At 63.8% G+C, this 108510-nt stretch carries 97 protein-coding genes, 3 tRNA genes, 9 pseudogenes and 2 riboswitches; of the genes and pseudogenes, 66 read left to right on the forward strand and 43 right to left on the reverse strand.

Annotation, left to right across the window (positions count from 1 at the left end; all coding sequences use genetic code 11):
• From BF95_RS05865 to gltB, 13 genes and pseudogenes are all read left to right on the forward strand, one after another.
• Positions 1–645, forward strand: a 645-nt coding sequence (locus BF95_RS05865) for a murein hydrolase activator EnvC family protein (RefSeq protein ID WP_043150024.1), incomplete at its 5' end; no start/stop codon positions are given.
• Positions 646–699: 54 nt separating this feature from the next.
• Positions 700–897, forward strand: a complete 198-nt coding sequence (locus BF95_RS05870) for a type II toxin-antitoxin system VapB family antitoxin (RefSeq protein ID WP_043150025.1) — start codon at positions 700–702, stop codon at positions 895–897.
• The gene (locus BF95_RS05875) at positions 894–1271 is read left to right on the forward strand and encodes a type II toxin-antitoxin system VapC family toxin (protein WP_043150026.1); all 378 of its coding nucleotides are present in this window, start codon (positions 894–896) and stop codon (positions 1269–1271) included. Before BF95_RS05870 ends, BF95_RS05875 begins: the two co-directional genes overlap by 4 nt.
• Positions 1272–1374: 103 nt before the next feature.
• Complete coding sequence (locus BF95_RS05880; RefSeq protein ID WP_043150027.1) at positions 1375–2727, forward strand: S41 family peptidase; 1353 nt, start codon at positions 1375–1377, stop codon at positions 2725–2727.
• Positions 2728–2780: 53 nt separating this feature from the next.
• Positions 2781–3266 (forward strand): disulfide bond formation protein B, encoded by a 486-nt coding sequence (locus BF95_RS05885; RefSeq protein WP_043150028.1) that lies wholly within the window; start codon positions 2781–2783, stop codon positions 3264–3266.
• Complete coding sequence (locus tag BF95_RS05890) at positions 3263–3817, forward strand: demethoxyubiquinone hydroxylase family protein (protein ID WP_043150029.1); 555 nt, start codon at positions 3263–3265, stop codon at positions 3815–3817. Before BF95_RS05885 ends, BF95_RS05890 begins: the two co-directional genes overlap by 4 nt.
• A 13-nt stretch (positions 3818–3830) precedes the next feature.
• Positions 3831–4369: pseudogene (locus BF95_RS05895) on the forward strand (hypothetical protein).
• A gap of 90 nt (positions 4370–4459) precedes the next feature.
• Positions 4460–4861, forward strand: a complete 402-nt coding sequence (locus tag BF95_RS05900; protein ID WP_043150030.1) for a hypothetical protein — start codon at positions 4460–4462, stop codon at positions 4859–4861.
• A 42-nt stretch (positions 4862–4903) separates the two neighbouring features.
• Positions 4904–5092, forward strand: a riboswitch (yybP-ykoY riboswitch).
• An 18-nt stretch (positions 5093–5110) separates the two neighbouring features.
• The gene (locus tag BF95_RS05905; RefSeq protein ID WP_043150165.1) at positions 5111–5689 is read left to right on the forward strand and encodes a TMEM165/GDT1 family protein; all 579 of its coding nucleotides are present in this window, start codon (positions 5111–5113) and stop codon (positions 5687–5689) included.
• A 76-nt stretch (positions 5690–5765) separates the two neighbouring features.
• Complete coding sequence (locus tag BF95_RS05910; protein WP_043150031.1) at positions 5766–6692, forward strand: complex I NDUFA9 subunit family protein; 927 nt, start codon at positions 5766–5768, stop codon at positions 6690–6692.
• A gap of 145 nt (positions 6693–6837) precedes the next feature.
• Entirely contained in the window at positions 6838–7647 is an 810-nt protein-coding gene (locus tag BF95_RS05915; RefSeq protein WP_043150034.1) for an undecaprenyl-diphosphate phosphatase, read from the forward strand.
• A 166-nt stretch (positions 7648–7813) separates the two neighbouring features.
• On the forward strand, positions 7814–9259 hold the full coding sequence (locus BF95_RS05920) for an NAD(P)-dependent oxidoreductase (protein ID WP_043150036.1): 1446 nt from the start codon (positions 7814–7816) through the stop codon (positions 9257–9259).
• Positions 9260–9360: 101 nt separating this feature from the next.
• Positions 9361–13899 carry a glutamate synthase large subunit gene (gene gltB, locus BF95_RS05925; protein WP_043150167.1) on the forward strand — a complete coding sequence of 1513 codons (4539 nt, stop codon included), beginning with the start codon at positions 9361–9363 and terminating at the stop codon, positions 13897–13899.
• 4 nt (positions 13900–13903) lie between these two features.
• On the opposite strand, the gene BF95_RS05930 is transcribed toward gltB, so the two are convergent.
• Positions 13904–14260 carry a hypothetical protein gene (locus tag BF95_RS05930; RefSeq protein WP_152542587.1) on the reverse strand — a complete coding sequence of 119 codons (357 nt, stop codon included), beginning with the start codon at positions 14258–14260 and terminating at the stop codon, positions 13904–13906.
• A gap of 290 nt (positions 14261–14550) precedes the next feature.
• Here BF95_RS05930 and BF95_RS05935 point away from each other — a divergent pair.
• The 8 genes from BF95_RS05935 to BF95_RS05965 all read left to right on the forward strand — a co-directional run bounded on the left by BF95_RS05935 (position 14551) and on the right by BF95_RS05965 (position 19698).
• Positions 14551–14637: transfer RNA gene (locus BF95_RS05935), tRNA-Leu, on the forward strand.
• Between the two features lie 193 nt (positions 14638–14830).
• Complete coding sequence (locus BF95_RS05940) at positions 14831–15334, forward strand: YciE/YciF ferroxidase family protein (protein WP_043150041.1); 504 nt, start codon at positions 14831–14833, stop codon at positions 15332–15334.
• A gap of 71 nt (positions 15335–15405) precedes the next feature.
• Positions 15406–15981: an SRPBCC family protein gene (locus BF95_RS05945; protein ID WP_043150043.1), complete on the forward strand. Its 576-nt coding sequence runs from the start codon at positions 15406–15408 to the stop codon at positions 15979–15981.
• Positions 15981–17183 (forward strand): zinc-dependent alcohol dehydrogenase, encoded by a 1203-nt coding sequence (locus BF95_RS05950; RefSeq protein WP_043150045.1) that lies wholly within the window; start codon positions 15981–15983, stop codon positions 17181–17183. Before BF95_RS05945 ends, BF95_RS05950 begins: the two co-directional genes overlap by 1 nt.
• Positions 17184–17207: 24 nt before the next feature.
• A complete protein-coding gene (locus tag BF95_RS28060) occupies positions 17208–17426 on the forward strand; it encodes a hypothetical protein (protein WP_081764054.1) in 219 nt (72 codons plus the stop codon).
• Positions 17427–17600: 174 nt separating this feature from the next.
• Positions 17601–18710 carry a Gfo/Idh/MocA family protein gene (locus BF95_RS05960; RefSeq protein WP_235209588.1) on the forward strand — a complete coding sequence of 370 codons (1110 nt, stop codon included), beginning with the start codon at positions 17601–17603 and terminating at the stop codon, positions 18708–18710.
• Between the two features lie 8 nt (positions 18711–18718).
• On the forward strand, positions 18719–19039 hold the full coding sequence (locus BF95_RS30605; RefSeq protein ID WP_327195415.1) for a hypothetical protein: 321 nt from the start codon (positions 18719–18721) through the stop codon (positions 19037–19039).
• The gene (locus BF95_RS05965; protein WP_327195416.1) at positions 19030–19698 is read left to right on the forward strand and encodes an SMP-30/gluconolactonase/LRE family protein; all 669 of its coding nucleotides are present in this window, start codon (positions 19030–19032) and stop codon (positions 19696–19698) included. The genes BF95_RS30605 and BF95_RS05965 overlap by 10 nt, the downstream gene beginning before the upstream one ends.
• Here BF95_RS05965 and BF95_RS05970 read toward each other — a convergent pair.
• Positions 19695–20183, reverse strand: coding sequence for a MarR family winged helix-turn-helix transcriptional regulator (locus tag BF95_RS05970; protein WP_043150048.1), 489 nt, complete (start codon positions 20181–20183; stop codon positions 19695–19697). The genes BF95_RS05965 and BF95_RS05970 overlap by 4 nt on opposite strands.
• Before the next feature lie 281 nt (positions 20184–20464).
• On the opposite strand from BF95_RS05970, the gene ectA reads away from it, so the two are divergent.
• The 7 genes and pseudogenes from ectA (at position 20465) to BF95_RS06005 (ending at position 27723) form a co-directional block, all read left to right on the forward strand.
• A complete protein-coding gene (gene ectA / locus BF95_RS05975; protein ID WP_051519871.1) occupies positions 20465–20962 on the forward strand; it encodes a diaminobutyrate acetyltransferase in 498 nt (165 codons plus the stop codon).
• Positions 20963–20981: 19 nt separating this feature from the next.
• Positions 20982–22285, forward strand: a pseudogene (ectB, locus tag BF95_RS05980) (diaminobutyrate--2-oxoglutarate transaminase).
• Positions 22286–22296: 11 nt separating this feature from the next.
• Entirely contained in the window at positions 22297–22710 is a 414-nt protein-coding gene (locus tag BF95_RS05985; RefSeq protein WP_043150050.1) for an ectoine synthase, read from the forward strand.
• 24 nt (positions 22711–22734) lie between these two features.
• On the forward strand, positions 22735–23649 hold the full coding sequence (gene thpD / locus BF95_RS05990; RefSeq protein WP_043150053.1) for an ectoine hydroxylase: 915 nt from the start codon (positions 22735–22737) through the stop codon (positions 23647–23649).
• Complete coding sequence (locus tag BF95_RS05995) at positions 23646–25088, forward strand: aspartate kinase (protein WP_043150054.1); 1443 nt, start codon at positions 23646–23648, stop codon at positions 25086–25088. The genes thpD and BF95_RS05995 overlap by 4 nt, the downstream gene beginning before the upstream one ends.
• A 15-nt stretch (positions 25089–25103) precedes the next feature.
• Positions 25104–26381, forward strand: a complete 1278-nt coding sequence (locus BF95_RS06000) for an MFS transporter (protein WP_043150055.1) — start codon at positions 25104–25106, stop codon at positions 26379–26381.
• Between the two features lie 4 nt (positions 26382–26385).
• Positions 26386–27723: an MFS transporter gene (locus tag BF95_RS06005; protein ID WP_043150058.1), complete on the forward strand. Its 1338-nt coding sequence runs from the start codon at positions 26386–26388 to the stop codon at positions 27721–27723.
• Between the two features lie 73 nt (positions 27724–27796).
• Here BF95_RS06005 and fabI read toward each other — a convergent pair whose 3' ends face one another.
• Genes fabI through BF95_RS06025 form a run of 4 tightly spaced genes read right to left on the reverse strand, consistent with a single transcriptional unit; the run spans position 27797 to position 32936 of the window.
• Positions 27797–28570, reverse strand: a complete 774-nt coding sequence (gene fabI, locus BF95_RS06010; protein ID WP_043150060.1) for an enoyl-ACP reductase FabI — start codon at positions 28568–28570, stop codon at positions 27797–27799.
• Positions 28567–29757 carry an acetate/propionate family kinase gene (locus tag BF95_RS06015; protein WP_043150062.1) on the reverse strand — a complete coding sequence of 397 codons (1191 nt, stop codon included), beginning with the start codon at positions 29755–29757 and terminating at the stop codon, positions 28567–28569. The genes fabI and BF95_RS06015 overlap by 4 nt, the downstream gene beginning before the upstream one ends.
• Positions 29754–31175 (reverse strand): bifunctional enoyl-CoA hydratase/phosphate acetyltransferase, encoded by a 1422-nt coding sequence (locus tag BF95_RS06020; RefSeq protein WP_043150063.1) that lies wholly within the window; start codon positions 31173–31175, stop codon positions 29754–29756. The genes BF95_RS06015 and BF95_RS06020 overlap by 4 nt, the downstream gene beginning before the upstream one ends.
• A 3-nt stretch (positions 31176–31178) precedes the next feature.
• The gene (locus BF95_RS06025; protein WP_043150174.1) at positions 31179–32936 is read right to left on the reverse strand and encodes a PHA/PHB synthase family protein; all 1758 of its coding nucleotides are present in this window, start codon (positions 32934–32936) and stop codon (positions 31179–31181) included.
• 387 nt (positions 32937–33323) lie between these two features.
• Between BF95_RS06025 and BF95_RS25505 the strand changes: the two genes are divergently transcribed.
• The 9 genes from BF95_RS25505 (at position 33324) to BF95_RS06065 (ending at position 41898) form a co-directional block, all read left to right on the forward strand.
• The gene (locus BF95_RS25505) at positions 33324–33623 is read left to right on the forward strand and encodes a hypothetical protein (RefSeq protein ID WP_152542589.1); all 300 of its coding nucleotides are present in this window, start codon (positions 33324–33326) and stop codon (positions 33621–33623) included.
• Positions 33614–34489: a glycosyltransferase gene (locus BF95_RS06030; protein WP_051519873.1), complete on the forward strand. Its 876-nt coding sequence runs from the start codon at positions 33614–33616 to the stop codon at positions 34487–34489. Before BF95_RS25505 ends, BF95_RS06030 begins: the two co-directional genes overlap by 10 nt.
• Positions 34486–35436, forward strand: coding sequence for a hypothetical protein (locus BF95_RS06035; protein ID WP_043150067.1), 951 nt, complete (start codon positions 34486–34488; stop codon positions 35434–35436). Before BF95_RS06030 ends, BF95_RS06035 begins: the two co-directional genes overlap by 4 nt.
• Positions 35433–35960 carry a DUF2141 domain-containing protein gene (locus tag BF95_RS06040; RefSeq protein WP_200866886.1) on the forward strand — a complete coding sequence of 176 codons (528 nt, stop codon included), beginning with the start codon at positions 35433–35435 and terminating at the stop codon, positions 35958–35960. Before BF95_RS06035 ends, BF95_RS06040 begins: the two co-directional genes overlap by 4 nt.
• A 4-nt stretch (positions 35961–35964) precedes the next feature.
• Positions 35965–37134, forward strand: coding sequence for a glycosyltransferase (locus tag BF95_RS06045; RefSeq protein ID WP_043150069.1), 1170 nt, complete (start codon positions 35965–35967; stop codon positions 37132–37134).
• 122 nt (positions 37135–37256) lie between these two features.
• A complete protein-coding gene (locus tag BF95_RS06050) occupies positions 37257–38345 on the forward strand; it encodes an endonuclease/exonuclease/phosphatase family protein (protein ID WP_043150072.1) in 1089 nt (362 codons plus the stop codon).
• Complete coding sequence (locus BF95_RS06055; RefSeq protein ID WP_051519874.1) at positions 38342–39496, forward strand: TonB-dependent receptor domain-containing protein; 1155 nt, start codon at positions 38342–38344, stop codon at positions 39494–39496. Before BF95_RS06050 ends, BF95_RS06055 begins: the two co-directional genes overlap by 4 nt.
• Positions 39486–41006: a glycosyltransferase family 39 protein gene (locus BF95_RS06060; protein ID WP_235209589.1), complete on the forward strand. Its 1521-nt coding sequence runs from the start codon at positions 39486–39488 to the stop codon at positions 41004–41006. The genes BF95_RS06055 and BF95_RS06060 overlap by 11 nt, the downstream gene beginning before the upstream one ends.
• 67 nt (positions 41007–41073) lie before the next feature.
• Entirely contained in the window at positions 41074–41898 is an 825-nt protein-coding gene (locus BF95_RS06065) for a YncE family protein (RefSeq protein WP_043150075.1), read from the forward strand.
• Between the two features lie 82 nt (positions 41899–41980).
• Here BF95_RS06065 and BF95_RS06070 read toward each other — a convergent pair.
• A tRNA-Glu gene (locus BF95_RS06070) sits at positions 41981–42055 on the reverse strand.
• A 101-nt stretch (positions 42056–42156) separates the two neighbouring features.
• A complete protein-coding gene (recJ, locus tag BF95_RS06075) occupies positions 42157–43923 on the reverse strand; it encodes a single-stranded-DNA-specific exonuclease RecJ (protein ID WP_043150077.1) in 1767 nt (588 codons plus the stop codon).
• Positions 43924–44070: 147 nt separating this feature from the next.
• Here recJ and BF95_RS06080 point away from each other — a divergent pair, with 147 nt between their 5' ends.
• Together BF95_RS06080 and BF95_RS06085 are read left to right on the forward strand one after the other, a co-directional pair.
• Positions 44071–46203 carry an autotransporter assembly complex protein TamA gene (locus BF95_RS06080; protein WP_043150183.1) on the forward strand — a complete coding sequence of 711 codons (2133 nt, stop codon included), beginning with the start codon at positions 44071–44073 and terminating at the stop codon, positions 46201–46203.
• Positions 46203–50409, forward strand: a pseudogene (locus BF95_RS06085) (translocation/assembly module TamB domain-containing protein). Before BF95_RS06080 ends, BF95_RS06085 begins: the two are co-directional and overlap by 1 nt.
• A gap of 7 nt (positions 50410–50416) precedes the next feature.
• Here the strand turns inward: BF95_RS06085 and BF95_RS06090 are convergent.
• The 7 genes and pseudogenes from BF95_RS06090 to ygfZ all read right to left on the reverse strand — a co-directional run bounded on the left by BF95_RS06090 (position 50417) and on the right by ygfZ (position 57035).
• On the reverse strand, positions 50417–52585 hold the full coding sequence (locus BF95_RS06090; RefSeq protein ID WP_043150079.1) for a prolyl oligopeptidase family serine peptidase: 2169 nt from the start codon (positions 52583–52585) through the stop codon (positions 50417–50419).
• Between the two features lie 122 nt (positions 52586–52707).
• The gene (gene rplQ, locus BF95_RS06095; protein WP_037477453.1) at positions 52708–53133 is read right to left on the reverse strand and encodes a 50S ribosomal protein L17; all 426 of its coding nucleotides are present in this window, start codon (positions 53131–53133) and stop codon (positions 52708–52710) included.
• Between the two features lie 174 nt (positions 53134–53307).
• Positions 53308–54372 carry a DNA-directed RNA polymerase subunit alpha gene (locus tag BF95_RS06100; protein WP_037477455.1) on the reverse strand — a complete coding sequence of 355 codons (1065 nt, stop codon included), beginning with the start codon at positions 54370–54372 and terminating at the stop codon, positions 53308–53310.
• 119 nt (positions 54373–54491) lie between these two features.
• A pseudogene (gene rpsK, locus BF95_RS06105) lies at positions 54492–54880 on the reverse strand (30S ribosomal protein S11).
• Between the two features lie 78 nt (positions 54881–54958).
• Complete coding sequence (gene rpsM / locus BF95_RS06110) at positions 54959–55327, reverse strand: 30S ribosomal protein S13 (protein WP_037477457.1); 369 nt, start codon at positions 55325–55327, stop codon at positions 54959–54961.
• A gap of 206 nt (positions 55328–55533) precedes the next feature.
• Positions 55534–56301, reverse strand: a complete 768-nt coding sequence (locus BF95_RS06115; protein WP_443018337.1) for a glutaminyl-peptide cyclotransferase — start codon at positions 56299–56301, stop codon at positions 55534–55536.
• Positions 56298–57035, reverse strand: coding sequence for a CAF17-like 4Fe-4S cluster assembly/insertion protein YgfZ (gene ygfZ / locus BF95_RS06120; protein WP_043150085.1), 738 nt, complete (start codon positions 57033–57035; stop codon positions 56298–56300). Before ygfZ ends, BF95_RS06115 begins: the two co-directional genes overlap by 4 nt.
• Before the next feature lie 76 nt (positions 57036–57111).
• On the opposite strand from ygfZ, the pseudogene BF95_RS06125 reads away from it, so the two are divergent.
• Positions 57112–58442: pseudogene (locus BF95_RS06125) on the forward strand (dihydroorotase).
• Here the strand turns inward: BF95_RS06125 and rarD are convergent.
• Both rarD and BF95_RS06135 read right to left on the reverse strand, forming a co-directional pair.
• Positions 58439–59308, reverse strand: coding sequence for an EamA family transporter RarD (rarD, locus tag BF95_RS06130; RefSeq protein WP_268747148.1), 870 nt, complete (start codon positions 59306–59308; stop codon positions 58439–58441). The pseudogene BF95_RS06125 and the gene rarD overlap by 4 nt on opposite strands.
• Positions 59309–59337: 29 nt before the next feature.
• Positions 59338–59559: a hypothetical protein gene (locus BF95_RS06135; protein WP_043150086.1), complete on the reverse strand. Its 222-nt coding sequence runs from the start codon at positions 59557–59559 to the stop codon at positions 59338–59340.
• Between the two features lie 159 nt (positions 59560–59718).
• On the opposite strand from BF95_RS06135, the gene BF95_RS06140 reads away from it, so the two are divergent.
• The 8 genes and pseudogenes from BF95_RS06140 to BF95_RS06175 all read left to right on the forward strand — a co-directional run bounded on the left by BF95_RS06140 (position 59719) and on the right by BF95_RS06175 (position 65481).
• Positions 59719–60462 (forward strand): hypothetical protein, encoded by a 744-nt coding sequence (locus BF95_RS06140; protein WP_043150087.1) that lies wholly within the window; start codon positions 59719–59721, stop codon positions 60460–60462.
• Positions 60463–60551: 89 nt separating this feature from the next.
• The gene (gene crcB, locus BF95_RS06145) at positions 60552–60938 is read left to right on the forward strand and encodes a fluoride efflux transporter CrcB (protein ID WP_043150089.1); all 387 of its coding nucleotides are present in this window, start codon (positions 60552–60554) and stop codon (positions 60936–60938) included.
• Positions 60935–62400 (forward strand): annotated as a pseudogene (locus BF95_RS06150) (RluA family pseudouridine synthase). The gene crcB and the pseudogene BF95_RS06150 overlap by 4 nt, the downstream one beginning before the upstream one ends.
• A complete protein-coding gene (locus BF95_RS06155; RefSeq protein WP_043150090.1) occupies positions 62397–62999 on the forward strand; it encodes an FMN-binding negative transcriptional regulator in 603 nt (200 codons plus the stop codon). Before BF95_RS06150 ends, BF95_RS06155 begins: the two are co-directional and overlap by 4 nt.
• Positions 62996–63655, forward strand: a complete 660-nt coding sequence (locus tag BF95_RS06160) for an HAD-IA family hydrolase (protein WP_043150091.1) — start codon at positions 62996–62998, stop codon at positions 63653–63655. The genes BF95_RS06155 and BF95_RS06160 overlap by 4 nt, the downstream gene beginning before the upstream one ends.
• Positions 63652–63906, forward strand: a complete 255-nt coding sequence (locus BF95_RS06165; RefSeq protein ID WP_043150094.1) for a hypothetical protein — start codon at positions 63652–63654, stop codon at positions 63904–63906. The genes BF95_RS06160 and BF95_RS06165 overlap by 4 nt, the downstream gene beginning before the upstream one ends.
• Positions 63903–64591, forward strand: a pseudogene (locus BF95_RS06170) (ATP12 family chaperone protein). Before BF95_RS06165 ends, BF95_RS06170 begins: the two are co-directional and overlap by 4 nt.
• A 152-nt stretch (positions 64592–64743) precedes the next feature.
• On the forward strand, positions 64744–65481 hold the full coding sequence (locus BF95_RS06175) for a hypothetical protein (RefSeq protein ID WP_443018340.1): 738 nt from the start codon (positions 64744–64746) through the stop codon (positions 65479–65481).
• A 34-nt stretch (positions 65482–65515) separates the two neighbouring features.
• On the opposite strand, the gene BF95_RS06180 is transcribed toward BF95_RS06175, so the two are convergent.
• From BF95_RS06180 to BF95_RS06190, 3 genes are read right to left on the reverse strand one after another with little or no spacing between them, the layout of a single operon-like run.
• Positions 65516–66172 (reverse strand): murein L,D-transpeptidase catalytic domain family protein, encoded by a 657-nt coding sequence (locus BF95_RS06180; protein ID WP_043150103.1) that lies wholly within the window; start codon positions 66170–66172, stop codon positions 65516–65518.
• A gap of 52 nt (positions 66173–66224) precedes the next feature.
• Positions 66225–66536, reverse strand: a complete 312-nt coding sequence (locus tag BF95_RS06185; protein WP_043150109.1) for a hypothetical protein — start codon at positions 66534–66536, stop codon at positions 66225–66227.
• A gap of 6 nt (positions 66537–66542) precedes the next feature.
• Entirely contained in the window at positions 66543–68030 is a 1488-nt protein-coding gene (locus BF95_RS06190; RefSeq protein ID WP_043150111.1) for a L,D-transpeptidase family protein, read from the reverse strand.
• Positions 68031–68086: 56 nt separating this feature from the next.
• On the opposite strand from BF95_RS06190, the gene BF95_RS06195 reads away from it, so the two are divergent.
• A complete protein-coding gene (locus tag BF95_RS06195) occupies positions 68087–68983 on the forward strand; it encodes a histone deacetylase family protein (RefSeq protein WP_043150113.1) in 897 nt (298 codons plus the stop codon).
• On the opposite strand, the gene BF95_RS06200 is transcribed toward BF95_RS06195, so the two are convergent.
• The 7 genes from BF95_RS06200 to hisB form a co-directional block, all read right to left on the reverse strand.
• Entirely contained in the window at positions 68980–69549 is a 570-nt protein-coding gene (locus BF95_RS06200; RefSeq protein WP_200866887.1) for a hypothetical protein, read from the reverse strand. The two genes, BF95_RS06195 and BF95_RS06200, sit on opposite strands and share 4 nt — an antisense overlap.
• Before the next feature lie 74 nt (positions 69550–69623).
• On the reverse strand, positions 69624–69944 hold the full coding sequence (locus BF95_RS06205) for a phosphoribosyl-ATP diphosphatase (RefSeq protein WP_043150190.1): 321 nt from the start codon (positions 69942–69944) through the stop codon (positions 69624–69626).
• Positions 69945–69986: 42 nt separating this feature from the next.
• Positions 69987–70259 carry a PEP-CTERM sorting domain-containing protein gene (locus BF95_RS06210; RefSeq protein WP_043150116.1) on the reverse strand — a complete coding sequence of 91 codons (273 nt, stop codon included), beginning with the start codon at positions 70257–70259 and terminating at the stop codon, positions 69987–69989.
• A gap of 168 nt (positions 70260–70427) precedes the next feature.
• Complete coding sequence (hisF, locus tag BF95_RS06215) at positions 70428–71189, reverse strand: imidazole glycerol phosphate synthase subunit HisF (protein ID WP_043150118.1); 762 nt, start codon at positions 71187–71189, stop codon at positions 70428–70430.
• Positions 71186–71923: a 1-(5-phosphoribosyl)-5-[(5-phosphoribosylamino)methylideneamino]imidazole-4-carboxamide isomerase gene (gene hisA, locus BF95_RS06220; protein ID WP_043150192.1), complete on the reverse strand. Its 738-nt coding sequence runs from the start codon at positions 71921–71923 to the stop codon at positions 71186–71188. Before hisA ends, hisF begins: the two co-directional genes overlap by 4 nt.
• On the reverse strand, positions 71920–72534 hold the full coding sequence (gene hisH, locus BF95_RS06225; protein ID WP_043150120.1) for an imidazole glycerol phosphate synthase subunit HisH: 615 nt from the start codon (positions 72532–72534) through the stop codon (positions 71920–71922). Before hisH ends, hisA begins: the two co-directional genes overlap by 4 nt.
• A 3-nt stretch (positions 72535–72537) precedes the next feature.
• Positions 72538–73125, reverse strand: a complete 588-nt coding sequence (gene hisB / locus BF95_RS06230) for an imidazoleglycerol-phosphate dehydratase HisB (RefSeq protein ID WP_043150195.1) — start codon at positions 73123–73125, stop codon at positions 72538–72540.
• Between the two features lie 86 nt (positions 73126–73211).
• On the opposite strand from hisB, the gene BF95_RS06235 reads away from it, so the two are divergent.
• Positions 73212–73688: an SspB family protein gene (locus BF95_RS06235; protein ID WP_043150122.1), complete on the forward strand. Its 477-nt coding sequence runs from the start codon at positions 73212–73214 to the stop codon at positions 73686–73688.
• 129 nt (positions 73689–73817) lie between these two features.
• On the opposite strand, the gene BF95_RS06240 is transcribed toward BF95_RS06235, so the two are convergent.
• The 3 genes from BF95_RS06240 to BF95_RS06250 all read right to left on the reverse strand — a co-directional run bounded on the left by BF95_RS06240 (position 73818) and on the right by BF95_RS06250 (position 76119).
• Positions 73818–74726 carry a beta-carotene 15,15'-dioxygenase, Brp/Blh family gene (locus BF95_RS06240; RefSeq protein ID WP_043150125.1) on the reverse strand — a complete coding sequence of 303 codons (909 nt, stop codon included), beginning with the start codon at positions 74724–74726 and terminating at the stop codon, positions 73818–73820.
• 58 nt (positions 74727–74784) lie between these two features.
• Positions 74785–75567, reverse strand: coding sequence for a bacteriorhodopsin-like (locus BF95_RS06245; RefSeq protein WP_043150126.1), 783 nt, complete (start codon positions 75565–75567; stop codon positions 74785–74787).
• A 477-nt stretch (positions 75568–76044) separates the two neighbouring features.
• A tRNA-Thr gene (locus BF95_RS06250) sits at positions 76045–76119 on the reverse strand.
• 115 nt (positions 76120–76234) lie between these two features.
• Between BF95_RS06250 and BF95_RS30295 the strand changes: the two genes are divergently transcribed.
• On the forward strand, positions 76235–76360 hold the full coding sequence (locus BF95_RS30295; RefSeq protein WP_257785054.1) for a hypothetical protein: 126 nt from the start codon (positions 76235–76237) through the stop codon (positions 76358–76360).
• 5 nt (positions 76361–76365) lie between these two features.
• Here the strand turns inward: BF95_RS30295 and BF95_RS06255 are convergent, their stop codons facing one another.
• A complete protein-coding gene (locus BF95_RS06255) occupies positions 76366–78147 on the reverse strand; it encodes an aminopeptidase P family protein (RefSeq protein WP_043150128.1) in 1782 nt (593 codons plus the stop codon).
• 121 nt (positions 78148–78268) lie between these two features.
• Between BF95_RS06255 and BF95_RS06260 the strand changes: the two genes are divergently transcribed.
• A complete protein-coding gene (locus BF95_RS06260) occupies positions 78269–80332 on the forward strand; it encodes a S9 family peptidase (protein ID WP_043150131.1) in 2064 nt (687 codons plus the stop codon).
• 102 nt (positions 80333–80434) lie between these two features.
• Positions 80435–80830 carry an acyl-CoA thioesterase gene (locus tag BF95_RS06265; RefSeq protein WP_043150134.1) on the forward strand — a complete coding sequence of 132 codons (396 nt, stop codon included), beginning with the start codon at positions 80435–80437 and terminating at the stop codon, positions 80828–80830.
• A gap of 108 nt (positions 80831–80938) precedes the next feature.
• Here the strand turns inward: BF95_RS06265 and BF95_RS06270 are convergent, their stop codons facing one another.
• The gene (locus tag BF95_RS06270; protein WP_043150136.1) at positions 80939–82789 is read right to left on the reverse strand and encodes an ABCB family ABC transporter ATP-binding protein/permease; all 1851 of its coding nucleotides are present in this window, start codon (positions 82787–82789) and stop codon (positions 80939–80941) included.
• Positions 82790–83053: 264 nt separating this feature from the next.
• Here BF95_RS06270 and BF95_RS06275 point away from each other — a divergent pair, with 264 nt between their 5' ends.
• Positions 83054–83371: a hypothetical protein gene (locus tag BF95_RS06275; protein ID WP_043150137.1), complete on the forward strand. Its 318-nt coding sequence runs from the start codon at positions 83054–83056 to the stop codon at positions 83369–83371.
• Positions 83372–83383: 12 nt separating this feature from the next.
• Here BF95_RS06275 and BF95_RS06280 read toward each other — a convergent pair whose 3' ends face one another.
• Complete coding sequence (locus BF95_RS06280) at positions 83384–83779, reverse strand: type II toxin-antitoxin system death-on-curing family toxin (RefSeq protein ID WP_043150138.1); 396 nt, start codon at positions 83777–83779, stop codon at positions 83384–83386.
• Positions 83779–84006, reverse strand: a complete 228-nt coding sequence (locus BF95_RS06285; protein WP_043150140.1) for an AbrB/MazE/SpoVT family DNA-binding domain-containing protein — start codon at positions 84004–84006, stop codon at positions 83779–83781. Before BF95_RS06285 ends, BF95_RS06280 begins: the two co-directional genes overlap by 1 nt.
• 18 nt (positions 84007–84024) lie before the next feature.
• Here BF95_RS06285 and BF95_RS30945 point away from each other — a divergent pair, with 18 nt between their 5' ends.
• The 3 genes from BF95_RS30945 to BF95_RS06295 all read left to right on the forward strand — a co-directional run bounded on the left by BF95_RS30945 (position 84025) and on the right by BF95_RS06295 (position 85143).
• The gene (locus BF95_RS30945; RefSeq protein ID WP_443018338.1) at positions 84025–84345 is read left to right on the forward strand and encodes a ribbon-helix-helix domain-containing protein; all 321 of its coding nucleotides are present in this window, start codon (positions 84025–84027) and stop codon (positions 84343–84345) included.
• Positions 84346–84484: 139 nt separating this feature from the next.
• Positions 84485–84733 (forward strand): DUF4160 domain-containing protein, encoded by a 249-nt coding sequence (locus tag BF95_RS06290; RefSeq protein WP_043150141.1) that lies wholly within the window; start codon positions 84485–84487, stop codon positions 84731–84733.
• Positions 84730–85143, forward strand: a complete 414-nt coding sequence (locus BF95_RS06295) for a DUF2442 domain-containing protein (protein ID WP_043150142.1) — start codon at positions 84730–84732, stop codon at positions 85141–85143. Before BF95_RS06290 ends, BF95_RS06295 begins: the two co-directional genes overlap by 4 nt.
• Positions 85144–85238: 95 nt before the next feature.
• Here the strand turns inward: BF95_RS06295 and thiC are convergent, their stop codons facing one another.
• The gene (thiC, locus tag BF95_RS06300; RefSeq protein WP_043150143.1) at positions 85239–87233 is read right to left on the reverse strand and encodes a phosphomethylpyrimidine synthase ThiC; all 1995 of its coding nucleotides are present in this window, start codon (positions 87231–87233) and stop codon (positions 85239–85241) included.
• A 44-nt stretch (positions 87234–87277) separates the two neighbouring features.
• A riboswitch (TPP riboswitch) is annotated at positions 87278–87387 on the reverse strand.
• A 36-nt stretch (positions 87388–87423) separates the two neighbouring features.
• Here thiC and BF95_RS06305 point away from each other — a divergent pair.
• The 4 genes from BF95_RS06305 to BF95_RS06320 all read left to right on the forward strand — a co-directional run bounded on the left by BF95_RS06305 (position 87424) and on the right by BF95_RS06320 (position 94486).
• Positions 87424–87705, forward strand: a complete 282-nt coding sequence (locus BF95_RS06305; protein WP_043150144.1) for a hypothetical protein — start codon at positions 87424–87426, stop codon at positions 87703–87705.
• 63 nt (positions 87706–87768) lie between these two features.
• Positions 87769–91128 (forward strand): transglutaminase family protein, encoded by a 3360-nt coding sequence (locus BF95_RS06310; protein ID WP_043150197.1) that lies wholly within the window; start codon positions 87769–87771, stop codon positions 91126–91128.
• Complete coding sequence (locus BF95_RS06315; RefSeq protein ID WP_043150145.1) at positions 91128–93602, forward strand: circularly permuted type 2 ATP-grasp protein; 2475 nt, start codon at positions 91128–91130, stop codon at positions 93600–93602. The genes BF95_RS06310 and BF95_RS06315 overlap by 1 nt, the downstream gene beginning before the upstream one ends.
• Complete coding sequence (locus BF95_RS06320; RefSeq protein ID WP_043150148.1) at positions 93599–94486, forward strand: transglutaminase family protein; 888 nt, start codon at positions 93599–93601, stop codon at positions 94484–94486. The genes BF95_RS06315 and BF95_RS06320 overlap by 4 nt, the downstream gene beginning before the upstream one ends.
• 22 nt (positions 94487–94508) lie before the next feature.
• Here the strand turns inward: BF95_RS06320 and BF95_RS06325 are convergent, their stop codons facing one another.
• Positions 94509–95882, reverse strand: a complete 1374-nt coding sequence (locus BF95_RS06325) for a cytochrome P450 (protein ID WP_043150149.1) — start codon at positions 95880–95882, stop codon at positions 94509–94511.
• Positions 95879–97012, reverse strand: a complete 1134-nt coding sequence (locus BF95_RS06330) for a hypothetical protein (RefSeq protein WP_043150151.1) — start codon at positions 97010–97012, stop codon at positions 95879–95881. Before BF95_RS06330 ends, BF95_RS06325 begins: the two co-directional genes overlap by 4 nt.
• A gap of 20 nt (positions 97013–97032) precedes the next feature.
• On the opposite strand from BF95_RS06330, the gene BF95_RS06335 reads away from it, so the two are divergent.
• Both BF95_RS06335 and kdsA read left to right on the forward strand, forming a co-directional pair.
• A complete protein-coding gene (locus BF95_RS06335) occupies positions 97033–97326 on the forward strand; it encodes a hypothetical protein (protein ID WP_043150152.1) in 294 nt (97 codons plus the stop codon).
• A complete protein-coding gene (kdsA, locus tag BF95_RS06340; RefSeq protein WP_443018339.1) occupies positions 97323–98159 on the forward strand; it encodes a 3-deoxy-8-phosphooctulonate synthase in 837 nt (278 codons plus the stop codon). The genes BF95_RS06335 and kdsA overlap by 4 nt, the downstream gene beginning before the upstream one ends.
• 193 nt (positions 98160–98352) lie before the next feature.
• On the opposite strand, the gene BF95_RS06345 is transcribed toward kdsA, so the two are convergent.
• The 3 genes from BF95_RS06345 to BF95_RS06355 all read right to left on the reverse strand — a co-directional run bounded on the left by BF95_RS06345 (position 98353) and on the right by BF95_RS06355 (position 102763).
• The gene (locus tag BF95_RS06345; protein WP_043150202.1) at positions 98353–99618 is read right to left on the reverse strand and encodes a glutamate-5-semialdehyde dehydrogenase; all 1266 of its coding nucleotides are present in this window, start codon (positions 99616–99618) and stop codon (positions 98353–98355) included.
• 73 nt (positions 99619–99691) lie between these two features.
• Positions 99692–100327, reverse strand: a complete 636-nt coding sequence (locus tag BF95_RS06350) for a class I SAM-dependent methyltransferase (RefSeq protein WP_043150154.1) — start codon at positions 100325–100327, stop codon at positions 99692–99694.
• A 144-nt stretch (positions 100328–100471) separates the two neighbouring features.
• Complete coding sequence (locus BF95_RS06355) at positions 100472–102763, reverse strand: CDC48 family AAA ATPase (protein WP_043150156.1); 2292 nt, start codon at positions 102761–102763, stop codon at positions 100472–100474.
• Positions 102764–103098: 335 nt separating this feature from the next.
• On the opposite strand from BF95_RS06355, the pseudogene BF95_RS06360 reads away from it, so the two are divergent.
• Both BF95_RS06360 and BF95_RS06365 read left to right on the forward strand, forming a co-directional pair.
• A pseudogene (locus BF95_RS06360) lies at positions 103099–103982 on the forward strand (LysR substrate-binding domain-containing protein).
• 87 nt (positions 103983–104069) lie between these two features.
• Positions 104070–105227: a GGDEF domain-containing protein gene (locus BF95_RS06365; RefSeq protein WP_043150158.1), complete on the forward strand. Its 1158-nt coding sequence runs from the start codon at positions 104070–104072 to the stop codon at positions 105225–105227.
• 16 nt (positions 105228–105243) lie between these two features.
• Here BF95_RS06365 and metW read toward each other — a convergent pair whose 3' ends face one another.
• Positions 105244–105837 carry a methionine biosynthesis protein MetW gene (gene metW, locus BF95_RS06370; protein WP_043150159.1) on the reverse strand — a complete coding sequence of 198 codons (594 nt, stop codon included), beginning with the start codon at positions 105835–105837 and terminating at the stop codon, positions 105244–105246.
• A complete protein-coding gene (metX, locus tag BF95_RS06375; RefSeq protein WP_043150162.1) occupies positions 105834–106970 on the reverse strand; it encodes a homoserine O-acetyltransferase MetX in 1137 nt (378 codons plus the stop codon). Before metX ends, metW begins: the two co-directional genes overlap by 4 nt.
• 88 nt (positions 106971–107058) lie before the next feature.
• Between metX and BF95_RS06380 the strand changes: the two genes are divergently transcribed.
• A complete protein-coding gene (locus BF95_RS06380) occupies positions 107059–108009 on the forward strand; it encodes a 2-hydroxyacid dehydrogenase (RefSeq protein WP_043150164.1) in 951 nt (316 codons plus the stop codon).
• A gap of 193 nt (positions 108010–108202) precedes the next feature.
• Here the strand turns inward: BF95_RS06380 and BF95_RS28805 are convergent.
• Positions 108203–108510 (reverse strand): annotated as a pseudogene (locus tag BF95_RS28805) (hypothetical protein); the annotation flags it as partial.

The following is a 108510-nucleotide window of genomic DNA, read 5'->3' on the forward strand; positions in this document are numbered from 1 at the left end:
CAGGCCGACCGCCGCGAACGGCAGGCCGCGCTCGCGACACTGGAAGCGCAAAAGCGCGTCGCCGCGCGCGACTATCGCGCCAATGCAGGGCTTGAAAGCGAACGCGCCCTAGCGCTGGGGGAACGCGCCCGCGACATTGTCGACCTGATGGACCGGCTGGAAGATGCCGGCAACCTGCGCGAACGACTCGCCGCCCTGCCCGGCCCCTTGCTCCGGCCCGCCCGCCCCGATCAGACGGGCGAACCCGCGCCTGAAGCCGTCCGCTCTTCAAGCGGTCCGCCGCCCTATCGCCTACCGGTCATCGGCCAACTCGTTACCGGCATGGGGGAAGTCAATGAGGGAGGCGTGCGATCGCGCGGCCTCAGCCTTGTGACGCAGCCGGGTGCGCAAACCGTCGCGCCGACCGCAGGACGCATCGCCTTTTCCGGCCCCTATCGCGGCTATGGCCAGATCCTCATCATTGACCATGGCCAGGGCTGGACCACGCTGATCACCGGCCTCCACCGCGTCACGGCACAAGTCGGCGACACGGTGCGGCAGGGCGACCCCGTGGGCATCACTGGCCAGGGCCGCCCCACCGTAACGATCGAACTGCGCCGCAACGGCCGACCGGTGGACATCGTGCCGCTGGTGGGGTTGGGGTGAGGCATTGATATGCGCATTGATTGATGACATATGTCATGCTTGAGGAGTAAAATCATGCGCACGACATTGGCTCTTGATGACGATCTGGTTGCTGAAGCACAGGAACTGACCGGCTTGAAGGAAAAATCTGCCCTCGTTCGCGAAGCGCTCAAAGCCCTTGTGCAGCGGGAAGCCGCACGTCGCCTGGCCTTACTCGGCGGCTCGGAACCCGATTTCGAGTTGCCGCCGCGAAGGCGATCTGTTCCGGTATGATATTGGTCGATAGTTCAGTCTGGATGGATCATCTACGCATATCAAACCCATGGCTGGCAGCTGGTTTGAACGCTGGAAGAATATTGGGTCATCCGTTTGTCATCGGCGAGATCGCCCTGGGCAGTCTGACAAACAGGCAGGGCGTGTTGCGTATGTTGCACAAATTGCCCGAAGCCGAGCTGGCACAAAATCGCGAAGTCGATGCCTTGATCGAACAAGTGCCGTTGTTCAATCGGGGTATAGGGTATGTCGATACGCACATTCTGGCGTCTGTGCGGCTTACTGCTGGATCGTCCCTATGGACACGCGACCGACGACTGCACAATATCGCTTCGCAAATGGGCTTGGCCTGGACGCCACCTCATCCCCATTAACCCGACGCTCATCGACGCTGCGCGACATTGGTCGAAGCGCGCTTTTGCGTCGGGACGCGAATCGGCTTATGGTGGATCAATTATGCCGGAATCAAGGACAACCATGAAATCGACCTTCTTCCAGGGCGCAGTTGCGCTTGGGGCGCTTGCGCTCATTCCTGCCGCCACCGCGACTTTCGCGGCGGGGGAGGCATCGAGCTACAAGGCGCTCGACGAATTCATGGACGTGTTCCAGAAGGTTCGCAGCGACTATGTCGAGAAGGTCGATGATGAAAAGCTGATCAAGGGCGCGATCGACGGGATGCTGGCCAGCCTTGATCCGCACAGCAGCTTCCTCGACGCGCGCGATTTCCAGAATCTGCGCACCCAGACCGAGGGCAGCTATGGCGGCCTGGGCCTGTCGGTCACGCAGGAGGATGGCGCCGTCAAGGTCATCGCGCCGACGCAGGATACCCCAGCCTGGCGCGCAGGGATTAAAGCGGGCGACTATATCACCCATATCGACGGGCAGCTCATCTATGGCGGCACGCTCGATGAGGCCGTCGACAAGATGCGCGGCGCGCCGGGTACGGCGCTCAAGCTCACCATCGTGCGCGCAGGCCGCGACAAGCCGATCGACCTGACGCTGACACGCGAGATCATTCAGTTGAAGCCCGTCAAATGGGAAGTGAAGAATAATATCGGCGTCATCAACATCGTCAGCTTCTCGGCCAATACCGGGGCGGATGTGCGTCAGGCGATCCGCAGCATCGACAAAAGCCTGGGTCACAAGCCCACCGGCTATGTGCTCGACATGCGCTCCAATCCCGGCGGCCTGCTGGATGAAGCGGTGACCGTCAGCGACATCTTCCTCGAACGCGGCGAAATCGTGTCGCAACGTGGCCGGGCTAAGGGCGATGTCGAACGCTATTATGCCAAGCCTGGCGACGACGCCAAGGGCTTGCCGGTGATCGTGCTGGTGGATGCAGGCTCTGCCTCGGCTTCCGAAATCGTCGCAGGCGCCTTGCAGGACCAGCATCGCGGGCTGGTGATGGGGGAACGCAGCTTCGGCAAGGGCAGCGTGCAGACGATGCTGCCGCTGAGCAACACCAGCGCGCTCAAGTTGACCACGGCGCGCTATTATACGCCATCGGGCCGTAGCGTGCAGGAAGGCGGCATTCAGCCCGACATCCGCGTGCCCCAATTGTCCGACCCTGATTATAAGAACCGACCCAAATATCGCGAAAGCGACCTGCGCCGTCACTTGATCAATGAGATCAAGACCGACGACAAGGCGCTGGAAGAAGATGCGAAGGACGATCCGCGCTTCACCATGTCGGCCGAGGAGCTGAAAAAGCAGGGCATCGAGGATTTCCAGCTCGACTATGCGCTCAAGACGATCGCCCGCCTCGCCAGCACGCCGGGCGCGACCATCGCGCAGGCGCAGGTGGCGGCGCGCAAGCCGGGGGCGAAGTAACGCCCCCACAAGTTCAGCATGACGAAAGGTGCGGGTGTGTCTAAGTGGGGGTGATGAGCAGACTCCCCCTTGCCCGCGCCCTCGCGCTGTTGCTGCCCGTCGCCTTGTTGGGCGGTGCCTATGCCTCCCAATATATTGGCGGTCTGCACCCCTGCGAAATGTGCTGGTGGCAGCGTTATCCCCATATGGCGGCGATCCCACTCGCCCTGTTGGCCTTCGCAACGAAGGCGACGCCCCGGACCAGCACTACGTTCACCGCACTTGCCGCCGTGGCCATCGCGATCAGCGGCGGCATCGGCCTGTTTCATGCCGGGGTCGAATATGGCTGGTGGGAGGGTCTGACCGCCTGCTCCACCACCCCGACCGGCGGCAGCGCGTCGGACATATTGACCCAGATCATGGCGACGCCGATCACCCGCTGCGACGTTGCGCCATGGAGCCTCCGGGGCATCTCGCTCGCAGGCTATAATGGCCTCTTGTCGCTGGTTGGCGCGGTCGCCATCTTGGCACTGCTAAGCAAGAAGGGACGTCACGCATGAGCGGATCGAACGACTTTCCCCGTCCCGGCCAGCGCTTGCCCGATGGCGCGCGCGACTCCATGCTGCGTGTCGATCAGGCAGGCGAATATGGCGCGACCCGCATCTATGCCGGGCAGTTGGCGGTGATGGGCGACCGCCACCCCTATGCCCGCATCATCGCGGGCATGGCCGCGCAGGAGGAACGGCATCGCGCGACGTTCGACGCCATGATCGCCCGGCGCGGCGTGCGCCCCACGGCCTTGTCGCCGATCTGGAATGTCGCTGGCTTCGCGCTGGGCGCGGTCACCGCCGCGATCGGTCCAAAGGCCGCCATGGCCTGCACTGCCGCCATCGAAACCGAGATCGACCGCCATTATGCCGAGCAGTTGGAGCAGATCGGCACCGATGATGCGGAACTCTCCGAGGCCATCGCGGATTTCCAGGCAGAGGAAGTCGAGCATCGTGACGCCGCGCTGGCGCATGGCGCGGAACAGGCACCGGCCTACCCCCTGTTATCTGACGCGATCCGTCTGGGATGCCGGGCCGCCATCGCGTTATCAAAGCGCATCTGAAAAGGACGGACGAATGACCAAGACCTCAATGATCGCAGCCCTGGCGCTGCTGGCCGCCGCCGTCCCCGCCATGGCGCAACAGCCGACCGCGCCAACCGCCGTAACCGACCCGAATAACGAGAAGGTCAATATCGTCATCGTTTATGGTGAGGACGCCTGCCCCCCAAGCCAGGGCGACGAAATCGTGGTGTGCGCACGCAAGGGCGAGGCCGAACGCTATCGCATCCCCGAACCGCTGCGCGGCGACCCCAACAAGCCGAGCAACCAGCCTGGGGCGAACGGGTGCGGTCGATGGAATATGTCGGCCGGTCCGGCACGGAAAGCTGTTCGCCCTCGGGCGCTGGCGGGACGACGGGTTGCTTCGCGCAGTTGGCGCGGCTCGCCAAAGCCGAGCGGCAGGCGCTGGACAATGCCAGCTGGAAGGATCTGGTCGAGGCCGAACGCGCCAAGCGCCTGTCGACGATCGATGCGGACAGCGAAGAAATCGAAGCGCGCGTGAAAGCCGAGGAGAAGGCAGCGCAGCAACAGGGCAACGGCCCGGCGCAACCCTGACGGTTTCGGATACCGGTCGGCGTCTTGAAACCGACCAGCCGGGGATTTGGGCACCCCCGGTTCATGCAGGGGAATGAAGGAATTGACCCTATGCGACCTTTTGTCGTGCTTCCCCTCGTTGGCCTGCTGCTGACCCCGCTGCTCTCATCGCCCGCCCTCGCGCAGGCAGAACCGCCGCCTGAACGCACCATCAACCTGCTCGTCTATGGTGACGATCCCTGCCCGCAAGGCGAAGGCGACGAAATCGTCGTATGCGCGCGCCGACCAGAGGCAGAGCGTTATCGCATCCCCAAGAAACTGCGCGAAAAGCCGGCCGTGTCCGGCGGTCCCGGCTGGGGCAGTCAGGTTGCCACGATGGAAGGCGTACAGCGGCAGAACCTGCCTAACAGCTGTTCGGTCAACGGTGCCAATGGCGCAACCGGTTGCACCGCAAAGATGCTGGAACAATGGTTCGCCGAGCGGCGGATGCAGGAAAGCCGTGGCGAACCCTGACATCGCCCGCGCCTTGCATAGATCCAAATTTTGACTTAAATGCATCCCGTCATCTGGGGAGTAGCCAGCCGTTCCGCGTTACGGGACGGGCCGTATGTCAACATATTTGGCCGAGAGGCCGTGGCATAGGGGACGCGGACATGCCCGCGTAAGGCGAGACCAATGGCATCGGCGGTTCCATGTCCGGCCGGGCGGGGAGCGACGGTGGCATTGCGTCGTTCACTTCCGCCCGGCCCCGGATAGATGCTGATGGAAGCCCTTCTCACCTCTTCTGCGCTCGTGGCGCTCGCCGAAATGGGCGATAAGACACAATTGTTGGCGATGTTGCTCGCCACTCGTTTTCGCAAGCCCGTGCCGATCATCCTGGGCATCCTGATCGCGACGCTCGCCAACCATTTCCTCGCCGCGCTGCTGGGCCACTCGATCGCGGGCATATTGACGCAAGGCTGGTTCCGCTATGCGGTAGCGATCAGCTTCATCGCTATGGCCGCCTGGACCCTGGTGCCCGACACGATCGACGAGGATGAACCGCTCAAGGCTCCGTCCGGGGCAGGCGTGTTCATGACCACCCTGATCGCCTTCTTCCTGGTCGAAATGGGCGACAAGACACAGGTGGCGACAATCGCGCTCGGCGCGCGGTTCGACAATCTGCTTGCCGTAACGATGGGCACGACGCTGGGCATGATGGTCGCCAATGTCCCGGCCGTGCTGTTCGGTGAAGCGCTGGCGAAGAAAGTCCCGATGCGCACGTTGCAGGTCGGCGCGGCGCTGCTGTTCCTGATCCTTGGCCTATGGATGATCGCGGATCTTCAGGGCTGGCTTAGGTAAAGCGGTTGTCAGCGCCGTGCGGCTGGGGCAAGGGAAACACCTGTATATTCTCTTTCAAGCGGACATGGGACGGGTGATGAAAGACAGTCTGGTAACGGTGTTCGGTGGCGGCGGCTTTGTCGGTCGTCAAGTGGCGCAGACGCTGCTTGCACGCGGCGCACGGGTTCGGATCGCGCAGCGCGACCCATCCACGGCACTGCGGGTCAAGCCGCTGGGGGGCTTGGGCCAAGTACAATTCATCGCCGCCGACATTCGCAATCCTGCCGGCGTGGCGCGCGCCGTCGCGGGCAGCGATGTCGTGATCAATCTGGTCGGCATATTGAAGGGCGATTTCGACGCTTTCCACCATCGCGGCGCGGCCAATGTCGCCCAGGCTGCGGCTGAGGCCGGGGTCACTGCGCTCGTGCATATGTCGGCCATCGGCGCGGATGCGGAAAGCCCATCGGCCTATGGACGGTCCAAGGCGGCAGGCGAAACGGCGGTCAAGACGGCCTTTCCGACGGCGACAATCATCCGCCCCTCCATCATCTTCGGGCCGGAAGATCAGTTCCTCAACCGCTTTGCCGGCATCATCGGTATGATGCCGGTCGTTCCCGTCATCGGTGCTGCAACGAGGTTTCAGCCCGTCTATGTCGCTGATGTCGCGCAGGCTATCGTCAACGCAGCCGAACAGCCGGGCGTCCATGGTGGCGAAACCTATGAACTGGGCGGGCCGCAAGTCAAAAGCATGCGCGCCATCAACCAGTGGATCGCTAAGGCGATCGGTCCTGAGAAGACGCTGGTCGAAGTACCGCATGGCGTCGCCAAGATGTTGGCGATGCTGCCGGGCGGGCCGATCACGGGCGATCAGTTGGCGATGCTGGGCCGCGACAATGTTGTGGCACCGGATGCCAAGGGGCTTGACGCATTGGGCGTCGTCGCCACGCCCATGGACGGTGTTGCAGACAAGTGGATGGTGCGCTTCCGGCGCCACGGTCGCTTTACCGGTACGGCGAACGCCTGAACTTAAATATCCGCCCCTGTGATGGGGAGCCAGCGGCAAGACGATCTAACAAAGGGTGTCACCGTATTGGAACACCCGTCCATCATCGCGACGCGATGGCCCCAATCCCCCGTTGGGGGAGGATTATCGAAGGACGATCCCACCCATGGACCTGCATTATCTGACCGTCATCCTGCTGGGCATAGTCGAGGGACTGACCGAATTTCTGCCGGTATCCTCGACCGGGCACCTCATCCTCGCCAGCGAATTGCTCGGCTATGATTCCGCAACCTGGGCGATGTTCAATGTCGTGATCCAGTTGGGTGCGATCCTGGCGGTGGTGGTGCTCTATTGGCGCACCTTCTGGGCCGTGGGCATGGGGCTGTTGCGGCGCGAGCCGGTGAGTTGGCGCTTCCTGCGCAATCTGCTGATCGCCTTCATCCCCTCGGCGGTCATCGGCCTGGCGCTGCATGACTATATCGAGATTTTGCTGGGCGCGCCGCAGGTCGTCGCCTGGGCGCTGATCGTCGGCGGCATCGCCATCCTGCTGATCGAGCGCGCGGTCAAGGAACAGCGTTTCCATGGCATCGCCGATATTCCCATGGTCCGCGTGCTCGCGATCGGCTTTATCCAGTGCCTGGCCATGGTGCCGGGCGTCAGCCGGTCGGGCGCGACGATCATGGGCGCGTTGATGCTGGGGGTCGAGCGGCGCACGGCGGCCGAGTTCAGCTTCTTCCTCGCGATCCCCACGATGCTGGGCGCGACCGCGCTGGAACTGATCAAGAAGGGTGACCGGATCACCAGTGCAGCGGTCGGCTGGGACAGCATTGCGCTGGGCTTTGTCGTCTCGTTCATTGTCGCCTTGCTGGTCATTCGTTGGTTCGTGGGACTGGTGTCGAAACATGGCTTCGCGCCCTTCGCCTGGTATCGAATCATTGCCGGGATTGCCGCCTTGATCTGGCTGGGAGCACGATAGGTCCGAACCGGCCTATTTACCACGCGTTTTTGTTGCGATCATTTCGCAATTAACCTCGATAACTGCGATTTTATAGTCAGTATTGCTGTCCTAAATATCAGAATCCGCGTGACTCCGTGGGTTTTTATGCTATGCGCGCCGCTGAAACTTTAGTCAGGGGCGAGCGATGACCGACAATCCGATGCTGAAATTCGTGGGCAAGGGACAAGCCTACCCGGAAAAGCGCGCAGCCGACGACCGCGCCGACGATTTTCTGGAAATCAGCCGCAGCTTCATATTGGACAAGGCTGAGGAACAGGCGTCGCGCTGTTCGCAATGCGGTGTGCCCTATTGCTCGACCCACTGCCCGCTGCACAACCACATCCCCGACTGGTTGCGCCTGACCGCCGAAGGGCGGCTGCGCGAAGCCTATGAGCTGTCGAACCTGACCAGCACCATGCCCGAAATCTGCGGCCGCATCTGCCCGCAGGATCGGCTGTGCGAGGGCAATTGCGTCATCGAATTTTCAGGCCATGGTGCTGTCACCATCGGCTCGGTCGAAAAATACATCACCGACACCGCCTGGAAGGAAGGGTGGGTCGAGCCATTGGTCGCGGGCAAGCCGACCGGCCAGTCGATCGGCGTGATCGGCGCGGGGCCTGCTGGCCTCACCACGGCGGAATATCTGCGCGCGGCGGGGCATGAGGTGCATGTCTATGACCGGCATGACCGTGCCGGCGGCCTGCTGACCTATGGCATCCCCGGCTTCAAGCTGGAAAAGGACATCGTCATGTGCCGCGTTCAGCGCCTGAAGGATGGCGGCATCGTCTTTCACGAGAATTTCGAAGTCGGTCGCGATGCGACGATGGAGCAACTGCGTACCAAGCATGACGCGATCCTGATCGCCACCGGCGTCTATAAGCCTCGCGACATCCGCGCGCCGGGTGTCGGCGCACCGGGCGTGGTCAAGGCGCTCGATTATCTCACCGCCTCCAACAAGGCCGGGTTCGGCGACGCCGTGCCAGAGCATGAAGACGGGACGCTGCTGGCGAGGGGCAAGAATGTCGTCGTCATCGGCGGCGGCGACACCGCGATGGACTGCGTCCGCACCGCGATCCGCCAGGGGGCCAAATCGGTCAAATGCCTCTACCGCCGCGACCGCGACAATATGCCCGGATCGCAGCGCGAAGTAGCCAATGCCGAAGAAGAAGGCGTCGAGTTCGTCTGGCTGACCGCGCCGATCGCGTTCGAAGGCACCGAGCATGTCACCGGCGTGAAGGTTACCAAGATGCGCCTGGGTGCCCCCGACGCCTCAGGCCGTCGCGCGCCCGAACCCGATCCCGGCAGCGAACATACGTTGGAGGCCGACCTGGTCATCAAGGCACTTGGCTACGACCCCGAAGAGCTGCCCAAATTGTTCGGCGCGGACGATCTGTCGGTCACCCGCTGGGGAACGCTGCGCGTCGATCACAAGACGATGATGACCAGCGTGGATGGCGTGTTTGCAGCGGGCGACATCGTGCGCGGCGCAAGCCTGGTGGTGTGGGCGATCCGTGATGGCCGCGATGTGACCGAGCATATGCACAAATATCTCAAGGCGAAGGCAAAAACCCGCGAGAGCGTCGCGGCCTAAGCGCCCTCATTCCACCCCAGCCCGTTCGGTTCGAGCTTGTCGAGAACGAGGCGCGGGGGTTCTCGACAAGCTCGAACGAACGGAAGAATAGGATGGCGATGATGACCGACACTCCCTTCATGGCAAGCCCCGAAGAACGCGCGCGCATCGCCGCCGAGGGCATGTATCATCCCGATCTGGAGGGCGACGCTTGCGGCGTTGGCCTCGTCGCCGCCACCGATGGCCGCCCGTCGCGCCGTGTGGTCGCCTCGGCGATTGATGCGCTCAAGGCCGTGTGGCATCGCGGCGCGGTCGATGCTGATGGCAAGACCGGCGATGGCGCGGGCATCCATGTCGATCTGCCAGTGCGCTTCTTTGATGATGCTATTGCCGACTCCGGCCACAAGCCGCTGCCCAATCGCCTTGCCGTCGGCATGATCTTTCTGCCGCGCACGGACCTCTCCGCCCAGGAGACCTGCCGCACCATCGTCGAGAGCGAGATCATCGACGCGGGTTATACCATCTATGGCTGGCGCCAGGTGCCGGTGGACGTATCGGTCATCGGCGAGAAGGCGCAGCGCACGCGCCCCGAAATCGAGCAGATCATGATCGCCGGGCCGATGCCCGAAGAGCGCGACCAGGCTGAGTTCGAAAAGGATCTCTATCTCATCCGCCGCCGGATCGAGAAGCAGGTGATCGCGGCGCAGATCAACGACTTCTACGTCTGTTCGCTGTCGTGCCGGTCGATCATCTACAAGGGGCTGTTCCTCGCGGAATCGCTGTCCGTCTTCTTTCCCGACCTGCAGGATGAGCGTTTCGAGAGCCGCGTCGCGATCTTCCATCAGCGCTATTCGACCAACACCTTCCCGCAATGGTGGCTGGCCCAGCCGTTCCGCACGCTCGCCCATAATGGCGAGATCAACACGATCCGCGGCAACAAGAATTGGATGAAGAGCCACGAAATCAAGATGGCGAGCCTCGCCTTTGGCGAGCAGTCGGAGGACATCAAGCCGGTGATCCCGGCGGGCGCGTCCGACACCGCCGCCCTCGACGCCGTGTTCGAGGCGATCTGCCGCTCTGGCCGCGATGCACCGACCGCCAAGCTGATGCTGGTGCCCGAAGCCTGGCAGAGCGAGAGCGCGGAACTGCCCAAGCCCCATGCCGACATGTATGAATATCTCGCCAGCGTCATGGAGCCGTGGGACGGCCCCGCTGCGCTGGCGATGACCGACGGCCGCTGGGTCGTGGCCGGGGTGGATCGCAATGCGTTGCGCCCGCTGCGCTACACGCTGACCGGCGACAATCTGCTGATCGTCGGGTCCGAAACCGGCATGGTCGTGGTTCCCGAAACGACGATCGTGCGCAAGGGCCGCATGGGTCCGGGCCAGATGATCGCGATCGACCTGCAGGAAGGCGAGCTGTATGACGACGCCGCGATCAAGGACCGGATCGCGGGCGAGCGCCCTTATGGCGAGTTGATCAAGGATTTCATGGCGATCGGCGACCTGACCGACGCGCCGACCGCCCTGCCCGGCTGGGACAAGGCGGAACTGACGCGGCGGCAGGTGGCGGCCAATTTGACGCTAGAGGATCTGGAACTGATCCTGGCCCCCATGGTCGAGGATTCGAAGGAAGCCATCGGCTCGATGGGCGACGATACGCCGCTTGCGGTCATTTCCGACAAACCGCGCACGATCAGCCATTTCTTCCGCCAAAATTTCAGCCAGGTCACCAACCCGCCGATCGATCCGTTGCGCGAACGGCATGTGATGAGCCTGAAAACGCGCTTTTCCAACCTGCACAACATATTGGAGCAGGATGCGCAGAACAGCCATGTGCTGGTGCTGGAATCGCCAGTGCTGACCAGCGCCGAATGGGCGCGGTTGAAGGCGCATTTCGGCCCGGCGGTGGCGCAGATCGACTGCACCTTCCCCGCCAGCGGCGGCCAGGAGCAGTTGCGCGCGGCGATCGCCCGCATCAGGGAAGAAGCCGAACAGGCGGTGCGCGAAGGCCGCACCGAAATTTTCCTGACCGACGAAAATGTCGACGCCGATCGTGCCGCGATAGCAGGCGTGCTGGCGGCGGCGGCGGTCCACACCCATCTGGTGCGCAAAGGGCTGCGGTCCTATGCATCGATCAACGTGCGCTGCGCCGAAGCGGTCGACACCCATTATTTCGCGGTGCTGATCGGCGTCGGCGCGACCACGGTGAACGCCTATCTGGCCGAAGCCAGCATTGCCGACCGGCACGCGCGCGGCCTGTTCGGCGACCTGTCGCTCGACACCTGTTTCGAACGCTATCGCACCGCCATCAACGAAGGCCTGCTCAAGATCATGTCCAAAATGGGCATTGCGGTCATCAGCAGCTATCGTGGTGGTTATAATTTCGAGGCGGTGGGCTTGTCCCGGGCGCTGGTCAATGATCTCTTCCCCGGCATGCCGGCAAAGATTTCGGGCGAAGGCTATGCCTCGCTCCATTACAGCGCGATGCTGCGGCACGAAAAGGCCTTCGACAGCGCGGTGGTGCGTCTGCCGATCGGCGGCTTCTACCGCCAGCGCGACGGTGGCGAGGCACATGCCTACTCGGCGCAGCTGATGCATTTGTTGCAGACGGCGGTCGCGACCGACAGCTATTCGACCTATCTGCAATTTTCGCGCGGCGTGCGCGATCTGCCGCCGGTCTATCTGCGCGACCTGATGGAGTTCAATTTCGCCCGCGAAGCCGTGCCGATCGACGAGGTGGAAGCCACCACCGAGATCCGCAAGCGCTTCGTGACGCCGGGCATGTCGCTCGGCGCATTATCGCCCGAAGCGCATGAGACGCTGGCCATCGCCATGAACCGGATCGGCGCGAAGGCGGTGTCGGGCGAAGGCGGCGAGGACGCCAACCGTTTCAAGCCCTATGAAAATGGCGACAATGCCAACAGCGTGATCAAGCAGATCGCGAGCGGCCGTTTTGGCGTCCATGCCGAATATCTGGCATCGGCCGAGGAAATTGAGATCAAGGTCGCGCAGGGGGCCAAGCCCGGCGAAGGCGGGCAGTTGCCCGGCTTCAAGGTGACCGAGTTCATCGCCAAGCTGCGCCATTCGACGCCCGGCGTGACGCTTATCTCGCCGCCGCCGCATCACGACATCTATTCGATCGAGGATCTGGCCCAGCTCATCTACGACTGCAAGCAGATCAACCCGCGCGCGCGCGTCTGCGTCAAGCTGGTGAGCCAAGCTGGCATCGGCACGGTCGCGGCAGGCGTGGCGAAGGCGCATGCCGACGTCATCCTGATCGCGGGCCATGTCGGCGGCACCGGTGCCAGCCCCCAGACCAGCATCAAATATGCCGGGACGCCTTGGGAGATGGGCCTGTCGGAAGCCAATCAGGTGCTGACCCTCAACGGGCTGCGGCATCGGGTGAAGCTGCGCACCGATGGCGGGCTCAAGACCGGACGCGACATCGTGATCGCGGCGATCCTGGGCGCGGAGGAATATGGCATCGGCACGCTGTCGCTGGTCGCCATGGGCTGCATCATGGTGCGTCAGTGCCACAGCAACACCTGTCCGGTCGGCGTGTGTGTGCAGGATGAAAAGCTGCGCGCCAAGTTCACCGGCACGCCGGAAAAGGTCATCAACCTGATGACCTTCATCGCCGAAGAAGTGCGCGAAGTGCTGGCGCGGCTGGGCTTCCGCAGCCTGGATGAAGTGATCGGGCGGACCGAATTGCTCAAGCAGGTTAATCGTGGGGCCGAGCATCTGGACGATCTGGATCTCAATCCGATCCTGGCCAAGGTGGATGCTCCCGATGACCAGCGCCGCTTTAGCCTGACCCAATGGCGTAACGACGTGCCAGACAGTCTGGACGCGCAGATGATGCGCGATGCCAAGGCCGTGTTCGAGCGCGGCGAGAAGATGCAGCTGACCTATACGGTGCGCAACACCCACCGCGCGGTCGGCACCCGGCTGTCGTCGGCGGTTACCGACAAGTTCGGTATGTCGACGCTGGCCGACGGGCACCTGACCGTGCGGCTGCGCGGGTCGGCGGGCCAGTCGTTGGGCGCGTTCCTGTGCAAGGGCATCACGCTCGAAGTGTTCGGCGATGCCAATGACTATGTCGGCAAGGGATTGTCGGGCGGCATCATCGTCGTGCGCACGACCGTCTCCAGCCCGTTGACGAGCAAGGACAACACCATATTGGGCAACACCGTCCTCTATGGCGCGACCAGCGGCAAGCTGTTCGCGGCGGGCCAGGCCGGTGAACGCTTCGCTGTCCGCAATTCGGGCGCGCAGGTCGTGGTCGAAGGCTGCGGCGCCAATGGCTGCGAATATATGACCGGCGGAACGGCGGTGATACTGGGCAAGACCGGTGCCAATTTCGGCGCGGGCATGACGGGCGGCATGGCCTTCATCCTGGATGAGGATGGCAGCTTCCCATCGCGCGCCAACGCCGAAGGCATCCTCTGGCAGCGGCTGGAAAGCGCCCATTGGGAAGCGGAACTGAAGGCGCTGATCGCCCAGCATGCGGTGTCGACCGATAGCAAATGGTCGAACACCATATTGGACGATTGGGATCGCTGGCGTCGCTATTTCTGGCAGGTATGCCCCAAGGAAATGGTGACCCGCCTCGCCTATCCGCTCAGCGATGCGCCAGCAGAGGTCGTGGCCGCCGAATAAGCGATTAGGGGTGGTCGCTTTCGATCGTCGGCATGACGATCAAGGGTGCCACCCCTTGCGACGCTGGGATCGGCTTAAGCTGAGGTGTGCTGGCCTTGGACAAGGGGTCTGCGATTGGCTTGCGGGGCATAGCGTCCGCGATCATCGCGTCATCCGTTGGAGGATAATCTTGCGCCAGATAGTCCTGCACCACAGGATCACGGCTTCCCTCGATCAGGGCATCGCTATCCATCCCGGCCATGTCGGCGGCAAAGCGCCGTTCGGTTAACGTCGGCCCGCAACCGATGCAGCGAATCACCGTTGGTCCCTGATCACTCGTTACCCCATCGTCGGGCAGCGAAGCACCGCCGACAGTATCCAAATAGGCGCTTTCCTCGGTTGGGCTCCATTTTTCGGTTGGAGTTGTCTGTTTCTGTGGGCTGGTCACAAAGGTGCCTAGCCCAAGACCCATCGCGACAGATGCAGCTACAGTCATACCTGACACCATCCACCACTGCCCCGGCATCGCGCTTTTCTCCTCCCAAGGTCACTAAATCGATACAAAATCATCATTCATAACGCAGATGCAGATAGGTTGTTGCATGGTGCAAAAGCCTTTGCTAATGGCCACCGCCTACCAGGTGCCGGCCCTGCCGGTTTCCCTTTGAATGTGCGGTCGTGGCGGAACTGGTAGACGCGCAACGTTGAGGTCGTTGTGGCCGAAAGGCCGTGGAAGTTCGAGTCTTCTCGACCGCACCACCCCCCCGTCGCCTAATGGCGAGCATGGCTGGCACAGTCGGTCCCTCGCGATCGAAGCGTCCGAAGTGGCCTCTCCCAGTCCGACAAACGCACTGATCTAGATCATGCTGGTTGCTTTTACAGGAACCGCTGCGTCACCCCACGCGCTCCATGACCATGTTGGACATGCCGTCCGGCGATGTGGAGAACAGCGATGTCGACCCCTGAAAGCCTGCAAGACGTCTATATCGACGAACTGAAAGATCTCTGGTCCGCCAATGACCAGATGCTCAAGGTCATCAAGAAAATCACGTCCAAGGCGAGCGACGCCTCGCTCAAGGACATGCTGACCAAGAGCCAGGAGGGTATCGCCAGCCACACGGCCATCCTTAAGGAATTGATCGCCGGACAGGATGAAAAGGTTTCGAAGGACCATTGCAAGGGCATGGAAGGCCTCGCCGCCGAAGCGATCAAGCATGTGGTCGAGGAAGGGCCTGAGAAAGGCCCCGTTCTCGATGTCCTCATCATCGCGCAATATCAGCGTATGACCCATTATGGCATCGCCGGGTTCGGCACCGCCGCCGCTTTCGCCAAGGCCCTTGGCCTCAAGGACGACAATAAGAAGCTGCGCGACGCGACCAAGGACATTTACGCGAGCGACGCATTCATGACGAAACTCGCGGAAACCTCGGTCAATCTGGAGGCCGAAGACGCCTGATCGCGCGCCGTCCGCCCGGCCCGTCCGGGCGGATGGCCTGTCCCGTCTAGCTTGACGATAGGAGAACGGCCATGACCATGGCGAAAGACGACGCACCGGCAACAACCTCCAAAATTAGGGAGGTTCGCGCAGAAGAGGTGGCCATGATGCCCCTCAGCAAAGGCGACTCCCTGCTGGGCCGGACGGTTACGATCAATCGACCGCGGGCTGAGCTTTTTGCCTATTGGTCGGACCTCACCAAACTGCCGACCTTCATGGACAATGTCGAACGCATCGACATGCTGTCCAACACCCGATCCCATTGGGTGGTCAAGGCACCGGCGGGGAAAACCGTCGAATGGGATGCCATCATCACGGACAAGCGGGAGGGCGAATTGATCGCCTGGGCTTCGACCGAAGGCGCGGACATTCCCAATAGCGGCCGCATCGAATTTCGCGATGCGGGAGACCGAGGCACCATCGTTACCGCGACGATCGCCTATGATCCGCCCGCTGGCATCATCGGCAAGGTCGTCGCCAAATTGTTCCAGCGCGAACCCGCCATTCAGGCGCGCCGTGATCTTCGCCGGTTCAAGCAACTCATGGAAACAGGCGAAATCGCAACCGCATCCTGGACACAAAAGCAATTGCAAGAGGAGACAGCCTGATGCGCGCGCTCACCTGGCACGGCAAACATGACGTGCGCGTCGACACGGTCGACGATCCCGAAATCCTCAATCCGCGCGACGCGATCATCAAAATCACGTCCACCGCCATCTGCGGCTCCGACCTGCATCTCTATGACGGCTATATCCCCACCATGGAGGCGGGCGATATCCTTGGCCATGAATTTATGGGCGAAGTGGTCGAAACCGGTCCTGGATCGACGCTCAAAAAGGGTCAGCGCGTCGTCGTGCCCTTCACGATCGCCTGCGGCAGTTGCTACCATTGCGGCAAGCATCAATATTCCGCCTGCGACAATGGCAATCCCGCCGACACGCAGGATATCGGCCAGGAAATGTATGGCCAGCCCATGTCCGGCCTGTTCGGCTACAGCCATCTGACCGGTGGCTATGCCGGGGGTCAGGCGGAATATGTCCGCGTGCCGTTCAGCGATGTCGGGCCGATCGTCGTGCCAGACGGCCTAACCGACGATGAGGTTCTATTCCTATCGGACATTCTGCCTACCGGATGGCAGGCAGCGGAAAATGCCGATATCGAACCCGGCGATACGGTCGCGGTCTGGGGATGCGGCCCGGTCGGCCTGTTCGCGGTGCAATCGGCCTTCCTGATGGGCGCGCATCGCGTCATCGCCATCGACCATTTCCCCCACCGACTGGCACTGGCCAAACGCTTCGGCGCAGAGACGATCAATTTCGAGGAATCGAAAACTTATGAAGCGCTGATGGAAATGACGGGCGGCATCGGCCCCGACGCCGTGATCGACGCGGTCGGCCTCGAAGCCCATGGCTTTTTCGTCGATAATGTTGTCGATCAGATCAAGGCATCCCTGTTCCTGGGCACCGACCGCATTCATTCGATCCGCCAGGCGATCCACGCCTGCAGAAAGGGCGGCCGCGTCTCGATGCCTGCCGTCTATGGCGGCTTTGTCGATAAATTTCCCTTGGGCGCGTTCATGGAAAAGGGGCTGACGCTCAAGACCGGCCAGACCAGCGTGCAACATTATATGCCCGCGCTGCTCAACGCGATCATCGAGGGCCAGATCGACACGACCTTCCTGATCTCGCATCGCATGAGCCTGGAAGACGCACCCAAGGGCTATAAGATGTTTCACGACAATCAGAATGACGTGACCAAGATCATCCTGAAGCCCGATTTCGCGCCTTCGTCAGCCATCGCGGCAGAATAGCCGAAAACGCATTGGAGACACGACATGCCAAGTAATGAAAATGGGCTCGACCCCAATGTCGGCCAGGACGAAGACATGCCCCGACGTGGGCCGATGGGCGACGTCATCCCCGATGAAGACGATCCCGACGCCCGGACCCGCGGCGGAAAGCCACAGGAAGATGTCGAAGATCGTCCGAATGTAGGCACCGTTACGCCGGAGGATTATCCGGCTAAGGACCGCGCCGATTCTCGTCCCGATTAAGAGGATAATGGGGCGCTGAGACCGCAACGGTCCTGCGCTCCTTAGACCGCCGTTCGGATCGCGGTCTCAAATGTCTGGACTTATCTTATGCCTTCCGCAGCGAAACGGTGGGCATTGCCATTTGTATGGGTTATCCTCTTCCCAAAGCGGCAGACTGACCCTTGGGAGATGAGCATGACAGACGACGGCATCGTGACCCGGCGCGACTTGATGGCTGGTGTCGGCCTTGGCCTCGCGGCAGCTGGCATGCCAGCGCTCGCGGCGACACCGGGCCGCAAGCTCGGCTACGCCATCGTTGGCCTGGGATCCTATGCAACGAAGCAGATCATGCCCGCTTTTGCAGGATGCGACCATGCGAAGATTAGCGCCCTGGTGAGCGGCACGCCTGCAAAGCTGGAACAGTTCGGCGCGCAATATGGCGTGCCCAAGACGCATCACTACAATTATGAGACGTTCGACCGCATAGCCGACAATCCCGATATCGACGCGGTCTACGTGATCCTGCCCAACAGCATGCATGCCGAATATACGATTCGGGCGGCGCGGGCGGGCAAGCATGTCATGTGCGAAAAGCCGATGGCGATATCGGTCGCCGAATGCGAAGCCATGATTGCGGCCTGCCGAACCGCGGGCAAGAAGCTGATGATCGGCTATCGATCGCGCTTCGAACCGCATAATCAGCTGGCAATCGAACTGGCGCGCGGCGGCCATGTCGGGCCGACGCGGATCATCACGGCAGAACATGGCTTCCCCATCCGGCCAGGCCAATGGCGGCTGGATAAGCCGCTGTCGGGCGGCGGATCGCTGATGGATATCGGCATCTACAGCCTCAATGCCGTGCGCTATTTGACCGGCGAGGAACCGGTGGACGTGATGGCGATCGAATCGACCGACCGGTCCGACCCGCGTTTCCGCACGGTGGAAGACCGCATCACCTTCCTTCTGCGCTTTCCATCTGGGATCGAAGCGACCTGCGTGTCCAGCTATAGCTCGGCGCATAATAGCTATCGCGTGATCGGCACCCAGGGGTGGATCGATATGGAGCCCGCCACACCCTATGACGGCCATTCGATGCGTATCCGTAAGGACGGAAAAATTATCGATCGCACCCTGCCTCCCCCGCCCAAGACGCAGTTTGCAGCGCAGCTGGACCATCTGGCCGAAGCCGTGCGGAAGGGTACCAATGTCATCGTACCGGGCGAGGAAGGGCTGGCCGACCTGCGCGTGATCGAAGCGGTCTACCGCTCCGCCCGTGAGGGCCGCCGCATAAGCCTGAAAGCATGATGGGCACCATGAGCGGCAACCGCCGCGAATGGCTGGCGGGCATGGGCGCGCTGGCTTTGACCAGCCTCGCACCCCGCGTAAGGGCGGCCGCCCCCATCTCAGGCGTCACGAGGATCGACCCCCGCCTCGACGCGATCATCGATGCCAGTGCCAAGGTTGAGGTTTTGGCGGACGGCTATCGCTGGGCGGAAGGCGGAGTATGGGTATCAGACGGCAATTTCCTGCTTTTTTCGGATCCGCCGAGCAATATCGTCTATCGCTCCCGTCGGGCGCGCAGGGACCGGTTCCTACGGGCATTCGCGAGCCCGGTGCAAACGGCATGCGCCTAGACCGGGACGGCCATCTGGTTGTTGCCGACAGTGGCACTCGCGCCATCGTGCGGATCAACCTGAAGACACGGGAGCGCACCATCCTGGTCGATCGGTTTGAGGGCAAGCGCTTCAACAGCCCCAACGACCTCGTTATCGCCGCCGACGGCGCGATCTATTTCACTGACCCGCCTTATGGTCTGAGCGAGGCCGATGCCTCGCCCTTGCGCGAACTGGATTTCAACGGTGTCTATCGACTGGCACCGGACGGCCGCCTTGGCCTGATTGACGGCAGCCGCTTTCGGCCCAATGGGATCGCGCTGTCGCCCGATGAACGTACGCTCTATCTGGCGCTGTCGGACCCGAAGCTGCCGCATCTGATGGCCTATACCCTTGACGCAAATGGGGTGCCAACTGAGGCCCGCTTGTTCCACGACATGCAAGCGCAGGCCGACCAAGGCCTGCCGGGCCTTCCCGACGGCGTGAAGACGGACCGACATGGTACAGTTTTCGCCACCGGGCCAGGCGGCGTCCATATCTGCACGCCCGATGGAACGCTGCTCGGTATCGTTGCGACCGGCAAGGCCATCGCCAATTGCTGCATCGGGGAAAATGGTCGCAGCCTGTTTCTGGCATCGTCGGACCGTCTATGTCGGGTCAGATTGAAGCGCGCCGCTTAACCCGGCTCCGTCCGGTCGATAGCACCGCTGTCGAGCAGGGGCGCAACGTCCATGTCCTGCGCGCCCAAAATCAGGCTCAGTTTTTCGAGCGAAGCCAGGATCATCGCCTGCTCCCAGGCTGGCAGTGATGCGAAACGGTCTGTGAATTGGGACTGCAACAAGTCGGGCGCACAGGCCAGCGCCTCCCTTCCGGCCCCGGTAGCGCTGAGCATGATCTGACGTTTGTCCCGGTCACTGCGTTCGCGCGTCACCAGGCCGGACAAGACGAGCCTGTCGACCACATTCGTGATGGTTGCCTGACTGAATTTCAGCGCGGTCGCAATCGCACTCGGCGTGGCTCGATCGCGCGCCTCGATTTCGCGCAGGACCAGTATTTGAGAGGGTGTCAGCCCGGTAATTGAGGCCAGCTTGCGGCTACCGATCTCGGTCGCACGAAGGATGCGGCGAAGCGCCTGTAGAGTCGGGTTCGAAAGGTCGGATTCCATGGCTGATAGCTATCCGTTTGCGATATGCCACGCCAATGTCATTTTCCTTTATATAATGAAGGATAATGCCAGCTTGAAAAGGCAGGCAGAGAAGTCATTGCGGCCAAAGGGTTGAAAATTTCGCGTTTATATGTATATATTGCGCCGCAGCGACAGAGGCGGAGGGATTCGCCCAGATAGTATAATGCTTTGGGAGGCTAATCATATTTGAGCGTGAAACCGATGCGGCAGTCCTGTCGCCACGGAATTTTGCGTCCCATGAGAATGAGACTGGACGAGTTATGAATTTCCGCATGCCGGTGGCGCAGGACGGCCCTGCCATCACCGCGCTGATCGCCGCCTGCCCGCCACTCGATGGCAATTCGGCCTATTGCAACCTGCTGCAATGCACGCATTTCGCCGATAGCTGCGTCGTCGCCGAACGCGACGGCCAGATCGTCGGCTGGGTTTCAGGCTATCGCCTGCCCGCAGATCCCAGTTGCTTCTTTGTATGGCAAGTAGCGGTGGCAGCGCAGGCCCGAGGCGAAAAGTTGGCGCAGCGCATGATCGCGGCCTTGCTGGACCGGCCATCGGTCACTGGCGTCACGCACCTGATCACCACGGTTACGCCGGACAATGCAGCCTCTTGGGCGCTGTTCGAGGGGGTCGCCCGGCGCCTTGGCGCTGACTTGGCCAAAGCCCCATTGTTCGAGCGCGACGCCCATTTTGCCGGCGCGCATGAGACCGAGTGGCAAGCGACGATCGGTCCCTTCGCCCTCTCTTCCAAAGCCAGCCAATAAATATTCGGAGACTTTCCCCATGACGATCACCCCCAAACCAACCCAGATCATTCCCGACACCGGCATTTACGAGCGCCGGGAATCGATTGTGCGCAGCTATGCCCGGTCGATGCCGCGCCAGTTCCATCGCGCCGAAAATGTGTGGATGCACGATAATCAGGGGGGGCGTTATCTCGACTTCCTCTCGGGTTGCTCGACGCTGAATTACGGGCACAACCACCCGATCCTCAAACAGGCGTTGCTCGACTATATCATGGCCGACGGAATCACCCATGGCCTTGACCTGCATACCGATGCCAAGGCGGCCTTTCTGGAAACCTTCGAGGAGGTGATCCTTCAGCCGCGCAAGTTGAACTATCGCGCGATGTTCACTGGCCCGACCGGCACCAATGCAGTGGAAGCCGCGATCAAACTGGCGCGCAAGATTACGGGTCGCGAAATGGTGATCGCTTTCACCAACGGCTTCCATGGCATGACATTGGGCGCGCTGGCCTGCACCGGCAATGCCGCCAAGCGCGGTGGTGCGGGCGTACCGCTTAGCCATGTCAGCCACGAACCTTATGATGGCTATCATGGCCCCGACGTCGATACCGCCGACCTTCTGGAACAGCGTCTTTCGGACCCGTCCAGCGGACTGGATGCGCCTGCCGCCATCCTGGTGGAAACCGTGCAGGGCGAAGGCGGCCTCAACGCAGCGTCGCCGACATGGCTGCGCAAGATTGCCGAGATTGCCAAGCGGCACGGTGCCCTGATGATCGTCGATGACATTCAGGCAGGTTGCGGCCGCACGGGTGGCTTTTTCAGCTTCGAGGATATGGGCTTCACGCCCGATATCGTCACGCTGGCCAAATCGCTGTCGGGCATGGGCCTGCCCTTCGCACTCACGCTGTTCCGCGCCGAACTCGACCAATGGTCGCCCGGCGAGCATAATGGCACCTTCCGCGGCAACAACCATGCCTTCGTCACGGCGACAGCCGCTTTGCGCCATTTCTGGAGCAATGACAATTTTGCCGCCGATGTGCGCCGTCGCGGCGCGCTGCTGGATAGCCGCCTTGACAAGATGGCCCGCGAACATGGCCTGACGACACGGGGACGCGGCATGATGCGCGGCATCGACGTTGGATCGGGCGAGATTGCCTCCGTCATTACCGCCGCCTGTTTCGCACGCGGCTCATCATCGAAACGAGCGGCCCACATGACGAAATCGTCAAGGTGCTCGCCCCGCTCATCATCGACGACGCCGTCCTATCGGCTGGGCTCGACATCCTCGAAACCTGCGTGCGCGAGACGCTTGCCGCCTCCTTTGGCGTGGCGGCGGAATAAGGAGATATCGCATGATCGTCCGTAAACTCACCGACATCCGCAAGTCCGACCATAACGTCAAATCCGATGGCTGGGAAAGCGCCCGCCTGTTGCTCAAGGATGACGGCATGGGCTTCTCATACCATGTCACTACCATGTACGCCGGCAAAGAACTCAAGATGCACTATCAGAACCATCTCGAAGCCGTGCTGGTGCTCAAGGGCAAGGGCACGATCGAGGATCTGGGCACGGGAGAGACGCACCAATTGGCCGCTGGCACCATGTATGCGCTCAATGCTCATGATCGCCACATCGTGCGTCCCGAAACGGACATCCTGACCGTCTGCGTCTTCAACCCGCCGGTCACCGGCCGCGAAGTGCATGATGAAAACGGTACCTATCCCGCCGAAGCCGACATGGTCCGCACGGCCGAACTGACGTCTTGAAATCATAATGAAAGGGGGAGTCCCATGACAGACATCTACCCATCCCGCCAAATGGCGGAACCGCAATTTCTGCCCCGTCTCGATCCGGTCGTCCATAGCGACTGGAGCGAGGCGGCACCGCTCTCCCAGGCGCAAGCCGCGCAGTTCGACCGCGACGGCTATCTGGTGCTGGAGGATATCTTCTCCGCGCAGGAAGTCGCCTTCCTGCAACAGGAAGCCGGTTCCCTGCTGGCCGATCCCGATGCGCTCGATAGCGACACCGTGATCACCGAACCGGGTGGCGGCGAAATCCGCTCGGTCTTCGAAATTCACAACCAGAGCCGCGTCATGCAACGGCTGGCAGCCGATGCTCGGCTTGCCGACGTCGCTCGCTTCCTGCTGAATGACGAAGTCTATCTTCATCAGTCGCGCCTCAACTACAAGCCGGGGTTCCAGGGCAAGGAATTCTACTGGCATTCGGATTTCGAGACCTGGCATGTGGAAGACGGGATGCCGCGCATGCGCGCCCTGTCCATGTCGGTTCTACTGGCGGATAATACGCCGCATAATGGCCCGTTGATGCTGATCCCCGGATCGCACCGCAGCTTTTTGACCTGCGTGGGTGAAACGCCCGACGACCATTATAAAATGTCGCTCAAGAAGCAGGAATATGGCGTGCCCGACGAGGACAGCCTGGCCGAACTTGCGCATCAACACGGCATCGTCGCACCGACTGGCAAGCCCGGAACCGTGATCCTATTCGATTGCAACCTGATGCACGGCTCAAACGGCAATATCACGCCCTTTCCCCGCGCCAATGCTTTCATGGTCTATAACGCGATGTCCAACCAACTGGTCGCGCCCTTCGGCGTGGCAAAGCCGCGCCCGTCCTTCATCGCCGCGCGGGAAGCAGAGGCAATCAAGGTCTGCCATGGCGATCTGGCGGAGGTGATGGCATGAGCGGCCTGCATAGCGTTGAGAAAATCGGAGGCACGTCGATGGCGGCTACCGCCAGCCTGTTCGACAATGTCCTGATCGCAGGCCGCAGCGGCGACGATCTCTACAACCGCATCTTCGTCGTATCCGCTTATGCGGGCATGACCGACCTGCTGTTGGAACATAAGAAATCCGGTGTGCCGGGTGTCTATGGCCGCTTCATCGCCGATGATGGCGCGGACGGCTGGCTTGAGGCGATGGCCAAGGTGCGCGAGGCGATGCACGGTCGCAATGGTGAGATGTTCGCGCGCGCCGCAAGCCTGGACGAAGCCAACACCTTTGTCGATCTGCGGATCGCGGCGGTGCAGGATTGCCTTGCGGATCTCGGCCGGTTGCGCAGCCATGGCCGCTTCTGCGTCAAGGAACAACTGCTGACAGTGCGCGAATTGCTGGCGGGGCTTGGCGAGGCGCATAGCGCGCACAGCACCGCGCTGTTGCTGCGCGATCGTGGAATCAACGCGGCGTTCGTCGATCTGACGCTGTGGGACCAGAATGACCTGCGCAGCCTGGACGAGCGGATCGTGGAGGCGCTGGAGCCTATCGACCTGCAGGACACGATGCCGATCGTCACGGGCTATGCCGGATGCCGTGAAGGCATGGTGCGGCGCTATGCGCGGGGCTATTCGGAAATGACCTTCTCGCGGATCGCGGTTCTGACCCATGCCCGCGAAGCGATCATCCACAAGGAATTTCACCTGTCGAGCGCCGACCCTCGACTGGTCGGGGAAGCCGCCGCGCGCAAGATCGGCCGCACCAATTATGACGTGGCTGACCAACTCGCAAATTTGGGCATGGAAGCGATCCATCCCCGCGCGGGCCGTGGCCTGCGCCAGACCAGCATTCCGCTGCGCGTCCGCAACACGTTCGATCGCGAAGATGAAGGGACGCTGATCTGCGGCGACTATGTGTCCGACACGCCACGCGTCGAAATCATCACCGGTGTGCGATCGATGCAGGCGCTCCAGTTCTTCGAGCAGGATATGGTCGGCGAGAAGGGCTATGATGCCGCGATCCTCGATGCTCTCACGCGTCATGGCGCGTGGATCGTCAGCAAATCCTCCAACGCCAATACGATCACCCATTATCTGTCGATCGACGCGGCGACGGTGAAGCGGATCATGGCCGACCTGCAATCGCTCTATCCCGACGCCGCCATCTCCGCGCAGCCCGTGGCCATGGTATCGGTGATCGGCAGCGATATATCGCGGCCCGGACTGGTGCCCGATGCGCTCGATGCACTGGCTGAGGCGAATATCGATATGATCGCGATGCAGCATCAGATCCGCAATGTGGACATTCAGTTCATCATCGATTGCACGAATTTCGATACCGCCGTGCGTGTCCTGCACCAGCGGCTGATCGAAGATGTGGCCGATCAGGGCGAAGGGCGTCAGGCGGCCTAAGCCGCCGCTCTCCGCATGCTGTCATCGATACTTCCGGTTCGCAGCCTGCTGGCCGCCATCTTCATGCTGATGGCGGGCAGCGGCTTCCTGTCCACCCTGATCAGCCTGCGGCTGGAGCGGGGGGGCAGCGGCACGCTGATGATTGGCGCGGTGGCAACCGCCTATTTCGCCGGGTTGACCGTCGGCGCGCTGCGCGCCGGGCCTGTCGTACAGCGAGTCGGACATATCCGCGCCTTTGCCGCGTTCGTGTCGCTGCTGTCGGCCAGCACCTTGGCTTATGCGCTGCTCCAGAATGTGTTGTTCTGGGCATCGCTGCGGTTCATCGATGGACTGTGCGTGGCGGGCGTATTCATATGTTTGGAAAGCTGGCTGAACGAGCGGGCGGAGACGGAAACGCGAGGCAGCATCCTGGCGGGCTATATGATCGCCCTCTATTCGGGACAGGCATTGGGGCAGTTCCTGCTCAATTTTGGTCGCACCCCATCCATTCCCTTTCTGATCGCCTCCATCCTCATTTCGCTGGCCGTCATCCCCGTCGTCCTCACACGCATCGCCGCGCCGCTGCCGGGGCAGAATGCGCCCTGTACGATGCGGCAATTGTACGTTTCGTCGCCGCTGGGGTTTATCGGTGCGATGACGACGGGTCTGATGTTGGGCGCTTTCTATGGCCTCGCCGCCGTCCATGTCCGCCGTCTGGGGCTGGACCTGTCCCAGACCGCCAGCTTCATGAGCATCGTCATCTTGGGCGGTGTTGCGCTGCAATGGCCGCTGGGGCGGTTGTCTGATCGGTTCGACCGCCGCCGGGTCATCGTCACCAGCTTCGGCGCGACCATGGCCGTCTGCGTTGCGCTGACCATGGTCGACGGCATGGGACTGGCTTTGCTGACGCTGGGCGGCCTGTTCGGTGGGCTGAGCTTCGCACTCTATCCGCTCTGTGTCGCGCACACCAATGACCGGCTGGACCCATCCGCCCGCGTCGCCGCCAGCGGCGCGCTGGTGCTGCTCTATTCGATCGGCGCGGCTTTGGGACCGACTGGTGCGGCGGCGGCGATGACGCTGTTCGGTGCAAGCGGACTGTTCCTCTTCATCGCTATCGTGGCGGGTGGCACATTGGCCTTTGGCCTCTGGCGTCAGGCATCGTCCCTGCCAGTCCCGGGCGACGACCAGCAAAGCTATCAGATCCTGCCTCGCACCACCCCGATGGCAGCGATGCTCGACCCCCATGCCCCGGAATATGTCGCGCCCGACGAGTGCGAACCAACCGACCGACCGCAGTCCCCCATCTCAGGATAAACCCATGGCTTCGCCTATTCCTACCGCCCCGGCCCAACCCACCGTCGATCGGACCACGCTGCGCCGGGCGATCGGTGCTTCCGCCATGGGCAATGCGACCGAATGGTTCGACTATGGCATCTATGCCTATGGCGTGACCTATATCTCGGCCGCGCTGTTTCCCGGCGACACGGAGGAAGCGGTGCTGTTCGCACTGGCGACCTTTGCCATTTCCTTCCTGGTGCGACCGCTAGGCGGGTTATTCTGGGGACCGCTGGGTGACCGGATGGGGCGCAAATCGGTGCTGGCGCTCACCATCCTGATGATGTCGGGCGCGACGGTGTGCGTCGGCCTCATCCCCGATTATGCTACGATCGGTTTTTGGGCACCAACGCTGCTGATCCTGTTGCGCATGGTACAGGGCTTTTCCACCGGCGGCGAATATGGCGGCGCGGCGACCTTCATGGCCGAATATGCGCCCGACGACAAACGCGGCTTTTGCGGCAGCTTCCTGGAGTTCGGGACATTGGCGGGCTTCTCGCTGGGCGCGCTGCTGATGCTTGGCTTCTCGCTGATGCTGGGCGACGCCACCATGTATGACTGGGGCTGGCGCATCCCCTTCATGGTGGCTGGTCCCATGGGTCTGGTCGGCATGTATCTGCGATCGAAAATGGAGGACACGCCAGTCTTTCTGGAAGCCGAGCAAGCGGCGCAGGGTGCCAAGGCGGCCTCGCCGACACTGGCCGCGCTGATAACGGGCTATTGGCGCACCCTGCTGGTGATGGGCGGGCTGGTCACCGCGCTCAACATCGTCAATTACACCCTGCTCAGCTACATGCCGACCTATTTGCAGCGTCGGTTAGGCCTGTCCGCCAATGAGGCGTTGATCGTGCCGATCATCGGCATGATGTTCATGATGGTCCTGCTGCCCTTCGCCGGGGCGCTGTCCGACCGGGTCGGCCGCAAGCCGCTGTGGCGCTTCTCGCTTATCGGGCTGTTCCTGCTGGTCGTGCCGGCCTATCTGCTGATGGCAACGGGTTTCATCGGGGCCGTAATCGGGTTTGCCCTGTTGGGCCTGCTCTATGTGCCGCAACTCGCGACGATATCGGCGACCTTCCCCGCCTTGTTTCCAACGTCCGTCCGCTTTGCAGGCTTTGCCATCGCCTATAATGTCGCGACGTCCATCTTCGGCGGCACGGCCCCTGCGATCGGCAGCAGCCTCATTGGGCTGACCGGCAACGAACTGATGCCCGCTTACTATATGATGGCGGCCTGCATCGTGGGGCTGGTCGCCCTGCGCTTCATGCCGGAAACCGCTGGCCTGTCGCTGCGCGATCGCAGTTATTCTTCTGTTTCATCCTAATAAAATGAGACTCCGCCCCTATGCCGCCTTGGCTGGGTTCAAGGAATTGCGGGCCTGACAGGCACGTCCGAGATCAGGCGTGCAGATGCTGTCCGTTATCGACTGGGATCACCGTTCCGGTGATGCGCTTCGCCGCGTCACTGACGAGAAACGCCGCCAGATTGCCGACATCGCTCACCTCGACAAGCGCACCCTTCGGGGCGAGCGCTGCGGCTTGTTCGAGCAACACATCGAACCGTTCGATGCCGCTGGCCGCGCGGGTCGCGATCGGCCCCGGCGAAATGGCATGGACGCGGATACCGGCGAGTGACAATTCGGCCGCAAGATAACGGGTGGCGCTTTCGAGCGCTGCCTTTACCGGCCCCATCAGATTATAATGGTCGACGACCCGTTCGGAGCCATAGAAGGTCACGCAGAGCAGGCAGCCCCCTTCGGTCATCAACGGTTCGACCAGCTTCGCCATGCGCAGAAAGCTGTGGCAGGATATATCCATGGCCAGGGCAAAGCCTTCCGCACTGCAATCCGTGACCCGTCCGTGCAGGTCATCCTTTGGCGCAAAGGCGATGGAATGCAGCAGGAAGTCGAGCCCGCCCCATCGGTCGCGCACCTCATCGAACAGCCGTTCCAGATCGCCCGGCACGCGGACGTCGCACGGCGCGGTCCATTCCATACCATCCCGTTCGGTGACCGGCAAAACCCAGTCCTGCGCCTTGTCGTTGAGATAGGTGGCGGCTAGCCGTGCGCCGCATTGCGCGAACGCCGCTGCGCATCCCGCCGCGATGCTCTGTTCATTGGCGATCCCGATGATGAGGCCGCGTTTCCCGCGAAGGTCGACAAGAGGGGTCATGCGGCATCTCCAAGCAAAAGTTTCACTGTGTGCAGGGCGATCATACGCTCTTCGTCGGTGGGGATCACGCGGACCGTCACCCGGCTGCCCGCCGTGCTGATGACGGGCTGGTTCGCGCTGTTGGCGCTTTCGTCCAGTTCGATGCCCAGCCATCCAAGCTGTCGGCAAATCCGGCTGCGGATATCGGCACGATGTTCGCCGATACCGGCGGTGAAGACGATGCCGTCAAGCCCGCCCAACGACGCGGTCAGCGCCCCGGCTTCCTTGGCGGCGCGCCACGCAAACAGGCTGATCGCCTCTTCGGCGTGCGGATCGGCGCTGTCCGACAGGGTGCGCATGTCGCTCGACAGGCCGGAAACGCCGAGCAGGCCGGACTGGCGGTAGAGCATATCTTCCACCGCCTGCGCGCTCATGCCCATTTGTGTCTGGAGGTGCAGCACGACGCCGGGGTCGATCGCGCCGCAGCGCGTCCCCATCATCAGCCCGTCGAGCGCGGTGAAGCCCATGGTCGTGTCGATACTGCGCCCGTCGCGGATCGCGCAGAGGCTGGCGCCGTTGCCGAGATGGGCGGCTATGACCCTGCCCTTGGCCAAGGCCGGATCGATTTGCGTCAGGCGATGGACGATATATTCGTAGGACAGGCCGTGGAAACCATAGCGCCTGATGCCCTGATCATGCAGCACGCGCGGCAAAGCGAGGCGCGACGCGATCGCGGGCTTGTCATGGTGGAAGGCGGTATCGAAACAGGCGACTTGCGGGATATCCGGCCGAAGGACGGCAATAGCGCGGATCGCCGCCAGATTGTGCGGCTGGTGCAGCGGGGCGAGCGCGCACAGAGCATCGAGCTTGTCGAGCAATGCCCGGTCCACCAGCCGGGGTGTCGCGAATTCCATGCCGCCATGAACGACGCGGTGGCCGATGCCGACCACCTCGCGCCCTTCAAGATGCGTCGTCGCCCATTCGATCAGATAGTCGAGCAGCGCGGCATGGCTGAGCGCTGCGCCGTCCGTCCAGTCATGATCGTGGATCACGCCCCCGTCCGCCGTGCGAATGGCGATGCGCGGAGCGATGCCGATCCGCTCGATCTTGCCGCTGGCCGATAATGTGGGAGAGCGCCCGTCCTCCAGCGTGAACAGCGCGAACTTGATGCTCGACGAGCCCGAATTGATGCTGACGACCGCTTTCATGCAGGCGTGCCCTCCGGCAGCCCCGGCGCGGCCTTAGTCGCCGCGACAGCCAGGAGGACCGTCACGGCGCAGGATGCCAGCCGCGTCCGCAGGCTGTCGGCGCGACTGGTCAGGATGATCGGCACTCGTGCGCCCAGCACGACCCCTGCGGCATCCGCGCCGCCCAGGAAGGTCAATTGCTTGGCCAGCATATTGCCCGCCTCGATATTGGGGACGACCAAAATGTCCGCGCGGCCCGCGACGGGCGAGACGATGCCCTTTTCCCGTGCGGCCGCTTCGCTGACGGCATTGTCGAAGGCCAGCGGGCCATCAAGCAGTCCGCCGGTGATCTGGCCCCGATCGGCCATCTTGCACAGGGCCGCTGCATCGAGCGTCGATGGCATGGATGCGGTCACCGTCTCGACCGCTGACAGGATCGCCACCTTGGGTTCGGCCTGGCCCAGGACATGGGCGAGGTCGATCGCGTTGCGGATGATGTCGGCCTTGGCCTCCAATGTGGGGGCAATGTTGATCGCCGCGTCGGTGATGATCAGGGGATTGGGGTGGCCGGGAACATCCATGACATAGGCATGACTGATCCGGCGTTCCGTCCGCAAGCCGGTCGCGCGGGACACGATCGCGCCCATGAGTTCATCGGTGTGGAGCGATCCCTTCATCAGCAGCCGGGCTTCGCCGGAGCGTACCAGTTCGACCGCCTTCGCGGCGGACTCATGGCTGTGGATGCTCGGCACGATGCGAAGGGCGCTGATGTCCTTCCCGGCTTCCTCGGCGGCCTGACGGATGCGGGCCTCGGGACCGACCAGGATCGGCACGATCAGCCCCGCCTCCGCCGCTTCGACCGCAGCGGCGAGAGCCGCGGCCGAGCAGGGATGCGCCACCGCCGTTGTCACGGGATGGCCCGACGCCGCCTCAATCAACCGGTTATAGCCATTATGATCGGACAACCGGATGTCGGGCAGGGCGATGCGCGGACGGCGGATCTTGTCGGTCGGGGCCTTCACCTCCGCCTCGCCGGTGATGACCGTCTCGCCATTCTGGTTCACGCAGCGACAATCGAGCAGCACGATGCTGCGGTCCGGCTGCGTGGCCGTGACGGTGACGGAGGCGGTGATCTGATCGCCGACCCCCACCGGGCGCAGGAACCGCAACGACTGGCCGAGATAGATGGTGCCAGGGCCCGGCAGTTCGGTGCCCAGCACCGCCGACAACAGGCCCGCCCCCCACATGCCATGGGCGATGATGCGGCGGAAAAAGTCCGTCTCGGCAAATTCGCTGTCGAGATGGGCCGGGTTCACATCGCCAGACACCAGCGCGAAGAGCTGAATATCCTTGACCGACAGCGTGCGGGTGACGCTGGCGGTATCGCCGACCTTTATCTCGGCGAAGGTCCGGTTTTCGATCATCTCGACATCGGTCATGGATTATTTCTCCAGAACGTAGAGGCCCGGCGCATCGCCGAGCGTGGGATAGCCCTGGTCGGGCGCGCCCATCGACGGCGGCGGCTGAGGCTCGCCCGAACGCGCGTCCAGCCAGTCCCCCCATTCGGGCCACCATGACCCTTCCTTGCGCGGTGCGACCGCAAACCATTCATCCGGTGCGAGGGCAGCGCCATCGGCCTCCCGCGTCAGGACATGATAGCGTCGCCTCGCATGGCCCGGTTCGGATACGATACCGGCGTTATGCCCGCCACTGGTCAGGATGAAGGTGGTTTCGGCCCCGGTCGCCAAATGGATCTTGTGAACCGATCGCCAGGGCGCGACATGATCCCGCTCGGTCCCGACCACGAACAAGGGCGCACGGATCGCGGATAGGGCGACGGTGCGGCCATCGACCGCGAACTTGCCTTCGGCCAGTTCGTCATTGAGGAACAGACGGGTCAGATATTCGCTGTGCATCCCATAGGGCATGCGCGTGCCATCGGCATTCCAGGCCATCAGGTCGTTCATCGGCGGGCGTTCGCCCATTAGATAGGTCTGGAGTATCTGCGACCAGACGAGATCGTTGGACCGCAATATCTGGAATGCGCCGCCCATTTGCGCGCTGTCGAGATAGCCGCGTGTCGACATCAAATTCTTGAGCGTAGCCAGTTGCGATTCGTCGATGAACAGTCCGAGTTCGCCAGGTTCGCTGAACTCCGTCTGCGCCGCCAGCAGGGTGATGCTGGTCAGCCGCTCATCGCCGTCGCGCGCCATGGCGGCAGCGACAATGGCCAGCAACGTGCCGCCCAGACAATAGCCCACGCCATGGATTTTCGCGCTGCCGGTGATGGCACCGACGGCATCCAGCGCGGCCATCGCGCCCAAGCGACGATAGGCGTCGAGGTCGAGATTGCGGTCTTCGCTCGTGGGATTGTGCCAGGAGATCATGAACACCGTATAACCCTGCCCCGTCAGCCAACGGACCAGCGAATTTTCCGGCGACAGGTCGAGAATATAATATTTCATGATCCAGGCAGGCATGATCAGGATCGGTTCGGGACGGACCTGCTCGGTCGTCGGCGCATATTGGATCAGTTCGATCAGAGCATTGCGCCACACGACCTTGCCTGGGGTCGCGGCCACGGTTTCGCCGACTCGGAACGCCTCGGCACCCACCGGCGGCTCGCCCCGCGCTTGGCGCTGCATGTCCTGCGCCATGTGATTCATGCCATCGATCAGGCATTTGCCGCCCGTTTCCACGATTTTGCGCTGTAGAGCCGGATTGGTGGCGAGGAAATTGTTGGGGGCGAACATGTCCAGCATCTGCCGCGCGGCGAAGGAGGCCTGTGCTTCATGCGCCTTGGACACGCCACCGATGCCGGTCGTCGCGGCATGCCACCATTGCTGGTTGAGCAGGAAGGCCTGGGTCAGGAAATTGAAGGGCGACTGTTGCCAGGCGGGGTCGGAAAAGCGCCGGTCCTGCGGCAGCGGCTCGATAGCGGGAGCCGCGTCGGGATCGCTAGCGCTACGCCCCATGTAATCGAACAGGCGCAGATATTTTCGGCCCATTTTCGCGGCCAGTTGCATCTGCTTGCCGGGCGATGAGGCAAGGTGCATCGCCCAGTCCGCACCAGCAAGGAACATGGTCGCGGGAGAAAGGCCATGCGTCGCTTGTGCGATCATCGCACCGGCCGCCTGATCCATGGAGTCCGCAATGCCGTCCAGCGGATCGTTGCCAGGGTGGCGGCTGTCATATGTCATCAAAAAGGGTTCCAATTGCGAGCGGTGGCCAGTCCTGTTCAAGCGATGTCGCGTTGAACGAAAGCGGGAATCCAAGTGCAGGATCGACCGATGACGGGCTTGCTTCAAGGAAACCTCGCACCGATCGCGCGTCTGAAGGGTGCGTAGGAGAAAAGGGCGCGGGAGGACCATCCGTAGATGCCGCAGATGTCGGCGGCGGCAAAAACGCACCTTCGAGATCGCAACTGACCGGGTGTGCGCGCATTGCAAAATTGAGACGATTAAAAGCCCCGTCGTCACGCTCCGGTCACGGGATTGGCATCAGCATGTTACATTAGGCAGCCATTGGCGCGGACCATGGCGCGCGCACATGCATCGGTCAGCCCAGAGGCTTTGGATGGTCAAGACATGCGCGTCATGCTGTTTCTGAAAGGCTTTGGACCGGGCGGCGTTGAACGGATTGCGCTGCGCCTGGGCGATGGTCTGCGACGGACAGGCTGCGACCTGACCGTCATCGTCGCAGCCGCGACAGGACCGATGGACAATCCATTGGGGCAGGCCTGCCTCGTGGCGCAGCCTTGGCCAGTCATCGGCATGCGCTGGCCCCTCCTGCGCCTGGCCTATAGCTATGGCGCGAAATACGCCGTGCGCCACCCGCGATCTTATTCTGCCCTGGGAATGCCTATACGATCGTTGTCGTGCTGCTGAAGCTCCTCCTGGGGCGAGATTGCCCGCCGATCATCGCGAAGATCAGCAACGACTTGCAGCGCCGCGACCTGCCCCGGGCCATCCGTCCGCTCTATCAGCTCTGGCTATGGGTACAGGGCCGGTTGATCGATCATTTCGCCACCTTGTCGTTGCCCATGAGCGAAGAAGTCATGAGGCATATGCGTGTTGGGCCGGAGCGTCTCCATGTCGTGCCCAACCCGGTTCTGGACGATGTCGATGTCGGCTCACATCGGAAGCAGAGCCGCTGCTGTCGCGCTGGCCGTCGCTTCGTGGCGGTCGGGCGGCTGGAACGACAGAAGAACTACCCCGCGATGCTGCGCGCCTTTGCTGTGGGGGCGCGCAAAGATGATCGGCTGACCATTTTTGGTGAGGGCAGCGAGCGCGACGCTCTGGTCGCGCTGGCCGCATCACTGGATATTGGCGATCGGGTCGATATGCCCGGCCATTGCCCGGACTTAGGCGTGCGTCTCGGGGCGTATGACATTTTGCTCTTGTCATCGGTCTATGAAGGCCTGCCCGGCGCGGTCGTCGAAGCGTTGGCGGCGGGCCTTGGGGTCATCGCGACCCGTTGCAGCGTCAGCATGGCCGATCTGCTCGACCAGGGCGCATTGGGTATATTGACGGAATGCGGCGACGAAAGCGGCTTTGCCCTGGCCATCAGGACGTTGGAGCCTGGCCAAGACCTGGCCCGCGCTCGGCGCAAGGCAAGCCATTATACGCTCGAAGCCGCCGTCCCGGCCTACGCCGCGCTCTTCGACCATGTCGTCGCCCAGCGACAGGCGCGCAGCCGCGTTACGCGCCAGCCTTTCTTCCTTCGTTCAGCGACCAGCGTGAGGCCCGTATGAGCACTGCCGATATTGCGTCACCACGCCTGATGGATGCCTCGCCCCTGATCGATGGCCGCGACCTGTATGTTCCGGCGCCCCTGGCCAAATCGGGCCGCTACTGGATCGCTTGGTTCGGTCCCGTCATTTCGCTGGCGCTGCTGGCTGCGGTATTCCTGCAGCGGGGAAGCGTCGACATCCCTTCACTACTCGGACTCGTCCCGCGCACTCCTGTGTTCTGGGGCCTGTTCATCCTGACATACAGCCTGACACCGCTGTTCGACTGGCTGATCTTCAACCGGCTCTGGTCGATCCCTGCGGGCGGACTGGCGGCGCTGTTCCGCAAGCGGCTCAGCAACGAACTGCTGCTGGGTTATGTGGGTGACGTCTATTTCTACACCTGGGCGCGGCGCCATGTGCGGATGGCAGGATCCCCTTTTGGCGCAGTCAAGGATTCCGCGATCCTGTCGGGCGTCATGGGCAATGTCGTGACGCTGGCGATGCTGGGCCTCACCTTTCCGCTGCTGTCCTCCCTGCCGCTGGCGATCGACGGGCGGACGCTTGGCATTTCGCTGGCCATATTGGTGTTGACCTCCGTGGTGCCGATGCTGCTGGGGCGCCGCATCTTCGGCTTGCCACCAGCGGAACGGCGCATGGTGGCGGGGATCCATTTCTTGCGGATCGTCGCCAATTTGCTGCTTTATGCGCTGCTGTGGCACTTGATGCTGCCTGATGTCGCGATCAGTTGGTGGGTTATGCTCTCGACCGTCCGCCTCGTTCTGTCGCGCCTGCCGCTGGTGCCGAACAAGGATGTGCTTTTTGCCGGCGTGGCCACCTTCCTTGTCGGGCGCGAAGGGGAGATAGGCGAAATATTGGGGCTGCTCGCGAGCCTCCTACTCGCCACCCATCTATTGGTGGCTGTGTTGCTGGGGGCGAGCGGCATCATCCGGCGGAGGATAGCCCCATGATGGCCCTGCCTTTGCTGTCGTCCGCGCTGCTGCTGACAACTGGTTTTCTTCCGTCGACGCCCGCTCTCGGCAAGGCAGAGGGGCAATGTCGCGCCAACGAGAGTGGCCCTGCTTTCGTGATAGACATCATCGGGTTGAAGGATCGCGAAGGCAATCTGAAGCTCGAAGTCTATCCCGCAAACGATGCCGACTTCCTTCAGGACGACAATATTCTGATCACGCAGGGCAAGGTGTTTCGCCGGGTCGAGGTGCCCGTTCCGGCGAGCGGGCCGACAACGCTATGCGTCCGGGTGCCCGGCCCCGGCCGCTACGCTGTGAGCGTGCTTCATGACCGGGATGGCAATCGCAAATTCGGCCTCTCGGTCGATGGCGTTGGTTTTGGCAGCAATCCCAAGCTCGGCCTAGGGAAGCCCAAGGCCATGGCGGCATCGATCGTGGCCGGTTCGGGCGTGACGCGAGAACGGATCGTCATGAACTATCGCCGGGGCCTCATGTCCTTTGGCCCTCTAACACCAAGGCGATAGGACCATGCGGATCGTCGATGTCTGTGCTTTCTATTCCGACCGGGGCGGCGGGGTAAAAACCTACGTCCGGCACAAGATGCTGGCGGGGCCAAAGGAAGGCCATGAGATCATCATCCTGGCACCGGCCGCAGAGGCCGGCGTCGAGATCATCAATGATCATGCCCGGATCGAATTTGTCCGCGCGCGCCGCTTTCCGCTCGATGGCCGCTATCATTATTTCCATGACGAAGCGGCGCTGCATGCCCGGTTGGATGCGTTGCGCCCGGATCTGGTCGAGGCGTCCACGCCCTGGGCCAGCGCGACGATGGTCGCGAATTGGCGCGGTTCAGCCCCGCGCAGCCTGATCATGCATGCCGACCCGCTCGGCAACTATGCCTATCGCTGGTTTCGCGCGCTGGCACCACGCCCCGTGATCGATCGGGGTTTCGACTGGTTCTGGCGGCATTTGCGGCGGATGGACGCCCGGTTCGACCATATCGTCTGCGCCAGCGACGATCTGGCAGCGCGTCTGGTCGCCGGGGGGCTGCGTCATGTCGTGACCAACCATATGGGTGTTCAGCCGGGCATATTCCTGCCTGCGCATCGCGACCCTGACCTGCGCCGCCGCCTGCTTGCCTCTTGTGGTCTGCCCGAGGGTGCCGTGCTGTTGCTCGGCGCGGGCCGCCATGCTCCTGAGAAGCGCTGGCCGATGATCATCGATGCGGCGACGGCGAGTGGCTTTGCCCGGCCCATCGGACTGGTGATTGCGGGCGATGGCCGGGCACGCGCCAGCGTCCAGCGCGCGGCGGCGGGCAATCCGCATGTGCGACTGATCGCCCCCGTTACCGATCGCGCTGCCTTCGCGACGCTGCTCGCCAGCGCCGATGCCTTGGTCCATGGCAGCGAGTCCGAAACATTCTGCATGATCGCCGCCGAAGCCCGCGCCAGCGGCATCCCCATGTTCTTGCCCGACAGCGGTGCCGCGGCGGACCATCTGGTGCCGGGAGCGGGCTATCATTATGCTGCGGCAGAGGGCGCGAGCCTGGTCGAGCAGCTTGATCATTTCGTCGCCGATGGCCCGGCAAAGCATCTGGCGGTCGCGCGCGCGGCCGCTGCGGGAACGCGGACGATGGATACCCATTTTGCGGATCTGTTCGCCCTCTATGCGATCCACGGCCGCGCCATGGCCGCATGACAGGCTGGCGTCATTTCCATGACGGCCTTGCCGCGAAAGTTTAACCGCGCTGCCGCGTGACCGACATTAGGACGACTCATTGCCCGGCTACCGTTCGACCACTTGGGTGGGGGGGCGCTATCATGTATCGACCAGTTCGCGCTTTGTTATTTGCAGGGCTTGTTGCGCTTGCCGCCGCCGGATCGACCCAGGGCGGCGACTATACCGACCAGCGGTGGAGCATCGCCGGGTCCGTCCCGGCCGACGGGCAGTTGTCGGTCATGACCTACAATATCAAGGGATTACCCTGGCCGATCGCATTGGATCGCAGCGCGGCGCTGAATAGTATCGCCGACCGGCTCGCCGCACTGCGACGGTCGGGCAAGCAGCCCCATATCATCCTGCTGCAGGAAGCGTTCACGCCGGAAGCCGCGCAGATCGCGGCCCGCGCAGGCTATATCCATGTCGCGCAAGGGCCGGACGCGGCGCACCGGTCCGACGCGGCAACGGATGGGGCGGATCAGTCCCACCTGGCGCAGGCGCGGTGGGATCGTGGTGAAGCGGTCGGCAAGCAATTGGGTAGCGGCCTGCAAATTCTGTCCGACTATCCCATCGCCAAGATCGATCGCATGGCCTTCCCCGATTTCGCCTGCGCCGGGTTCGACTGTTTGGCGAACAAAGGCGTGCTGATCGCGCATCTCAAGGTGCCCGGCTTCGACCGGCCGGTCAGCATCGTCAACACGCATCTCAACGCCCGCAAGGCCGCCGGTGTGCCGATCGGCCGATCCCATCGCGCCTTTGCGCGGCAAGTCGACCTGATGGCCCAGTTCGTTGCGCAACATGTGCCTGCCGATCAACCGATGATTTTGGGCGGCGACATGAATATCGGACAGGATGGTCATCGGGCCGATGCCTTTTTCAGCCGTTTCGCTCGGGCCGGAATGACCTTCATTGATCCTGACCTGGGTGGCGCACGGCGCGCGCTGGCCAAATCCGCCTTGCCCAGCGAGGCGGTACGCCGGGATTTGGCCTATACCAGTGGGCGGGCAAAAGACTGGCTGTTTGCAAGGGACGCCGGGCATCGCCCCCTCAAGGTTCTGGCGGCGCATGTGCCTTTCGGGTCCGAACCCACCGGCAAGCCGCTCTCCGATCATTTTGGTTATGTCGTCGACTATGCCCCAATCAGCAACATCGACCTTGCACGATCGGGCCGCACGGGAGCAGCGTCGTGAACCGGGCTGTCGTGCCCCTCTTGGTACTCATCTGCACCGCAGGGACCGCGCAGGCGCAAGACGGGCCGTTGGAGACAGGCATCAGCTTTTCGCTGAAACGCAAGGCCGCCCTGTCCCCGCTCATCTATCCCCGACATGCTTATTCTGCATTCCAGCCACGTATGGACGCGGTAAACCCAGTCAATGCCGACGACCGTGACCAGGAAATCCATATCCGGCTGCACAAGTCCGCGCGTCGGTTCGTTGGAACCGCCATCGCGACACCGCTTGCACCGGATATGCTCTCTCGCAGTCGGATGACGCGCTATGTGTTGGAAGATCGTGTGCTGATCGGCGAGCATGTCACCGCCACCATGGGTTGGCATGGCATCAAGGTGAGCAACCGTAACGCTAATGTGACCGTCGGTCCGGGCCGCGAACGTTTGCGCACGCGCGACTGGTTCCTGCCGCGCGGGACGCTGACCCTACAGTCCGGTCACAACCTGCGGCTGACATTGGATTATGCTGAAAAATTACGCGCGTACAGCGAAACGGGCATAAATGGGCCGATGGGATTGACCCATGACGGGTTCCTGTTGCTGCGCCGGACGCTGAAGCCGGAAACGCAAAACCGCATGGCCGTGCGTGCCGACTGGACGGCGGCACCTGCTCTCAATCTGTCCTTGGCCTTGCATGGCGGACGGCTGGACGACCAGCTGCGCTTTACCGGGCGTGGCACATTGCCGGTCAATAGCGGGTCCGCGCGGATCGAAGGCGCGATCCTGGAAGCACGGCATCATGTGACGCCGCAGCTGCGATGGTCGGTCCGCTATAGCGACGCGCGCGTGCGCGTGTCCGGGGGCAGCATGGTGCGTGAACATAGTCTGTCGGCCGGATCGGTCTGGCAGGACGGCCCGTGGCGCGCGGCGCTGTCAGTGACGCGCAACAGCGCGCCCGCACTGGCTGCCTATGATGAGCGCGCCTTGCGGGTCGAGGCTGGCGTCGATTACGCCCTGGCTGCGATTGGCGGACGACCGCTTAGCGTGTCGCTGCATATGACGGACCCGGATCGGTTGGCGAGCGGAACATTCGCGCGGGATGATCTGTCCGGCTCGCTCCGCGCCGCCGACCAGGTGCGAACGGTGATGGCAAGCGCGCGGCTTGGCTGGTAGGCGTATCCTTATTCCATCGCGGATCGTCATCCTGCTGCTGTGCGCGGCTGTGATGCTGACCGTGGCGGCCTTCCGCCCGATCGATCATGACGAGGGGCAATATGTCGGCGCGGTCGCGATGATGCGCCTTGGCCTCCCCTATCGCGACTTCGCCTACCTCCAGACGCCGTTGCAACCGCTGCTGTTCGCGCCACTGGCGTGGATCGCCGACGGATGGCTGTTTCCGACGCTCCGCGCGGTCAATGCTCTGCTGACTATGGCAGCGACGGCCTGCATATGGCTTGCGGCACGGCGCGCGGGCGCATCGCACCGGGCGGCGGCCATCGCGGCAGCCGCCTTGTTGTCCAGCCATATGCTGTTGTTCGCGGGCAGTGTGGCGCGCAATGATGCGCTGCCCTTGCTGTTGATGACGGCTGGGCTGGCCGCCATGCTGACGCTATTACAGGATGATCGCGCGCGATGGACGGCGCTGCTGGCTGGCCTATTGCTGGGTGCAGCCGCATCAGCGAAAATCAGCTATGGCCTTCCCGCCGCCGCTGTCGGCCTCTTTGCGCTGCTGCATTGGCGGGCTCTAGGTGCGGAAAAGGTCGGGCTGATCGCGTTGGGTGGCGTGCTGGGTGGCTTGCCGACCGTCTGGCTCGCCTTGCTGGCACCCGAAGCGGCCTGGTTCGGGATCATCGACTATAGCCTCAAGGCCCCGTTCGAGTGGCGGACATGGAATGGGCAGGCGTTCATGCTGGACTGGCCGCTGAGCCTTGTACGGCTCGCCCGCTATCTCGCGCAGGGCTGCGGCCTGATCGCGCTGGTCGCCATTGCCTTGGTCGCGAGCCGGCGGCGTACAATGGCCGAGCAGCTGCTCGATATGGTGATCATCGCCGGGCTGATCGCGGCCTGGCTGCCGCGGCCCATCTATGTCCAGTATCTGGGGCCTTTGCTGCCCGCACTTTTCCTTCGCTTTGCACTACTGACCGACGCGCCTTTCTGGCACCGGCCCGCTGGCCGCGCCCTGATCGCGCTTGGTGTCATCGCAGGCCTGGTCCAAACGATGATGGAGACAGGCCCAAATATCCTAGCGGGTCACAGCCCGGTGCATATCGTCCTGCGCGATGCGCAAGCATTGGACCGCATCATGGCGTCGGCCGCCGTGTCAGGGGCCGTCGTCACCCTATCGCCTGAGCGGGCAGTCGATATGGCAGTGCCGATCGATCGCCGCTTCGTCACGGGTTCTTTCCTGTTCCGCACGCGCCATATCCTGACACGCGATCAAGCCCGGGCCTTCCATGCGACTCATTTCCTGTCCTTGGCAGCGGACCTGGAGGCGGTGCCGCCCGCTGCCATTCTGACGGGAAGCGAAGAGCAGCCCAGCGCTGCATTTCCGCGCGGACTGGATGCGGTGCTGATCGATTGGGCGCGATCGCATGGCTATCGCTCGGTTCCCCTGCCTTCCGGCACCCACCAGCTCTTCGTGACTCCACCATCCCTTGCCAAGAGACGCGACGCGCAATTGTGACCGTCTTTGCAACGCAATGGTCGTATTGCTAGCCTAGATTGGCGGATCTTCGCCACTGGAAGCCATCATGCCCCGCCTATTGCTGATCTTCGCAAGCCTGTTTTTCGCACTGAGTCCTGTAAAGGCACAGGAGGCGGCCGAGACGCCATCGCCGCCGCCCGCTCCGGTCGTCCTGCGCGTCACTGCGCCGGAAGCGCGTCAAGGCGTCGCGTCGGACGGCACGCATCTTTATGCCATCGACAATGACCGGATCGGCAAATATCTGATCGCCACCGGCAAGCGGATCGCCCAGTGGCAAGGTGAACGACGCCTGTTCCCGCATATGAACAGTTGCACCGTCGCAGGGCATGACCTCGTCTGCGCGGCGTCCAACTATCCGCAGGTGCCCCAGACCAGCGCCATCGAGATTTTCGACACCAGCACGATGCGCCACAAGCGCACGATCAGCCTGGGCTTTACCCCTGGTTCCTTAACCGCGCTTGATCGGCACGACGGAAAATGGTGGGCGGTCTATGCCAATTATGCGGGCAAAGGAGGCGAACCAAACCGCGACCATCGCTACACGCTGCTCGCGCGGCTGGACGACGCATTCCGGCAGGAAGCGGCCTGGACCTTTCCGACCGATGTTCTGGCCCGCTTTGCCCCATTCAGTTGCTCTGGCTTGAGCTGGAGCAAGGATGGCCGACTTTATGCGACGGGCCATGACCGGCCGGAAATGTACGAACTGGCATTGCCCGACGCCGGGTCGCGCCTGGAACTGCGCCGCATGATCGGGATCGCGACGCCGGGACAGGCGATCGATTGGGATCCGGTGGAGAAAGGCCGTCTGTGGTCCATCGACCGCGCCGGGACTGAAATGGTGGCGAGTGTCGTGCAGGATGGCAACGACTGAGGCAGGTTGGAATAACCTTGCTTGCTGGCCATGAAGGAAAATACCGATCGAGCATTTTCTGGCATCTTCGGCGTAGCGAAAGTGGTGATCCCAACGGGATTCGAACCCGTATCGCTGCCGTGAAAGGGCAGTGTCCTAACCGTTAGACGATGGGACCACATACAACGACCGCCGAAGCGGCGCTGCGAAGTGAGGGGGGCATTAGGAGGAGACGGCGCAGCGGTCAACCCCTTTTGCGGGCAAAAAAGCCCAAGCCGATCAGTCGGCCCATGCAGCGTCGTCCAGATGGAGTTCGGCGGCGGGGCGGCTGCCCCAGTCGTCGATTTTCGCCCGTCCCGCGACCCACAGCCGCCGGTCGTAGGACGCACCCAATATCGCCTGGCCCATGTCGCTTTCGGCCTGGCGAAAGGCGATGGTCTTGATCGACCGGCCATCCGCACCCGCCATGATCGCGCGCAGATGGCCGTTGCCAACCACATCGGCCTTGACCACGCGCATCGGCCCGGCCGCAATCCGAGGGGCGGGCCAGCCCGCGCCATAGGGGCCGCCCTGTTCGATGGCGGCGACGAATTCCGGGTTCACGCCGGCCGGGGCCAGCACCGCATCGATCAACAACGCCCGGTCGTCGCGCGCGCGCGCCACCGCGCTTGCCAGTCGTTCGTCGAGGAAATCGGCGAGCGCATCGAGTTTGTCCGCCGCGACGGTGAGCCCTGCCGCCATGGCATGGCCGCCACCTGCGACCAGCAGGCCGCTATCCTTGGCTGCCATTACCGCCGCGCCCAGGTCCACGCCGGAGATCGACCGGCCCGATCCTTTGCCTACGCCATCCTCGTCCAGCGCGATGACGATCGCCGGTCGCCCGGCCTTTTCCTTGATCCGTCCCGCGACGATGCCGATCACGCCCGGATGCCAGCCGAGCCCGGCAATCACTGCCACCGCGCGATTGCCCTGCGCGTCGAGCAGCGCTTCGGCCTGTTCCTGCACAGTCGATTCGATCGCGCGACGCTCCTCATTATAGTGATCGAGCTGTCCCGCGATCCGCGCCGCCTCCGCCGGGTCCAGCGTCGTGAGCAACCGCACCCCCAGATCCGCCTGCCCGACGCGCCCGCCCGCATTGATGCGCGGCCCCAGCGCAAAACCCAGATCATGGCACAGCGGCGCGCGCGTGAGGCGGCTGGCGTCGATCAGTGCAGCGAGACCGATGTTGCGCCGCTTGGCCATCACCTTGAGCCCCTGCGCCACGAAAGCGCGGTTTAGGCCGCGCAGCTGTGCCACGTCCGCCACCGTGCCGAGCGCCACGATATCGAGCAATTCCATCAGCGCGGGTTCTGCCCGCGTCGCGAACCAGCCGCGCCCGCGCAACAGCCGCACCAGCGCCGCGCCGAGCAGGAAGGCGACACCGACAGCGGCGAGATGACCATGGGTTGCCGCTTCGTCCCCCTCGTCCAGCCGATTGGGATTCACGAGCGCCAAGGCCTCGGGCAGCGCAGCGCTGCATTTATGATGATCGACCACAACGACATCGACACCGGTGGCCTTCGCCATGGCCAGTGCTTCAAACGCCTGCGCGCCGCAATCGACGGTGACGATCAGGGTCGCGCCCTCGCCCGCCAGGCGCACCAGCGCCTCGCCCGAAGGACCATAGCCCTCCATCAGGCGATCAGGGATATAGGGCTTGGCCTCCAGCCCCAGATCGCGCAGCAGCCGGATCAGCAGCGCCGCACTGGTCGCGCCATCGACATCATAGTCGCCGAAGATACGCACATCCTCGCCCCGCTGCACCGCATCGGCCAACCGCTCGGCCGCCGTGTCCATGTCACGGAACAGGCTGGGATCGGGCATGAAGGCGCGTATCGTCGGGTTGCGATGCGCTTCCAGCGCCTCGCGTGGACAACCGCGCGCCATCAGCAATTGCGTCACCAGGTCGTCGGGCAGATAGGAGGGATCACGCGCGTCCGCCCCCTCCCCCCGCCAACGCCAAGGTTGGCCCATCAGGGAGCGCGAAATATTGAGGGCAAATGTCATGCGGCTGCTCTAGACGGGGCATTGGCCGCTGGGAAGCGCTCCCGTCGCGGCGAATTGTCGCCTGGGCGGAACCGGCGCAACCCTTTGAGCGTATTGCAAGTTCGTCGGCTAACTATAGGGCTGGCGATGAAGGGGCGTTATATTTCCATGATCAGACGGCAGGCACACCATGTCCGGCGCATGTTGGGCCTCATCCTCGTCACGGCGTCGCCCCTACCCTTGATGGCGCAGACGGCCAATGATCCCGCTCCTGTAACGACACCACCGTCCTTGCCCTATGATGCTGGGGCGGATGATGAGCCGATCCTGCCTGACGATCAGTTTGAGGCGCGCCTGCCCCAGGTGGACAGCGCCGATACGGACGCACCCCTACCCTCTATCGACAGTTGGATCGACCAGCAGATGCCGCAACAGGCCGACGCGCCGACGCAGCTGCCACCTGCCACGGAGCCTGCGCAGGAGGTGGAACTCGCCCAGCCGCTGCCTCCGCTCGACAGCGTTACCGTCCCCGCCAACGCCGCGTCGGACGACGATCCCAATGCGAAGCAACCCGACATCCGCTATGCCACCAGCGTCGAAGGATTTGGCAAGACCGGCCTGGATGACGTGTTCAAGGACGCATCCACCCTGATCGACGGCGACGGCAAGGCGGAAACCGCCGCCATGGTGCAGGCGCGCGCGCAGGAGGATGAGAAGCTCGCCGTGCGACTGCTTTATTCCGAAGGCTATTATGACGCGACGGCGCTCGCCAGCCTTGATCAGACTGGCGATGGCACGCTCAAGGCCGTGATTTCAGTAACGCCGGGCAAGCGCTACAAGATTGGCGATGTCGTCATCACCGCCGGTCCGACCGTGCCGCCAGGGCTGGTCCGTGATAGTCTGCCGCTCAAGACCGGCGATTATATCGTCGCCACGACGGTCGAAAGCGCCGAAGCCAATGTCGCGCTGCGATTGCCCGAGAACGGTTATGCCTTCGCCAAGGTGGGCGAACGCGACATCCTGCTCGACCCGGCGACCATAACGGGCGACTATAGGCTGCCGGTCGATACCGGTCCGCGCGGCACCTTCCGCAATATCACGACCAGCGGCGACAAACAGGCCTTTGGCGCCGATCATATGGAAGTCATCCGCCGCTACAAGCCCGGCCAACTCTACGACAGCCGCGATGTGGATGACCTGCGCAAAGCATTAGTAGCGACGGGCCTCTTTGCCAGTGTCGGCGTCGATCCGGTGCGCACAGGTGAGGCCGGACCCGACGGCACCGAATATGTCGACCTGCATGTCGAGCAGGAGGCGGGGCCAGCGCGCACACTGGCTGGCGAGGCGGGCTATGGCACCGGCCAAGGGCTGCGCGCGGAAGCGACCTGGACCCATCGCAACCTTTTCCCACCCGAAGGCGCGCTGATCGGCAGCGTCGTCGCGGGCACCCAGGAACAGGGCGTGTCGGGCACCTTCCGCCGCTCCAATGCCGGCAAGCGCGACCGCACGTTCCAGGCCGGGGCGCTGCTCAACCATCAGAAATATGATGCCTATGAAGCCTTTACCGCAGGCCTCAACATCACCTGGGCACGCCAGTCGACGCCGATCTTCCAGAAACGCTGGACCTATAGCTATGGCGCGGAAATCCTGCTGTCGAACGAACAGACCACGATTGATGCCGCGACGGGTGAGAATAAGCGACTGACCTATTTCATCGGCGCGTTGCCCGTTCAGGTGGGCTATGATCGGTCCAACGACCTGCTCAACCCCACAAGGGGCTTCCGCGCCAATCTGCGCGTGTCGCCAGAGGCCTCGTTGCAGGGCAATATCTCGCCCTATGTTCGCAGCACCTTCGACTTGAGCGGCTATTTCCCGGTTTCGGATAGCTTGGTCATCGCCGCCCGGACCCGCCTTGGCACCATCAACGGCGTAGCACGCGACGATGTTGCGCCGTCGCGGCGCATTTATGCCGGCGGCGGCGGATCGGTGCGCGGCTTTGGCTATCAGGAATTGGGGCCGAAGGACGTGAATGCCGATCCGATCGGCGGCCGATCCGTCAATGAATTCGCGGTCGAGGGTCGCTATCGCTTCGGCAATTATGGCGTAGTCGCCTTTGTCGATGCGGGACAGGTTTATGAAAGCCAGATCCCCGAATTTTCCGACATGCGCTATGGCGTGGGTCTCGGTGGGCGCTTCTATACCAATTTTGGCCCCTTCCGCGCCGACATTGCCATGCCGATCAACCGGCAACCGGGCGAATCCAAATTCGCCGTCTATATCGGGATTGGGCAGGCTTTCTGATGGCGCAGGACGACACCCTCACCCCCGACCAGATCGACACCGCCCATCACGGTCGTCCCTTGTGGCAGAAGATCGCGATCGGCGTCGTTGGCTTCATCGTCGCGATCGTCGTACTGGCGGGCGTGTTGCTGCTTGGCCTCAATACACAGCCGGGCAAGAAATTCCTGATCCAGCAAATCGCCGCATTCCAGATGGAATCGGGGATGGAGATCGAGGTCGGGCGGATCGAAGGGTCGATCTACAGCGACATGGTCATCCACGACCTGATCCTGCGCGATCCTAAGGGCGTGTTCGCGGTCAGCCCGCGCGTGCATGTGGTGTGGAAGCCGTTTCGCTACGTAAACAACCACATCTCGGTTAGCCTGCTCGAAACGCCGTTGGTCGTGCTGGCCCGCAGTCCGCAGTTCAACCAGACGCCGACCGATCCCAATGCGCCGATCCTGCCGGACCTCGACATCGACGTCGATCGGATGAAGATCGACAAATTCATCCTCGCCAGGCCCGTGATCGGCCAGAAGCGAGAGATCGCCATCGACGGCGTCACGCACATCGCCGATGGCCGCGCGATCCTGTCTGCCGATGCGATCGTCGATAGCGGCGATCGGTTGCAGGCGAAACTGGATGCCGTGCCGTCGCAGAACCGTCTCGCGATGAGCGGCACGCTGACCGCGCCCAAGGGTGGCGTCATCGCCGCCATGTCGGGCCTGACCGATGGCATGACCGCGACCCTGGATGGCAAGGGCACATGGCAGGCCTGGAACGGGCGCATCGTCGCGACCAGCCCCAAGGGCGAACTCGCCAACGTCGCCATCGCAGCGCGCGATGGCAATTTCACCGCCAAAGGCCCGATCCGTCCCGGCCTCGTCATGGCCGGCACCGTCGATCGCCTGACTGCACCGCAACTCAACGTCGATCTCTTCGCGGGGCTAAACGAACGTCGCGTCAACCTGAAAGGGACGTTGCGCTCGGCTGCGCTGTCCGCCGACGCGCAAGGTATCGTCGATCTCGCCACCAGCCGGTTCAGCGGGTTGCGGATCAATGCCGCGCTGCTCACGCCCGGCGCGATCATGGAGAATGTCAAAGGCCGCGACGTGCGCGGCTCGATCATCCTCGACGGGCCGATGGCGACCCCATTCATCGACTACGACATCACCGCAAAGAGCATCGCCTTCGATGCGACCGGCATCGAAAATCTGAAGGCCAGCGGCCGGGTAGTGATCAACACCGACCGGATCCGCATCCCCGTCAGCGCTACCGCAACCCGTGTAACTGGCCTCAATGCCGCAGCGGGCGGCTGATGAACAATCTACGCGTCAAGGGCGACTTCGCCTATGCAGGCGGCAAGCTGATCAGCGACAATCTCAAGATCGACAGCGACCGGATCGACGCGACCGCGATCATCCTCGCCGATCTCGAAAACGCTGTGTATCGCGGGGCGCTCAAGGGCCGCGTGAACGACTATAAGATCGACGGCGTCGGCATCGTCAATCTCAATACCGATGTCGAACTGATCCCCGGCCCCAAAGGCGGCTTTGGCCTGTCCGGCCGCTTCGGCGTCCGCACCGCGCGCTGGGACAATGCTTCGGTCCGCGATTTCCTGGGCGGCAATGCCGTTGCCAGCGGCCGCATCGGCATGACGCCGGAGGGCAAGTTCACGCTCGCAGGCCTCAAGGGCGCGGCCCCCAATTTCACGATTCAATCCGGATCGGGCAGCTACGACACGAATGGCGCGATCGCCTTCGACGCTGCCGCCACCTCGCGCCAATATGGTCCCCTTGCACTCACCGTGCGCGGGACGATGGAACGGCCGCAGGCCGTGTTGCGCGCAGCCCGGCCCAATGTCGGGGTGCAACTGTCCGACGTCGTCGCGAAACTGAATGGCGAAGCGGCAGGCTATCGCCTCGAAGCCACCGGCGGGTCGCCCTATGGGCCTTTCTTCGCCAATGTCCTGATCCGCACCGCGCAAGGTCCGCTGACCATCGATGTGACGCGCGCGCGTTTCGCCGGTGTGGACATGAACGGACGCATCCAGCAGAGCGCCGCCGGTCCCTTTACCGGCCAGTTGGCGATGAACGGCTCCGGCATTACCGGCGCGATCCGGCTCGCCGCCGTTGGCAAGGCGCAGGGCGTGAATGTCAATGCAACCGCCAGCAACGCGAAATTGCCCGGCGACGCGGAAATATTGATCGGCCGCGCGATCGTCACCGCTTCCATGGTGCTGACCGACCAACCGCGCATCATCGCCGATGCCCAGATCGCCAATGCCGCCTATGGCGACTATATCGTCCGCCAGGCACGGGCGAAGCTCGACTATCAGGGTGGGCGCGGCAAAGCCCAGTTGATCGCTGATGGTTCCAGCGGTGTGCCCTTCTCGATCGCCGCCAACGCCGCGCTGCGCCCGGATCTCTACGCCGTGGCGTTGCAGGGCAAGGCCGCCAACATCGCATTCCGCCTTGCCCAGCCCGCCATCATCCGCACCGAACCGGGCGGCTATCGCCTCGAACCGGCGACCCTCGTCCTGCCGCAAGGCAAGGTCGATCTGGCCGGTCGCTTCGGCGACACCACCGCGCTGCAGGCGCGGTTCAAGGATTTCGATCTGGCCATCGCCAATATGGCATCACCGGGCCTTGGCATCGGTGGTCGGATGACCGGCACGCTGGACTATGTACAGCAAGGCAGCGCCTTTCCGACCGCAACGACCCGCCTCGCCATCGCCGATTTCCGCCGTTCCAGCCTGTCGGCCGTATCCGATCCAGTGTCGATGAGCATGGAAGGCAAGCTATCGTCGCAGGCGGTGACCTGCGCGGCTTGATCCGCGAAGGTAACAACACGCTCGGCCGCTTCGTCGCCACCCTCGCCCCGCCCGGCGCGGGCGCCAACTGGATCGAACAGCTTCAGTCGGCTCCGCTCGGCGGCGGCATCCGCTATTCCGGCCCTGCCGACGTCCTCTTCTCCTTTGCTGGTCTAGCCGACCAGCAATTGACCGGCGGACTTGCCGTCGCGGCCGACTTTAGCGGAAGGCTGACGGCCCCTCGCGTCAACGGCGTCGCGCGCGCCAACGCGTTGACCTATGAAAATGAGACGTTCGGCACCCGCGTCACGCAAATGAAGCTGGACGGGCGCTTCACCAACGACCGGCTCGACATTCGCGACTTCTCCGGTCGCGCGGGCGACGGCACGGTGCAGGCGTCGGGCACAGTCGGGCTGGCGGCGGACAGCGGCTTCCCGATGAACATCGCGGTTAGGCTCGACCGCGCCCGCTTGGCCCGCAGCGAAGCAATCACCAGCGTTGTCAGCGGCACTCTGGCCATCACCAACAGCGCCACTAATGGCGGGCTTATCAAGGGCGATCTCAGTCTGCCCGAAACGCGCTATATGGTGGCCTGGCAGGGCGGCACCGAAATCCGCCAGCTTCAGGGGGTCCGTCGCAAGGGCGAAGGCGTTGATGTGCTCGACCAGCGCATGGCTGCGCGCAAAACCGCAGCCCAGCCTGCCGACTGGAAGCTCGACATTCGTGTGCGGGCCGACAATGAAATCTATGTGACCGGCATGGGTCTCGATTCCGAATGGAAGACGAACATGCGCATTACCGGCACCACCGCCAACCCGCGTGTCGTCGGCACGCTGGAAGTGCTGCGCGGCCGCTATAGTTTTTCGGGCAAGCAGTTCGATCTGGAACAAGGCATCATCACCTTCAACGGGCCGATGATGAACCCGACGCTGGCGATCAAGGCGCAAACCCGGATCGATACGATCACGGCCGGATTACAAGTCACCGGCAGCGCGCAGGAACCCGACATCGCCTTCATTTCGACGCCCAGCCTGCCACAGGACGAAATCCTCTCGCGCATCCTGTTCGGCGAAAATGTCGCCAACCTGTCGGCGACACAGGCGATCCAGTTGGCGGCAGCACTCAACGGTCTGCGCGGCGGCGGGGGTGGGCTCAACCCGATGGGCAAGTTGCAGGGTGCGACCGGCATCGACCGGATCGGCATCGTCGGCGGCGATGAGGAAACAGGGCGGGGCACCTCGCTTGCGGTGGGGCAGCGCATCTCGAACAACATCTATGTCGAGATCATCACCGACTCGCGCGGCTTTACCGCAACCCAGTTGGAAATCGCCCTGTCCAGGACGCTCAGCCTCTTGTCCAAGACCGGCACCAATGCCGGATCGTCGGCCAACCTGCGCTATTCGAAGGATTATTGAGGGCGCTTCATTCCGGCTTCCGTCGGATCGTCAGTCCGGTGAAATGCGCCAGAAAGGCATAGCTGTCGGCATATTCGTCGATCAGCTTGTCGATCGGCTTGCCCGCACCATGGCCTGCACGATTGTCCACCCGCAGCAGTCGGGGTCGGTCCCCGACTGCTGCGGCCTGCAGGGCCGCCGCATATTTGAAGCTATGCGCAGGCACGACACGATCGTCAGTGTCGGCCGTGGTCACCAGGATGGCAGGATAGTCCTGGCCACCCAATATATTGTGATAGGGCGAATAGCCGTAGAGCAGCGGGAAATCCTTGGCCCGGCTAGGTGAGCCATAATCATCGACCCAGTATCGCCCGGCAGTAAAACGGTCGAAGCGGAGCATGTCCATCACGCCCACGGCGGGCAAAGCAGCAGCGAACAGATCGGGCCGCTGGTTCACTACCGCACCGACCAGCAGCCCGCCATTGGAGCGCCCTTCGATGGCCAGGCCGTCCTGTGGCGTGTAGCCATTGCTCTTGAGCCATTCGCCCGCCGCGATGAAATCGTCGAACACATTCTGCTTGTTCGCGCCGCGTCCAGCCTCGTGCCACGCCTTACCGAACTCGCCACCGCCGCGCAGATTGGCGACGGCATAGACCCCGCCTTGCTCCAGCCAGGCGAGCCGCGTCGCCGAATAGCCGGGCGTCAGGCTGATGTTGAAGCCGCCATAGCCATAGAGGATCGTCGGCGCGGCGACCGCCCGGTCGGCCAGCGCCTTCTTGCGAATGATGGTGATCGGGATCGGCGTGCCATCCTTGGAAGGGTAGAGCCGTTGTTCGATACCGAAATCATCGGGGTTGAAGGGCAGGTCGGGCTGCGCGAACAAGCTGCTTTCCATGGTCGCGGTGTCGAACCGATAGATGGTGGACGGGGTAACGAAACCCGAAAAGCTGAAAAAGGTCTCCGGGTCGCCATCGCGCCCACCAAATCCGGCCGCCGTCCCCATACCGGGCAGCGGCACATCCGCAACCTTGCGCCCATCCAGTTCGACCAGCTCGGCGATCGTCTCGGCTTCGCTGACATAGGCCAGGATCAGCCGGTTGCCGACGAGCGATCCGCCCGCCAGCATCTCCGCTCGCTCCGCCACAACCTCCCTGGCTCCCCGGCGCGGCCGCGTGGCGTCCAGCGTCACCAGCCGCGACCGCGCCGCGGCTTTGTTGGTGATGAAATAGAGCGTCGCCCCGCGGCTGCCGATCAGACGCCAATCATGGGTCGGTCCATTAATCAACAGGCGTGGCTCGACCGGGCCGCCATCAAGCGCCGCGACATGGACCTCGCGCCGGGGGTCGATCCCTTCGAAACTATTGATGATCAGCCAGCTGCCATCGCTCGTTACTTGCGCCTGATGGCTGAGCTTTGGCCGATCGGGCGTCGCATAGACGAGCTGGTCCTGTGTCTGATCGGTGCCGATCCGATGGTAGAAAAGCTGCTGCCCCTCATTGGCCGAACGAAACGTCTCCCCGTCCGCCGGAGGCGCATAACGGGAATAGAAGAACCCCTCGCCCCGTCCGTCCCAGGCAATTTGCGAGAATTTGACCCATTCGACCCGTTCGTTGAGCGTCCCCCCGCTCGCTACATCCAGCACGCGCAGGGTGCGCCAGTCGCTTCCCGCTTCCTGCATCGCATAGGCGAGGTAGCGGCCATCGGGTGACGGCGCCCATTCGGCCAGCGCGCTTGCTCCATCTTCCGCCCAGTCATTGGGATCGAGCAGCAGGCGTTGCGCGCCGGTCAGCCCGTCGCGTACGTAGAGCGGGGTCTGGTTCTGAAGACCCTTATTATAGCCGTAGAAATAGCGGCCGCCTGCCTTGCGCGGTACGGTGTAGCGGCCATGCGACAACAAGGCCTGCATCCGCGCCTTGAGCGCGTCGCGGCCCGGCAACCCGTCGATGTAGCGCCGCGTCAGGGCATTTTCCTGGGCCACCCAGTCGCGCACCGCCGGATCGCCACGCAGGTCGTTTTCAAGCCAGCGATAGGGGTCGGCGACCTTGATCCCAAAATGATCCTCGACCAGATCGAGCCGTCGCGCGGCGGGGTAGCGCAGACCGTTATCCCGCGCGCCCGCTTCGATGACGGCCGCATTCGGCCCGGCCAGCGCAGGCGTCGCCGCCAGCAGCAGCGGCAGCAGGGTCAGGCGAAACACGCGCGCATCCTCTCACAGTCTTTTTCAACGCCAACAGGCCGCAGCTCCCTTGAGAGCCACGGCCTGTTGATAAAGCAATATGGTCCGACTGTCAGGTCATGCCGACAGTCGAAACAGACGGATCAGGCTGCTTCCAGCTCGTCCTCGTCTTCATTCTGCAGCGGGCCGGAATCCTGACCCTTGGCGCTGACGTCGCGGTCGACCAGCTCGATGATCGCCATCGGCGCAGCGTCCGATGCGCGGAAGCCAGCCTTGATCACGCGGGTGTAGCCGCCGTTGCGATCCTTGTAGCGCTCGGCCAGCGTCTCGAACAGCTTGATCAGCTGCGTGTCGTCCTGAAGCCGCGCATGCGCGAGACGACGGTTGGACAGGCCACCCTTCTTCGCCAGCGTGATCAGCTTTTCAACATAGGGACGCAGAGCCTTCGCCTTGACCGTGCCGGTCATGATCTGCTCATGCTTGATGAGCGAGGCGGCCAGGTTACGCAGCAGTGCGTTACGATGGCCGGTGGCGCGTTGCAGCTTACGCTGACCCATTTTGTGACGCATAATCTCTTCCTTCGTTCGTTAAGGGGCCGTTTGAGGTACCCCAGACCAGGCGGTGATAAGGCCACCGCCGACAACCCTCGCCCCAAAGGGGCAAAGTTCACACCGTCACAGGAGCGAAATTCCCCTGGCCGGTCATCGCCCCTTCCCGCACGAATACGGAAAGGAGCGACAGGATCAGCCCAGCAGCTCCTGTTCGAGCTTCTTGGCCATTTCCTCGATATTTTCCGGCGGCCAGCCGGGGATGTCCATGCCCAGGCGCAGGCCCATGGACGACAGCACTTCCTTGATTTCGTTCAGCGACTTGCGGCCGAAATTGGGGGTGCGCAACATCTCGGCTTCGGTCTTCTGAACCAGATCGCCGATATAGATGATGTTGTCGTTCTTGAGGCAGTTGGCCGAGCGAACCGACAGTTCCAGTTCGTCCACCTTCTTGAGAAGATAGCGGTTGATCTGGTTGGTGTCGCCTTCGCTGTCCGACGTCGATGCAACGGCATGGCCGCCCTGCGACGGGGCTGCGGTCGGCAGCGCGTCTTCGAAGTGGACGAACAGCTGGAGCTGGTCCTGCAGGATACGGGCAGCAAAGGCCACCGCGTCTTCCGGCGTGACGGTGCCGTCGGTTTCGACGGTTAGCGACAGCTTGTCATAGTCCAGTTCCTGGCCGACGCGGGTGTTGTCCACCTTGTAGGCGACCTGACGGACCGGCGAGTAGAGCGCGTCGATCGGGATGAGGCCGATCGGCGCGTCGGCCGGGCGGTTGGCAACGGCGGGGACATAGCCCTTGCCGATGTCAGCCGTCAGTTCCATGTTGAGCGTTGCACCCTGGTCCAGATGGCAGATGACCAGATCGGGGTTCATGACCTCGATATCGCCGACGACGCTGATGTCGCCTGCCTTGACCACGGCCGGGCCGGTGGCGGAAAGCTGCAGACGCTTTGGCCCGTCGCCTTCCATCCGCAGCGCAACCTGCTTGATGTTGAGGACGATATCGGTCACGTCCTCACGCACGCCAGCGAGCGACGAAAATTCGTGCAGGACGTTCTCGATCTTGATCGAGGTGACCGCCGCGCCCTGGAGCGAGGAAAGAAGAACCCGACGTAGCGCGTTGCCAAGCGTCAGGCCGAAACCGCGCTCTAGTGGCTCGGCGACGAAGGTCGCCTTACGCTTGCCGTCGCTGGTTGGCTTGATTTCCAGCGCGTTGGGCTTCTTCAATTCCTGCCAGTTCTTCATGTTGACAGTCATGTAATTCCCCTGGGGATGTGGCCGAAACGCTTATGATCCTGGACCCGACAGGACGCTTGCGGCCGATGCAGATGGGTAACGGGCAGCGCGTCCGCTGCCCGCCATATCGCTCAGCCGTTTTAAACGCGGCGGCGCTTGGACGGACGCACGCCGTTGTGCGGGATCGGCGTCACGTCGCGAATGGAGGTGATGTGGAAGCCGACGGCCTGCAGCGCGCGCAGAGCCGATTCACGACCCGAACCGGGGCCCTTGACTTCGACTTCCAGGGTACGGACGCCATGTTCAGCGGCCTTGCGACCCGCGTCTTCGGCGCACACCTGGGCGGCATAGGGGGTCGACTTGCGGCTGCCCTTAAACCCCATCATGCCGGCCGAGGACCAGGAAATCGCATTACCCTGGCGTCGGTGATGGTCACCATGGTGTTGTTGAAGCTGGCGTTGACGTGCGCGACGCCGGCCGAAATATTCTTGCGCTCACGGCGCTTAATGCGCTGGGGTTCGCGTGCCATTTTGCTCTATCCTACTGAAATCGTTTAAAAGGAGAAGTCGCCGGAGGGTCGGGCCAAAAGGCTTGAGACCCTCAACGATTACTTCTTCTTACCGGCAATCGCCTTTGCCTTACCCTTGCGGGTGCGCGCATTGGTGTGCGTGCGCTGACCACGAACCGGCAGACCCTTACGATGACGCAGGCCGCGATAGCAGGCCAGATCCATCAGGCGCTTGATGTTCATCGCGGTGTTGCGACGCAGATCGCCCTCGACGGTCAGGTCGGCGTCGATCGTTTCACGGATCTGGAGCACTTCGGCGTCCGAAAGATCCTGAATACGACGGCTCTGGTCGATGCCGAGCTTGGTGGCGATATCAACGGCGGTCTTGCGACCAATGCCGTGAATGTAGGTGAGCGCGATGATTACGCGCTTGTTGGTCGGGATGTTAACACCCGCAATACGTGCCATGGTACTTAAATCTCCTGCTCCACGGGGCGATTGGCGTCACCCCATCTCAAAGCGTCAAAGGCCGGTTTTCCTGGCGGAAAAGCGCGATCCATACTACCCTCCGAGACGCAAAAAAGACGGCCAGTGCGCGAAGCACTGCCGGTCACCTGCGTGTCGGGATCGGTCGCCACTAGCGATTCGGCCGCTTCCTGTCAACCGCAGGTTGCCTATTGAGCCGGGCGGGCGACCTTGATTTCGAAGAGTTTGGGCCAATTCTTGCCCGTTACGAACAGCCGATCCTTTTTGCTGTCCCAGGCAATGCCATTGGCCACCGCCTCACTGTCCGTCACGCCAGCCGCCTTGCGCAGCGCGGCGATATCGACCCAGTCGATCACTGCCCCATTGGCGGGGTCGATCCGGGCGATCTTCGTATCATACCAGATATTGGCCCAGATTTCGCCGCGGACATATTCGAGTTCGTTAAGCCGGTCCACCGCCCGGCCGTTCCAGCTGACGGTAATGCGGCGCTGTTCGGTCATCGTGTCAGGATCAAGGAATCGCAATTGTGCGGTGCCATCGCTCATGATCAGACTTTTGCCATCCTGGGCCAGGCCCCAGCCTTCGCCTTCATAACGAAAGTCGGTAATCGGCGCGAAATCATCGAGCCGCCAGACGAAGCCGCGCCGGTGCCGCCAGGTCAGGCTGACGATCCGGTCGTTCCAGTTGACGATGCCCTCGCCGAAATAGGGGCGCTCGATCACGCGGCGGGCCAGCACCTTGCCGGTGCGCAGCGCCACCTTGCGGATCTCCGACTCGCCCGCGAGCCCGGTGCTTTCATAGAGCGCGCCGTCGTGGAAGAAGAGGCCCTGGGTGAAGGCGGTCTCATCATGGGGATAGGTTTTGACCAGCGTCCAGGGCGTGTCGGCCAGGGCTGGCGTGGCGATGAGGGCGAGCAGGACCAGAAGGAGCGTCCGCCCCATCCGTCGGCAGGTCATTCCGCCACCTGCGCTGCGATCGCCTGCGCCAGCCAGTCGGGCAGCAGCGCCGGGTCCATATCCTCCACCCGCCGCAATTCGATCGACAGGCCAAGATCGGGCAAGGCGGCGCGCTGGCGCTTCTCCTCGGCCTGCGCCAGCGGCACCGCGACGAGCCGCCGGTTCACCTTGGCGCGATAATGCATCCGCGCGGTATTTTCCTGCCCGACATAGCAGCCCTTGTCATAATCGACGCCATGCAGTTCCCCGGCATTGGTTTCGAGCCAGAGCGTCTGATCCTGTCCCAGTTCGCCCACCCCTTCGAACACGCCGAGCGCCAGCCGATGCGCGCGAAAGGCAGGGGCAGCGTCCCCCTCCCCCGCTGGCGCGATCCAGCGATGGCCGAGCGCGGACAGGCGCGGGTCGAGCGGCTTGTCCTGGGCGTCGAGCGCCCAATGCACCGCCAGCGCATCGTCCCGCGCGACCACCACCTTGCGGCGCAGGCGATACAGGGTGAGGCGCTTGGCCAGCGCATCGGCTTGCGCCGCCTCGCAATCGATCAGGACATCGTCGCCGTCTCCCCACAGCAGAAAGTCGAACAGCGCCTTGCCCTGCGGCGTCAGCAGCCCGGTCCAGCGCGCCTCCCCCGGCTTGAGCGTCAGCACGTCGCGGGTCAGCAGCCCTTGCAGGAAGGGCTTGGCCTCCTCGCCCGAAATTCTGAGGAGGGCGCGGTCGGTGAGGGTGGTGCCGGTCATCGGCTTTAGGTAGGACAGTCGCGCTGAATAACCAACCCGTTCGGGCCGAACGGGTTTTGACAAGCGGAACCACGCCATGACCCAGACTTTCGACCTGATCCTCAAGAACGGCACCGTCCATACACCCGGCGGCGCGGAGCAGACGGACGTGGGCGTGCGCGCGGGCAAGATCGTGGCGATCGGCACGCGCCTCGGCGATGCTGGCGAGATGATCGACTGTACCGGGCTGGATGTGCTGCCCGGCTGCATCGACAGCCAGGTGCATTTCCGCGAGCCGGGCCTGGAACATAAGGAAGACCTGGAATCAGGCAGCCGCGCCGCTGTGCTGGGCGGCGTGACCGCCGTGTTCGAAATGCCCAACACCAATCCCAACACCGACACGGCGGCGCGGGTCCATGACAAGCTGGTCCGCGCCCGGCATCGCATGTGGTGCGACCATGCCTTCTACGTCGGCGCGACGGCGGACAATGCCGAACAGTTGCGCGAGTTGGAGCGCATCCCCGGTACGGCGGGGGTCAAGATCTTCATGGGCGCCTCGACCGGCAGCCTGCTGGTCGATGACGATGACGCCTTGTCGCGCGTGTTGGCCAGCGGCACCCGTCGCGTCGCCATCCATGCCGAAGACGAAGCGCGGATGAACGCCCGCAAGGACCATCGGGTGGAGGGCGACCCGTCCTCGCACCCCGTCTGGCGCGACGATGAAAGCGCGATGATCGCGACCAAGCGGATCATCGCGCTCGCCCGCGCCGCGCGCCGCCGCATCCACATCCTGCACATCACGACGCCGGCCGAGCTGGAATATATCGGCCAGAATAAGGATATCGCCACCTGCGAGGTGACGCCGCAGCATCTGACGCTGGCCGCCGAAGATGCCTATCCGCGCCTTGGCAGCTATGCCCAGATGAACCCGCCGATCCGCAGCGCCGCGCATCGCGACGGGCTGTGGCATTGGCTGGGTCAGGGCGTACCCGACGTGCTGGGCAGCGACCATGCGCCGCACACGATCGAGGAAAAGGCCAAGACCTATCCCGCCAGCCCCAGCGGGATGCCCGGCGTGCAGACGCTTGTGCCGCTGCTGCTCAACCATGTGGCGGAGGGGCGGCTGACGTTGCGCCGCTTCATCGAACTCACCTCTTCGGGGCCGCAGCGGGTGTTCGGACTGGTCGGCAAGGGCCGGATCGCGCTTGGCTATGACGCGACTTTACCGTGGTGGACCTCAAGAAGCGCTGGACCGTGGGCAAGGACTGGCTTGCCTCGCGCTGCGACTGGTCGCCGTTCGAGGGGATGGCGCTTACCGGCAAGGCGGTCGGCACCATCATTCGCGGCCATCGCGTGATGTGGGAAGATGCGCTGGCCAACGCCGCCGTGGGTGAACCGGTGCGGTTCGAAGCGACGGAGTTTTCCTAAGCCGTCGCGACCCGGTTGCGGCGGGCAGCCTTTACGCTGTCCGTCGCGAACAGGATGAGGCCGACCCAGATCAGGCCGAAACTCAGCATCTGTCCCCGGCTGAGCGTCTCGCCGAACAACACGACGCCGCAGAAAAATTGCAACGTGGGCGCGAGATATTGCATCACGCCCAACGTCGCCATGGGCAGGCTGCGTGCAGCCGTGGCGAACAGCACCAACGGCACGGTCGTCACCACACCCGCTATGATCAGCAGCGCCGAAGTGGACATGTCCTGCCCGAAGCCGATGCCGCCATGGCCTGCTTCCCAGACCAGATAGGCGACCGCCAGCGGTGCGAGCAGCAGTGTTTCAACCCCCAGACCCGTCATGGGTGCCACCGGCGTCATCTTGCGGATCAGGCCATAGAAAGCGAAACTGAAGGCCAGCGTCAGGCTGATCCACAGCGTCGTCAGCGCCGAAGCCGCGAGGATGGCGACGCCCACGGCGGCACAGCCGATCGCCAGCATCTGCCCACGGCGCAACCGTTCCTTGAGCACCAGTACGCCAAGCGCGACGTTGACCAACGGGTTGAGGAAATAGCCAAGACTTGCCGCCACAATGTGGCCGTCATTGACGGCCCACACATAAGCCAGCCAATTGATAACGATCAACATCGCTGACAAGGCCAGCGCCAAAATCATGCGGCTGTTTTTCAGCACATCGATCAGCGGGCGAATGCCACTACGCAACACCAGTAGGATCAAAACCAGCAGCAATGACCATAATATACGCTGCGCGACGATTTCCCTCGGATCGACATGATGCAACAACCGGAAGAAAATAGGGAGCAGGCCCCAAAGCCCATAAGCGCCCAGCGCCGCGAGCAATCCCCGGCGTGTACTGGCGTCCGCGTCGCTCAGATAAGCCCCCCGCCCATGAACAGCCGCAACGCACCGAAGGCAGCGACGATCAGGCAGAAGTTACGCCCGCCATTTTTCGACGAGAACATGCCGATAAATGCGCCGAACAGCGCCATCGGCACGAAAATCCAGTTAAGCGCGCCCAGAAAGGGAAACACCGCAGGGATCATCATGATAAGGGTGACAAGGCCGATAAAGCCGGACAATATGTTGAGCATGATGGTCAGATGATCCTTTCGTCGCGCGCGAACAAGTCGATCGACAAGGCCAATGCGCAGAAACTGGCCCTGCGATAGAGGAATTTTTCAGAATTCACCAAATGTCCTAACGAAAAATTAACCTCCGTTCTTCATGGCTTGTTTACGAAGGAGTGAAGAATGGTGGTTTTCCGGTCGGTTTCCCTGCTCACGCTTATGGTTGGCCTGGCTGCCTGCGACAAGGGCGACAACACCACCAATCTCGCCGCACTCGACGCGCAGCTCACCGACAATGTGGCCGACCCGGCGCTCAAGGGCGCGCTTGGCGACCCGATCTTGGTCGATCCGCAACTGGTAGGCCAATCCAATCGCAACGCCGTGCGGCCCGCCGACCAGCCCGCCAATGGCGCGTTGCCGGTCCTGTCGGGTGATGCTGGCGCGGCCCAGGCGCAGGCGGCCAAGCAGGCGGGCGGCAAACTGCTCTCGGCCCCCGCCCCGACCGATGGCGAAGCCATGGCGTCCAGGGTCACACTCGGCGCAGTCGCGCGCGAACAGGCAACGCGGCGCGGCGGCAATGCCAATTGCGCCAAGAAGCTCGCTTATGGCATGGAATGGGCGCAGCGCCTGCCCGACCCGTTCACTCTTTATCCCGGCGCGCAGTTGACCGAAGCGGCGGGCGCCGAGACCGACGGCTGCACGTTACGCGCGGCCAGCTTCGTCACCCCGGCCCCGCGCCAGGGGGTGATGGACTATTATTACACCGTGGCCCGCCGCGCAGGCTATGACGGCGAGCATAAGATATTGGGCGGCGACCATGTGCTCGGCGGCACGCGCAAGGCCGATGGCAGCGCCTATTTCATCCTCTTTACCGATGCGCCCGGCGGCAAGACGGGCGTGGACATCATCGCCGACAACGGAAAGTAACAGACATCCGCTTCCTGCGCTTGAGGCGCAGGAAGACTGTTTCACCATCGACCTTTCCCCTTTGGCGGAATCGCTATAGGGCGATAGTCATGACCAATATCTTTCTTGTAATGGGTGGCGGCGCGGTTGGCGCGGCGCTGCGCTACCAGCTTGGGCGCTTCGTCGGGCATTTGACGCCTGGCGCGACATGGCCCTGGGGCACGTTCGCCGCCAATCTGATCGGCGGCTTTGCCATGGGACTGCTGGCCGGATGGCTGGCGCGCGGCAGCGCGGTGGCGGGCGAACCGATCCGGCTGCTGCTCGGCGTCGGCCTGCTCGGCGGCTTCACCACCTTCTCCGCCTTCAGCCTGGAAACGCTGCTGATGTTCGAGCGCGGCCAGATGATCGTCGCCTTGGGCTATGCACTGGCGTCAGTGATCGGCGCGGTCGTGGCGCTTGCGCTCGGCCTCACCGTGATGCGGAGTGTCGTGGCATGAAGGGCCGTCCCCCACCCAAGAGCGATGCCCCGCGCGGTCGCAAGCCTGCAGCGCCCGGCAAGTCTGCTGGCAGCAAAACGGCTGGCGGCAAACCATCAGGCAGCAAACCTGCATTCGGCAAGGCTGCCGACGGCAAAAGCGGCAGCTCCCGATCCTTCACTAAGCCATCCGGCGCGCCCGGTCGCGCCCGCGGCGGGGCCAAGGCCGCAACCGCGCGCAAGGGCGAAGGCGGCAAGCCCGCGTTCAAGGCCCCATTCAAATCGGGCGCAAAGCCAGCAAGCAAAGCTGCCGCCAAGCCTGCGGTCGCAAAGGCCGCCATTGTGGCTTCCGCACCCGCCAAGCCAAGCGCCATCAAGGGCGTCTCGCTCGACGTGCGGCAATATCGGGTCCAGCCCGACGATGACGGCATCCGCCTGGATCGCTGGTTCCAGCGGCATTTGCCCGATGTCGGCTTCAACATCGTGTCGCGCTGGTCGCGCACCGGCCAGTTGCGCATCGACGGCGCGCGCGCCGCGCCGGGCGACCGCGTTGCCGAAGGGCAGATGATCCGCGTACCGCCCGCCGAAGCCAAGGCCCCTGCCGCCGAACGGCCCAAGCGCGAGCGCGTCATCGACCTGACCGAGGACGAGATCGCTTTCGTACAGGAGATGGTGATCCATCGCGACGCGCAGGCCATCGTCATCAACAAGCCGCCGGGCCTTTCGACGCAGGGCGGCACAAGGACCGACGAGCATGTCGACAAGCTGCTCGACGGCCTGATGTTCGATTCCGAATCGCGTCCCAAGCTGGTCCACCGGCTGGACAAGGACACGTCGGGCGCGCTGCTGATCGCCCGCACCAGCCGCGCCGCCGCGCATTTCGCCAAGGCCTTTTCGAGCCGCACCGCGCGCAAAGTCTATTGGGCGCTGGTGATCGGCGTACCGTCCATCTCCGACGGGATGATCGAACTGCCGCTCGCCAAGCAGCCGGGCACCGGCGGCGAGAAGATGCATGTCGATGAGGAAGAAGGTCTTCCCGCCCGCACCCGCTATCGCATCATCGAGCGCGCCGGCAACCGCGCCTGTTGGGTCGAGCTGCAACCCTATACCGGCCGCACGCACCAGTTGCGCGTGCATCTGGCGGCGATCGGCCATCCGATCGTGGGCGACGGCAAATATGGCGGCAAGGATAGTTTCCTGACCGGCTCGATCAGCCGCAAGATGCATCTCCACGCCCGCCGCATCCGCGTCGATCATCCCGATGGCGGCCGGGTCGATGTGATGGCCGAGCCGCGACGCATTTCGCCGCCAGCCTCGCGGACATGGGTTTCGATCTCAGCCTTGGCGACATGCTGCTCGACGATGAGATCGACCGGACCCCGACCCGCGAGGATGAAAAGAAGTTCGCGCGCCAGCATGCCAAGCAGGTCCGCAAGGACCGCAAGGGCGAACGCCGGTCGCGCGGAGGTTCCCGCGACGAATGACGCCGGGCGCGCCCTATCGCTGGACCGATGAGGCCGCGATCCGTGATTTCGTGGCGCAGACGGGCTTTGGCCTGCTCTGCGTCGCCGCGCCCGACCGGATGCATGTCGTCCATTTGCCGCTCATCTGGCTGGACGAGCGGCGGATCGGCCTGCACCTCCATCGCGCCAACCCGATCGTGCCGCATCTCGACGGGCAGGACGCGCTGATCGTCGTCACCGGCGATCAGGCCTATATCAGCCCCGACTGGTATGGCCTGCCCGACAAGGTGCCGACCTGGAACTATGTCGCGGCCGAATTGCGCGGGCCGATGGTGCGGTTGGACAAGGCCGAAACCATCGCGCAGATCGACGCGCTGAGCCACGAGCAGGAGCGGCGGCTCGCACCCAAGCCATTATGGACGCGCGACAAGATGAGCGATGGCCTGTTCGACAAGATAATGACCGGGCTGGTCGGTTTTGCGATGCAGGTGGAGGCGATCCACGGCACCGCCAAGCTGGGACAGGACAAGCCCGAAGCGGCGCGCATTGGGGTTGCCGACGCGCTCGACGCGGTGGGCGGCGGCGCGTTGGCGGCGCGCATGCGGGGGACATTGGCATGAGCAACCCGCTTGTCGTCTTCGACTGCGACGGAACGCTGGTCGATAGCCAGCATAGTATCTGTACCGCCATGACCCGCGCGTTCGAGGAAGCCAAGCTCGCGCCGCCCGACCGGCCCGCCATTCTCTCGGTCGTCGGCCTGTCTCTGCCGCTCGCCATCGCGCGGCTGTTGCCGGACGCGGAGGCGGATTTTCACGATCATCTGTCCGACCGCTACAAACTGGCGTTTCAGGCGATGCGGCGGGAGGAGGGCGTGTGCGAACCACTCTATCCCGGCATTGCCGATCTGGTGGTGGAACTGGACGCAGCCGGCTGGCTGCTGGGTGTCGCGACCGGCAAGTCCGATCGCGGGCTGGCGCTCTGCCTCACCCATCACGGCCTGATCGACCGTTTCGTGACGCTCCAAACCGCCGACCGTCACCCGTCCAAGCCGCACCCGTCTATGCTGCTGACCGCCATGGCCGATGCCGGGGCCACACCGGACAGCACGGTCATGATCGGCGACACCAGTTTCGACATCGACATGGGGGTCGCCGCGGGCGTGCGCAGCATCGGCGTCGCCTGGGGCTATCACTCGCCAGCAGAACTGCTCGCATCGGGCGCGCAAGCCGTGGCGATGGACAGCGCGGCTTTGCGCGGCCATATCGGCGCGCCATGACCGATATGCCCCCGATCCCGCCCGTCGATCGCGAAAAGATCGCGCGTCAGCGCCATTTCGCCATCGGCCTGTTCCGCCTGTCCGGCGCGTTCGTCGTGATGATCGGCTTCCTCGCCATCATGCAGCGCTTTTCCTGGGTGCAGGGTGACAAGGCCAAGGCGTTCGGCGCGATCATGGTCGTGGTCGGCCTGTTCCAGTTCCTCGTGGTGCCGCGCCTGATGCTGGCCCTGTTCAAGCGGACGGGGTCATGAAACGCTTCTACAAGGATGTGACGATCGTGGCCGAGGGCGATGGCCATGCCATTCGCCTCGATGATCGTCCGGTCCGCACCCCCGCCCGCGCGCCGCTGTCGCTACCAACACTGGCGCTGGCGCAGGCGGTTGCGGAGGAATGGCGCGCGCAGGGGGAGACGGTCGATCCGGCTTCCATGCCATTTACGGGCCTCGCCAATGCGGCGATCGATCATATTGTGCCCAACCGGGCGCAATTTGCCGCCGGGATCGCGCGCTATGGCGAGAGCGACCTGCTTTGCTATCGCGCGCATGCCCCTGATACGCTGGTCGCGCGGCAGGCGGAGGCCTGGGATCCGCTGCTGGACTGGGCGCGCGCGCGCTATGACGTGGCGTTCGTGGTGACGCAGGGCATCCTGCCGGTCGCCCAGCCCGAAGCGACGCTCGCCCGGTTGCAGGCGGCGGTTGCGGGGCATGATCCGTTCCGCCTGGCGGGCCTGTCCACGCTGGTGACGCTTAGCGGATCGCTGGTATGTGGCCTGGCGGTGCTCGAAAATAGCCATAGTGCTGAAGCAATATGGCAGGCAGCCGAGATCGACGAGGCTGGCAGGTCGAACAATGGGGCGAAGATGCGCAAGCGGCAGCCCGCAGCGCACGGCGCAAAAGCGAATTTTCCATGGCCGGAGCCTTTTGTGCGATGAGCTGAGTTTGGCGGGGTGGGAACTCCTGCGTTCCTTCGTTCATTAAAGATGTTGCGGGGCAGCAATGTTGCCCACTCGATATTTACAGACGACGAATAAGGAGACCCTGACGTTGCCAAAGTCCGCATTGATTGCTTTTTTGACCCTTTCGACGGCGATGACCGCCCCTGCATTCGCGCAGGAAGCGCCCGCCGCTCCCGCAGCTTCGACGCCTGCCGCCACGACGCCGACTGATCCGGCTGCGCCCGCAGAGGCCGCGCCTGCAGCGACCGCGATGACGCCGGAACAGATCGTCGCCTTCAACACGGCCGTTACCGATTTCACCGCAGGGCAAAGCGCGCAGCAGAGCGGCGATAACGCCACGGCCGTCACCAAATATGAAGCGGCCATCCCTGCCATCAAAACGGCGGTCGAATCCGACCCGTCCAAGACGGACAATGTGAATTTCCTCGCCAACGCGCTGTATGCCAACGCCGCCGCCTATGGTGCCATGGGTCAGTTGGACAAGACGATTGCGCTATATGGCGAATCGCTGCCCTATTGGCGCAAGCTAGTGGAAGCCAAGCCGACCGACGCAGCCAGCCGCAACATCCTGGCCGGTATCCTGATCCAAATGGGCAACCAGAAACTGGGTGCGCAGGACAAGGCTGGATCGGCACCGCTGTATAGCGAAGCGCTGACGCTGGCCCGCAAGTCGGTCGCCGAAAATGCCACGGACAATATCAACAAGAATATCCTGCTGTCCGCGCTGATCGGTGCCAGCCAGTCGACCAGCGACACGGCGCTTCAGACTGAAGCGGTGGAAATGTCCAAGAAGATGCTGGCTGACGGCAGCGTCGATGCCACCAACAAGCCTTCGGCGCAGGCGCTGACCGGCGCGCCCCAGGCTGGCTAAACGGTTAAAGGGTTGAGGGGCGCGCTAACGCCCCTCAACCGGTGCCGATCTTGTCCGCATAGAGCAGGCGGCCCGTGCCGAGCAGCGCCAGCAAGTGCGGCAACATATGCGGCGCGACGGCAAAGCAGCCCTCGCTTCGGCCGCATTTGCCCCAAGTGGCGATATGATCCTCACCGACATAATCCGCGCCGTGCAGAACGATGGCGCGCGGTTCCGCATTGTTATTTTGCGGGTCCAACCCGGCCAATCGCATCGCTTGCCCATGCTGGCCGAAATACATCTCGCCCGTCCGAAACGCGCCCGCGCTGCTGGCGAGCGAATTGGGCTCGTTGGAGAAACTCTGAAGCCAGCCGGAATGGGCCGGGTCCGACCCCCGCCCGTGGGCGACAAGATAGCTGCGCGCCTGTCCGCCAATCAGATCAACGACATGGAAGCGCAAATCCTTCGAGGGCGCATCGAAATCGGCAATGGCCACCCGGTCGCGTAGCGTCACGGCTCCGGCATGGCGGTCGAGCGCGGCCTTGGCCCGCTCCAGCAGTCCCGCATAAGGCGGCAGCGGCGCGGCGCGAGGCATGGCGGGCACCGGCGCGGGTGGAGGCGCAACCGGCAGCGCGGCCTTGCCCATCGTGTCGGGCAGAAATGTAAGGGCGAATCCGCTTATGGCGAACTTCGTGAAATTGCGGCGATCCATCCGCCGCCTATAGCAAATGCATTGCCCCGGTCCAAGGCCGGGGCAATGCGCTTCATTCCCCCGTACCGCTCGCCTCGTCCGCTGGCTGCCCCTCGTCGCGCATGTCAGGCAGGCGCGCGGTCATGCCGGTGGCATCGGCATCGTCCAGGATCTGCTGCTGTTCCGATACGGATGGCGGCGCGGCAGGCGCGGGCGCGACGGCGTTGTTAGATGGCATCGGCAGCGCAACGCCCGGCTCTTCGATAATCACATTTTCGACCGGCGGTTCGACCAGATTGTTCACGACCGGCGCTTCCTGTTCCTGCTTGCCACAGGCAGACAGAGCGAGTGCGCCGATGAGCGCGGCAAAAGCGATTTTACGCATGGGGGATCAATCCTTCAAAGCTATAGTAGCGGCGGGGGCGGCTGTGGGATCGACGCGCCGGCTCGACGCCTCGATCTTGCTCGCGAGCAGCTTGTCCCAGCCATAGGGGTCGGCACGGAAGCTCATCGTCCCGTTATTGCTGGCAAAGGCGGTCCAATAGAGCAGATAGACCGCGACATTTTGCGGCAAGGATACGCGCTGAGTCTTGCCTTCGTCGATCAGGCTCTGAATCTGGCCGTTGAGTTCAGGGTCGCTCGCCACCATCAATTCGGCCAGCGACACCGGCTTTTCGAGGCGGATGCAACCATGGCTTGCCAGTCGGTCATAGCTCGAAAATTTACCGCGCGACGGCGTGTCATGCAGATAGACCGCGAATGGATTGGCGAAATCGAACTTCAACCGGCCAAGCGCGCTGTTGGGTCCGGCGGGCTGGACGATCCGCTCGCCGCCTTCGGGGGTCTTGACGATCTTATAGCCCTGCTTGATCAGCGTGGCCCGTCCCTTGGGAAACAGCTCGCGCTTGGCGATCGACATCGGCACGTTCCAGGGCGGATTGACCACGATCGAATGAATGTTCGACATCAGCATTGGCGTCGCATTGTCGGGGCTGCCCGTAACGGCGCGCATCGAGCTGATCGGCTGATCGCCCTCGAACATGGTCAGCACCGCCGCCGCGATATTCACCTGCACCCGATTGACCGGCAGGTTGCGCGGCATCCAGCGCCACCGTTCCATATTCGCCATGATCGCAGCGATCCGCTCGTCCACGCTCACATTGAGCGCCGCCAGCGTCCGCGTGTCGAGCAGACCGGTGGGATTGAGGCCATAGCGGCGCTGCGCGCGTTGCAATACGTCGATCAGCCGCTCGCCGGGCGTTACCGCACTATCCTCGATCGCGATGCGCGCGCGCACCACATCGGGCGCGGACTGCGCGGTCAGCGTCGGCCAGCCGCCCTCATCGCGTATCGTCTCGTACCGGACCAGGCCCTGGCGCAAGCCTTCATAGCCTGCATAGGGCGGCGTGAGGCTGGTCGCCCATTGCGCCAGTCGGTCCTCGGCCACCGCGCGCGCGAGCGAGGGGCGCGGATCGAACGGCGCGGGGCGCAATGCCCAGACTTCCAGGAAATCAGCGGTATCGACGCGCCCGGTGGACAGCGCCTTGGCGCGATCCAGCACCGCGCGCACCAGCGCCTCGCCCGCCAACGGCCCGCTGGCCTTCTGCCGCGCCATCAATCCCTGCGCTGCGCCCTGCTTCAACCAGTCATTGGCCCAGGCCTCCTGCGCCGCCGACAAGGGCGGGATCGGTGCGGGCAAGGGCGCGGCCGGAATCGCCTGCACCATGCCGGGAGCCGGTGATGTTGGGGTGGATTGGGCTGGCGGCGACAGAGTGGGTGCCACGACAGGCGGTGCCGCCGCGCCTTGCGCGGCCAGGGAAAGGGCACTGACGCCAAGCAGCGCCAGCAAAGGAATACGGATCGGGTGGGAGCGGTTCATACTGGACCAGATAGCGCAAAGCCACCATCGTTCAAACGACCATAGCGGAAAAGATCATGCTGCACGTTGTTCACCATTCCGCCTATGTCTCTCCCGCCACACCCGGCAGCCAGTTCCGCTTCGACAAATATGGCCTCGTCATGGATGCGCTGCGCGAATCCGGCGCGCCCTTCACCCTGCATCAGCCCGATCCGATGCCACGCGCGTGGATAGAGGCGGTGCATGATCCCGCCTATGTCGATCAGGTCGTCAACCTGTCCGTCCCGCCCGACAAGGAACGGCGGATCGGTTTTGCCGTCACCGAACGGGTGATGCGTCGATCGCTGCTCTCGCCCGGCGGCACCTGGGCTGCGGCGCGCCTGGCGCTGGCGCATGGCTATGGCGCGAATGCGGCAGGCGGCAGCCATCATGCGCTGGCGCATAGCGGTGCGGGCTATTGCGTGTTCAACGACCTCGCCATCGCCGCCAACCGGCTGATCGCGGAGGGCGACGTCGCCCGCATCCTGATCCTCGACCTCGACGTGCATCAGGGCGATGGCACCGCGTCGTTGATGGCCGGGCGTGGCGACATCTTCACCCTGTCGATCCATGCGGACAAGAATTTTCCAGCCCGAAAGGCGCGCTCGACGCTCGACATCGCTCTACCGGACGGCGTGGAGGACGCCGCCTATGCGGCGATCCTCGCCGACACCCTGCCCCGCGTCCTTGACGATTTCGCGCCGGACCTCATCCTATATCAGGCGGGGGTCGATCCCCATGCCGACGACCGGCTGGGGCGACTGGCGCTGACGGATGCGGGCCTCGATGCCCGCGACCGTTTTGTCATGCGCCAGGCCCGAGCGCGCGGCATACCGCTCGCCAGCACCATGGGCGGCGGCTATGGCGAGGACCGCATGCAAATCGCCCGCCGCCATGCCGCCTGCATGATCCGCCTGGCGCAGGAAGCCGCTTAGTGGATGGGGTCGGTTCTCACCACGGCCGCCTTCGTCTCCATCAGCTTGGCCGCAATTACGCCAGCCAGCGCGACGCCGATAAAATCGCTGAACGACAGATAAAGAATATAGCCCCAGGGCGCATGGTTGAACACGGCCTGCCCAATATGCATCCACAGCACGGCCGCCAGCGGGAACAGGATGGCCACGCGCATCCGATCGCCAAAGTTCGTCGCGATGAAGCGCAACGACATGGCAATGATGACGCCGACGATCAGCGCCAGGATCAGCCCACCGATCAGCGCGCCGCTGTCCATCACCGGAAAGCCGCCCTCATTATAGAAAATCTGCGCGACCGGCCCCTTGCCGTACAGCACGGTGCCCTGCGCCGAGGAGGGATCGGGAATTGTATAGACGCCGGTGCCGGTAGGCGTCAGCGCCTGCGCCATCGCCGCCTGCAGATTGGCGCTTGCCTGTTCGTCGGTGCGGCTGAGCGCGAGCGCGCTCAAGGGCGTGCCCCAGAAGATGAAGCCGGTAATGAACAAGGCGAACCCGCCGACCAGGCCGCCGATAACAGTACGCACCATGATAATCTCCCCCGTAAGGATAATAAGCTGACGCCCCAACGCCTGGCGCGCAACATCTATCCGGTGGAAAAGAGTCAGTCTGTCGGTCGCGCGGCCTTTTCGACGATGCCCGACACGCCTTCGCGCCGGTCGAGTTCGTCCATCACCTCGTCCAGACTAATGTCGAGGTCGGCCAGCAGCACGGCAAGATGGAATAACAGGTCGGCGCTTTCGCCGATCACGCCGCCCCGGTCGCCCTCCATCGCGGCGATCACCGTCTCGACCGCCTCTTCGCCTACCTTCTGCGCGATCTTGCTACGGCCACGGGCCGTCAGCTTGGCGACATAGGAGGTGGAAGGGTCCGCCGTCCGCCGCTGGCGGATGGTTTGTTCAAGGGTCTGAAGGGTCGCGCGCATGAGGCGCATCAAGCGCCGCGCGCGCGACCCGTCAATCGAAATTTACTTGCGCTTGCGACGCGCCACCACGACGCGGCCGACGAGCACTGCCGCACCCATGGCGAACAACGCCATCTGCTCGGGCTCAGGCACCGGAGTCGGCGTGCCGCCCGATGAACCGCCACTGCTGCTGCCGCCGGTCGAAGAGCTGCCGCCGCTGCTACCGCCGCCGCACTTGCCAAACCAGCACCACCAGGTCGCCTGCGCCGGCGCAGGCACGGCAACGCCCATCAAAGCGGCGGCCCCGGCCACCAGAAACATCTTGTTGAGGTTCATGTCTTTCACCCTGTTTGCGTTTAGCCAATAACGGTCGAACGCGACCTGCAACTGGTTAAAGCAGACTTCGTGCCGATTGGCCCAAAGCACGGATTTCCGGGGAAAAACAAGGTTAACGCGCTAAGCGCGATTATGGTTATTGTAAAATAGATCGACGCTTTTGGGGCTTTAGCCGCGCACCGGCACGCCAGCCGCTGCCAGCGCCCGGTGCGCTTCGCCGATCGTATGTTGCCCAAAGTGGAAGATCGAGGCCGCCAGCACCGCGCTGGCATGGCCCAGCGTCACCCCCTCGACCAGATGATCGAGCGTGCCAACGCCCCCGCTGGCGATCACCGGCACCGATACGGCATCGGCAATCATGCGGGTCAGCGCGAGGTCATAGCCCAGCCGCGTGCCGTCCCCATCCATCGAGGTGACGAGCAATTCGCCCGCGCCGAGGTCCGCCAGCCGCAGCGCATGGTCCAGCGCGTCGATCCCGGTCGGCTGACGCCCGCCATGGGTGAAGATTTCCCAACGGCCCTCCGCCACCTTGCGCGCATCGACCGATCCGACGATGCACTGGCTGCCGAACCGGTCGGCGATGTCGGCCACCAGTTCGGGCCGCACCACGGCAGCGCTGTTGACCGCGACCTTGTCCGCGCCCGCCAGCAGCAGCGCGCGCGCATCGTCGGCGCTGCGCACCCCGCCGCCCACGGTCACCGGCATGAAGCAGACTTCCGCCGTGCGCCGCACGACATCCAGGATGGTCCCGCGCGCCTCATGCGTTGCGGTAATATCCAGAAAGCACAGCTCGTCCGCGCCCGCCGCGTCATAGAGCCGCGCCTGCTCGACCGGATCGCCCGCATCCTTCAGATCAACGAAATTGACCCCCTTGACCACGCGCCCATTGGCAACGTCGAGACAGGGAATGACCCGGGTGCGGACGGTCACGCCGCCGCCCGCGCCACCGCCATCGCGGCTTTCAGGTCCAGTCGCCCGTCATAGAGCGCGCGCCCCGTGATCACGCCTTCGATCCCCTCGTCGGCATGCAAGCTCAATATGCGGATGTCGGCAATCCCCGCCACGCCGCCGCTGGCGATCACCGGGATGTTCGTGGCGCGGGCGAGTTCGACCGTCGCATCGATATTGCAGCCCTTGAGCAGCCCGTCGCGGCCGACATCGGTGAAGAGCAGGCTGGCAACGCCCGCATCCTCGAACCGGCGGGCAAGGTCGATCACCGGCATGTCGGACTTTTCGGCCCAGCCGTCGGTCGCGACGAAACCGTCGCGCGCATCGACCGCCACCACGATGCCGCCGGGAAAGTCGCGCGCGGCCACCTTCACGAACGCCGGGTCTTTCAGCGCAGCCGTGCCGATGACGATCCGCGAGACACCAAGGTCGAACCAGCGCTCCACCGATTCGCGGTTGCGGATGCCGCCGCCCAGTTGGACATGGCCCGGAAATGCCTCGACGATCTTTTCGACCGCGTCGGCATTGACCGCGCGGCCCGCAAAGCTGCCGTCCAGGTCCACGACATGGATATGCTGCGCGCCGGCCTGCGCGAACAGCATCGCCTGCGCAGCGGGATCATCACCATAAACGGTGGCGCGGTCCATATCGCCCTCGGCCAAGCGGACGACCTGGCCATTTTTCAGGTCGATGGCGGGAAAGACGATGAAGCTCAAGGGCGCCACTCCAGAAAGCGCGAGAGGAAGGAAAGGCCATAGGATTGGCTCTTTTCCGGGTGGAACTGGCAGCCGATGATGGTGTCGCGCGCCACCGCCGCAACCAGCGGGCCGCCATGGCTGGTGACCGCGGCGATATGGGCCGGATCGGTCGCTTCGAAATGATAGCTATGCAGGAAATAGGCCTCGCCCGGCTCCAGCAAGGGCGGCGTCCCCTGCAGGATCACATCGTTCCAGCCCATATGCGGCACTTTGATGCCTGGCTCGGCCGGTTCGATCAGCCGCACCGTGCCGGCTATCCAGCCTAGTCCCTCATGCCGCCCGAATTCCTCGCCCGCGTCAGCCAGCAACTGCATCCCCACGCACACGCCCAGAAACGGCACCGCGCGGCTGCTCACCGCCTCGCCCATCGCCTCGACCATGCCGGGGATCGCCACCAGCGCGTCGCGACAGGCGCGAAATGCCCCTACGCCGGGCAGGACGATGCGATCGGCCCGGCGGACGAGATCAGCGTCCGCGGTAATGACGACATCCTGCGCGCCCGCCTTGCGCAGGGCGTTATGCACCGAATGGAGATTGCCCGCGCCATAATCGATCAGGGCGATGGTCATGCCTTACAACATGCCCTTGGTGGACGGGATCGCATCCGCCTTGCGCGGGTCGATCTCGACCGCCTGGCGCAGCGCGCGGGCCAGCCCTTTGAACGCGCTTTCGACGATATGGTGGTTGTTCGCGCCATAAAGCAGTTCGATATGCAGCGTAATCCCGGCGGCTTGCGCGAAGCTGTGGAAGAAATGCTCCACCATCTCGGCGTCCCACTCGCCGATCTTCTGTACCGTGAAGGGCAGTTTGCACACCAGCCAGGGGCGACCCGAAATGTCGAGCGCCACACGGCTCAGCGTCTCGTCCATCGGCGAATAGACGCTGCCATAGCGGCTGATGCCGCGCTTGTCGCCCAGCGCCCGCGCCACCGCTTCGCCGATCGCGATGCCGGTATCCTCGGTCGTGTGATGCTGGTCGACATGCAGGTCGCCTACCGTCTTGACGCTCATGTCGATCAGCGAGTGCCGCGACAATTGTTCGATCATATGGTCGAGGAAACCGATGCCGGTCGACACCGAATAGAGGCCAGTGCCGTCAAGGTTGACGGTCACGTCGATCTGGGTTTCCGCTGTGTTGCGGTGAATCTCGGCCGTGCGCATGCTGGCCCTATAGCGTGTGGTGCGCGCCATGCAATCTGCGCGTGCGGGGGTTGACCGCATGATTCGCGCCGTTAGGACATTGGGCCATGAGTGAAGAACTGCCCGACAGCCTGATTCCCTATGACGAAATCGTGCAGGAAGCCCTGCGCGCCGTCGTCGGCCGCGTATTGGGTGAGGTGGAACGCAGCGGCGGCCTGCCGGGCAGCCATCATTTCTACATCACCTTTAAGACGCAGGCACCCGGCGTCGACATCCCTAAGCGGCTGGTGGAACGCTTCCCGGACGAAATGACCATCGTCCTGCAGAATAAATATTGGGATTTGAAGGTCAGCGACCAGCATTTCGAGGTCAGCCTGACCTTCAACCAGGTCGCCGCCCATCTCTATATCCCCTTCGCCGCGATCACCGCGTTCGTGGACCCCGCCGTCAACTTCGCCCTGCAATTCCAGGTCCAGACCGACGCCCTGCCCGAACCGCATGACGAAGCCGAAAATGACGGCCCCGTCATCACCAATGAGGACGGCTCCAATGTCGTCAGCGTGGACTTCGGCAAGAAAAAATAGGGTGAGGCGCCCGCGCCTGCGGTAATTTCAAAACGCTACCCAATTATCATATCGACACCTTGGCGGACATGCTTCGCCTTGAACCTTTGCGTTGCCTGCATCGCTACGGCGAAGCGGCTGGTCGCTATCTTATATCGCGGCACGCGCCTCGTGCGCCTGCACCATGCGAAGGATGATCGGCACGGCCATGTGCGGCGCGGTGAGGACCGACAAGGCAATGAAACTGCTGGCGAAGATGCCATCGGCTAGGGATTGGCCGCTGCCCATTGCGAAAATCGCGATCGCGATGCCCAGTCCGCCAAGGGTCAGCGGAATGACCGCGCCCCCCCATTGGTCGGCCCCCCGCAGTCCAAGCGCTGTAGCGTGAGACCGGAACTGGATGGGAGAGTGGACAAGGCAGAAGAACAGCGCAAACCCCATGACCGGCGGCAGTAGCAACATGGCCGTCAAGGCACAGGCCGCCGAGAGCGCCAGTCTGCGCCGACCGCTGTGCCACAACATTGCCACCCCCGCGATCGCGAGCAGCAACATGGTGGGCGCCACCAACAGCAAATAGTCGGCGAGGATGGCAGCCGAGGCGCGCCCGGACAAGGTCATGAACAGGCCGGAAAGGCTGTCCCCGTGCATCAGCGATGGCGCGGAAATCAAGGCAAGCGCGATCCCTCCAGCTAGGAAGGAAGAGCCGCATCCTTCCCAATCCTCGGCAAAATGGATCACCGACATGATGAGAAACGCCATCAACGCTGCGACCGGTGCGGTACGCCACACAAGATACATGGCGGCAGCGCACGTCAGATAAAGGATGATCAGTGCGGTCCGGGACCGGAACAGCCCCCCGACCGCAGGCCCCCTTTGTAGCAGCGCCAGATCGAAACTGCCGTGCGGCATGCCAAAAATAAGCAACGCCGCCGACGCCAGAGCCGTCATCGCCGATGAATCGAATATGACGCCGAATTGATACAAGAAAATGGTGGCAGTCGTGATCACCAACAGACCGGCGATGCGCCAATCGTCAAATCGGAGGAGGCTCAAATCCATCGCTATATCCCTGCCATGAACCGCAGGCCGCATGCGGCCTGCCGGTTCATGATGGAGCTTACTTCGCCGCGACCAGGGTTGCGGGGTTGCCCGGCTCACCATATTCGGCCGCCGATTTACGCACGGCGATCATGTAAACGAGGATGCCGACACCGGCCTTGGCGATAAGATCAGCGATTGTGTAGCCGATCTGCACGCCCGTTTCGACCGCGCCGCCGGTGAAGCTGGTATAGGGGATCATATAGACGATGGGATAAAAACCCCATGAGGCGAAGGTCAGCAATCGCGCCTGCTTGATCAGGCCGCGGGCGCTTTCCGGCTGCCGTTCGATCGCATCGCCCAGTCCCTTGAACAATTCCCACACGATGTAGAGGAAGGGAATGGACGACAAGGTGCCCCACAATGCCCGCGTGCTGTTATTATCGGCGATTTCGCCGGGATAGCCCAGGATGATCATCAGGGCTGCAGCAGAACCCAGTCGCACTGACATAGATACTGTCGCGCTTTGCGACAGCCGCATCACCAACACCAGTTCGATCAGCAACAGCGGCACCGTCAGCAGCCAATCGACATAGCGATAGGCATCATTGAACGCGACGCCGCTTGCGGTAATCACGCCATCGGTCAAAGCATAAGCCTCTGACCAGCTCTCGAAGATACGATAATAATGATAGGCCGCAATCGCCGTGACCAGCCCCGTGATCGTCAACGCCGTCTTATAGGCGGGGCCGACCTGAGACCGACCAAACCAGAAAAACAATGTGGCGGCCGCCATTGATGCGAATGTGAAAGAGAATGCGTTATAGACCAATAAATATTGGCCCGCCGTAATCATATCCATAATATACCCCTGAGGAAAATCGCAATATGCGCGTGCCGAGCAGTCGATCGATATATCGTTACTTAGCTGGCCATGAGATCATATGGATTTGGCAGGTATTGAAGAAAATACCCATAACACCGTGCTATATAACGACTGGTCTTAGCCCGTTCTTAAGTGTATCGAACCAAAATCTTGGAAATCCCATACGGCCTTTAGGGTGGGTCCACCAACACATGGCGTTATCGGCAAGGATGGCGAGTCCATAGCTGCCCACACGCCTGCCGCCTGCGCGCCAGCCTGACTGGTCCCGCACGAAGCCGGGCGAAAATTGATGCCCAAAATGGAATCGGTGCGGTTGGTCCGCTTGCCCTTCGACCACCGGGCGTCGAGCGGTTCGTGACGGCTAAGCCCGTGGATGTCATGATGGCCAGATAGCGCAGGGAACGAAAATCGGCTTCGATCGCCGAGGCATTGTGGTGATTTGCGGGGAAGAAATGGTGCTGCTGGGGAGGATTGAACTCCCGACCTCGTCATTACCAATGACGCGCTCTACCACTGAGCTACAGCAGCACTCTGTTTCTCATCCTCAGGCGCTCGTTGCGCTGGGAGCCGGGCCTATGGCCGCGCACGTTCCCCTTGTCAAGGCGGGTTGCGGCGGTTGATGCAATTTGCTTAGGGCGTTGTCATGGCCGAAACACAGGATGACAAAAAGGCGCGACTGGCGCAGGCGTTGCGCGACAATCTACGCCGTCGCAAGGCGCAGGCGCGGGAGACGCCACCCGCCCCCGCGCCCGATCCCGCCAAGGATTAGCCGCCTTATAGCGGCGCGCAGGCCCCCTTGAGCCACGCCAGCGCATCGCCCTCCAACTGCGGCCCAACCACGTCCAGCACCTGGACATGATAGGCGTCGATCCAGCTACGTTCTTCCGCCCCCAGCAAATCGGTGGCGATCAGCGCCCGGTCGATCGGCGCGAAGGTCAGCGTCGCAAAGCCCAGCATCGGCTTTTCCGCCCCCGGCACGGCGCGTTCCTCGACCAGCACCAGATTTTCGATGCGGATGCCATATTCGCCGGTCTTGTAATAGCCCGGCTCGTTGGACAGGATCATGCCCGCCTGCAACGGCTCGTCGCCGCCGCCGAAGGTCGCGATCCGCTGCGGCCCTTCATGCACCGACAGGAAGCTGCCGACGCCATGGCCGGTGCCATGGGCATAATCCAGCCCCTGTGCCCATAGATATTGCCGCGCGAGCACGTCGAGCTGGCCGCCGCGCGTCCCCACCGGGAACACGGCCCGCGCCAAAGCCACATGGCCCTTCAACACCAGCGTGAACCGCTCCTGCATCTCGCGGGTCGGCGTGCCGATCGCCAGCGTGCGGGTGACGTCGGTGGTGCCGTCGCGATATTGGCCACCCGAATCGACCAGATAGAGCGTGCCAGTCTCGATCGGGCGGTTGGTCTTGTCCTCCACCCGGTAATGGACCACTGCGCCGTTCGGCCCCGCACCGCTGATCGTATCGAACGACAAGTCTTGGAGCAGGCCGGTTTCCTTGCGGAACGCTTCCAGCCGGTCGGCGGCGGACATTTCGGTGAGGCCACCCTTGGGCGCTTCGACCGACACCCAATGGAGGAAGCGGCTGAGCGCCGCGCCATCGCGTGCCTGCGCGGCCTTGTGCCCGGCAATCTCCACGTCGTTCTTGATCGCCTTGGGCAGCACCGCCGGGTCGCGCAGCGGCAGCACGGTCGCGCCGCCCTCCTGCAAGCCGTCGAAGATCGCGGCGACGGCCCGTTCGGGGTCGGCAACGACCGTCTTTCCGGCGAAGTCCCGCAGCGCGGCGGCGAAGGTCACACCGTCCCTGACCCGCACCGCATTGCCCAGATGCTGGGCGACGCTCTCGTCCATCTTTTCGGGCGCGACATAGAGGTCAGCGGTCGCATCCGCATGGATGATAGCATAGGCGAGCGCGACGGGCGTGCGATCGACATCCTTGCCCCGGATGTTGAAGGCCCAGGCGATCGAATCGAGCGCAGACAGCACGGCGGCATCCGCGCCTGTCTCCACCAGCCAGTCGGCGATCGCCTGCCTTTTGTCGGCGGCGCTGCGCCCGGCAAAGCGATCGTCATGCACCACCAGCCGCGCGGCGCTGGGCGCTGGGCGGTCGGGCCAGACCGCATCGATCGGGTTGGTGTCGACCGCGACCAATGTCGCGCCCTTCTTCGCGAGCGCCGCGCTTGCCGCCTTCACCCAGGCGCTGGTGTGCAACCAGGGGTCATAGCCGATCTGGCCACCCTGCGGCGCATGGACGCCCAGCCAGTCGGCGATCGAGGTCTGCGGCACGCTTTCATAGGCCCAATGCGCCCCGTCCACCTGCTCGCGCACCTGCAGCGTATAACGGCCATCGGTGAAGATCGCCGCCTGCTCCGGCAGCACCACCGCGCTGCCCGCCGACCCTTGAAACCCCGTCAGCCAAGCAAGCCGCTGCGCATAGGCGCCGACATATTCGCTCATATGTTCATCGGTCAGAGGCACGACGAAGCCGTCGAGCGACACGCGCACCAACTGCGCGCGCAGCGCCTTCAGCCGGTCTTCATAGGTGGACATTCATGCTTCCTTGTCTATCGGCCCTTGCGCAGGCCGCAAAGGCGACAACATAAGCAGGCAAAGGCGCTTATGCCAGCGCTCCCGACCAGATCAAATCGACCCGATCATATATGGATACTGAATGACCGATCTTTCCCAGCCGCCCGTTGCCGCCCGCCGTCCGCACAGCTTCACCCATCATGGCATCACCCTGACCGACGATTATGCCTGGCTGCGCGACCCCGGCTACCCGGAGGTGACGGACAGCCAAGTGCTGGATTATCTGGCGGAAGAAAACCGTTATTTCGAAGCGGCGATGGCCCCGCACAAGGCGCTGACCGACACATTGTTCGCCGAGATGAAGGGGCGGATCAAGGAAGACGACCAGTCGGTGCCGCAAAAGGATGGCGACTATATCTATTGGCGCGCCTTCGAAATCGGTGCGCAATATCGCAAATGGTATCGCAAGCCCGTCGCAGGCGGGCCGGACCAGTTGATCCTGGACGAAACCGCCCTGGCGCAGGGCCATGACTATTTCCGGCTAGGCGCGATGTCGGTCAGCCCCGATGGGCGCTATCTCGCTTATGCGATCGACACCAACGGGTCCGAACGGTTCGAAGCGCGGATCAAGGATCTGCTGAGCGGCGAGATCCTGCCCGAAATCATCCCTGACACGCTGTCATCTTTGGTCTGGACCAGTGACAGCAAGGGGCTGCTCTACGGCATCGCCAACGACAATTGGCGCACCGACAATACGCGGCTCCATTGGCTGGGCCAGAGCGTGACGAGCGACGTCGAACTCTTCCATGAGGATGATGAGGGGTTCCGCGTCTCGGTGGGGCTCACCTCTTCGGAAAAATGGATCGTCATCGCCACCGGCGACCATGTGACGACCGAAGCCTGGCTGATCCCTGCCGACAATCCGCTGGCCGACCCGATCCTGGTCGCCCCGCGCCAGCCCGGCCGTGAATATGATGTCGATGAGCATGAGGGCCGCCTCTACATCCGCACCAACGACGCCCATCCCAATTTCCGGCTGGTGACGGCCTCGCTCGACGCGCCCGACCAATGGACGCAGGTGATCGCGCCGGACGATCATTTCTACCTGACCGACTTCACCCTGTTCCAGCGTTTCTACGTCACCGAAGGACGGCAGGACGGACTCGACCAGATCGAACTGCGCGATTACGCCACCCACAGGCCAAAGCGCATCCCCTTTCCCGAAGCCAGCTATTGCGCGGGGCTGGACGACAATCCCGAATATGATGTGACGAAGCTGCGCATCGGCTATGAATCGATGGTCACGCCCGACACTATCTATGATTATCATCTCGACGACGGACGGCTCGAAGAGTTGAAGGTGCAGGCCATCCCGTCGGGCTATGATGCCAGCCGCTACACGACCGAACGGCTGATGATCCCGGCGCGCGACGGCACCGCGATCCCGGTGTCGATCGTCTATCCCAAGGATTTGCCCCGCGATGGCAGCGCGCCGCTGCATCTATACGGCTATGGGGCCTATGGGCTGGCAATGGAGCCTGGCTTTTCGACCGGGCGGCTGTCGCTGCTGGATCGCGGCATGGTGTTCGCGCTCGCGCATATTCGCGGCGGCGATGACCTTGGCCAGCAATGGTATCTGGACGGCAAGCTCGACAAGCGGACCAACACCTTCACCGATTTCGTGGATGTCGCGAAGGGGCTGATCGACCTGGGCTATACGGCAGCGGGCAAGATCGGCATTTCGGGCGGGTCGGCGGGCGGCGAGTTGATGGGCGCGGTGATCAATAGCGATCCCGACCTATGGGGCGCGGTAGTGGCGCATGTGCCCTTCGTCGATGTGCTCAACACGATGCTGGACGAAACGCTGCCGCTGACGCCGGGCGAATGGCCCGAATGGGGCAATCCGATCGCGGACAAGGCGGCGTTCGAGACGATTTTGGGCTATGATCCTTACAGCAATGTCACCGCACAGGCTTACCCGCCGTTGATGGTGACGGCGGGCCTCAACGATCCGCGCGTCACCTATTGGGAACCGGCCAAATGGGTCGCCAAGCTGCGCGCCAACAAGACCGACGACAATATCCTGCTGCTCAAGACCAATATGGGCGCGGGCCATGGCGGCAAGTCGGGCCGGTTCGAGAGTTTGCATGAGACGGCGGAGGAATTTGCCTTCCTGCTGTGGCAATTGGGGGTGGTCGAGGCGTGAAAGGGCCAACCTCTCACCCGTTCGGGCTGAGCCTGTCGAAGCCTCTTTCTTCCTTCCAGGAAGTAATGCCCTTCGACAAGCTCAGGGCGAACGGAGGATAATATGCCATCATCCTACACCTGCCAGATCACCGCCACCCCCGATGACATAGACATCCTGGGCCATGTCAACAACGCGGTCTGGGTTCAGTGGATGGAGCGGGTGTCGGTCGACCATTGGAACCGTGATGCCGATCCGGCGCATGTCGATGCCTATATCTGGGTCGTGACCCGGCATGAGATCGACTATCGCGGTAATGTGACGGCGGGCGAAAGCGTGACCGCGCGTACCTGGATAGCGGAGGCACCGCGCGGGGCGCGGTTCGACCGGATGATGGAATTTACAGGCACCGACGGCAAGGTGAAGGTCGCAGCCAAATCCACTTGGGCGATCATCGACAAAGCCACCGGCCGCATCCTGCGCGTGCCGCCGGAGGTGGCTGCGAACTTCGTGGATTGAGGCCATGACGCACGAGGCATAGAACTGTTCCCCGGCGGAGGCCGGGACCCAGGGCGACTTGGCACCGCGCCTGGGGCTTCTAGACTCCGGCCTACGCCGGAGAACAGGTCAGGGCGACGGCACCACCACCTCGAACACATCGCCAATCCCCGGCTCGCCCGGCAGCGCTTCCCGCTCGCTCGCCTGCCGGTTCCACATCAAAGCGTAGAGGCCATCGGCGCGCACCAGATCGGCGTGGCGGCCGCGTTCGACGATGCGGCCCTGGTCCAGCACGATAATCTCTTCGGCATCGACCACGGTGGACAGGCGATGCGCCACCACCAGCGTCGTGCGTTTCCGGCTGATGTCGCGCAACACCGCTTGGATTTCGGTTTCCGTGCGGCTGTCGAGCGCGCTGGTGGCTTCGTCCAGCACCAGCAAGGGCGGGTCTTTGAGCAATGTCCGCGCAATCGCCACCCGCTGCTTTTCGCCCCCCGACAATTTCAGGCCACGCTCACCGACGCGGGTGTCATAGCCTTTGGGCAGGCTGAGGATGAAGTCGTGGATCGACGCGGCCTTTGCCGCCGCTTCGATCTCGTCCTGCGATGCGCCTTCGCGGCCATAGCCGATATTATAGCCGACCGTGTCGTTGAACAGCACCATGTCCTGTGGCACGATGCCGATCGCGGCGCGCAGCGAGGCCTGGGTCACCTTGGCGATATCCTGCCCGTCGATCGTCACCTGGCCCGACTGGATATCGTAGAAGCGGAACAGGATGCGCGCGATGGTGGACTTTCCCGCGCCCGAAGGCCCGACGATCGCCAGCGTATGCCCGGCGGGCACCTCGAAACTGACGTCGTGCAAAATTTCCCGCTCCGGGTCATAGCCGAAGCGAACATGATCGAACCGCACCGCGCCGCCCGGTGCCCGTAGTACAGTGGCGTCCGGCGCATCGGCGACTTCGGCCTGGGTGTCGATCAGTTGATACATCGCCTCCATGTCAATCAGCCCCTGGCGGATGGTGCGATAGACCATGCCGAGCAGGTCGAGCGGGCGGAACAGCTGGGCCAGCAGCGTATTGACCAGCACGACGTCGCCGGTGGTGAACTGGCCGACGCTCCAGCCCCAGACGCTGTATGCCATCGCGCCCGCCATCATCAGGTTGGTGATCAGCGACTGGCCGACATTGAGCCAGGCGAGGCTGTTCTCGCTCTTGATCGCCGCCTTGGCATAGCGGCGCATCGCTCCGCTATAGCGGTCGGCCTCGCGCTGTTCCGCGCCGAAATATTTGACCGTTTCGAAATTGAGCAGGCTGTCGACCGCATGGGCGACCGCGCTGGTGTCCATATCCACCATGTCGCGGCGCAGCTGGTTGCGCCATTCGGTCACGGTACGGGTGAACCAGATATAGGCGACCACCATGACGAGCGTGGCGGCGACCAGCCCCCAGCCGAACTTGACGAGGAAAATGGCGCAGACCGCGACCAGCTCGATAATGGTGGGGGCGATGTTGAACAGCAGGAAATAGAGCATCGTGTCGATGCTCTTAGTGCCGCGCTCGACGATCTTGGTGACCGCGCCGGTGCGCCGGTCGAGATGGAAGCGCAGCGACAGGCGGTGGAGGTGGACGAACACGTCATCGGCGAGGCGGCGGCTCGCCTCCTGCCCTACCTTCTCGAACACGGCGTTACGCAGATTGTCGAACAGCACCGCGCTGAACCGCGCACCGGCATAAACCAGCACCAGCGCCATCGCGAGGCCCACCGCCGGTTCCATGCCCGGTGCCATCCGGTCTATCACGCCCTTATAGGCAAAGGGCATGGCGAGGCTGATGAGCTTGGCCAGCAGCACCAGCAGCATGGCGATGGCGACGCGGCGACGCAGCGCGGGCGCATCGGCCGGCCACAAATAGGGCAGGAATCGGCGGAAGGTCGCCCAGACGGGCGGCAAGGGAGCGGTTTCGGGCGTTTCGGGAGGCATGGCCCTGCTATGTAGGGCTTATGGCCGGGCGGTCCAGTGGGAAGAGGGTGGCAAGGGGGGGCGGGTCGCCGGAGAGACAGGGGAGTCGAGGCCTTAGCTTCGCACTTTTCCCGCACAATTCGATATTATGTTGCGCCGCCTTGATCCTATCGGAAAGCCGCGACGGGAGCATAACAGCGGTGCGGCCTGTAGGACAGCGCGCTTGCGCCAGCGCGTCCGCCATGGCAGCTTTCAGTTCGTCTCGAACGAGCGAAGGACGGCCCGATGCAACCCTTCACCATGGCGCTGGCACCCGAACAATTGTGGCAGGCGATCAACCCGCTTTATTGGACGCAAAATGGCGGGCAGATCGGCCTCGTCAACATCACCCTGGGGCAGACGGCGCGCCCCGACATCGAACGCACGGTGCTGGACGAGGTCGGCAGCTATGGCCGCCAGATCGGCCGCATCGGCGACGCGCTCGAAATATTGATCCGCCATTTCGACACGACGGACCTGCCCCAGCCGGAACGCGACGCGCTGGCGATACTGATGGGGCAGCTCGCCGACGTGCGCAAGATCAAGGCGCGCGAGCGGGGGTAAGGACAGGCGCGGTCAGGCGGGGGCGAGGTGCTGGCGGAACCAATCGGCCATATCATCCTCCGACAGATTGCCCGCCGCCAGTTCAAGAAAGGCCACGACCAGTTCCGCGTCGGTCGCGGTCAGGCTATGGCCGTTGAGCAGCAGGAAGGTTTCGCTGACAACCGCCGCGATCCGCTTGTTACCGTCGATGAAAGGATGGTTGCGGGCGAGGCCATAGGCATAGGCCGCCGCCAGCGCCGCCGCGTCGGGTTCGCCATAGCTGACGAGATTGTGCGGCCGCGCCATCGCGCTTTCGAACAGGCCGCGATCGCGCAGCCCGTCGCCACCGCCGCCATGTTCGGCAATCTGTTCGGCATGCGCCGCCTCCGCCACGGCGAGCGTGACCCAGATCCAGCCCTGATCCGCCATTATTTGGCGAGTTCGCGCAGCGCCCGCTTGCGCCGGGCCATGACATCCCGCGCGGCCGCCATCTGCGCATCGAAATCCGGCTCGGCCGCCGACAATTCGATCCCGCGCGCAGTGAGGACGACGGACAGCGTATCCCCCGCGTTGGCGTCGAGATGCGCCAGCAATTCCTTGGGCAGGATAACTCCGGCGCTGTTGCCGATCTTGGTGATTTTGAGGGGCATGTTCATACGGGCGTTATAACATGGATGGTGGCGAGGGCGCAACGGCCACGCTTCTTGTCAAGAATAGCGCAATATTGTAGCTATTATGGCCATGGCACAGATGAACATCTCCCTCCCCGATGGCCTCAAAAGCTGGATAGAGGCACGCGTCGCCGAAGGCGCTACAGCAGCAGCAGCGATTATGTCCGCGATCTGGTTCGGCGCGAGCAAGAGGCAGAGGAAAAACTGCGCATCTTGCGTGCGGCGGTCGAAGAGGGGCTAGCATCCGGCACTAGTGACAGGACGATCGAGGATATTATTGCCGACGGTCGTGCGCGGCGGGCTGCACAATCAAGTGCAGGATGATACTGCGTATCAGGGCGATGGACCAGGCGCGGCATTTTTGATTGGGGATCATCGTCGTGCGGGTTGCGCAATGGCGGGTAGTAGCTAGATGATCTCCCGGCCTGCTTGAAATAACCCAACCGATAGGTTATTTATCGCCATGGTCACGATCCATCGTGCGCATGGCATGCGCTTCGTCATCTACACGCACGATCATGAGCCGCCGCATATCCATGTGCTGGGCAATGGCGAGTTGAAGGTCGCGCTCTCGCCACATGGCGCGTTGCCCCAACTCATATATGCGATCGGCATGAAAGCGGCGGATCGCAGGCGGGCGATGGATGTGGTGCTGGAGCGGCAGGCGGCGTTCATGACGCACTGGCGCGCGATACATGGAGATGAGGAATGACGGATCACTGGTCCGATACGCAGATCGACGCAGCGGAAGCGCGGGGCCGGGACGCGCTGGCCAAAGAACCGCGCGCGCTGGCCGCACGCTATGACCGCAAGGCGGCGCGCATCATCGTCGATCTCGCCAGCGGCGCAACTTTCGCCTTTCCGCCCTATCTGGGGCAGGGGCTGGAGGCGGCCACGCCCGATCAACTGGCAGAGGTGGAGATTGCGGGCGCGGGCTTTGGCCTGCATTGGGAGGTGCTGGACGTGGACCTTTCCGTCCCGGCGCTGATGGCCGGATCGTTCGGCACCAAGGCCTGGATGCGCGAACTGGCGCGGCGGGCTGGGAGCGTGACATCACCCGCGAAAGCTGCGGCGGCGCGGGTCAATGGGGCGAAGGGTGGACGGCCGAAGAAGGTGGGGTGACTGCGTGAGCATATTTCGAAAATGGCGTGATCCTTTTTTACAGATCACGCCACTCAGAGATCACGGTCCAACGGCAACACATTGCTCGTAACTTCTCAATCCCGCTCCCTATCCCCAGCCCCCATATACAGCTCGCTCCCCGTTTCCCTGAACACCTTGCTCATTGCCGCCATGCCCTGTTCGGCGGAGGTTGCGTCCAGCGGCTCGCCCCCTCCACCATTTGGCTGCGCCAACGGCTCGCCTTGCGAGCCGGCTTCGCGGCTGCGACTTGCCCCCGGCAAGTCGCTGGTCGCCGCTACGCCCCCCTCCCCGTGCCGGGGAGGATGGGCGGCGATGAAGGCGTCGGCTTCCTGATTCTGCTTCGCGGCGAAATCGCGGACCTCTTGCGTGATCTTCATCGAGCAGAATTTGGGGCCGCACATCGAGCAGAAATGGGCGCTTTTCGCGCCTTCCGCGGGGAGCGTCTGGTCGTGATATTGCTCCGCCGTGTCGGGGTCCAGCGACAGGTTGAACTGGTCCCTCCAGCGGAACTCGAACCGCGCGCGGCTCAGCGCATCGTCGCGGACCTTCGCCGCCGGATGCCCCTTGGCGAGGTCAGCGGCGTGGGCGGCGAGCTTGTAGGTCACCACGCCGACCTTCACGTCATCACGGTCGGGCAGGCCCAGATGCTCCTTGGGCGTGACATAGCAAAGCATCGCGGTGCCGTACCAGCCGATCATGGCCGCGCCGATGCCGCTGGTGATATGGTCGTAGCCCGGCGCGATGTCGGTGGTGAGCGGCCCCAATGTGTAGAAGGGCGCTTCGCCGCAGGCTTCGAGCTGCTTTTCCATATTCCGCTTGATCTTGTGCATGGGCACATGGCCCGGCCCTTCGATCATCACCTGCACATCCTGTTCCCAGGCGCGCTTGGTCAGTTCGCCCAGCGTATAGAGTTCGGCGAACTGCGCCTCATCATTGGCGTCGGCGATCGAACCGGGGCGCAGGCCGTCGCCGAGCGAATAGGCGATGTCATAGGCCTTCATGATCTCGCTAATCTCGTCGAACCGCTCGTAGAGGAAGCTCTCGCGATGGTGGGCGAGGCACCATTTCGCCATGATCGACCCGCCGCGCGACACGATGCCGGTCACGCGCTTGGCGGTCATCGGGATATAGGGCAGGCGCACGCCCGCATGGATGGTGAAATAGTCGACGCCCTGTTCCGCCTGCTCGATCAGCGTGTCGCGGAAAATCTCCCAGGTCAGGTCTTCGGCGACGCCGCCGACCTTTTCGAGCGCCTGATAGATGGGCACGGTGCCGATCGGCACGGGCGAGTTGCGGATGATCCATTCGCGCGTGTCGTGGATGTTGCGGCCGGTGGACAGATCCATCACCGTGTCCGCACCCCAGCGGATCGACCAGACCAGCTTGTCGACTTCGGCCGCCACGTCGGATGCGACCGCGCTGTTGCCGATATTGGCGTTGATCTTGACCAGGAAATTGCGGCCGATCGCCATCGGTTCGGATTCGGGATGGTTGATGTTGCTGGGGATGATCGCCCGGCCGCGCGCCACTTCGTCGCGCACGAACTCCGGCGTCACATAATCGGGGATGTCCGCGCCCCAATCCTGCCCGTCGCGGACATAGTTGGCCAGCCGCGCCCGGCCCAGATTTTCGCGCTCCGCCACATATTCCATTTCCGGCGTGATGATGCCGCGCCGGGCATAATGCATCTGGCTGACATTCGCGCCCGCCTTGGCACGCAAGGGGCGACGTGCGCCCAGCGGGAATTGCGCCACCCCGCCGCTACGATCCGGGCCTTTCAGCCCATTATCCTCCGGCCGCACCTCACGCGCGTCATACGCCTCCACATCGCCCCGCCCGATGATCCAGTCGTGACGCAACGTCGGCAGGCCCGCGCGAATGTCGATCTGCGCCGCCGGATCGGTATAGGGGCCGGACGTGTCATAGACGCGCACTGGCGCCTCGCCGCTGCCCGGCTCCAGCGTGATTTCGCGCATCGCGACGTTGAGCGGGCCGACATGGATCTTGCGCGATCCCCGGATGGGGCCAGTGGTGACGCCGATTTCGGTGCGGGCGGGAACATCTGCCATTTTCGTCTCTCCTTCATGGCGAAAGAGAGGGATGGCGGGCGGTGTGACGGCGCGCTGACCCTCCCTACGCCGGTGTTAGCCGGATCAGGTTCAACGGGTCGCAGCCACATAGCTGCCTCTCAACCGTCTGCGGACGGTCCCCCGGGGATGCTGGACAGGGTAAGCTGTTCGCGGCATGAGTCCAGCGCTTATGTCTCATCATCCCCCACCCGATCTTTCCACCAAGGAAGGCCGCAAGGCGTGGCGGCATGAATATCGCATGGTCGCGGTGCGGCCGCGCCGCTGGGGGCTATGGTTGCTGACCGCCGGATTTCTGCTGCTGCTGACGCCGTCCGCCTTTGGTCTGCACAGCATAATGGGCTGGTCGCCCAGCCTGATCGGCATGGCGCTGATGCTGGGGGCGACGCCGCTGCTGATCGCAGGGGCGGTGCTGCGGCGGCGCTATCGGCGCGGGCGGCTGGGCACTCCCTAGAATCTGCACGGCCCGCGCGATTGGCTGTTGCATTGCAGCAGGGGGTAGCGTTTGATCGCGGCTATGCTCAAAGCCGCACTCCACCACCTCACCGCCTATCGTTACAATCGCCCGATCCGCCTGGGGCCACAGGTAATCCGCCTGCGCCCCGCGCCGCATAGCCGGACCAAAGTCCCCAATTATGCGCTGAAGATCGAACCGGCGAACCATTTCCTGAACTGGCAGCAGGATCCGCACGGCAACTGGCTGGCGCGCGTGGTGTTTCCCGATCCGGTCGACCATTTCCGCATCCAGGTCGATCTGCTCGCGGATCTCGACATCATCAATCCGTTCGATTTCTTCGTGGAGCCTTATGCGGAGACCTACCCCTTCGCCTATGACGATCAGCTGAAGACCGACCTTGCCGCCTATTTCGACATCGAACCGCAGGGGCCGATGTTCGAGGCGATGGTGGCGCAATATGATGGCTTTGAGAGCCGGACGGTCGATTTCCTGGTCGAGGTGAACCGTCGCCTGCAACAACAAGTCGGCTATGTCATCCGCATGGAGGCGGGCGTCCAGACGCCGGAAGAGACGCTGGAGATCGGCACCGGATCGTGCCGCGATTCGGCGTGGCTGCTGGTACAATTGCTGCGCAGGTTGGGCTTTGCCGCGCGTTTCGTGTCGGGCTATTCGATCCAGCTGGTCGCCGATGTCGAGCCGATCGAAGGGCCAAAGGGCGTCACGCAGGATGTCGTCGACCTGCACGCCTGGGCGGAGGCCTATGTGCCGGGCGCAGGCTGGGTGGCGCTGGATGCCACCAGCGGCATGTTCGCGGGTGAGGGGCATATCCCGCTCTGCGCGACGCCGCATTACAAGTCCGCCGCACCGATCAGCGGCATGGCCGAACCCGCCGAAGTCGATTTCGAATTTGCGATGAATGTGTCGCGCATTGCCGAAGCCGTGCGGATCACCAAGCCCTTTACTGACAGCCGTTGGGACGCGGTGATGGCGCTCGGCGCACAAGTCGATGCCGATTTGATCGCGCAGGACGTGCGCCTGACCACCGGGGGCGAGCCGACCTTCGTGGCGGTCGATGGCGGTGATGCGGGCGAATGGAATGGCGATGCGGTGGGACCAACCAAGGCGGCCTATGCCGACCGGCTGATCCGCAAGCTGCGCGCGACCTTCGCGCCCGGCGGCCTGCTGCATCATGGCCAGGGCAAATGGTATCCGGGCGAAAGCCTGCCGCGCTGGGCCTATGCGGTCTATTGGCGCAAGGATGGCACGCCGATCTGGCGCGACGAAAGCCTGATCGCGCCCGACGATGCGCCCGATGGCGCGCGCACCGTGACGCCCGAAGACGCCCGCGCTTTCCTCAGCCATATGGCCGGGAATATGGGCTTTACCGATGACTATACCCATGCGGTCTATGAAGATCCGGCGGTCTGGGCGGTCAAGGAAGCCGACCTGCCGATCAACGCCAGCCCCGATGATCCCAAGATCAGCGACCCCGAAGCGCGGGCGCGGATGGTCAAGACGTTCGAGCGCGGCCTCGACCAGCCGGTCGGCTATGTGCTGCCGGTGCAGCGCTGGCAATCTCAGGTCGCCAAGCCCCGCTGGCAGAGCGAAATCTGGCAGTTGCGGCGCGGCAAGCTGTTCGCGGTGCCGGGCGATTCGGCGCTGGGCTATCGCCTGCCGCTGGGATCGCTGCCCTATGTGCCGCCATCCGATTACCCCTATATCCACCCCCGCGACACCAGCGAGCCGCGCGAACCGCTGCCCGATTTCCGTACCCAGGTGGTCGAGCAGGCGAGCGTCGAGGAAGCGCGCGCGCAACAGTCGCAGCGGGTCGCCGGCCCAGAAGGCGGCATGGCGGCGCAGGAACGGGTCGAGCAGGTCATCATCGAAGGCGCGGTGCGCACCGCCGTGACGGTCGAACCGCGCGGCCATTATCTCTCGGTCTTCCTGCCGCCGGTGCAGGCGCTGGAAGATTATCTGGAACTGATCGCCGAGGTCGAGGCCGCCGCCGAAGCGCTGCGCATCCCCGTGCGGATCGAGGGCTATTCGCCACCGCCCGACCCGCGCATCGACGTGCTGAAGGCGACGCCCGACCCCGGCGTGATCGAAGTGAATGTGCAGCCCGCGGCAAGCTGGGACGAGACGGTCCATATCACCCAGCAAGTCTATGACCATGCCCGCGAATGCCAGCTGACCGCCGACAAATTCATGGTCGACGGCCGATCGGTCGGCACCGGCGGGGGCAATCATATCGTGCTGGGCGGGCCGACGCTGGGTGACTCGCCCTTCATCCGCCGCCCTGACCTGCTCAAGAGCTTCGTCCTCTATTGGCAGCGCCATCCCTCGCTCTCCTACCTCTTTTCGGGCCTCTGCATCGGCCCGACGAGCCAGGCACCGCGCATCGACGAGGCGCGGCATGATGGCCTGTACGAGTTGGAGATCGCACTGTCGCAGGTGCCCAACCCGTTTGCGGGCGAAGGGGCTGCGCCGCCGCCGTGGCTGGTCGATCGGCTGTTCCGCAACCTGCTGGTCGATGTGACGGGCAACACCCATCGCACCGAAATCTGCATCGACAAGATGTTCTCGCCCGATGGTCCCACCGGGCGCCTGGGACTGCTGGAGTTTCGCGGGTTCGAAATGCCGCCCGAAGCGCGCATGAGTCTGGCGCAGCAATTGCTGCTCCGCGCGCTGACCGCCTGGTTCTGGCGGCAGCCGCAGCAGGGCCATCTGGTCCGTTGGGGCACGACGCTGCACGATCGCTTCATGCTGCCCCATTTCGTCTGGGCCGATTTTCTGGAGATCCTGTCCGACCTGCGCGGTGCGGGCTATGATTTCGACCCCAACTGGTTCGAGGCGCAGCGCCAGTTCCGCTTCCCGGTCCATGGCACCGTCGATGCGGGCGGCGTCGGGCTGGAAATCGCCCATGCGCTCGAACCCTGGAATGTGCTGGGCGAAACCGGGGCGATCGGCGGCACGGTACGCTATGTCGACTCATCGACCGAACGGTTGCAGGTCCGCGCCACGGGCCTCGTCGCCGGACGCCATATCGTCGCGTGCAACGGGCGGCAGGTGCCGATGACCGCCACCGGCGTTCCGGGCGAAGCGGTCGGCGGCGTGCGCTACAAGGCATGGGCACCGGCCAATTGCCTCCACCCCCATCTGCCCGCCAATGCGCCGCTGACCTTCGACGTGCTGGACAGTTGGAGCGGCCGGTCGCTGGGCGGCTGCGTCTATCATGTCGCGCATCCGGGCGGCCGCAATTACGACACGCTGCCGGTCAATGGCTATGAGGCCGAAGCCCGGCGCAAGGCACGGTTTCAGGATTATGGCCATACCCCCGGCCAAGTCGACATGCCCGTCGCCGAAACGGCCAGCGAATTTCCGATGACGCTGGACCTGCGCTTCAAACAACCGGGGCTGTGATGGCCGCCGACGCCGCGGCCCCGCCTCGCGCGGCGGGGGGATGGGCCGACGCCTATCTCGCCGCCGCACCGGCGGGAGATTTGTTCGCCGATGCGTCGCCCGCCATGGCCCCACGCTGGCGCACGATGCTGGAACGGCTGTCGGCGCAGGCGCAGGGCGATCCAGTGACGCTCGCCGACCATGTCGGGCGGCAGGCGATCGACCTTGGCATGGCGTTCCGCCTGACCGGCGACGAGCAGGAACGCGCCTGGCCGCTGGGGCCGGTGCCGCTGCTGATCGGCGCTGACGAATGGGCGCATATCGAACGGGGCCTCGCCCAGCGCGCCGACCTGCTCGAACGGGTCATCGCCGACATTTATTCGACTCAGTCGCTGGTCACCGACGGCAATCTGCCCGCCAGCATCGTGACCGGCAGCGCCCATTATTGGCGCGTCATGAACGGCGCGCCGCCGCCGCAGGGACATCAGCTTCATTTCTACGCCGCCGATATCGGGCGCGGCCCGGCGGGCGAATGGCGCGTCTTGTCCGACCGGGTGCGAACCCCGGTGGGCGTGGGCTATGCGCTGGAAAACCGGCTCGCTCTGTCGCGCGCCACCGGCGACCTGCTGGGCGCTATGAACACGCGGCGGCTCGCGCCCTTTTTCGACGAATTGCGCCGGGGGCTGGCCGCCGACTGCGCCCGGTCGGACCCGCGCATCGGCCTGCTGACGCCCGGCCGCTTCAACCAAAGCTATGCCGAACAGGCGCATCTCGCCCGCTATCTTGGCCTGTTGCTGGTCGAGGGCGAGGATCTGATCGTCACCGACGGACAATTATTCGTCCGCACCATTCAGGGCCTGAAGCGGATCGACGGGCTGTGGCGCTGGATGGACAGCCGCTTCCTCGATCCGCTCGCCTTCGACAGCAAGACGCGCATCGGCGTGCCCGATCTTTATGATGCCTGCGCGCGCGGCGGGCTGATGGTCAGCAACTGGCCGGGCGCGGGCGTGATCGAATCGCGCGCCTTCGCGGCCTTCCTGCCGCAACTCGCGCGCGCGGTGCTGGGCGAGGAGCTGATCCTGCCCAATATCGCGACCTGGTGGTGCGGGCAGGGCAAGGAGCGCGCCTATGTCCGCGACCGGCTCGACCAGCTCGTCGTCGGCTCGGCCTTCGACCAGGATGTGGCGGGCCTGCCCGACGCGCATTTCACCCCCGGATCGGCACTAGACGGCGACCAGCGCGACGCCCTGCTCGACGCGATGGCGCGGCGGCCGATGGACTATGTCGGGCAGGAAGTGGTGAAATTATCGACCACCCCCGCCATCGTCGATGGCCGACTGACCCCCCTGCCCTTCACCCTGCGCGTGTTCGTAGCGCGCGACGCGCTCGGCCAATGGCGCGTGATGCCCGGTGCCTTCGCGCGGCTGGCAGGCCATGGCGACATTCGCGCCGCGCTGATGGGCCGGGGCGACATGTCCGCCGACATGTGCGTTATCGACAGCCAGCCCGTACCCCCCGACACGCTGCTGGGATCGGGCGGCGCGCCTGCGATCCGGCGGGTGGGCGGCATGCTGCCGGCCAAGGCGGCGGACAATCTCTTCTGGCTGGGTCGCTATATCGAGCGCACCGAAATGACGCTGCGGCTGATCCGCGCGATCGTCGGCGGATCGATCGAGGCGGATATCGGCCCCTCGCTCGCCTCGCCCACCATGGCCCGGCTGGTCGGCCAACTGGCGCTGTGGGGCGCGATTCCCGGCAGTCGCGGCGCAGTCGGCCCGCTCTGCGCCATCGCGCTGGGCGACGCCCAGCAAAGCGGCAGCGTGCGGACGCTGATGGGGCGGGTCGCCAATATCGGCGAAGGGCTGCGCGACCGGCTGGCGAGCGACGTGTGGCGGCTGGTGCGCCTGCCGCTGCCCCGCTTCGACGGCGCGGTGACCGAAACCCTGCTCGACGCCTCGTCCCGCATGATCGAGCGGATTTCCGCGCTGTCGGGGCTGGCGGCGGAAAATATGGCACGCACCGACGCCTGGCGCTTCCACGATATGGGCCGCCGGATGGAGCGGGCGATCAATGGCTGTCGCCTCGTCAGCCTGTTCGGCAGCGACGGGGCCAGCGCCGCCGACCTGACCGTGCTGCTCGATCTGCAGGATAGCCAGATCAGCTATCGCACCCGCTATCTGACCGGCCCGGCGCTGCCGCCGGTGCGCGATCTCGTCGCGCTGGAACCGCATAATCCGCGCGCGATCGCCTATCAGGCGGCAAGGCTGGCGGAGCATATCGCCGCCCTGCCCACGCTGCGCGCCGACGGCATGCCCGAAGAACCGCTGCGCCGCGCCGATGCGCTGGTGGCGCGGCTCGCGCCGCTGACCGGCGACATGCTGACCATGGCCGACATTGCCGATGTGGAGAACCGGCTGCTTGGCCTCTCCGACGCGATCGGCCAGCGCTATTTCCTGCAGGTCCGCAAGACCGAGACGATGGACTTGCTATCATGATCTACCATGTCCGGCACCGCACGATATTGCGCTATGCCAATCCGGTGCGGCTGGCCCGCTTCAACCTGCGGCTGCGGCCCGCGCCTTGGTCGGGGCAGTGGACGTCCGACTATGCGCTGGACGTGGACCCCGCCCCCGCCACCATCGATTCGCGCCCTGGCGCCTGGCCGGTCCATGTCGCCCGGCTGGTGATCGAAAGCCCGATCCGCCAGCTCACGATCGAAAGCCGGTTCCGCGTGGGGGTGCAAGGCGGCGCGATCGTGCCGCAGGACGATGATCCGACCATCGGCGCGGTGGCGCAGGCGGCGCTGGCCGAACGCGACATGGGACCGGCGGCACCCGCCCATTATCTCTACGCCTCGGTGCGCGCACCGCTCTTGCCGGACATCGGCGCATGGGTCGGCGATGGCCTGTCGCCTGACCGGCCGATCGTCGCCGCTGCGCTGGACCTCGCGCAGCGCATCCGCGCCGAATTTCGGTATGAACCGGGCAGCACCGACGCGGCCACCCCGGTCGCCGACGCCTTTGCCGCGCGCCATGGCGTGTGCCAGGATTTCGCCCATGTCATGGTGGTCGCGCTACGCCTCGCGGGGCTACCCGCCGCCTATGTCAGCGGCTATCTGCGCACCTATCCGCCACCCGGCAAGCCGCGCCTGATCGGGGCGGACGCCATGCATGCCTGGGTCATGCTCTGGTGTGGACGGACGCGCGGCTGGATCGGCTTTGACCCGACCAACGGCGTCATCACCGGCGACGGCCATCTCTTCGTCGCCATGGGCCGCGACTATGCCGACGTCGCGCCGATGGACGGCCTGTTCGTGGGCGGCGGCGGGCAAAGCCTGCAACTGATGGTCGATGTCGTGCCGGAGGAGGAGATGGCATGAGGGGCGTAGCCATCACCGTCATTTAATCGCGCAGCGTCCCGAACAATAACGGCATCCCCGTCCTGGGCCGGATCGTCAGCCGACTGATCGGTTCGGGCTTGAACCCCGGCGGCACGGTAAGCGCATAGCGCCGGACGACCGCAGCGATCACCGTCATCACCTCCTGCTGGGCAAAGCCCGCCCCGACGCACACGCGCGGTCCCCGGCCGAACGGGAACCAGGCCTGTTTCGCCATATCCGCATTGGCGGGATCATCGAAGCGATCGGGGTCGAAGGCATGGGGGCAGGCCCAATTATCCTTGTTGCGCTGGGTCAGCCAGGGGGCGACCACCAGCATCGATCCGGTCTCCAAATGCTTGTCGCGCATGTCCATCGGACAGGTGACTTCGCGCGGCAGGAAGGACACCGGGGGATAAAGACGCAGCGTTTCTTTGAAGATGTTGCGGAGCTGCCCCATCTCCTTGAGCATCGGCGCGGTCAGCGGCGCGTCGCCTGCAACTGCTGCAATTTCCGCCCGCACCCGGTCCTGAATATGGCGACATTCGGCGAGCATATAGAGCGCCCAGGTCATGGTGCTGGCCGATGTCTCATGCCCCGCCAGGAAAATGGTCGATACCTGCTCCATCACCTGGTTGCACGTGAAGGCCTCCCCGGTTTCGGGATGTTTCGCCTCGATCAGCGACTGGAGAATGTCGCGATGCGGCGCTTCGCCGCGCGAATGCCAGCCTTCATAGCGCGCCTCCACGATCGGGCGGAACACGTCATGGATGGCGCGCGCCGGGCCTTTCGATCGTGTCTCGAACCAACCGGCGGGAATGCCGTACAGCCGCAGCATCGACGCGCTGTGCGCCAGCCGCTGAAACTTGCCGAAGGCGGTGTGGATGATGTTCGATCGCGCCGCGTCCAGCGCCTGCGAAAACAGCGTGCGGAAAATGATGTCGGCCGCGACATGCGTCATCATCGGATCGATATCGACCGGCTGGCGCCGATCGGCCGCATCGAACCGTGCCAGCAGATCGTCGGCCGCCGCCACCATCAGCGGCATCGTCCGCCCCAGCGCGGTATGGGCAAAGGCGGGATTGACCATCGCCCGCTGGCTTTCCCAATCCGCGCCATTGGCGGAAAAGACGCTGTTGCCGATCAGCGGGTCGAGATTGCGGACCAATTCGCTATGCTTGGGGAATGCGGTGCCGCCGCGCAAAATCTGGTCCACCAGGCTCAGCTCATTGGCGATATACATGGTCCGGCCGGGCAGGCGAATCTCGCCCATCTTCATCGTATAGCTTTTGTCGAACAGCACATGGATCCAGCTATGCCAGCCGCGCAGGAACCGCTTGATGAGGCCCCGCTTGGTGCGGGGCGGCTGCGGATAGGGGGGCGTAAAAAGATCGGTCAAGGGATCGTCCTGAAGGCGGCGACGGCGTCGTCCACGGTACGGGGGCCAGCGGTCAGGCTGATGAAATCGAGCGGCGAAAGCCGGTCGCCCACGCGCAGATAGTCGAAATGCGCCTCATATTTGTTCGACCAGCCGCCATGATAATTGTCCGGCTGATAGAAGAGATGGAAGCGCGGCGATAGCATGTCCACCCGCGCCGCATATTGATCCGCGACAAGCTGCAGCGGATTGACGTTATAATAGGCCGCGCCATCGGGGGGCGAGGAGATATCGACATAGCGGAACGTCTTGTCCGCCAGCGCCGCCAGATCCTCATGATACCAGTGCGCGTCGCGCCGCAGCCCGATCACCGGCACCACCTGCCCCATACCCACCATCACCGCATGATCGGGCAGCGGCGCATTCCGTAATGCAAACACCCGGCGCAATATGCTCATGCCCAATATGGTGCCCGCGCTATGGGTGACGATCTGCACTTCGTCCCAGTCGCCGTCCAGTTCCGCCGCGATGCGGGCGGCAAACTGGTCGAGCCGCGCGTCCAGCTCTGCGCCCGGCCCATCGGCGGCCAGCGCGCCATGATAGGTCATGAACCGCAATAGCCAGGGCACGACCAGCTTGGCCAACAAGCGCCCCGACAGCAGCGCGCTGATACCGATGCCCACCAGCGCACTGACCCACAAGGGCAGCAGCAACGCCAGCAACAGCGCAGGCACCAGCGCCAGCAACAGCGGGATCAGCACGGCAAAAACCGGCGGATAGAGGATGGTGATGACCGGCCCGGAGCGCAGCTTGCGCATCCGCCCGAACTGCATGAAGCGCGCATGGCCGACATAGGCCCGCGCCGCCCGCAGCGCGAGCGGCAGCGGATTGCGGATCCACACTTTCGCGATCAAATCTTCCCAGCGCAGATATTCATAATCGACCGCGACGCCCGCCTGTTCATTGGCGACGTCCCATTGCACCGACACCAGCGACCCGTCCGGCCCGGCGCGCCGCGCGCCGACGGTCACATCTTGCCCCGTGAGCTTATGATAGCGCGCCGCCTGTTCGCGGTAGAGCTGATGATAGAAACGCACGCCGCGCGGATCGAAACCGCCGAGGTAGAAGACTTTACGCTTGAACTTTTGCACTGACCCAGCCTAATCGGGGCATGAGCACACCCGAACGCGACTACTGCTATTTCATAGACCATCGCAAATACAACCGAAACATCGGCTGTCGCCGCCACGACAATGCCTATGGCATCAATGGCGGGGGGAGCGAGCGGGATCGCTGGCGCGCGGACATGGCCTTCTACCGCCATATGAAGGGACAGGGTGATCCGATGGCACTGCCTTCGCTCATCGCCTGCCTCGCCTTTGGCTGGTTCTGCTGGAACTATCATCCGGGCAAGGGCCTGTGGCGCGGGCAATTGTTGCGCCGCTTCGCCAAAGCGCCCAAATGAGCGCCATGACCAGCCCGAAACATATATCCACAGGTTCCGTCACCTTCGGCAACGACCTGCCCTTCGTCCTCATTTCCGGCCCCTGCCAGATCGAAAGTCGCGACCATGCGCTGTTCATGGCCGACGCGCTGGCAAAGGCGGCAGACCAAGCGGGCGTGCCCTTCATCTTCAAGAGCAGTTTCGACAAGGCGAACCGGACATCGGTGTCGGGCCAGCGCGGCGTCGGCATCGACGCAGGCCTCGCCATCCTCGCGGAGGTGAAGGCGACGCTGGGCTGTCCCGTCCTGACCGATGTGCATGATGCGGGCCAGGTGGCGGCCGCCGCCCAGGCGGTCGACATCCTCCAGATCCCCGCTTTCCTCTGCCGCCAGACCGACCTGCTGCTCGCCGCCGGGCGGACGGGCGCGGTCATCAACGTCAAGAAGGGCCAGTTCATGGCCCCCTGGGACATGGCGGCGGTGGCGCAGAAAGTCGCCTCGACCGGCAATGACCGCATATTGCTGACCGAACGCGGCGCGAGTTTCGGTTACAATACCTTGGTCAGCGACATGCGCGCGCTGCCCGTAATGGCGCAGACCGGCTATCCGGTCGTGTTCGACGCCACCCATTCGGTGCAACAGCCCGGCGGCCTGGGTTCAGCATCCGGCGGCCAACGCGAATATGCGCCCCTGCTCGCCCGCAGCGCGATCGCAGCAGGCGTCGCGGCCATCTTCGCCGAAGCCCACCAAGACCCCGACAACGCCCCCTCCGACGGCCCGGTGATGCTCCCCCTCGACTGGGTCGCACCGATGCTGGCGAAGCTGAAGGCGATCGACGAAGTGGTGAAGGGGTAAGGCAAAGGGATAGCCTTGCCCTCTCCCGCCTTCGCGGGAGAGGCTATGAAGACTTGGCAGCCTGCTGCCTACTCGCAGTCGGTGAGGGACTTCTTGCCCCAGAAGTCAGACCCTCACCCTCCCACGCCTTCGGCGCGGGGCCCCTCCCTCTCCCGCGAAGGCGGGAGAGGTGTGAAGGTCGCCCTCCATGCGGTCAGGGCCGAACCTGCCCCGTCCCCCGCACGATCCACTTGTACGTCGTCAGCCCCTCCAGCGCGACCGGCCCGCGCGCGTGTAATCGTCCGGTGGAAATGCCGATTTCCGCGCCCAGCCCGAACTCGCCGCCATCGGCGAACTGGGTGGAGGCGTTCCACATCACGATCGCGCTGTCGACGGCGTTGAGGAAGCGCTCGGCGGTGGCGGCATCGTCGGTGATGATGGCGTCGGTATGGTGGCTGGCATGGGCGGCGATATGGGCGATCGCCTCCTCCACGCCCTCGACCAGCCGGACCGACACGATCGCGTCGAGATATTCGGTGTCCCAGTCGGCCTCATCAGCAGGCTTCACCCGTGCGTCCATCGCCTGCACCGCTTCGTCGCCGCGCACTTCGCATTGCGCGTCGAGCAGCGCCGCGACCAGCGCGGGCGCCTGGGCATAGGCGCGGTCGATCAGCACCGTTTCCGTCGCGCCGCAAATGCCGGTGCGGCGCATCTTGGCGTTGACCACCAATTGCTGCGCCATCGTCGGATTGGCTGCGCCATCGACATAGCTGTGGTTGATGCCGTCGAGATGCGCCAGCACGGGCACGCGCGCTTCGTCCTGCACCCGCGCGACCAGGCTCTTGCCGCCGCGCGGCACGATCAGGTCGACAAACTCCGCCGCCTTGAGCAGCGCGCCGACCGCCGCGCGATCGGTCGTGGGCACCAGTTGCACGACATCGGCGGGCAGGCCGGCGGCGACGATCCCCTCGACGATCGCGGCGTGGATCGCGCGGTTGCTCTCCTTCGCCTCGCTGCCGCCGCGCAGGATCACCGCATTGCCCGCGCGCAGGCAGAGCGCCGCCGCGTCGGCGGTCACATTGGGGCGGCTTTCATAGATGATGCCGATCACGCCCAGCGGCACCCGTACCCGGCGCAGGTCCAGCCCGTTGGGGCGCACGCTCTGGTCGATCACGCTGCCCAGCGGATTGGGCAGGCCCGCGACCTGCTCGACGCCCGCCGCCGTCGCCGCGACCCGCGCTTCGTCCAGCCGCAGCCGGTCGAGCAAAGCGGGCGACAGGCCGTTCGCCACCGCATTGTCCATGTCGCGCGCATTGGCGGCGATGATCGCCGGTGCCTGATCCCGCAACGCCTGGGCCGCGCGGCGCAGCGCATCGGCCTTTTGCGCGTCGCTCGCCTGCGCGATTATAGCGGCGGCGCGGCGCGCGCGCGCGCCCATCGTCGCGATCAGCATTTCGGGAGTCTGGGTCAGGTCGTTCATCATCACTCTCGCCATTCGGATCGGCGGCGGCTTAGCATGAACGCAGGCCGTTGCGAAGGCGATAGGGCCAGGGTCAGGCCGCCTTGGCCAGCCCTTCATCCTTCACCGCGCGAAACAGGCGGCAGGGCGGAATATTGCGCCATTCCATCTCATCTTGCACCTGACCGAACAGGGGATCGATCAAACGGCGCACGAAGCGCGAATATTGATAGACGAGGAATGCCCCACCGGGTCGCAGCGCGCCAAGCGTCTCGGCCGCAATGCCCTCTCCCACGCCATCGGGCAGGGTGGAAAAGGGTATGCCCGACAGGATATAATCGGCCTGAACATGCCCCGCTTCCCGGATGAAGCGGCGCACATCGGCGGCCGAGCCATGCACGACCTTCAGCCGAGGATCATCGATCTGTGCTTCGAGATAGGCGACGAAATCGACATTGAGGTCGATCGCCAGCAGCGTCGCATCGGGATGCATCCGGTCGAGGATCGCCTGGGTGAAGGTGCCAACGCCCGGTCCATATTCGACGAACAGGCGGGTGCGCTGCCAATCGACCGGATCGAGCATACGGTTCACCAACGTCGCGGACGAGGGAATGATCGATCCGATCATGCCGGGATGTTTGACGAACTGCCGGAAAAACAGCCTCCACTGGCTTAGGAACGCGCCCTTGCGAGCGCGATTGTCGTTCTTTTTCAAGGGAATGGAGGCCATCAATATCCGCCTGGTTGTCATTACGGTCGGGCGTCGCAAAAATCGGCCAGCCTTGCAAGCCGCATTGCGCGCATCGGGCAGGAACGCGCAGGCGGCGATTGGGTTTCCCCGCCGCCTGCGCGTCACCCTAGCGGTGAGGCTCGATCAGGCCCGATCGCGCCCGCGTAACATGCCCGGCGACACGAAGCCGATCGGGTCGATCTGCATCGCGCTCTGCTTCAACGTCGCCTGGATCTGCTCATATTCCCGCTCCATTTCGGGCGTGACCGATGCGCGGGTTTCCAGCAGCGCGGCCTCGAAATGCGCCATCGTGACCTTCTCGACCGTCATCGACTGGCGCAGCGCGAACAGGCCCGCCCGACGCGACAGATCTTCCAGATCCGCGCCGGTAAAGCGCTCCGTCCGCGCCGCCAACGAGGCGAGATCGACATCGTCGGCAAGCGGCATCTTGCCGGTATGGATCGCCAGGATGCGCGCGCGTCCGGCTTCTTCGGGCACGGGAACATAGATCAGCTCGTCGAACCGGCCGGGCCGCAGCAAGGCAGGGTCGACCAGGGTCGGGCGGTTGGTCGCGCCGATCACGACCACCGATTGCAACTCCTCCAGCCCGTCCATCTCGGCCAGGATGGTGTTGACCACCCGCTCCGTCACCGCCGGTTCGCCGAGGCCACCGCCGCGTGCGGGGACCAGGCTGTCCAATTCGTCGATGAAAATGACGGTCGGGGCCACCTGCCGCGCGCGGGCGAACAGCCGGGCGATCTGCTGCTCGCTTTCGCCATACCATTTGGATAGCAGGTCGCTCGACTTGGTGGCGATGAAGTTCGCCTGCGCCTCACGCGCGACCGCCTTGGCCAGCAGCGTCTTGCCGGTGCCGGGCGGACCATAGAGCAGGAAGCCCTTGGCCGGGCGGATGCCGATCCGGCGGAAGGCGTCGGGATTCTTGAGCGGCAGCTCGACCCCTTCCTTCAACCGCATCTGCGCATCGTCCAGCCCGCCAATGTCGGACCAGCCGATGTTGGGCGCCTGCACCATCACCTCACGCATGGCGGATGGCTGGACCCGCTTGATCGCCGACATGAAATCCTCGCGCGTGACGCACAATTCTTCCAGCACGTCGGCCGGGATCGTCCCATCCTCCAGGTTGAGGCGTGGCATGAAGCGGCGCACCGTTTCGATCGCCGCCTCGCGGCTGAGCGCCGCCAGATCCGCGCCGACAAAACCATAGGTCATGCGCGCCAGTTCGGAGAGGTCGACCTTGTCGCCCAGCGGCATGCCACGGGTGTGGATGCCCAATATCTCGCGCCGCCCGCGCTCGTCGGGCACGCCGACCACGATTTCGCGATCGAAGCGGCCGGGCCGCCGCAGCGCCTCGTCGATCGCCTCCGGGCGGTTGGTCGCGGCGATCACCACCAGATTGGTGCGCGGCTCCAGCCCGTCCATCAATGTCAGCAACTGCGCGACCAACCGCTTTTCGGTCTCGCCGGTCACCTGCCCCCGCTTGGGCGCGATCGAATCGATCTCATCGATGAACAGGATCGAGGGCGCAGCCTTGGCCGCCGCCTCGAATATCTCGCGCAGCTTCTTTTCCGATTCGCCATAGGCCGAGCCCATGATCTCCGGCCCGTTGATCAGGAAGAATTCGGCCTCCGATTCGTTGGCGACGGCGCGGGCCAGCCGGGTCTTGCCCGTGCCCGGCGGGCCATGGAGCAGCACACCGCGCGGCGGATCGACGCCCAACCGCTGGAACAGTTCGGGATAGCGCAGCGGCAGTTCGACCATTTCGCGCAATTGGTCGATCGTATCGGCCATGCCGCCGACATCGTCATAGGTGACGTCTGCGCGGCGCGCTTCCTTCGGCTCCTCATATTCGGGGCGCAGTTCGACTTCGGTCTCGGCATCGATCTGCACCACGCCCTTGGGCACGGTCGACACCACGACCAACCGGATTTCCTGCAAGGCATAGGCCGGCGCGGCCAGCATCTGGCGCAATTGCGGCGGCATGTCACCGGTCGGCACCTGCTGCTGGCCCGCCGTCGCGACGACATCGCCTGCGGTCAACGGCCGCTGGAAGAAGACCCGCTTCAACGCTTCGGGATTACCCTGAAGCCGTAAATTATTTTGTGCAGGCGCGAACACGACGCGCTGGGCAGGGCGCGGCTCGACCTTGTCGATGTGGACGAAATCGCCCGACCCGGCCCCGGCATTGGCGCGCTGCAACCCATCGAGGCGCAGCACATCCAGCCCCTCATCTTCCTTGTACGGGCGTACTACGCGGGCGGGTGTCGATCGCTTTCCGACGATCTCGATCACATCGCCTTCGCTCAGCTGCAATTCCGCCATCACCGTCAATGGCAGCCGCGCAAGCCCGCGTCCCGCATCTTCGGGCCGCGCATTGGCGACCTGGATACGGCGTCCAGTCATTTCGTCATCGGCCATGGGCACCCAGTCCTTCTTGTTCCGTAACGAGATAGGAAACGTCGGCCGTCGCGAAAAGGGGGCCATGTCGCCGACGCAGGGCATAAAAAAAGGGCCGGCCACAAGGGCCAGCCCGTAAAGTTTTAGGAGAGGATGCCTGAAAGGCCTGCGCTATATGTAGCGTTAAACGCGATATTGCAAGTGCGAACGCAAAAGTTCCGGTTGCAAAAAATGCATCTTGCCATTCGCCTGATTTTCCTGCTCTGTAGGGTGAGGATGCTTGAGACCGGAACCTGCCCGCCCGACAACAAGCCATGACGCGGCGCAGCGCACCGGCGATGGAATAGTGAAAGACCATGCGGAGATTACCGCCCCTTACGGCCCTTGAGGCTTTTGTGCAGGTCGCGCGCTTGGTTCGGTCAAGGCGGCAGCGGAGGAGCTTGCGCTCTCGACGCCCGCGCTCAGCCGCCGGGTTCAGGCGCTGGAACGCTTCATCGGTCGGCCTTTGTTCGACCGCAAACATCAGGCGCTGGAAATCAATGCCGAAGGGCAAAGGCTGCTCGACGACATTGCACCTGCCCTTGATTCGCTGGCGCAGGCGCTGGAAAATATCCAAAGTGGCGGCAACCAGCTGCGGCTGCGGCTGGCGGTCCTGCCGCTGTTCGCGACCCAGCGCCTTTTCCCGCATCTGGGTGCCCTGCGCGCGCTTCATCCACAGTTGCATATCGACATCGAAACGACCCCGCATGCGGTCGCGCGACTGGGCGAAGGGCTGGACGCGGCGATCGTGCTGCTGGCCAAGGATATCGACCCGGCGCTCTATGCCCATGAACTGGACCATGACGAAGTCTATCTGATCGGGCGGCGCGAACTGCTCGAACAGCCCCATGCGCTGACGTCGCCACAGGAACTGGCGCACCATACCGTCTTGATCCATCGCGATATGGCGCTGTCCTTCGACGCCTGGAAGGAGGCGGTCGGCCTGCCCGACATGCAACCGCTGGCGATCGACAATTATGATTCGGGTCAGTTGATGCTGGAGGCCGCTGCACAGGGGCTTGGGGTGGCGGTGATGCATGCCAGCCATTTCAACCAGTCGGGCGACACGCGGCTGGTGCGGCTCTTCCCCGACACGCATGTCGACAGCCCCTATCGCTATTTCTTCGTCTGCCGCCCCCGCGCGCTCCAGACGCGGGCGGTGCGCATCTTCCGCGACTGGCTGGTCGCCGCTGACATCTGACGCAAGCGCGGGACATCGAGCCGGAAACCCGGCAATTCTTTCCCGCCTGGCTCTTAACCTTGTTTCACTGCTGCCGTTATGAGGGTCATGACCGGGGCACTCTCTTCTTCCGCTGGCTCGCAACATGGGCTGACCGACCGACTGGCGCGTTGGGCCAAGGGCCTGTCGGGCAAGACGGAGGAGGAAGCGGAACCGGCCGAAGCCCGCCCCCGGCCCGGATCGGCATCCAGCCGTGAGGTGAATCGCCGCCGCCAGCTCTACGAAGATATAGGCGACTTCCTCTTCGCCCACGACCTGGACCTGACGCCGATCAATTTCAGCGTCGCGCTGGATTATCTGACCGGCGCGAATATCGGCGTGGAAAAGGCGATCCGTGCGGTGCTGATGGAGCGCGGCAAGATTACCAATGGCTGGGTCGAAGCGGTCGCGGCCGAACAGCGCGCCGATGAAGTGACCCCCGACTCGCTGGCGACGATGCTCGACAAGGTCGAGGAAAATCTGACCCAGTTTACCGGCCTGATGCACGAATCGCGCAATTCGGCGAAAGATTATGGCGCGGCCCTGCAGGAACAGGCCAAGGATCTGGTCGAAGGACGCGATAGCGAGCCGGTGCTGGCGCGCCTCGTCGGCCTGACCCGCTCGATGGTCGAAAAGACTCGCCTTGTCGAAACCCAGCTGCGCGAAAACCAGAAACAGACCAAGGCGCTCAAATCCAGCCTGGAAAATGCCCGCCGCGCCGCCGAACATGATCATCTGACCGGCCTGCCCAACCGCCGCGCGTTCGAAAATGTCCTGCGTGAAGAGGTTGCCCTGGCGCTGGCGCAGGGTGAACCGCTCTCGGTCGCCTTTTGCGACATCGACCATTTCAAGCATGTCAACGACACCCACGGCCATGATACGGGCGATCGGGTGTTGAAATTCGTGGCCGGCCTCTTGTCCAAGGCGTCCAACGACCGCTGCCATGTGGCCCGCCATGGTGGCGAGGAATTCGTCATGCTGTTTCGGGGCAAGGGCGCGGGCGAGGCCTGCGAAGTGGTGGACGGCGTGCGTGAGGATCTTGCGACCCGCAGCCTGGTCAACCGCGCGACCGGCGAACGGATGGAGCGGGTCAGCTTTTCTGCCGGCGTCGCCAATGTGCTGGCCTATGAAGACGCCCGCACCGCGCTCAAGGCGGCCGACCGCGCGCTCTATCTCGCCAAGGAACATGGCCGCAACCGCGTCTATCTCGCCGCAGAAACCGACTGATCCGCCGCAATCGCGGTTATTTCCGCAGCAAAAACACCGCATGTTCCGCGAACAGATTGGCGTTCGCGTGGGTGGTTTCCTTGTCGCCCTTCAAAAACCATTGCCCGTCGATCGTCCAGCCCCGCTCCTTCACCAGCGCGCGGAAGTCATCGACCGTGACATGGTGGATGTTGAGCGTGTCATACCAGGTGTCGGGCAACAGCCGCGTCACCGGCATCCGCCCGCCCCACAGCAGCGACAGCCGCCCGCGCCAATGCGCGAAATTGGGGAAGGAGACGAAGGCCTGCCCGCCGATGCGCAGCAATTCCTCCACCACCAGGTCGGGCCGCCGCGTCGTCTGGAGCGTCTGGCTCAAGATCGCATAGTCGAAACTGGCGTCGGGATAGTAACGCAGGTCCGTATCCGCATCCCCCTGCACCACCGACAGGCCGCGCGCCACAGCCGCCGCGACGTTCGATCCATCGATCTCCAGCCCGCGCGCATCGACCCCGGCATTGTCGCGCAGCGCCGCCATCAGCGCGCCCTCGCCACAGCCGACATCCAGCACCCGCGCGCCCTGCCGCACCGTCCGCGCGATCAGCGCCAGGTCGGGGCGCAAGGCCGCGCTCATGCCCGTCCGCCCTTCAGGAAGCCGTCGACCACCCGGTTGAGTTCGGGACATTCGAGCAGGAAGGCGTCATGGCCGAACGGGCTGGACAGTTCGACAAAGCTCGCCTGCGCCCCGCTGGCGTTGAGCGCATGGACGATGATCCGCGATTCGGTGGTGGGATAGAGCCAGTCGGTATCGAAGCTGACGAGGCAGAAGCGCGCCTTGCTCGCGGTAAAGGCATGGGCCAGCGACCCGCCATGATCCTCGGCAATGTCATAATAGTCCATCGCGCGGGTGATGTAGAGATAGCTATTGGCGTCGAACCGATCGACAAAGCTTAGTCCCTGATGCCGCAAATAGCTTTCCACCTGGAAATCCGCGTCGAATCCGAACGTCTTGGCGTCCCGCCCCTGCAAGCGCCGCCCGAATTTCTCGGTCAGCCCGGCTTCGGACAAATAGGTGATATGCGCCGCCATCCGCGCGACGGCGAGGCCAGCGCTCGGCACCTGCCCATCGGCATAATAATCGCCGCCGCGCCATTGCGGGTCGGCCATGATCGCCTGCCGCCCCACTTCGTGGAAAGCGATATTCTGCGCGCTATGCCGTGCGGTCGAGGCGATAACGACGCAGCTTTCGACCCGGTCCGGGAGCAAAGTCGGCCAGGTCAGCGCCTGCATCCCCCCCATCGACCCGCCGATCACCGCCGACAGCCGCGCGACACCCAGATGGTCGAGCAGCAAGGCCTGCGCCCGCACCATGTCGGCAATGGTCAGCACCGGAAAGCGCATCGCATAAGGATCGCCGGTCGCGGGATCGATACTGGCCGGGCCGCTCGACCCCATGCAGCTGCCGATCACATTGGCGCAGACGATGAAATGGCGCGCCGGATCGACCGGCTTGCCCGCGCCCACCATCCGCCACCACCAGCCGGGCTTGCCCGTGCCGGGATGCTCCGATGCGACATATTGGTCACCGGTCAGCGCATGGCAGATCAGGATGGCGTTGGCCCCGTCGGCATCCAACTGCCCATAGGTTTCATAGGCGATATCTACCGGCCCCAGCGTCGCGCCGCTCGACAGCTTCAGCGGCCCGGCAAGGCGAACCTGGCGGCGCAGGCCGAAACGGCTGTCTTCAGTCGCGATGATGCTGGCCATGGTGCCGCCGCGCTAGGACCGCCGCCCGATCCTGTCAATCGCCCGCGACGGGTGGCGGCGGGGCGGGCGAGCCTCTAAATATAGCGGCATGACCGACACACCCCGCCCGCCGATCGTCGCTTATGGCCCGCTCTATCCCTATCTGACGCAGGGGCTGGAGCGCCGCTTCACCGTCCACCCCGTCGCGGCCGATGCCGACCTGACCGCCCTGCCGCCTGCCGTGCGCGACGCCCGCGCGCTGGTCAGCTTCGGATCGGTCGGCGCGTCGGCGGCGATCATGGATGCGCTGCCCCGGCTGGAACTGATCGCGCTGTTTTCGGTCGGCTATGATCAGGTCGATATCGACCATGTCCGCCAAAGGGGCATCCGCGTCACCAACACGCCCGACGTGCTGACCGACGATGTCGCGGACCTGGCGGTGGGCCTGCTCTACGCCACGATCCGCAACATCGCCGCCAATGACCGGATGGTCCGGTCGGGCGCCTGGGCGCGCGGCGAAAAGCCTGCGCTGTCGGGCCGGGTAACGGGTCGCCGTATCGGCATAGTGGGCCTCGGCCGCATCGGCCGCGCCATCGCCAAGCGGCTGGACCCCGTGGCGGGCGAAATCCTCTACCACAACCGCCGCGCAGCGACCGACACGCCCTATCGCTACGTCGCCGACCCGATTGATCTGGCGCGCCAGAGCGACATCCTCATCGTCGCCACATCGGGCGGGCCGGAAGCAGCCAATCTGGTCGATGCCGCCATGCTCGACGCGCTGGGACCGGACGGGGTGATCGTCAATATCAGCCGGGGCAGCGTGATCGACGAAGATGCGCTGGTCGCCGCTTTGGCCGACGGCCGGATCGCCGGCGCAGGCCTCGACGTCTTCGCCGCCGAACCCCATGTCCCGCCCGCGCTGCTGGCGATGGACCAGGTCGTTCTCCAACCCCATCAAGGCAGCGCCACCATCCACACCCGCGCGGCCATGGCCGACTTGGTGCTGGCTAATCTTGACGCGTATTTTGCGGGTAAGGTACTGGTCACGCCGGTGGTGTAAGCCAGCAGTGGCCTAACATTCCCCGTCATTCCCGCGAAGGCGGGAACCCATCTCCCAACCCAACCACGCACGATGCAATAGAGACGCCCTCGATAGCGCGGGCATTACGAGGTCAAGCAGCAAACGTTCCCCTTAAACGCTGTCACCCCCGAAAGCCGGCATAACGGCAAAAGGCGTTGAGCAGTCAGGTGGCTTACGGGGTGCCGTTGCATAATGCTGACGCAACGCGATCACTGGCTACATCGAATGTCACGGATATAACGGTGCATCCTGCGTCTATCCCTATGGGGAGATCTTCGTATTCCACCCATTCACGCCCAGGTCGCTCATTGAGGACGAATTGCGCCTCAACCGACTTCTGGCCATTCTCGGACGGACTGTACGCATAGTATCTGTGATAATTAGATATGCCTTCCCATCCTTTGGGGAGTTTGGCGGTCGCTTCAATTTTGTCCATGAAGTACGAACGCTTTTGGCGTTCCAATGAACCGCAATCTGTCA

Source organism: Sphingobium sp. Ant17 (assembly GCF_000588875.1).
GTDB lineage: Bacteria > Pseudomonadota > Alphaproteobacteria > Sphingomonadales > Sphingomonadaceae > Sphingobium.

Bases quoted from the DNA above. Each gene is read 5' to 3' on its own strand.
- BF95_RS05870 (WP_043150025.1), top strand. From the start codon at position 700: ATGCGCACGACATTGGCTCTTGATGACGATCTGGTTGCTGAAGCACAG.
- BF95_RS05875 (WP_043150026.1), top strand. From the start codon at position 894: ATGATATTGGTCGATAGTTCAGTCTGGATGGATCATCTACGCATATCA.
- BF95_RS05880 (WP_043150027.1), top strand. From the start codon at position 1,375: ATGAAATCGACCTTCTTCCAGGGCGCAGTTGCGCTTGGGGCGCTTGCG.
- BF95_RS05885 (WP_043150028.1), top strand. From the start codon at position 2,781: ATGAGCAGACTCCCCCTTGCCCGCGCCCTCGCGCTGTTGCTGCCCGTC.
- BF95_RS05890 (WP_043150029.1), top strand. From the start codon at position 3,263: ATGAGCGGATCGAACGACTTTCCCCGTCCCGGCCAGCGCTTGCCCGAT.
- BF95_RS05900 (WP_043150030.1), top strand. From the start codon at position 4,460: ATGCGACCTTTTGTCGTGCTTCCCCTCGTTGGCCTGCTGCTGACCCCG.
- BF95_RS05905 (WP_043150165.1), top strand. From the start codon at position 5,111: ATGGAAGCCCTTCTCACCTCTTCTGCGCTCGTGGCGCTCGCCGAAATG.
- BF95_RS05910 (WP_043150031.1), top strand. From the start codon at position 5,766: ATGAAAGACAGTCTGGTAACGGTGTTCGGTGGCGGCGGCTTTGTCGGT.
- BF95_RS05915 (WP_043150034.1), top strand. From the start codon at position 6,838: ATGGACCTGCATTATCTGACCGTCATCCTGCTGGGCATAGTCGAGGGA.
- BF95_RS05920 (WP_043150036.1), top strand. From the start codon at position 7,814: ATGACCGACAATCCGATGCTGAAATTCGTGGGCAAGGGACAAGCCTAC.
- gltB (WP_043150167.1), top strand. From the start codon at position 9,361: ATGACCGACACTCCCTTCATGGCAAGCCCCGAAGAACGCGCGCGCATC.
- BF95_RS05940 (WP_043150041.1), top strand. From the start codon at position 14,831: ATGTCGACCCCTGAAAGCCTGCAAGACGTCTATATCGACGAACTGAAA.
- BF95_RS05945 (WP_043150043.1), top strand. From the start codon at position 15,406: ATGACCATGGCGAAAGACGACGCACCGGCAACAACCTCCAAAATTAGG.
- BF95_RS05950 (WP_043150045.1), top strand. From the start codon at position 15,981: ATGCGCGCGCTCACCTGGCACGGCAAACATGACGTGCGCGTCGACACG.
- BF95_RS28060 (WP_081764054.1), top strand. From the start codon at position 17,208: ATGCCAAGTAATGAAAATGGGCTCGACCCCAATGTCGGCCAGGACGAA.
- BF95_RS05960 (WP_235209588.1), top strand. From the start codon at position 17,601: ATGACAGACGACGGCATCGTGACCCGGCGCGACTTGATGGCTGGTGTC.
- BF95_RS30605 (WP_327195415.1), top strand. From the start codon at position 18,719: ATGAGCGGCAACCGCCGCGAATGGCTGGCGGGCATGGGCGCGCTGGCT.
- BF95_RS05965 (WP_327195416.1), top strand. From the start codon at position 19,030: ATGCGCCTAGACCGGGACGGCCATCTGGTTGTTGCCGACAGTGGCACT.
- BF95_RS05970 (WP_043150048.1), bottom strand. From the start codon at position 20,183: ATGGAATCCGACCTTTCGAACCCGACTCTACAGGCGCTTCGCCGCATC.
- ectA (WP_051519871.1), top strand. From the start codon at position 20,465: ATGAATTTCCGCATGCCGGTGGCGCAGGACGGCCCTGCCATCACCGCG.
- BF95_RS05985 (WP_043150050.1), top strand. From the start codon at position 22,297: ATGATCGTCCGTAAACTCACCGACATCCGCAAGTCCGACCATAACGTC.
- thpD (WP_043150053.1), top strand. From the start codon at position 22,735: ATGACAGACATCTACCCATCCCGCCAAATGGCGGAACCGCAATTTCTG.
- BF95_RS05995 (WP_043150054.1), top strand. From the start codon at position 23,646: ATGAGCGGCCTGCATAGCGTTGAGAAAATCGGAGGCACGTCGATGGCG.
- BF95_RS06000 (WP_043150055.1), top strand. From the start codon at position 25,104: ATGCTGTCATCGATACTTCCGGTTCGCAGCCTGCTGGCCGCCATCTTC.
- BF95_RS06005 (WP_043150058.1), top strand. From the start codon at position 26,386: ATGGCTTCGCCTATTCCTACCGCCCCGGCCCAACCCACCGTCGATCGG.
- fabI (WP_043150060.1), bottom strand. From the start codon at position 28,570: ATGACCCCTCTTGTCGACCTTCGCGGGAAACGCGGCCTCATCATCGGG.
- BF95_RS06015 (WP_043150062.1), bottom strand. From the start codon at position 29,757: ATGAAAGCGGTCGTCAGCATCAATTCGGGCTCGTCGAGCATCAAGTTC.
- BF95_RS06020 (WP_043150063.1), bottom strand. From the start codon at position 31,175: ATGACCGATGTCGAGATGATCGAAAACCGGACCTTCGCCGAGATAAAG.
- BF95_RS06025 (WP_043150174.1), bottom strand. From the start codon at position 32,936: ATGACATATGACAGCCGCCACCCTGGCAACGATCCGCTGGACGGCATT.
- BF95_RS25505 (WP_152542589.1), top strand. From the start codon at position 33,324: ATGCGCGTCATGCTGTTTCTGAAAGGCTTTGGACCGGGCGGCGTTGAA.
- BF95_RS06035 (WP_043150067.1), top strand. From the start codon at position 34,486: ATGAGCACTGCCGATATTGCGTCACCACGCCTGATGGATGCCTCGCCC.
- BF95_RS06040 (WP_200866886.1), top strand. From the start codon at position 35,433: ATGATGGCCCTGCCTTTGCTGTCGTCCGCGCTGCTGCTGACAACTGGT.
- BF95_RS06045 (WP_043150069.1), top strand. From the start codon at position 35,965: ATGCGGATCGTCGATGTCTGTGCTTTCTATTCCGACCGGGGCGGCGGG.
- BF95_RS06050 (WP_043150072.1), top strand. From the start codon at position 37,257: ATGTATCGACCAGTTCGCGCTTTGTTATTTGCAGGGCTTGTTGCGCTT.
- BF95_RS06065 (WP_043150075.1), top strand. From the start codon at position 41,074: ATGCCCCGCCTATTGCTGATCTTCGCAAGCCTGTTTTTCGCACTGAGT.
- recJ (WP_043150077.1), bottom strand. From the start codon at position 43,923: ATGACATTTGCCCTCAATATTTCGCGCTCCCTGATGGGCCAACCTTGG.
- BF95_RS06080 (WP_043150183.1), top strand. From the start codon at position 44,071: ATGATCAGACGGCAGGCACACCATGTCCGGCGCATGTTGGGCCTCATC.
- rplQ (WP_037477453.1), bottom strand. From the start codon at position 53,133: ATGCGTCACAAAATGGGTCAGCGTAAGCTGCAACGCGCCACCGGCCAT.
- BF95_RS06100 (WP_037477455.1), bottom strand. From the start codon at position 54,372: ATGACTGTCAACATGAAGAACTGGCAGGAATTGAAGAAGCCCAACGCG.
- rpsM (WP_037477457.1), bottom strand. From the start codon at position 55,327: ATGGCACGTATTGCGGGTGTTAACATCCCGACCAACAAGCGCGTAATC.
- BF95_RS06115 (WP_443018337.1), bottom strand. From the start codon at position 56,301: ATGACCTGCCGACGGATGGGGCGGACGCTCCTTCTGGTCCTGCTCGCC.
- ygfZ (WP_043150085.1), bottom strand. From the start codon at position 57,035: ATGACCGGCACCACCCTCACCGACCGCGCCCTCCTCAGAATTTCGGGC.
- BF95_RS06135 (WP_043150086.1), bottom strand. From the start codon at position 59,559: ATGCTCAACATATTGTCCGGCTTTATCGGCCTTGTCACCCTTATCATG.
- BF95_RS06140 (WP_043150087.1), top strand. From the start codon at position 59,719: ATGGTGGTTTTCCGGTCGGTTTCCCTGCTCACGCTTATGGTTGGCCTG.
- crcB (WP_043150089.1), top strand. From the start codon at position 60,552: ATGACCAATATCTTTCTTGTAATGGGTGGCGGCGCGGTTGGCGCGGCG.
- BF95_RS06155 (WP_043150090.1), top strand. From the start codon at position 62,397: ATGACGCCGGGCGCGCCCTATCGCTGGACCGATGAGGCCGCGATCCGT.
- BF95_RS06160 (WP_043150091.1), top strand. From the start codon at position 62,996: ATGAGCAACCCGCTTGTCGTCTTCGACTGCGACGGAACGCTGGTCGAT.
- BF95_RS06165 (WP_043150094.1), top strand. From the start codon at position 63,652: ATGACCGATATGCCCCCGATCCCGCCCGTCGATCGCGAAAAGATCGCG.
- BF95_RS06175 (WP_443018340.1), top strand. From the start codon at position 64,744: ATGACCGCCCCTGCATTCGCGCAGGAAGCGCCCGCCGCTCCCGCAGCT.
- BF95_RS06180 (WP_043150103.1), bottom strand. From the start codon at position 66,172: ATGGATCGCCGCAATTTCACGAAGTTCGCCATAAGCGGATTCGCCCTT.
- BF95_RS06185 (WP_043150109.1), bottom strand. From the start codon at position 66,536: ATGCGTAAAATCGCTTTTGCCGCGCTCATCGGCGCACTCGCTCTGTCT.
- BF95_RS06190 (WP_043150111.1), bottom strand. From the start codon at position 68,030: ATGAACCGCTCCCACCCGATCCGTATTCCTTTGCTGGCGCTGCTTGGC.
- BF95_RS06195 (WP_043150113.1), top strand. From the start codon at position 68,087: ATGCTGCACGTTGTTCACCATTCCGCCTATGTCTCTCCCGCCACACCC.
- BF95_RS06200 (WP_200866887.1), bottom strand. From the start codon at position 69,549: ATGGTGCGTACTGTTATCGGCGGCCTGGTCGGCGGGTTCGCCTTGTTC.
- BF95_RS06205 (WP_043150190.1), bottom strand. From the start codon at position 69,944: ATGCGCGCGACCCTTCAGACCCTTGAACAAACCATCCGCCAGCGGCGG.
- BF95_RS06210 (WP_043150116.1), bottom strand. From the start codon at position 70,259: ATGAACCTCAACAAGATGTTTCTGGTGGCCGGGGCCGCCGCTTTGATG.
- hisH (WP_043150120.1), bottom strand. From the start codon at position 72,534: ATGACCATCGCCCTGATCGATTATGGCGCGGGCAATCTCCATTCGGTG.
- hisB (WP_043150195.1), bottom strand. From the start codon at position 73,125: ATGCGCACGGCCGAGATTCACCGCAACACAGCGGAAACCCAGATCGAC.
- BF95_RS06235 (WP_043150122.1), top strand. From the start codon at position 73,212: ATGAGTGAAGAACTGCCCGACAGCCTGATTCCCTATGACGAAATCGTG.
- BF95_RS06240 (WP_043150125.1), bottom strand. From the start codon at position 74,726: ATGGATTTGAGCCTCCTCCGATTTGACGATTGGCGCATCGCCGGTCTG.
- BF95_RS06245 (WP_043150126.1), bottom strand. From the start codon at position 75,567: ATGGATATGATTACGGCGGGCCAATATTTATTGGTCTATAACGCATTC.
- BF95_RS30295 (WP_257785054.1), top strand. From the start codon at position 76,235: ATGGCCGAAACACAGGATGACAAAAAGGCGCGACTGGCGCAGGCGTTG.
- BF95_RS06255 (WP_043150128.1), bottom strand. From the start codon at position 78,147: ATGTCCACCTATGAAGACCGGCTGAAGGCGCTGCGCGCGCAGTTGGTG.
- BF95_RS06260 (WP_043150131.1), top strand. From the start codon at position 78,269: ATGACCGATCTTTCCCAGCCGCCCGTTGCCGCCCGCCGTCCGCACAGC.
- BF95_RS06265 (WP_043150134.1), top strand. From the start codon at position 80,435: ATGCCATCATCCTACACCTGCCAGATCACCGCCACCCCCGATGACATA.
- BF95_RS06270 (WP_043150136.1), bottom strand. From the start codon at position 82,789: ATGCCTCCCGAAACGCCCGAAACCGCTCCCTTGCCGCCCGTCTGGGCG.
- BF95_RS06275 (WP_043150137.1), top strand. From the start codon at position 83,054: ATGCAACCCTTCACCATGGCGCTGGCACCCGAACAATTGTGGCAGGCG.
- BF95_RS06280 (WP_043150138.1), bottom strand. From the start codon at position 83,779: ATGGCGGATCAGGGCTGGATCTGGGTCACGCTCGCCGTGGCGGAGGCG.
- BF95_RS06285 (WP_043150140.1), bottom strand. From the start codon at position 84,006: ATGAACATGCCCCTCAAAATCACCAAGATCGGCAACAGCGCCGGAGTT.
- BF95_RS30945 (WP_443018338.1), top strand. From the start codon at position 84,025: ATGGTGGCGAGGGCGCAACGGCCACGCTTCTTGTCAAGAATAGCGCAA.
- BF95_RS06290 (WP_043150141.1), top strand. From the start codon at position 84,485: ATGGTCACGATCCATCGTGCGCATGGCATGCGCTTCGTCATCTACACG.
- BF95_RS06295 (WP_043150142.1), top strand. From the start codon at position 84,730: ATGACGGATCACTGGTCCGATACGCAGATCGACGCAGCGGAAGCGCGG.
- thiC (WP_043150143.1), bottom strand. From the start codon at position 87,233: ATGGCAGATGTTCCCGCCCGCACCGAAATCGGCGTCACCACTGGCCCC.
- BF95_RS06305 (WP_043150144.1), top strand. From the start codon at position 87,424: ATGTCTCATCATCCCCCACCCGATCTTTCCACCAAGGAAGGCCGCAAG.
- BF95_RS06310 (WP_043150197.1), top strand. From the start codon at position 87,769: ATGCTCAAAGCCGCACTCCACCACCTCACCGCCTATCGTTACAATCGC.
- BF95_RS06315 (WP_043150145.1), top strand. From the start codon at position 91,128: ATGGCCGCCGACGCCGCGGCCCCGCCTCGCGCGGCGGGGGGATGGGCC.
- BF95_RS06320 (WP_043150148.1), top strand. From the start codon at position 93,599: ATGATCTACCATGTCCGGCACCGCACGATATTGCGCTATGCCAATCCG.
- BF95_RS06335 (WP_043150152.1), top strand. From the start codon at position 97,033: ATGAGCACACCCGAACGCGACTACTGCTATTTCATAGACCATCGCAAA.
- kdsA (WP_443018339.1), top strand. From the start codon at position 97,323: ATGAGCGCCATGACCAGCCCGAAACATATATCCACAGGTTCCGTCACC.
- BF95_RS06345 (WP_043150202.1), bottom strand. From the start codon at position 99,618: ATGAACGACCTGACCCAGACTCCCGAAATGCTGATCGCGACGATGGGC.
- BF95_RS06350 (WP_043150154.1), bottom strand. From the start codon at position 100,327: ATGGCCTCCATTCCCTTGAAAAAGAACGACAATCGCGCTCGCAAGGGC.
- BF95_RS06355 (WP_043150156.1), bottom strand. From the start codon at position 102,763: ATGGCCGATGACGAAATGACTGGACGCCGTATCCAGGTCGCCAATGCG.
- BF95_RS06365 (WP_043150158.1), top strand. From the start codon at position 104,070: ATGACCGGGGCACTCTCTTCTTCCGCTGGCTCGCAACATGGGCTGACC.
- metW (WP_043150159.1), bottom strand. From the start codon at position 105,837: ATGAGCGCGGCCTTGCGCCCCGACCTGGCGCTGATCGCGCGGACGGTG.
- metX (WP_043150162.1), bottom strand. From the start codon at position 106,970: ATGGCCAGCATCATCGCGACTGAAGACAGCCGTTTCGGCCTGCGCCGC.
- BF95_RS06380 (WP_043150164.1), top strand. From the start codon at position 107,059: ATGACCGACACACCCCGCCCGCCGATCGTCGCTTATGGCCCGCTCTAT.